Raw genomic sequence first — 113,237 nt, forward strand, 5'->3', positions numbered from 1 at the left:
GGCGTCAAGATCGCCTACTGAGGCTCCGGTGGGCTGAGGAGAACACCATGCAGAGACCGATGACTCCCTTTCTGGCCGCCCTGGCCGTCGCGTCCTGCATGGCCGCGGCCCCGCAGCGGCACCCCGCGGCAGCGCCCACGCCCCCGCCGTTGACCGTCATGGTCGAGTACACGGGCACCCTGGGCCGCGTCCTCACGGCCCCGGACGGACGCACGCTCTACCGCTACGACCGTGAGGACGGCGGGACCGTCGCCTGTGTCGCGACCTGCACGGACACCCGTAGGCCATTTCTCACCCGACCCGGCACCGAACTCCGGCTGCCGCCCGGCATCGCCGGCAGGCTCGGCACGGTCTCCCGCCCCGACGGCGGCGATCAGGTCACGTACGACGGTTCGCCTCTCTACACCTACACCGCGGACGAGCAGCCGGTCGACACCAACGGAGAGACCCTCCACTGGCATGTGATCCAGCCGCGCAATGCCCGGGCGGCCTAGGTGTGTTGACCTTCGGGGGAGGGCGCGGCCCTCCCCCCGGCGGGACGTCACCGGTGAGCGAGCAGATTGCTGTTGATTTGCTCGAGGCTACCGGAGAGCAGTGATAGCAGGTCGCAGAAAATCTGTAGCCGGATTCGAGCGCATGAGTGCCCTGCCTGCTTCTGCCCTGTTCCGCCGCTCATCATCACGCTGGATGTAATGGCGGCAGGTATCGGCGATCTTGGCGTAGTCAGTGAAGGCCAGACCTGAGGCGAGCCGCGCTTCCTCTTCGGTGTCACAGCCGTGCTCGGACACCACGAACCTGCCGTTGGCCAACAAGTAGGAAACTCTTACGATCTCGAAGACCTTGGCCTCGTAGAAGTGAATGTTCAACACGATCTTCGCTCTGGCCAGCAGAGCATCGCGGGCTTCGCCATACACGCCAAACCGGGCAACGGCGTTGAACCCCTCCGAGGCGAGCTGCCGGATCGGAGCGAGGCGACGTTCGTTCAGCGAGCCGATGAACAGCACATCAATGTCCTCCTCGGCCATTGGTCGCATCCGCTCCAACTCGGCAACATGGCCAATGGGTACATGGCTGACGCCGTCCACACCCATGCGCTCGAGTTCGGCGACGTTACGCGCGCTGTAGTCCCAGATTGTGTGTTTTCGGAACAAGTCCAGCATCCCTTGTGTGATCCAAGGGGAACGATCGGAGACCTGCTCCAAGTTATATAGGATGGAATTCTCTGGCAGGATATCGGTTGGATTCGGGTGACGCCCTAGAAGGTTGGATCCAAAAATGATGTGCCTGCGACCGGGCAGTCGAAGATCGTGGGTCAGTACACTGTCATGGCCGAGCTGCAGCAATGCCAAATGAACGGTCGTGGCGACCTCTTTGAACGCTTCCCAATGCTGATACCCCGGTGGGCGAAGGACAGTTACCGCGAACCGCACAAACCTCTCCTTCAATCTTTGGCGTTGAGCAGGCATTGTCAACTCGGGTGAGCGCTGAAGATCCATTGATAGGCGGCCAGGCCCATCAGTTCGGCCTGATTCAGGTCTTCGAAGGTGAGCCTCCCGAGCTTGATTCTTTTGTTGGCCGGATTGGTGAAATCGACCATCGGTGCGTGCTGGGAGAGCATAGTGAATCCGCAACTGGCAATTGTGAAGTCGGCACGGATGAGGGCTTCTTCGATTGTCGACCGGGTGAAGAAGCGCAAGTGGGTGCGGTCCAGAATGCCCGCGTCGAGGTAATCCCACCGGCCATTGACCAGAGCCTGAACAATGTCCACGTTCTGAATGTTGGGTACGCTGACCACAATGGTGCCGCCAGGCTGGATGATGCGCCTGAGCTCCCGCAGCATCCGCCAGGGATCGGCGAGGTGCTCGAGGACGTCGGCGCAGACGATGCAGTCCACCGACTGGTCAGGCAAGGGGAGCGGGCCGGTTTCGACGTCCCCGACCAGCACAGCGTCCAACGAGCGGGCGGCCACGGCTGCCGCGTCGGAGTTCATCTCGATGCCGATGTAGTTGCAGTTCTGGCGTTGTTTGATGGCTGATCCCATGGCGCCGGCGGCGCAGCCGAGCTCGAGCACGTTGCGGGCGCTCTCCGGGACGACTTGGACGATCTCAGGGCGAGGGTGGGAGAAGTACTGCGAAGTGTCGGTACTGTCAACGGGAAGCGGTTCCGCCGGCCGCCACCGTTCCTCCGACGGTCCCAGTCGTGTAAGTAGCTCCGTTGTGGTCGGCATGGGCCGGTTTCACCTCGAGACGACGGTCAGTTGCATCGTCCGGTCCAGCTCGAGTTCCAAGGGAACTGGTGTCTTGTGATCCGGGCGGCCTGACTACAGTAATTGGAGCCCCACACTCGACCGTGAACCGTGCACGCGGTGTGTCGCCGCCCCAGGAGGCGAGAAAGTACTAAATAACCGCCGCATGCCTCTTCATTCTGCGATGAAATTATCATCGCAGACGCTGGCAGTAGCGACGGCACGCAGGGAATCGCCGCAGCGGTCGGCGCAAAGGTCATTCATGTGCCATGGGGAGATGGATTTTGCCGCTGCGCGTCATGCGAGCCTTGAAGCGTGTAAGGGCGTCAGCTGAGCAGTGTTGCCGGGCTGCCCCCGTTCGCCTCGTAGCCCGCCACCGCCAGGGCGCGGTAGACGGCGAACTCCGCGGCCGGGTCGGGGGAGAGGGACCAGGGGAGGGCGCCCACATGGCCGTCGACGTGTATCAGCTGGTTCATGGCCTCTGCCCAGCGCTCGGCGCGGACCAGGAAGAAGACCAGCAGATGGCGGACGTGCGCCGTCATCGGGTCGTCGGGGCGGGCGGCGTGCACCGCGTGGAGCGCGCCGTGGATGGCCTTGGTCACGACCTCGCTCTGGTAGAAGCTGCTGACCAGGTTCACCTCGGGGAGGTGCTCGAAGACCGCGAAGAGCGGCATCGCGGCGAGCAGGGAGCCCTGGGGTGCGCGCGCCGCGGCCGCCTCCGCGAAGGAGTACGCCAGCTCGCGCGAGCCGTGCCACTTCTCGCACCAGTAGTGCAGGGCCGCGAGATGGGCGCCCATGTGGGCCGGGTCCCGGTCCAGGATCTTCAGCCACAGCTTCTCGAACTCCGGCTGTGGGTACGCCAGTCCGCGTGCCACCGCCAGTTCGACGATGTGCGGAACCGGGTCGCCGGGAGCCAGCAGCGCGGCCTGTCCGCACGCGTCCCTGGCCTCCTCCATGATGATCCGGAATTCGTCCGTGCCCGGGGTCGAGGTGCGCCACGCCTGCTGTACCAGGAACTCCGCGTGCACGGCCGCGCCGCCCGCGTCCTTGGGCTGCTCGGCCCGCCACACCCGCAGCCACTGCCCGCCCGGAGTCTCATGGACCCCGCCGGGCCGCTGCTGCAGCTCCAGCGCCGCCGCGCCCGCGAAGGCCTGCACCCGCTGCCAGCGCAGCTCGCCCTCCGTCTCGGTGCCGGCCAGCAGCTGCGCGGCGGCCCGGTAGTCCTGGGTGCGTTGCACCAGGTCCAGGACGTCGAGCAGGTCCTGGTCGGGGCCGGGCATCCGGATGTCCAGCTCCTCCTCGCGTGCGAAGCCGTAGGTCGCCGGGTCCGCGGCGTCCGGGTGGTCCGGGTGGACACGCTCGATCATCCCGCGCCTGCGCCGCAGGACCGGGAGCAGTGCGAAGCTCAGCATGAGCAGCGCCATCAGGACCCAGAGAATCTCCATGGCTCAAGCGAACCAGACGCCGCCGACAATTGGCCAACCCGTCCGGCTCCGCCTGTGGAAAACCGTCCGGCCGGGCCGCCGCATGCACCGTCGCGTATGGGGAAAACCCTTGCTTCCAGCCGTGTGCGACCCGCTGTCCGGCAGCAGTGCCGCGGGCGCACTACCCTCGGTGCACATGAGCGACAGGCACATCAGTCAGCACTTCGAGACCCTCGCGATCCACGCGGGCAACACCGCCGATCCCCTCACCGGCGCGGTCGTCCCGCCGATCTACCAGGTCTCGACCTACAAGCAGGACGGCGTCGGCGGCCTGCGCGGTGGCTACGAGTACAGCCGTAGCGCCAACCCGACCAGGACCGCCCTGGAAGAGAACCTCGCCGCGCTGGAGGGCGGCCGTCGCGGCCTCGCGTTCGCGTCCGGTCTGGCGGCCGAGGACACCCTGTTGCGTACGCTGCTCAGCCCCGGCGACCACGTGGTCATCCCGAACGACGCGTACGGGGGAACGTTCCGCCTCTTCGCGAAGGTCGTGTCCCGGTGGGGCGTGGAATGGTCCGTCGCCGACACCAGCGATCCGGCAGCCGTACGGGCCGCCATCACCCCGAAGACCAAGGCCGTGTGGGTGGAGACGCCCTCCAACCCGCTGCTCGGCATCACCGACATCGCTGCCGTCGCTCAGATCGCCCATGACGCGGGGGCGAAGCTCGTCGTCGACAACACCTTCGCCACGCCCTACCTCCAGCAGCCGCTCTCGCTCGGCGCGGACGTCGTCGTGCACTCGCTCACCAAGTACATGGGCGGCCACTCGGACGTGGTCGGCGGTGCGCTGATCGTGTCCGACCAGGCGCTGGGCGAGGAACTGGCGTACCACCAGAACGCGATGGGCGCGGTCGCCGGGCCCTTCGACTCCTGGCTGGTGCTGCGCGGCACGAAGACGCTCGCGGTGCGCATGGACCGGCACAGCCAGAACGCCACGAAGATCGCCGACATGCTGAGCCGGCACGCGCGCGTGACGCGGGTCCTGTACCCCGGCATGCCGGAGCACCCCGGTCACGAGATCGCCGCCAAGCAGATGAAGGCGTTCGGCGGCATGGTCTCCTTCCAGGTCGAGGGTGGCGAGCAGGCGGCCGTCGAGGTGTGCAACCGCGCCAAGGTCTTCACCCTCGGGGAGTCCCTCGGCGGCGTCGAGTCCCTCATCGAGCACCCCGGCCGCATGACGCACGCGTCCGTGGCCGGTTCGGCCCTGGAGGTCCCGGCCGACCTCGTCCGCCTCTCCGTGGGCATCGAGAACGTCGACGACCTGCTCGAGGACCTGCAGCGGGCGCTGGGCTAGGGCCTGTCCCAGCAGCGGCGCCGGTTCACCAGCCGGTGATCGGTGGAGTCGTCTGGGAGGGCGGCTCCACCCAGGGCCGGGCCGTCACGGCCCACACGGTGAAGGCCACGGCCGCGGCGAACAGCATCAGCCACATGAGACGCCGGGCCACGGTCCTGCGGCGCAGCATGCGGCTCCCGCGCCGCACGACCTCCGCGTACAGCTCCGGCGGCACCGGGGGCGGCACCTGCTCCATGATCCGCCGCGCGGCGGCTTCGCGCTCTGGCCGGTTCACCTGTGCCTCCCGTCGTCCCGCCGCCTCACGACGGTGCCACCTTCGCGCCCATCACGGCCGGTGGCTGCCCCCGGCGCGGATGCAGCAGAGTGGCCGTCGCCCGGTCGCAGATCGCATGGACCCGTTCCGGCGGGAGTCCGAGCAGCGCCGCCACCTGCTCCTCGGCAACCCCCTCGTACAGCCGCAGGACGAGGATCAGGCGTTCCTGGGGGCTGAGGACGGCCAGTGCGCTTCTGGGATGCGGGCGGCCGCGGCCGAGCCCGCCGTACTGGTGCCAGGCCCCGCGTGCGAAGCGCGTGGCGAGGTACTGGCGGGCGCGGTCGTACGGGTCCTCGCCGCGCAGCCGGTCCCAGCACGCGTACGTGTGCGCGAGGGCCAGGGTGAGCAGCCGCCGCGCGCGCGGGTTGCCGTCCGGCGCCTCCGCGGTCAGCAGCGTGGCGGCATGCAGCAGCCGCCCTGCCGCGCCCGCGACGAATGCTTCGAACTCCCGGGCCCGGCGGGCGCTTTGGGACGCCTGCCGTTCTCGCACCGCGCCTCCCGCCTGAGGGGGCCCTGCCGGTACGGAATGCGGAACCGTGTACGACCAGGACCCGGTCTCATATGAGGCCAGCGGCGGCCCGGGGTCAAGAGCCCGGCGCTCAGGAGGCCGGCGGAGTCTCCGGTGCGGGCACGCCCGGGACGGCCATCCGCGTGGAGAGGGCGGTGTTGAAGCGCGTGAGGAGCGTGCAGAACGCCTCGCGCTCCTCCGGCGCCCAGTCGTGTGTCAGCTCGGCCATCAACTGACGCCTGGACGAACGAACTTCCTCCAGCCGGGACAGCCCGCGCGGGGACAGCTGGAGCACCACCGCCCGCCCGTCCTCGGGGTGCGAGGTGCGCTTGACGAGCCCGGTGTCGACCAGGGGGGCCACCTGCCGGGTGACGGTCGACGAGTCGATCCCCATGCTCGCGGCGAGCGCCTTGACGCCCATCGGTCCTTCCTTGTCGAGGCGGTTCAGCAGCAGGTACGCGGCGCGGTCCATGGAGTTGCGCACCTGTCCGACGCCACCGAGCCGGGTCTGTTCGGCACGGCGGGCGAAGACCGCCACCTCGTGCTGCAGCGTGTCGAGGAGACCGGTGTCACCGACGGTCGTCATGTCCATCGACATTTCAGGTGTTGTGGGCATGGCCGGGGGCTCGCTTCATGAAGAGTGCTGGGTTGGGGGACAGGGTACGCGGCCGGGGGGCGGGCCGTACCAGGGCTGCGCAATCCGGTCTCGGAGCTTGGTCACACCAGCTGTGCGCGACTGTGAACTGCGAGACTTGTGTCATGAGCTACAGCACGGCTGACTCCTTGCGGCCCGTCACCCTCGACGACGTGCGCGGCGCCCAGAAGATGCTCACGGGTGTGGCGCGGGTGACCGCGATGGAGGGCAGCAGGCATCTGTCGCAGCTGGTGGGCGCGCCGGTCCACCTCAAGTGCGAGAACCTCCAGCGGACGGGGTCCTTCAAGTTGAGGGGCGCCTACGTCCGTATCGCCGGCCTGCTGCCCGAGGAGCGCGCCGCCGGTGTTGTCGCCGCGAGCGCCGGGAACCATGCGCAGGGCGTGGCGCTGGCCTCCGCGCTGCTCGGCGTGCACGCCACCGTGTTCATGCCGCGGAGCGCCCCGCTGCCGAAGATCAGCGCGACCGGGGACTACGGCGCCGAGGTGCGGCTGCACGGTCAGGTGGTCGACGAGACGCTGGCCGCGGCACGGGAGTACGCGGAGGAGACGGGCGCCGTCTTCATCCATCCCTTCGACCATCCCGACATCATCGCGGGGCAGGGCACGGTCGGCCTGGAGATCCTGGAGCAGTGCCCGGAGGTGGGCACGATCGTCGTCGGTATCGGTGGCGGCGGGCTCGCGGCCGGTATCGCGGTCGCGGTGAAGACGCTGCGGCCGGACGTGCGGATCGTCGGCGTGCAGGCGGCGGGCGCGGCCGCGTACCCGCCCTCGCTCGCGGCGGGGCGGCCGGTGGTGATCGAGAACCCGGCGACGATGGCCGACGGCATCAAGGTGGGGTGTCCGGGCGACGTGCCGTTCGGGATCATCGCCGACCTGGTGGACGAGGTCCGCACGGTCACCGAGGACCAGCTGTCGGCCGCGCTGCTGCTGTGCCTGGAGCGGGCCAAGCTGGTCGTCGAACCGGCCGGCGCGAGTCCGGTCGCGGCGCTGCTGGCCGAACCCGGAGGCTTCCCCGGGCCCGTGGTCGCGGTGCTCTCCGGCGGGAACGTCGATCCGGTGCTGCTCCAGCGGGTGCTTCGCCACGGCATGGCCGCGCAGGGCCGCTACCTGGCCGTCCGGCTGCGGCTGACGGACCGGCCGGGCGCCCTCGCCACGCTTCTCGGGGTGTTGTCAGTGGTGGACGCTAACGTCCTCGACGTGAGCCATGTACGGACCGATCCACGGCTCGGGCTCACCGAGGCGGAGGTGGAGCTGCACCTGGAGACAAAGGGCCCGGCGCACTGCGCCGAGGTCGGCCAGGCCCTGCGCGAGGCGGGATACACGGTCATCGATTGAGGTCGGAGACCTCGCCGACACTTTTCCGTCACCTTGCTCGGGCAACGTCGAGCCCGTCACTCGTTCGGGCCATGACGAGAAAATTCCATTGAGTGACGCGATACATCGCGTTATGGTCTGTTGCGCAGCCACCCCCAGCCTTTTCGCCCCATCCCCAAAGACGTGGAGATTCATATGCCAGGCGCCATCTACGCCGAAGGCCTGGTGAAAACCTTCGGCGACGTAAGGGCACTGGACGGCGTCGACCTCGATGTCCCCGAGGGCACGGTCCTCGGCCTGCTCGGGCCGAACGGCGCCGGCAAGACGACGACCGTCCGATGCCTGACGACCCTGCTCCGCCCCGACAGCGGCAAGGCCGTGGTCGCGGGCGTGGACGTCCTCAAGCACCCCGACACCGTCCGCCGCTCCATAGGCCTGTCCGGTCAGTTCGCGGCGGTCGACGAATACCTCACCGGCCGCGAGAACCTGCAGATGGTCGGCCGGCTCTACCAGATGGGCGCGAAGGCGGCGAAGGCCCGCGCGGTGGAGCTGCTGGAGCAGTTCAACCTCACGGACGCCGCCGACCGCCCCACCAAGACCTACTCCGGAGGCATGCGCCGCCGGCTCGACCTCGCGGCCGCACTCGTGGTGTCGCCGCCCGTGATGTTCATGGACGAGCCGACGACGGGCCTCGACCCGCGCAACCGCCAGCAACTGTGGGACGTCATCAAGCAGCTGGTCTCCGGCGGTACGACCCTGCTGCTCACCACGCAGTACCTGGAAGAGGCCGACCACCTGGCCCACGACATTGCCGTCGTCGACCACGGCCGTGTCATCGCCCAGGGCACCTCCGACCAGCTCAAGGCCCGCACCGGCGGCGAGCGCGTCGAGGTCGTCGTGCACGACCGCGAGGACATCCCGACCGCCGCCGAGGTGCTGAGCGGCTTCGGCAAGGGCGACACCACGGTCGAGGAGCACACGCGCAAGCTGACCGTCCCCGTCACCGGCGGTGCCAAGCTGCTCGCCGAGGTCATCCGGGAACTGGACACGCGCGGCATCGAGATAGACGACATCGGACTGCGCCGCCCCACCCTCGACGACGTCTTCCTGTCCCTGACGGGACATGTGGCGGAGGAGAACGACGAGGGCAACGGTGCCTCGAAGAAGACCGGTGACCGGAAGAAGAACAAGGAGACCGCGAAGTGAGTGCCGTAACCGACGCGACGCCGGTCGCGGCCCCCCGCAACCCGTTCAGCCGGTCCCTCCGCGACTCGCTGATCGTCGCCCAGCGCAATCTGATCCGTATGTCCAGGATCCCGGAGATGGTCATCTTCGGGCTCATACAGCCGATCATGTTCGTGGTGCTGTTCACCTATGTGTTCGGCGGATCCATGAAGATCGGCACCAGCACCAACGCGGTCGACTACAAGAACTTCCTGATGGCGGGCATCTTCGCGCAGACCGTCACGTTCGCCACCGCCAGCTCCGGTGCCGGCATCGCCGACGACATGCACAAGGGCCTCATCGACCGTTTCCGCTCCCTGCCCATGGCACGCGGCGCGGTGCTGACCGGGCGCACGCTCGCCGACCTGGTCCAGACGGCGCTGACCCTGCTCGTCCTCGCCGTCGTCGCCCTGCTGGTCGGCTGGCGCACGAGCACGTTCGGGGACACCAATGCCGCGAGGATCTTCGGTGCCTTCGGCCTGCTGCTCCTGCTCGGATACGCGTTCACCTGGATCGGCGCACTGATCGGTCTGACCGTCCGCACCCCGGAGGCGGCCACCTCCGGCGGGCTGATCTGGCTCTTCCCGGTGACCTTCATATCCAACGCGTTCGTGGACACCAGCAATATGACCCCGTGGCTGCGCCACGTCGCGGAGTGGAACCCGTTCAGCGCCACGGTCCAGGCGTGCCGTGTGCTGTTCGCCAACCCCGGCCAGTCCCACTCGGACGCCTGGCCCATGCAGCACCCGGTCTGGGCCTCGCTGATCTACTCGATCCTGATCGTCGTCGTCTTCCGCACGCTGGCAGTCCGGAAGTACCGCTCGGCCACCGCATGACGAGGCCCCCGGCGTCTCGCGGACGCCGGGGGCTCGCCGGGAAACCGGCAGCCGGGATCAGCCCGAGTAGGGCTCGGCCTTGAGGATCCGCACCGAGGCCTTCTTGCCGTTCGGCAGTTCGTACTCCGCGTCCTCGCCGACCTTGTGGCCGATCACGCCGGAACCCAGCGGGGACTGCGGCGAGTACGTCTCGACATCGGCGCTCGCGTACTCGCGCGACGCGAGCAGGAACGTCATCGTGTCGTCCTCGTCGCCGTCGAAGGCGATCGTCACGACCATGCCGGGCGCCACGGCACCGTCCGCGGAGGTCGGAGCCTCGCCGACCTTGGCGTTCTCCAGAAGCTGGGTCAGCTGGCGCACACGGAGCTCCTGCTTGCCCTGCTCCTCCTTGGCCGCGTGGTACCCGCCGTTCTCGCGCAGGTCGCCCTCCTCGCGCGCGGCCGCGATCTTGGCGGCGATCTCCGTGCGCGCAGGACCAGACAGGTACTCCAGCTCGGCCTTGAGCTGGCTGTACGCCTCCTGGGTCAGCCAGGTGACGTTCTCGCTGGTCTGGGTCACAGGTGCTCCTCGTAGGTACTGGGAATACAAAGCATCGCCCTACCCAGAAGAATGTTCCTTCACGGATGGGCGAAACCACGAGCCTAACAATTCAACGGCTGAAGGGGGAGGACATAAGCCATCAGAATTACATCAACGCAGGTCAGCGCGGACGCGCCGGGGCGATGTCAGCCGGCGTGGCAGCCGAGCAGCTCGGCCGTCGTGCCCCGGGCCGTTGTACGGAGCGTCACGACCTTGTCGATGCGTGTGGCCGAACCGGTGAAGCGGAAGTCCGCCCGGCCGACCTCCGTGCCGTCCGCGCTCTGGGAGCGCAGTGTGCAGTAGCCGTCGACGCCGGCGTCCTTGTGGACCTCCAGATGCACCTCGACCGCACTGTCCGAAGCCTTGAAGGCGATCACCTGCGCGCTGATCTCGTTCTTTGCGACGTAGTGGTAGGCGAAATAGCCGACCAGTGCCAGCAGGACCGCGCCGAGCGCGATCCCGGTGATCTTGAGTCGGCGGTCGGAGCGCTCGTCCGAGGAACGGCCGTAGCGGCCCTCGGGCAGCCGCGTGCTCGCCGTACTCATGATCGTCCTCTCGGCAGGTCGGGACATACGCCCCGAAAAGGGACTCCGAGGCCGGACCCCGGAATTATTCGCCCCCCGATTCGGTCACTATAGAAGCGCCGATCGCACCCGAAGACACCCGGGCGCCGACTTACTGAGGATTGAGTCTTGACTGATCAGTTGCGACTGATGGCCGTTCATGCGCACCCCGACGACGAGTCGAGCAAGGGCGCGGCCACCATGGCGAAGTACGTGTCCGAGGGGGTGGACGTGCTGGTGGTGACCTGCACGGGCGGGGAGCGCGGCTCCATCCTCAATCCCAAGCTGCAGGGCGACAAGTACATCGAGGAGCACATCCACGAGGTACGCAAGAAGGAGATGGACGAGGCCCGCGAGATCCTCGGCGTCGGGCAGGAGTGGCTCGGCTTCGTGGACTCCGGCCTGCCCGAGGGAGACCCGCTGCCCCCGCTGCCCGAGGGCTGCTTCGCCCTGGAGGACGTCGACAAGGCGGCCGGCGAGCTGGTCAAGCAGATCCGCTCGTTCCGTCCCCAGGTGGTCACCACCTACGACGAGAACGGCGGCTACCCGCACCCCGACCACATCATGACCCACAAGATCTCCATGGTGGCGTTCGAGGGCGCGGCGGACACCGAGAAGTACCCGGAGTCCGAGTACGGCCCCGCCTACCAGCCGCTCAAGCTCTACTACAACCAGGGCTTCAACCGCCCCCGCACCGAGGCGCTGCACAAGGCGATGCTCGACCACGGCCTGGAGTCGCCCTACGGGGAGTGGCTCAAGCGCTGGAAGGAGTTCGAGCGCAAGGAGCGCACGCTCACCACGCACGTGCCCTGCGCCGACTTCTTCGAGATCCGCGACAAGGCGCTGATCGCCCACGCCACGCAGATCGACCCCGACGGCGGCTGGTTCCGGGTTCCGCTGGAGCTCCAGAAGGAGGTCTGGCCGACCGAGGAGTACGAGCTCGCGAAGTCTCTCGTCGATACCTCCCTCCCCGAGGCCGACCTCTTTGCGGGCATCCGCGACAATGCCTGACATGAGCGCGAGCCTGGCACTGACGCACCTCGTCCCCCTGGCCAAGGAGGTCGACGAGAACAAGGTCACCCCCGGCGTCCTCGGCTTCATCGTCTTCGCGGTGATGGCCCTGGCCGTGTGGGGCCTGATGAAGTCCATGAACAAGCACATGGGGAAGGTCGACTTCAAGGAGGCCCCGGACCCGAAGGCGGAGTCCGGGACCTCCGTGGCCGACCCGAAGGCGCAGCGGGGCTGACCCAGGGCGCGGGGCCGACCCAAGGCGCAGGGCCGACCGGTGTCACTGCCTGGCCGGCACCGGGACCCCCATGACCTCCCGGGCGTGCCGGTCCGGCACCATGCCGAGCCGCCACGCCTGCCAGCCCGCCTCGAGGTTCACGCCGCGCTCCAGCAGCAGCGCGTACGCCGCGGTGTACTCGTCCAGCTTCCTGTCGCGGGCCCGGTGCGCGGTGCGGGAGAGCTGGGCCAGCTCCTCCTGGGCGACGGCCGTGCCGACCTCCACGCCGCCGGGCGCGGCGTAGGGGAGCATGGTGCAGCGCAGGAAGCGGGCCCAGTCCTCGCCGCGGCGGTCGCCGTACCCGGTGAACAGGCCGATCGCCTCGTCGCACAGGGCGAGGGCCTGCTGGGTGCGGGCGTTGCCCGCGTCCACGACCGCCAGCTCCAGGCAGGTCCAGGCCTCGCCGTGGGCCACGCCGATGCGCTGGAAGTCGGCGCGGGCGTCGACGAGCAGCTGCCTGGCGAAACCCGAGTTCCGCAGCGAGCCCGTCTGCGCGGCGCGCTGGTCCCGGGTCACCCGGGCCGAGTGGTGGCGGGCGCAGGCCAGGCCGTAGACGTCGCGCATACGGGAGAACATCGTGCGGGAACGTTCCAGCTCGCGGACCGACAGATCCAGGTCGCCCGTCTCCTCCAGCGCCTGGCCCAGGTAGTAGACCGTCCAGGCCTCGCCGCGCACGTCCTCGTTGTCGCGGTGCCGGGCGGCCGCCCCACGCAGTCCGTCCACCGCCGGGGACGGGTCGCCGGCCACCAGCCGGGCACGGGCCAGCTGGGTCAGCGCCCAGGCCTCGCCGCGGGCGTCGCGGGTACGGCCGTAGCGTTCCAGGGCTGCCCGCAGCTCTTCCTCCGCACGCGGCACGTCCCCCGTCCGCAGCCCCAGCTGGCCCAGCTGGAAGTGGGCCCACGCCTCGCCGTGCACGGATCCGCCCTCGCGGTGCAGGACCAGGGACCTGCCGAGCAGGTCCAGCGCCTCCGGCAGCCGGCCGCGGTCGCGCTGGACCGCGGCCAGCGCGTGCATCGTCCAGGCGCGGTCCGTCGCCAGTTCGGGCGCCGCCTGCAGATCCAGGGCCTCCTGCAGCTTCGCCGCCGCCTCCGTGAGATTGCCCTGGTGGTGCAGCGTGATGCCGAGCGAGCACAGGGCACGGGCGGCGCCCGCGTCGTGATGCGCCTCCATGTAGAGATCGACGACGGAGGTCAGGGTGGTACGGGCCTTGTCCAGCTCGCCCAGCTGGCGGGCCGCGATGCCGGTGCGCCACTGCACCGAGCGCACCAGCAGGCCCTGGTCGACGGCCTGTGCCAGTTCGCTGATCTCGCCGAGGCGGTAGAGGTCGCCGCGCAGCAGGCAGTAGTCGCACAGCGCGCCGAGCAGGTTCAGTACGGCCGCCTGGTTCACGCCCTCCGCGTGGCGCAGGGCCGCCGTGATGAAGCTCGACTCGTCGTCCAGCCAGCGCAGCGCCTCGTCGAGGGAGGTGAAGCCGTGCGGGCTGAAGCGGTCCGAGCGGGTGGACACATTGCCGTCGACCAGACGCAGCACGGAGTCGGCGAGTTCCGCGTAGTTCACGATCAGGCGCTCCTGCGCGGCCGTACGCTCGGCAGGCTCCTCCTCGTCCAGGAGACGGGCCTGGGCGAAGGCGCGGACCAGATCGTGCAACCGGTAGCGGCTGCCGCGGACATGGTCGATCAGCCCCGCCTGCGCGAGCGCCACCAGATGGCGGGTCGCCTCCGCCTCGTCCGTGGCGAGCAGGGCGGCGGCCGCCGCCGCGCCGAGCGAGGCGCGGCCGGCGATGGCGAGTCTTCTCAGCAGCCGGCGCCCGGACTCGGACTGGTCGCTGTAGCGCAGCCACAGCGCGCGCTCGACCGGTTCCACCGGTCCGTACGCCGCCAGGTCCGTGGCCAGCCGGCGCGGTGAGCGCGGGCCCAGGGCCGAGCCGGCGATGCGCAGCGCCAGCGGCAGCCCGCCGCACAACTCCCTGATCCGGTCGGCCGATTCGGCGTCGTAGGGCCCGGACATCTCCTGCGCGGCCGCACCCAGCAGTTCCTCGGAGCCGGCCGCGTCCAGCGACTCGACCGGGAGGTGGTGCACCCAGGCCGAAAGGTCCGCGGGCAGGTCGAGAGCTTCCCGGGCGGTGACCAGGACCAGGCTGTCGGAGCGCTCGGGGACGAGCGTGCACACCTGCTCGGGGTCCGAGGCGTCGTCCAGCACGATCGTCACCGGAAGGCCCGTCAGATGCTGGTGGTACAGCTCGCTCAGTCGCTTGACCTGCTGGTCCGGGGAGGAGCGCTCGCGGAACAGGAGCTGTTCGCGGGGCGCGCCGAACCGGTTGAGCAGATGCAGCAGGGCGTCGCGGGTGGGCAGCGGCGGTTCGTCCCGGCTGTCACCGCGCAGATCGACGACGACGGCGCCGCGGAAGTGGTCCTTGAGGTCGTGTGTGGCGCGGACGGCGAGCGTGGTGCGGCCGGAGCCGGGCGTCCCGTGCAGTACGACCACGGTCGGCCGGGTCTCCGTGGCCGCCCTGGCCGCCTGCACCCACTGCCGGATCCGGGCCAGCTCCTGCCGCCGCCCCGCGAACGGCCCTTGCGGCTCCGGAAGTTGGCCGAACGACTGCTCCAGCACCGTACGCCTGCGAGCCGCCGCGCTCTTGTCCGAGCCGCGCAGCCGAGGGCCGGTCTTCTTCGGGCCGGTGGAGGCGCTGAGCACCCGCTGCTGGTCGAGGAACGGGCGGATGCCGCGCACCTCCAGTGCCGTCAGCCACTGCAGGCGCAACTGCTCGGGGCCGCCCGGCTGTCCGACGGCTCCGGCGCGGTGGTGGGCGGCGGGCAGATGGGAGCCCGCCACCTTCACGACGGTGGCGGCCGCGCCCACGACGCCCACGGCCACGCCCGCGCCCACCGCAGTGCCCGCGCCGGTGCCGAGGGAGAGGTCGGCCACGGTGGCGGCGACCGCGGCAACGGCCGCTATCAGCAGGGGAGTTCCGGCACCTTCGCGTGCGTAGCGCTGTCCGAAGGTCTGCCGTCCCGCATCGGCCTCGTCCAGGCGGCGTGTATAGGCCTCGTACTCCTCCGCCGCGGTCTGGGCCATGGCGTCCAGTGCGCCGCGCGCCCGTGACAGCAGTACCTGTCCGTCCACGCGCCCGCCCGAGCGCCGTACCTCCTCCTCCACGGCCCGGACCACCAGCCGCTCGGCCTCCGCCCGATGGCTGTCCCGCATGTCACGTCCCCCTCCGGCGGCAACTCCTTTGACTACGAGTGTCCTTCGGGGGAGGCGGGAGCGCGAGGGGGCGACGATCACTGACTCCACTTCCGTGACCCTGAGTCCACTCGATCGTTCTTGTTGGAGTCGCTCTGGTTGTCGAACGGGGGTCTTGTGGACGATCTTGTGGCGCACTGTGGGCCTGGGCTGAATCGCGTGACGTCCTATGCCCGTACGTCGGAGGATTTCCGCCAGCGGGACGGGCACGGGGTCCGTCATCAGTTGCGGATCAATGAACGAATCGCTCATGAGCACGGCTGTCAGGTGGTCGCCGTGTACACCGACAACGGATGCACCGCATCGAAGCCGGGAGTGGCGAGACCTGGGTTCGACCGTCTCCTCGGCGACCTGAAGCGTGGCGATGTGGCGGACGGGCGGGCGCTCGACGGGGTCGTCTGCGTCGCGACGACCGCCTGTATCGGCGCCCTGAGGATCTCGCCCGATTCTTCGCCGCGCTGACCAGTCGGCCTGGCCGTGTCTACGTCGATCAGCGAGGCGTCCGGGATCCCTACTCGCAGGACCGCGCCCGTTCGGCTGGCTCGGGGACAGGATCACGCTGCATCCCGAAGAGTCCACGCTGGTCGAGCAGACGATCAATGAACGCATCGGTGGAAAGGCTGCCCGCGCCATCGCTGGGACTACTCGCGGGTAGAGCCCCTGTGGCGTCTCCCGGATCACAGCCCATCGACCGCGGCGGTCGGCTGATGGGCGGCCTTTCTTGCGACGGTCTGGACCATGTGGGGCAGGATGGGGGTATGCCGAACCGATTGGCTCATGAGACGTCCCCGTACCTGCTCCAGCACGCTGACAATCCGGTCGACTGGTGGCCTTGGTCGGAAGAGGCATTCGAGGAAGCACGGCGGCGCGAGGTACCAGTGCTGCTCAGTGTCGGCTATTCGAGTTGTCACTGGTGCCATGTCCTCGCCAGTGAAAGCTTCGAGGACGATGTCACCGCCGCCTTCATGAATGAGCACTTCGTCAGCGTCAAGGTCGACCGCGAGGAACGCCCCGACGTCGACGCCGTCTACATGGAGGCCGTCCAGGCCGCGACCGGGCAGGGCGGCTGGCCCATGACCGTGTTTCTCACGCCGGACGCCGAACCCTTCTACTTCGGCACCTACTTCCCGCCCGCCCCCCGCCACGGCATGCCCTCCTTCCGGCAGGTGCTGGAAGGGGTCCGGCAGGCCTGGAGTGAGCGGCGCGACGAGGTCACCGAGGTCGCCGGGAAGATCGTGCGGGACCTGGCCGGACGCGAGATCGACTACCAGACCGCGCAGGTCCCCGGCGAGGAGGAGCTCGCCCGGGCACTCCTCGGGCTCACCCGCGAGTACGACCCGCAGCGCGGCGGATTCGGCGGCGCGCCGAAGTTCCCACCGTCCATGGTCGTCGAGTTCCTGCTGCGCCACCACGCGCGGACCGGCTCCGAGGGCGCGTTGCAGATGGCGCGGGACACCTGTGAGCGCATGGCGCGCGGCGGCATCTACGACCAGCTCGGCGGCGGCTTCGCCCGGTACTCCGTCGACCGCGACTGGGTCGTGCCGCACTTCGAGAAGATGCTCTACGACAACGCGCTCCTGTGCCGCGTGTACGCCCATCTGTGGCGGTCCACCGGCTCCGACCTCGCCCGCCGTGTCGCCCTGGAGACCGCCGACTTCATGGTCCGTGAACTCCGCACGAGCGAGGGCGGTTTCGCCTCGGCGCTCGACGCCGACAGCGACGACGGCACGGGCAGGCACGTCGAGGGCGCGTACTACGCCTGGACGCCCGACCAGCTCCGCGAGGCCCTCGGGGACGACGCCGAACTCGCCGCCCACTACTTCGGGGTGACGGAGGAGGGCACCTTCGAGGACGGGCAGTCGGTGCTGCAACTCCGGCAGGACGAGGGAGTGTTCGACGCCGCGAGGATCGCGTCCATCAGGGGGCGGCTGCTCGCCACGCGTGCCGAGCGTCCGGCCCCCGGCCGTGACGACAAGATCGTGGCGGCCTGGAACGGGCTGGCCGTCGCGGCGCTCGCCGAGACCGGCGCCTATTTCGACCGCCCCGACCTGGTCGAGGCCGCGGTCGGCGCCGCCGATCTCCTCGTACGGCTGCACCTGGACGACCACGCACACCTGGCCCGCACCAGCAAGGACGGCCGGATCGGTGCCAACTCCGGTGTGCTGGAGGACTACGCCGACGTCGCCGAGGGCTTCCTCGCGCTGGCATCCGTGACCGGGGAAGGCGTGTGGCTGGAGTTCGCCGGACTGCTCCTCGACCATGTGCTCACCCGCTTCACCGACCCGGACAGCGGCGCCCTGTTCGACACCGCCGCCGACGCCGAACGGCTCATCCGCCGGCCGCAGGACCCCACCGACAACGCCACCCCCTCCGGCTGGACCGCCGCCGCGGGAGCCCTGCTGAGCTACGCCGCCCAGACGGGTTCCGAGCCGCATCGCGCCGCGGCCGAAAGGGCGTTGGGCGCGGTGAAGGCGCTCGGGCCGCGCGTGCCGCGGTTCATCGGCTGGGGGCTCGCCGTCGCCGAGGCACTGCTCGACGGCCCGCGTGAGATCGCGGTCGTGGGTCCCGCGCTCGACGACCGGGCGACAAGGGCCCTGCACCGTACCGCACTCCTGGGTACCGCGCCCGGTGCGGTGGTCGCGTTCGGTTCACCGGAAAGCGACGAGTTCCCCCTCCTCGCCGACCGTCCGCTGATTGGCGGCGAGCCGGCCGCTTATGTCTGCCGTAACTTCGCCTGCGACGCCCCGACGACCGATCCGGAACGGCTGCGCACGGCGCTGAACAGCTGAAACGACATAGGCCCAACTGTCGTAAACGTGACTAGCGTTCGAATTGCTCACCGAGGGCGTGATTGTGAGGAAACACGCTCTTCACTGAAAAGGCCTGCGCGCTTCACAGAACACTCATAATCTCTCCATCGTGACGCGACGGGCGGGATGCCACGTCGCGCCGGGGGGATATGGGGATCTGGGGGGATCTTTTTGCTCACGTCTGTCTTCATTGCTGCCGTCTCGCTTGCGTTGTTCTGGATGGCGGCCTTCACCTTGTGGTGGCAGATGCACGCGTGGCGCACGCCCGAAGTGCTCGCCTCCACCCGGTTCAGCAGACCGGACGGGGACGAACATCTGTCGTTCTCGCTGTTGCTGCCGGCGCGGCACGAACAGGCCGTGCTCGACCACACCATCCAGCGGCTGCTGGAATCCACGCACACCGACTTCGAGATCATCGTGATCGTGGGGCACGACGACCCCGAGACCACGGCGGTGGCCAACGCGGCCGCCGAGCGCGACCCGCGTGTCCGTGTCGTCGTCGACACGCACGAGAAGAAGAACAAGCCCAAGGCCATGAACACGGCGCTGCCGCACTGCCGCGGCGACGTCGTCGGGGTCTTCGACGCCGAGGACCAGGTCCACCCGGAACTCCTGGCCCACGTCGACCACGCCTTCCGGACGACGGGGGCCGACGTGGTCCAGGGCGGCGTCCAGCTCATCAACTTCCACTCCAGCTGGTACAGCCTGCGCAACTGCCTGGAGTACTTCTTCTGGTTCCGCTCCCGGCTGCACCTGCACGCGCAGAAGGGGTTCATCCCGCTCGGCGGCAACACCGTCTTCGTCCGCACGGACGTGCTCAGGGAAGCCGACGGCTGGGACCCCAACTGCCTCGCCGAGGACTGCGACCTGGGCGTTCGCCTGTCCAGCGTCGGCAAGAAGGTCGTCGTCGCCTACGACTCCGACATGGTCACCCGCGAGGAGACGCCCGGCTCGCTGATGTCGCTGCTGAAGCAGCGCACCCGCTGGAACCAGGGCTTCCTGCAGGTCTACCGGAAGAAGGACTGGAAGCAGCTCCCGGGATTCGGGCAGCGGCTGCTCGCCCGGTACACGCTGATGACGCCGTTCCTGCAGGCCTTCTCCGGAGTCGTCATACCGCTCAACGCCGCCGTGGCGCTCTTCCTGGACGTCCCCGTCGGGGTCGCCTTCCTGACCTTCCTGCCCCTGGTCACCGCCGCCGTCACCTTCGTCTTCGAGGTGGTCGGGCTGCACGACTTCGGCAAGCAGTACGGCCTCCGTGTCCGCCTCGTCCACTACGTGAAGCTGATCGTGGGCGGCCCTTTCTACCAGGTCCTCCTCGCAGGGGCCGCGATCCGCGCCGTATGGCGTGAGCAGCGCGGCCGTAACGACTGGGAGTTGACCACCCACGTCGGCGCGCACCTCACCGCGGCCGAGACGACCCGAGAGGACGTTCCTGCGTGACCTCCACCCTTCCCGTGGTGACCGCTCCGAAGGTCCCCGCGCAGCGCCGACCTGTACCCAAGGAGCGTTCGACCGGTCGAACAACGCCGCCGAGCCGACTCCGCTCCTCCCGTTCCGACCTGCTCCTGTGCGGAGTGCTCCTCGTGGCGATCCTCGTCGTCCAGGGCTGGAACATCGCCGACTACCCGACCCTCAGCGACGACGAGGGCACCTATCTCGCCCAGGCCTGGGCCGTGCAGCAGGGCAAGGGCCTGGCCCACTACACCTACTGGTACGACCACCCGCCGCTGGGCTGGATCCAGATAGCACTGCTCACCTGGATCCCGTCCGCGGTCAGCCCGGGTTCGATGACCGTCGGCAGCATGCGCATCGCGATGCTGGTGATCAGCGCCGTCAGCGCGGTCCTCGTCTATGTCCTCGGGCGTCGCCTGTCGCTGCCCCGCTGGGCGGCCGGGCTCGGCATGGTGCTCTTCGGGCTGTCGCCGCTCGCCGTCGTGCTCCAGCGCGAGATCTTCCTCGACAACATCGCCGTGATGTGGCTGCTGCTGGCGTTCTGTCTCGCCGCCTCGCCCAGCCGGCACCTGTGGCACCACTTCGGTGCGGGACTCGCGGCCGCCGCGGGTGTGCTCACCAAGGAAACGATGCTCGTCGTCCTGCCCGCCCTGCTGCTCACCATGTGGCGCCACAGCCACCGCGACACCCGTAAGTTCGCCCTCACCGGAGCGATCACCGCCTGTGTCCTGGCCGGCTTCTCCTACCCCCTCTTCGCCCTCCTGAAGGGCGAGCTGCTGCCGGGCAGCGGCCACGTGTCACTCTGGGACGGCATCAAGTACCAGATGTCCAGGCCGGGTTCGGGCTTCATCCTCGACACGTCGTCCGGCTCGTACGGAGTGCTCCACTCCTGGCTGTACTACGACCGTGTGCTGCCCCTCGGCGGCCTGGCCGGGGCGCTGCTGCTCCTCGTCACCTGGCGCTGGTCGGTCACCGCCCGCGCCCTCGCCGGACCGGCGCTGACCGTGGCGATCCTGGCCCTGGTGGCGATGCGGCCCAACGGCTACCTGCCCGCCATGTACGTCATCGGTGCCCTGCCCTTCCTCGCGCTGGTGCTCGCCGGGGGCACCGCCTCCGTGGCCCACGCCGTGCTGCGCAGACGGCGGTCCGCGAACGAGAACCGGTATGTCACCGCGGGCCGGTACGCGCTCGCCGCCGTCCTCGCCGTCGCCGCCGGCGTCTATGTCGTACCGCACTGGTACGACGGCGACCGCACCGCCGTCACCGCCGACGCCAACGCCTCCTACCGGCAGGCCTCGAAGTGGCTCGGCAGCAAGGTGGGCGACCCGGGGCACACCCGGGTCCTCGTCGACGACGCGCTGTGGCTGGACCTGGTCCATCACGGCTACCAGCCCGGCCTTGGCGCCATCTGGTTCTACAAGGCCGACCTCGACCCGGCCGTGACGAAGACCATGCCGCACGGCTGGAAGGACATCGACTACGTGGTCGCCTCGCCGACGGTCCGGCGGGACGCCCGCGACCTGCCCAACGTCAAGGCCGCCATCCAGCACTCCACCCCGGTCGCCACCTTCGGAAGAGGACCCGACCGCATCGAGATCCGGAAGATCCAGACGGCAGCCGCGGGAGGCGAGCGATGAGCAGCCACGAGTACACGGTCCCCGGTGAGCTGGGCGATCCGGCCGTCCAGGGCGCCGAGGTGGCCGAGCCCGGTGCCGTCACCATCGTCGTACCGACCTTCAACGAGTCCGCGAACATCCGGCAGTTGCTGCACCAGATCACCGAGTCGGTGCCCGCCCGGCTGCCCTGCGAGGTCGTCTTCGTGGACGACTCCACCGACGACACGCCCGAGGTCATCCGGCAGGCCGCGCAGGACTGCCCGTTCCCGGTGACCGTGCTGCACCGCGAGGAGGCGGTCGGCGGACTCGGCGGGGCGGTGGTCGAGGGCCTGAAGGCGGCCGCCTCGGAGTGGATCGTCGTGATGGACGGCGACTGCCAGCATCCGCCGTCCCTGGTACCGGAGCTGATCGCCACCGGCGAGCGATCGAACGCCGGGCTCGTCGTCGCCTCCCGGTACATCAAGGGCGGCAGCCGGGCCGGGCTCGCCGGCAGCTACCGGGTGGCCGTCTCGCGCGGGGCGACCTGGCTGACCAAGTCCCTCTTCCCGCGCAAGCTGCACGGCATCAGCGACCCGATGAGCGGCTTCTTCGCCATCCGGCGCAGCGCGGTCACGGCGGAGGTACTCAAGCCCCTCGGCTACAAGATCCTGCTGGAGCTCGCCGTGCGGAGCCGGCCGCGTGCGGTCGCCGAGGTGCCGTTCGTCTTCCAGGACCGGTTCGCCGGCGAGTCCAAGTCGACCGCCCAGGAGGGCTTCCGCTTCCTGCGTCATCTGGTCGGCCTGCGCACCGCCTCACCGGTCGCCCGCATGGTCGCCTTCGGCCTGATCGGCGCCACCGGCTTCGTGCCCAACCTGGCCGGCCTGTGGGCACTGACCGTGCTGGGCATGCACTACGTCCCCGCCGAGATCCTCGCCAATCAGTTCGGCGTCGCCTGGAACTTCCTGCTCATCGAGCACCTCCTGTTCCGCGACCGGCGCGCGCACCGCCGCTGGTGGGACCGCGTCGGCCGGTTCGCGCTGCTCGCCAACGCCGACCTGGTGCTGCGTATCCCGTTGATCGCGCTGCTCGTCGACCGGTTCGGGATGGGCGCGCTGCCCGCCACCGCGCTCGCGCTGGTGACGACCTTCGTCCTGCGCTTCGTCGGTACCGAAGCGCTGGTCTACCTCCCGCGTCGCGGGAGGGCCCGCACCGCAGCAAGGAGAGCCGTGTGAACCTGCACCGAAGAAGGACGGCACTGGTCGGGGTCGGGGCCCTGACCGCCGGTCTTCTCCTCACCTCACCGCAGTCCGCCGAGGCCGCCAACCTCGTCAAGAACCCGGGCTTCGAGTCCGCCGGTACGGACGACATGCCGTACTGCTGGGAGAAGTCCGGCTGGGGCAACAACGACTTCAGCTTCGCCACCGTCTCCGACGCCCACTCCGGTTCCAAGGCCATGAAGGTCACGCTCACCCGGCGGGTGGACGGGGACCGCAAGGCGCTGATCACCGAGTCGACCCAGTGCGCGCCGGTGGTGACGGCCGGCAAGCAGTACGACCTGTCCCTCTGGTACAAGTCGACGACACCCGACACCGCCATCACGCTTTTCCGGCACGACACGACGGCGGGCTGGCAGTACTGGACCGACCTGAAGACCCTCGACATGGCGTCGGGCTACACCCAGGCCACCGTCCGCACCCCCGAGGTCCCGGCGGGCACCGACCGCATCACCTGGGGTGTGTCGGTGTACGGCACCGGCTCGGTGACCACCGACGACTACACCATGGAGCAGGTCCCCGACACGCTCCCGCCTCCGCAGTGCACGGGCACGAGCGACCAGTGCGCCAACGGAAGCTGGTCGGTGCTCCCGACGCAGAACCCGGTCCGCTCGATGCACTCCGTCGTCCTGAACAACGGCAAGGTGCTGCTCATCGCCGGCTCGGGCAACAACGAGGAGAACTTCAACGCGGGCTCGTTCACCAGCGCGGTGTACGACCCCGCGAACGGCACCTACAAGGTCATCCCCACGCCGAAGGACATGTTCTGCGCGGGGCACATCCAGCTCCAGGACGGGCGCGTGCTCGTCATGAGCGGCAACAAGGCGTACCCGGTCGCGGGCGGGCACGGCTACGAGGGCTTCAAGGACTCGTACATCTTCGACCCGAAGACCGAGACCTACAGCAAGACCAACGACCTCAACGACGGCCACTGGTACCCCTCGGCGACCGAGCTGGGCAATGGTGACGTCATCTCCTTCGGCGGTCTGCGCGAGGACTCGTCCGGTTCGGTGACCGCCGAGTACTGGTCGGACAAGGACCAGGCGTGGCAGCCGTTGTGGAAGGTCAACCAGACCTGGTCGTTCTGGGGCCTGTACCCGTCGATGGTCCTGATGCAGGACGGCCGCCTCTTCTACTCGGGCAGCCATGTCTTCGGCAACAACATCCCGGGCACCGGGTCGGCGATCTACGACTACAACGCCAACACGGTCACGCAGATCCCGGGCCTGCAGAAGAAGGACGAGCGCGACCAGTCGGCGAGCGTGCTGCTGCCCCCGGCGCAGGACCAGCGGGTGCTGACCATCGGCGGCGGCAACATCGACACCAACCCGGACGGCAACCGGCTCACCGACCTCATCGACCTCAAGCAGGCCAACCCGTCGTACGTCGCCGGGCCGCCGCTCCCGCAGGGCACGGTCGACCTCGGCAACGGCAAGGTCCCCGAGACCGGCGCCCAGGGCAAGATGTACGTCTCCGCGGTCCTGCTGCCCGACGGCAAGGTCCTGGAGACGGGCGGCGCCCTGCACAACCGGGCCAATCCGGTGTACGAGTCGTCGATCTACGACCCGGACGCCAACACCTTCGACCCGGTGGCCGCCGACCCCGAGGCCCGTGGCTACCACTCGTCGGCGTTCCTGCTGCCCGACGGCCGGGTGATGGCCACCGGTGACAACCCGGGCAACGGCAGCTGGAACCACAACGTGTCGATCTACACCCCGCCCTACCTCTACAAGGGCACCCGGCCCACGATCACCTCGGTGATCAACCAGGAGTGGAAGTACGGCGACACCCAGCGGATCACGGTGGACAGGCCCATCGCCAAGGCGGAGCTGATCCGCCCGGCCGCGGTCACCCACTCCTCCGACCCGAACCAGCGGTTCGTCGACCTGCCCCTCTCGGTGGACGGCAACAACGTCGACCTGAACGTGACGAGCAACCCCAACCTGGCACCGCCCGGCTGGTACATGCTGTTCGCGGTGGACGCCAACGGAGTGCCGTCGGTGGCCAAGTGGGTGCATCTGCAGGGCCCGGCCGCGCTCAGCGCCACCGCCGCCTCGGCGCACGTCCACTCCTTCGCCGACTCCCTCGAGGGCAAGGTCGCAGGGCCCGGCAAGAAGCGGTCGTCGCAGAAGGTCAGCACCACGATCTCCGGCTGCGACCGGCACTACGGGTCGGTCAACGTCTGTGTGCCGACCGTCTTCCCGCCGACGGTGAAGAGGACGACGGCCGCGCGCTGCAACTGGCTGAAGCAGAACCACTACGGCCGGCTCAAGGTCAACGGCAGGGACGATCCGCTCGGTCTCGACCGCAACCGGGACGGGGTCGCCTGCGGAAAGGCGGACGTCAGCGGCCGTAGCTGAGGATCACCAGGGCCAGCAGCGACTGGGCGCTCCACTGGAGCACCACGGCCGCGGCGCGTCCCTTGGTCCCGCGGCGTCGCGGCCACGCCAGGGCGAGCAGGCCCGCCGCGACGGCCGTGAGGAAAGTGCCGTACACGAGTGCCCCCGGGACCTGGGGGCACTCGTTGTACGTGATGCAGCGGGTGCCTCGCTCGGTGGCGGCCACGCCGATCGCGGAGAGGAAGACGGTGGGGATGAGCAGAGCCAGTCCCCACACCGACCACCGGGTGGTTAACCGGCCGGGAGCCGGTGCCTGCGGGCGCTTCGCTGTCGTCATGACCTCAGCCAACCGGTCCGGGCGGTCCCGGGTGATCGGCTCGCGTACTCAGCCCCGCTGGGTACGCATGCTCAGCGCCTGCTCCACGACTGCCTCCAGCTGGTCGTGGTGCGCGCCCTTCCAGTACGCGCGCCCGCATTCCCGGCACTGCGCGAAGACGTCGTACGACCGCTGCGTCCCGCCCTTCAACTGGTGCGCCACCTCGTCCTTGGTGGCCTCCTTCAGCAGCCCGTTGCACGCCGTGCAGCGCGTCCAGGGACGCAGTTCGGGCGCGAACCGGTCGAGGACGTCACGGAGTTGGTCTTCGGGGCGGGTGCTGTAGACATAGGCGCCCGCCCACAGTTCGCGGCGGCGCAGCAGGCCGCGGTCGCGGCTGAGCATGACCCGCTTCTCGGCGGCGGAGCGGGTGGCCAGCGCCGGGTCGCCGATGTCCGTGGACTCGTACGCCGTGTCCACGCCGAGCAGGCGCAGCCGGCGGGCGAGGGTGCCGAGGTGGACGTCGAGGAGGAAGCGCAGGGGAGCGCCGGGGACTCGCTGGGGCCGCTCGACCGCCCGTACGCTCACGGACTCGCCGGCCGTCGGAATGTGCGACACCGGCACCGGCCGGCCGTCCACGACCAGCGCGCCGACCTCGGTGAGCGGGACCCCGAGGGACTCGATGACATGGCCGAGGGTCGAGACGCCGTCGGTGGCGAGGGCGGTGCTGCCATGGCGGCGGCTGTTCGGGACGAACAGCCGGAGCTCGGGAGCTACTTCGACGTGGATCTCGGGTCCGTTCACCCCGTCAGGATGTCATGGGCGAGCGGCGTGGGCTCAGGGGTTTTCCCTGGGCAGGCCGTGCTCCAGGACGTCCAGGGTGCGGTCGACGAGGGCCGCGAAATCGTCCCGGTGACCGTTCGCGGCCCAGTACAGGGAGGTCTCCATCAGGCCGCCGACCAGGGACATCGCGTAGACCCGCACCTCCAGGCTCTCCGGGTCCCGGCCGGTGCGCTCGCCGATGGCCTGGCAGAGCATCCGGCCGGTGACCGACATGCTCTCCATCATCCGCGAGCGCACCGCGGGGACCTCGACCATCAGCCGGGTCCGCAGCCGGGTCACCCGGGCATCCTCCTCGACGCCGAGCTGGACGGCCCGGCGCATCACATACCGGACGGACTCCGTCCAGGGTTCCTCCGCGGGCCGCGCCCTCAGTTCGTCCAGGACGATCGGGTCGTACTCGTCCGTGAGGACGATGTCCTCCTTGGTCGGGAAGTACCGGAAGACGGTCGACGGCGACACCTCGGCGCGCTCGGCGATCTGATCGATCGTGGTGGCGTCGTACCCCTGCTCCTCGATCAGTTCATAGGTCGCGGTGCGGATCGCCTCGCGGGTCTTGATCTTCTTCCGCTCGCGGAGTCCCAGTCGGGAGCGGTCGGTGGGAGGAGAGGTACGTGCGGCCGTCATGGTGGTCATTCTCCGGCATCCGTGCCGGAGGCGGCCATGGCCCGGGCCTCCTCCCGCGGTGTGGCGCGCCTGCCCGGCGCGCTCGGCAGGAACGCGGCCGCCAGCAGTGCGGAGACCAGCGAGGCGATACCGCACACCAGCAGGACCAGGGTCATGCCGTGCACATATGCGGCGTTGGCGGAGGCGGCGAGATGGGCCGCGCTGTCGGGGCCCGCCTTCTCGGCGATCAGGTGCGCGGCGACCACGGAGTCGCCGGCGGTGTCGGCGGCCCGCGCGGGCAGCCCGGTGACGTCGAGCCGGTCGCGGAAGGCGCCCGCGAGCAGGCTGCCGAGCAGGGCGATGCCGATCGCGGAGCCGACCTGGCGCAGCGTCATCAGCAGGCCGGAGCCGCTGCCGGCGCGGTCGGCGGGCAGCGCGGCCAGGGCGCCGTCCATCGCCGGGACCACCGAGAAGCCGAAGCCGACACCCGCGACGGAAAGCCACAGCGCGGTGAAGCCGTAGCCCGAGTCGACCGTCGTACGGCTGCCGAGGAGCGCGGCGAAGGCGAGGACGACCAGGCCCGCGCTCACCACGGCGCGCGCGCCGAACCGCTCGACGACCGGCTGCGCGGCCTTCGCGGCGACCATCAGACCGCCCATCATCGGCAGCAGACGCACACCCGTGCCCAGGGCGTCATGGCCGAGGACGGCCTGGAGGTACGGCGGCAGGACGAACATCAGGCCGGAGAGCACGAACATCACCAGGGTCGCTGCGACCGTGTTGAGCAGAAAGCCGCGCTGGGCGAGCAGGGACATGTCGAGCATGGGTCGCACGGCCCGGCGCTCGCGCAGGACGAGTCCGGTGAGCAGCAGGACGGCTGCTGCGAAGAGACAGAGGACCAGTGTCCGGCCCCAGCCGCGGTCGGGAGCCTCGATGATCGCGTAGATGAGGGCGGCGAGCCCGGACGCGGTGAGCGCGGTGGAGACGGCGTCGACCTTGGGCGAGGCAGGGTCGCTGGTCTCGGGCAGCAGGAGGACGCAGGCCGCGACGCCGATGGCGACCATCGGGACGTTGACCAGGAACACCGAGCCCCACCAGAAGTGGTTCAGCAGGAAGCCGCCGATGATCGGGCCGAGGGGCAGACCGAGCGCCGAGGCGGCCGAGATGATCCCGACGGCCTTGGTGCGCTCGTCCGGCCCGAAGAGCGAGGGCAGCACGGACAGGGCGAGCGGCATGACCAGCGCCCCGCCGACGCCCATCACCGCGCGGGCGGTGACGACCCAGTTCACATCGCCGGCCAGGGTGCCGACGAGCGAGCCGGCCAGGAACACCAGGAGCCCGGCGATCAGCATCCGCCGCCGCCCGAACCGGTCGCCGAGCAGCCCCGCCGGGAGCATCAGCGCCGCGAAGACGACGACGTACGAGTCCGCCATCCACTGTTGTTCACCGGTGGTGGCGCCGAGCTGTTCCGCCATGGTCGGCAGCGCGACATTGAGGATCGTCATGTCGAAGCCGAGCACCAGCATGCTCGCGACCAGGGCCCCGAGGGCCCACCAGCGGCGGGGGTCGCGCCGCGCTTCCTCTGTGTGGATGACAGTAGCCATGAAATGAGAGTAGCTTTCAAAAATTAGTCACTGTCAATGGGGTGTCGGTGTCAGGCAATAGAAAATGGCCACGGCTCGCAAGCCGTGGCCACTGGAGAGGGGGTGCGGGGGTCTATGCGTGCTGGTACGCCACCAGGGAGATGCCGACGTAGTGGACGACGAAGGCGGCCAGCGTGAAGGAGTGGAACACCTCGTGGAAGCCGAACCAGCGCGGTGACGGGTTGGGGCGCTTGATCCCGTAGATCACGCCGCCCGCGCTGTACAGGAGGCCGCCCACGATCACCAGGACCAGGACGGCGATGCCGCCGGTGCGCATGAAGTCCGGCAGGAAGAAGACCGCCGCCCAGCCCATGGCGAGATAGCAGGGGGTGTAGAGCCAGCGCGGGGCGCCGACCCAGAAGACACGGAAGAAGATCCCGGCCGCGGCGGCCGCCCAGATGCCCCACAGCAGCCACTGCCCCTTGGCGCCCGGCAGCAGCAGCATCGTCAGCGGGGTGTAGGTGCCCGCGATGATCAGGAAGATATTGGCGTGATCGAGCCTGCGCAGGATGCCGTCCATCCGCGGGCTCCAGTTGCCCCGGTGGTACAGCGCGCTCACGCCGAACAGCAGACATGCCGTCAGGGCATAGATGCCGCAGGCCACGCGGCCGCGGGGGGAGTCGGCGAGGGCGGTGAGCACCAGCCCCGCGACGAGTACGGCAGGGAACATGCCGAGATGGAGCCAGCCCCGGAGCTTGGGCTTGACCGGGTGCGGCAGGGAGAGCGCGACGGGACCGCGGCCGGCGGCGGGCGGGTCCGTGGGCGCGTCGGGGGCGGACGCAGTCATGACCGGAATCGTACCTACGGAACCGTAAGTTACGGCCCACTCCGGCTCGATGGCGGGTCGATAGTGGCCATCCTCTCACGGGGTCGCGCCCTCGCGCCGCTGTCGCGTCCGGCCGCGACCGGCAAACCCGCGGTAACGCAAAAAGACCTTCAGGCGAACCCATCGTGCACGCAAAGAAACGCGGTAACCGTGGCCTTCCTCACGTCGCTCACCTGTGATGCGCTCTGGACATATGCGCACTACCATCGGATGATCAAATGAGTGCGGTCGGCACCGGATGAGCGGCTACGAAGCGTCCGGGCCGCGGCCCCCACGGGGCAGACAAGGACAAAATCCCTCATTTAGGAGCAATCGTGGCGCGCGACATCGCGGCTCCCCCCGTCATCCCCACCAACCACCAGGAACTGATCTCGTGGGTCAACGAGATCGCTGAACTGACCCAGCCGGACAACGTGGTCTGGTGTGACGGATCCGAGGCCGAGTACGAGCGACTCTGCGACGAGCTCGTCACCAGGGGCACCTTCAAGAAGCTGGACCCGGTCAAGCGCCCCCACTCCTACTACGCGGCCTCCGACCCGACCGACGTCGCACGCGTCGAGGACCGCACCTTCATCTGCTCCGAGAAGGAGGAGGACGCCGGCCCCACCAACCACTGGAAGGCGCCCGCGGAGATGCGGGAGATCTTCCAGGGGGAAAATGGCCTGTTCCGTGGCTCCATGCGGGGCCGCACGATGTACGTGGTCCCGTTCTGCATGGGCCCGCTGGGCTCGCCGCTCTCCGCGCTCGGCGTGGAGATCACGGACTCGGCGTACGTCGCCGTGTCGATGCGGACGATGACCCGCATGGGACAGCCGGTCCTGGAGGAACTCGGCGACGAGGGCTTCTTCGTCAAGGCCGTGCACACCCTCGGTGCCCCGCTGGAGCCGGGCCAGGAGGACGTCCCCTGGCCGTGCAACCAGACCAAGTACATCTCGCACTTCCCCGAGAGCCGCGAGATCTGGTCCTACGGCTCCGGCTACGGCGGCAACGCCCTGCTCGGCAAGAAGTGCTACGCGCTGCGCATCGCCTCCGTCATGGCCCGTGACGAGGGCTGGCTCGCCGAGCACATGCTGATCCTCAAGCTCACCCCGCCGCAGGGCGAGTCGAAGTACGTCGCCGCGGCCTTCCCGAGCGCCTGCGGCAAGACGAACCTCGCCATGCTGGAGCCGACGATCTCCGGCTGGACGGTCGAGACCATCGGCGACGACATCGCCTGGATGCGCTTCGGCCAGGACGGCCGCCTGTACGCGATCAACCCCGAGGCCGGTTTCTTCGGCGTCGCGCCCGGCACCGGTGAGCACACCAACGCCAACGCGATGAAGACCCTCTGGGGCAACGCCGTCTTCACCAACGTCGCCCTCACCGACGACAACGACATCTGGTGGGAGGGTATGACGGAGGAACTCCCGGCCCACCTGACCGACTGGAAGGGCAACGCCTGGACGCCGGCGTCCGAGACCCCGGCCGCCCACCCCAACGCCCGCTTCACGGTCCCCGCCTCCCAGTGCCCGATCATCGCGCCGGAGTGGGAGGACCCGAAGGGCGTGCCGATCTCGGCGATCCTGTTCGGCGGCCGCCGGGCCAGCGCGGTGCCGCTGGTGACGGAGTCCTTCGACTGGAACCACGGCGTGTTCCTGGGCGCCAACGTCGCCTCCGAGAAGACCGCCGCCGCCGAGGGCAAGGTCGGCGAGCTGCGCCGCGACCCCTTCGCGATGCTGCCCTTCTGCGGCTACAACATGGGCGACTACATGGCCCACTGGATCGACGTGGCCAAGGACAAGGACCAGTCCAAGCTGCCGAAGATCTACTACGTCAACTGGTTCCGCAAGAACGACGCGGGCAAGTTCGTCTGGCCGGGCTTCGGTGAGAACAGCCGCGTCCTGAAGTGGATCGTGGAGCGCCTCGACGGCAAGGCCGAGGGCGTGGAGAGCCCCATCGGCATCCTGCCGACCAAGGCGGCCCTCGACACCAACGGGCTCGAACTGGCCGACTCCGACCTGGACTTCCTCCTCACCGTGGACAAGGAGGTCTGGCGCGAGGAGGCGGCGCTGGTCCCCGAGCACCTCAACACCTTCGGCGACCACACCCCGAAGGAGCTGTGGGACGAGTACCGGGCGCTGGTGGAGCGCCTGGGCTGAGGCCCGCGCGAAAAGACTCCGCGGCCGGTCCTCGGATGCCCTGACCAGCGATCGTCACGGCCGGCCGCGGTGACAGCACCATGAAGAAGGGCCCCGGGGCCCGCACCGTACAACGGCGTACGGCGCGGGCCCCGGACCCGTTTTCGGGAGTCGGGGTCCTCTGGAGGCAGGGCGAGTCAGGGTCCTCTGAAGACCCACAGCCGCAGCAGCACGAAGCGGAGCGCCGTCGCTGCGGCATTGGCCACGATCAGTGCGCCGACCTCCACCTGCGTCTCGTCGGGCAGGGTCCGGTGCACCACGGCGAGGGCCCCGCTGCTCAGCGCGAGCCCGGCGAAGAAGGCCACCAGCCCCTGGAGTTGATGCCGGGCGGCGCCGTCCGTGCCGCGTACCCGGAAGGTGAACCGGCGGTTGGCGGCGGTGTTCGCCACGGCCGTGACCAGCAGCGCGACCAGGTTGGCGGACTGGGCGTCGAGCACCGGCCGCAGCGCCGTGTACAGGCCCAGATACGCGGCGGTGGACAGCACGCCGATGATCGCGAAAACCGGCAACTGCCGGGCGATCCCGGCCTCGGTCACATCGGCGGCGGTCTCGGTGGAGTTCGGCATCGATTACGGCACCCGGGGTTCGAGAACGTGTGTCTGACGCGCTGAAACAACCCCAGACAGTACCGTATGCGAGCAAATCGGGCGCATTTTTGCGCCGACCCGCTCGAGGATGGGCTGGCATCTCCGAATGATTGATGTGCTCCACGACCCCGCTGACCGGCTCGAGTCGGCCGTCGAGTTGTCGGTCGTGATTCCGATGTTCAACGAGGAAGAGGCATTGCCGGCGCTGGCGGGGCGGCTGCGGCCGGTGCTGGACGCCACGGGCGAGCTGTACGAGGTCGTCGCGGTGGACGACGGCTCCACGGACCGGACGGTGGAACTGCTGGAGGAGCTGCGGGCCGGCTGGCCGCAGCTGCGGATGGTACGGCTGCGCCGCAACAGTGGACACCAGGCCGCGCTCACCGCCGGCCTGCACCACGCCCGCGGCCGCTACGCCGCGAGCCTCGACGCCGATCTCCAGGACCCCCCGGAGAAGATCCCGGAGATGCTGGACCTGGCCCGCGCCCGGCACTTGGACATCGTCTACGGAGTACGCGCCAACCGCTCCACCGACACCGGTTTCAAGCGCAACACGGCCGGGGCGTACTACTGGCTCATGCGCCGCATGGTCGGCAACCACGTCCCCGCCCAGGCTGGCGACTTCCGCCTGCTGTCGCGCAACGTCCTCGACGCCCTGAAGGCCCTGCCCGACCAGCCGCAGGTGTACCGGCTCCTGGTGCCCTGGTTCGGCTTCCCCAGCGGAGAGGTCACCTACCACCGCGACGAACGCGTCGCCGGGCACACCAAGTACCCGCTTCGCAAGATGATCCTGCTGGCGGTCGACAGCATCATCAGCTTCTCCGTCGCCCCGCTGCGCCTGGCCACCTGGCTCGGCGCCCTCGCCTTCTTCGTCTGCCTGGGCACGCTCGTGTACACGCTGGCGGTGTACTCGGCGGGCAACACCGCCCCCGGCTGGGCCTCCCTGATCATCGCCGTGCTCTTCATCGGCGCCGTCCAGCTCATCTGCCTGGGCGTGCTCGGCGAGTACATCGGCCGTGTGTACTCCGCCGTCCAGCGGCGCCCGACCTACTTCGTCGCCGACGACACCGGTGCGGCGATCGCCTCCGCGCAGGGCATCTCCTGGCCGGGCCCGCGACGCGGCCACGGGACCCGACAGGACTTCCTCGGCGGCTAGGGCCTGCGGGAAAACCGTCCATAAGACTCGGTCCCCCCAAGGCGAGGGCCCGGCACGCTGACGAAGCGTGCCGGGCCCTCGCCTTGGAGGGACCTTCGAGTCCGCTATGTCCGGGCCGGCTCGGCCGTGGTGCTGTCGGCGACCGGCTGGCTGGGCACGGCCGGCGCTTCGGGCGCGCGGCGGAACTCCTGGACCGTCGTCCGGAGCACGATCACCAAGGCCAGCAGCATCAGCGCGCCGTGCGCGGGCATCGACAGATACGGAGCCACCTCCGGGGACATGATCGTCAGGTAGCTGCCGTACGAGGCGAGCTGCACCAGCACCGGTAGACACCAAAGCTGCCGGGGCAGTCGGAACGCGGCCATCACGGTGAGCACGTCCGCGGCGTAGAAATACCGCTCGTGCATCGAGGGCAGCAGGAACGGCACCACGATCGCGGAGCAGGTGGCCAGCAACATGATCCGGGTGTCCGTGAGTTCCGGCACGCGAAGGCCGGAGTCCGGCATGCCGTGCCGGCGGCGCCGCAGGGACCAGACCGCCAGCCCCATCAGGAGCGACACAAGCACCCCCGCGACCACAACGCCTGCGCTGCGCACGGGGTCGGTGTCACCGGGCACCGACACGAACTGGTACACGGACGGCGCGTTGACGGTCAGGAAGTGGTACCTGTCCGTCTGCTGGGCGTAGACCGTCAGCAGCCGCCCCGGGTCGGCGCCGATCATGAGGGCCGGGACGTCGAGTGCGAGGTACGCCGCGGGGACGGCGAGCAGGCACCGCCACGGCACCCGCCCCACCAGCACCAGTACGAGCAGGAAGGGGAAGAGGAAAACCGCCTGGAACTTGAACGCCAACGCGATCCCGAAGAACGTGTATGCCCACCACGGCCGGTGGCGCAGCGTGTGGTAGAGCCCACCGACCAGAAAGGCCGTGTAGACGGCGTCGCACTGCCCCCACCATGCGCTGTTGATGACGACGGTGGGCAGGAAGAGTACGATCGCGCCCGCGCCGAGGGCCGCCCAGCGGTGCGTGGGCCGGAACAGGCACACAATCCGGAAGGTGTAGTACGCCAGCGCCAGGTCGAACAGCATCGAGATCCACTTGATGCCCACCAGTGACGACAGCGGCAGGTACGTCAGCGCGGCCATCAGATAGAGGTAGGGGACGTTGTAGTCCGAGAAGCTGGGGTCGGCGAGGGCGTGGAACCCTCCGTGGCTCACGATGTGCCAGTACCAGGGTGCGAGAAAGGTGACGTAGTCGCCCGACTCGCGGGGCAACAGAAGCATACGGACCAAGAGGGCTACCGCCACCGTGGTGTATGCAGCCAGCGCCAGCATCGTCGAATCAGCGGTGTGCCGGCGGGGGGTCTCGGCGGCTGTGTCGAGCATTCCGGACTCCGTTCAGGTCGCGCTCGATCGCGCCGTGCGGACGGCATCCGGGCGCGACGGCGATCAGTATGTCCGAAACATTCCTTGTTGACGCGTAACAAACCGGCATTTATGGGCAATTCGCATAGGGTGCTGCCATGCGCGGAATTCTCCTGGCCGGGGGTACCGGCTCGCGACTGTGGCCACTGACCCGCTCGGTGTCGAAGCAACTGCTGCCGGTTTTCGACAAGCCGATGGTCTATTACCCGCTTTCCACACTGGTGATGGCCGGTGTGCGCGAGATCCTGATCATCACCACCCCCGAAGACCAGTACCAGTTCCGCCGCTTGCTCGGCGACGGCCGTCAACTCGGCCTGCGGCTGGAGTACATGGCGCAGGAGCGCCCGGAGGGAATCGCCCAGGCATTCCTCCTCGGGGCGGACTTCATCGGCGACGAGTCGGTGGCCCTGATCCTGGGCGACAACATCTTCTACGGGAGTGGCCTCGGCACGCGGCTGGCCCGCCACGACGACCTCAAGGGCGGGAGGGTATTCGCCTACCAGGTCGCCAACCCCTCGGCCTACGGCGTGGTGGAGTTCGACGAGTCGGGCCGGGCGCTGTCCATCGAGGAGAAACCGGCAAGGCCGAAGTCCCGTTACGCCGTGCCCGGTCTCTACTTCTACGACCATCACGTCGTGGAGATCGCCCGCGGTCTGCGGCCCAGCGCCCGGGGCGAGTTGGAGATCTCCGACCTCAACCGGGTCTATCTGGAGGCCGGGACGCTGCAGGTCACCCGGCTGGACCGCGGCACCGCGTGGCTGGACACCGGGACCTTCACTTCGATGATGCAGGCGTCGGAATTCGTCCGGGTGATCGAGGAGCGCCAGGGCTTCAAGGTCGGGTGCGTGGAGGAAGCGGTGTGGCGGGCCGGCCTGATCGACGACGACCGGCTCCGGGAACTGGCCCGGCCCCTGCTCAAGAGCGGATACGGCCACTACCTGCTGGGGCTGCTGGAGGACTACCGGCATGTCGTCGTGCCGCAAAGAGGCGGCGGAGCGCGCCACGAAGAACCGATGGGCCGTCCCTGAACGGAATGCGCGACGGAAAGGAGCATTCACTTGGAGCCACTGGGTATCGAAGGGGCCTGGGTGGACACGCCCAAGGTGTTCACGGACATCAGGGGCAGATTCCATGAGTGGTTCAAGGGGAAACAGTTCCGTGATTCCACGGGCCAAGCACTCCGACTCGAGCAGGCCAACTGCTCCCGTTCCGTTCTCGGCACTCTGCGCGGTGTCCACTACGCATCGGTCCCACCGGGCCAGGCCAAGTTCGTCACCTGTGTCAGCGGCGCCGTCCTCGATGTGGTGGTCGACATTCGCACCGGCTCTCCGAGCTTCGGGAAGTGGGAAGCGGTCAGGCTCGACGACACGACACACAGCTGCGTCTACATCTCGGAGGGGCTGGGCCACGCCTTCATGGCGCTGGAGGACAATTCCACCGTCGTCTACCTCTGTTCCGAGGGTTATGCACCGCAGCGCGAGTACGGGATCAACCCGCTCGACCCCGAGTTGGCCATCGCCTGGCCCGGGGAACTCGCCCCCCGCCTTTCCGGCAAGGACGCCGCCGCGCCGACGTTGGAGGAAGCCGGGCGACAAGGTCTGCTGCCTTCCTTCGAGGACTGCACCGGGTATCGCAGAGGGCTCGCCAAGGCAATCCGAGAGGAATGAACGCAGAAAGCAGGTCCATTGAGGCCGCACGGGTGATCCTCGCGCAAGTCGCGGGCGTGACCCGTGACCTTTCAATTGCCGCGAGTTTAAGAATGGATTTGTCCGTAGCCAGAGGCGACGTGACGCGCATGCGAAAAATGCGCACCGGGTGCGCGCGCTTGCGGTCTGACTCTCTCCCAGTTACTGAGGAAGGTTCTCTTGAACCGTAGAACGATCCGAAGTTCACGCCTGAGGTCCGCCACGCTGGTGTCCGCGGGCGCTCTCGCGGTGGCGCTCAACGTTGTGCCGAGCACGGTGGCCATCGCCGACGCCATCCAGAGGTCGGGCGTCGACACGACCGTCTCCCATGCGGTGCCCGCCGGCGGCAAGGGCCACAGCAGGGGTGACCGGGGCCCCCAGGGCCCCCAGGGCAAGCCCGGCAAGCCCGGCAAGCCGGGTCATGACGGCAAGCCCGGCAAGCGGGGTCCGCAGGGTGCGCAGGGTGCGCAGGGCGCTCAGGGTGCGCAGGGCGCGCAGGGTGCTCGGGGTCCGCAGGGTCCGCAGGGTCCGCAGGGTCCGCAGGGTGCGCAGGGTGCTCGGGGTGCCCAAGGTGCCCAGGGCGCGCAGGGTGCTCAGGGCGCGCAGGGTGCTCAGGGCGCGCAGGGCGCTCAGGGCGCGCAGGGCGCTCGGGGTCCGCAGGGACCGCAGGGACCGCAGGGTGCGCAGGGTGCGCAGGGTGCGCAGGGTGCGCAGGGCGCTCGGGGTCCGCAGGGACCGCAGGGACCGCAGGGTCCGCAGGGACCGCAGGGTCCGCAGGGCGCTCAGGGAGCCCAGGGTGCCCAGGGAGCGCAGGGTGCCCAGGGTGCTCGCGGTGCACAGGGCGCGCAGGGTGCTCAGGGTGCTCAGGGAGCCCAGGGAGCTCAGGGTGCTCAGGGTGCCCAGGGTGCTCGCGGTGCACAGGGCGCGCAGGGTGCTCAGGGAGCCCAGGGCGCTCAGGGTGCTCAGGGAGCCCAGGGTGCTCAGGGTGCCCAGGGTGCTCGGGGTCCGCAGGGTCCGCAGGGTGCTCAGGGTGCTCAGGGCGCGCAGGGTGCCCAGGGTGCCCAGGGTGCCCAGGGTGCTCAGGGCGCACAGGGTGCTCAGGGCGCACAGGGTGCTCAGGGTCCCGCGGGTATCAAGACGTACGTCCGGAGCAACTCCTTCAATCCCCCGGACCAGTCGGCGATTGCCACGTGCGACACCGGCGACATCGCCACCGGCGGCGGATACTTCTCGGAGGCCGGCGCCAACGTCTCGCTCAACAGGCCCATTCCCTTCACTTCAGGGAGCACCCCCATCGGATGGCAGGCCGGCAGCGCGCCTACCCCACCCGGTGCGCCGGAGCCCGCCCCGCCGAACGACACCTTCGTCTACGTGGTCTGCGCCGACATCACCCCGTAACTCCCACGCGAACGGCGGCAGTGCGCCAACAGCCGTCCGCTTCACCTGGGAACGAACGACGGTGCCCCGAGGCTTCGGCCTCGCGGGCACCGTCCGCGTTGTGTCCGCGCCCGCGACCGGCGTCTGAAGCCTTGGTGCCGGACCCCGGACAGCAAGAAAGACTCGGAGAACTATGCACATCCTTGTGACCGGCGGCGCTGGATTCATTGGCTCGGAATACGTCCGCCGGCATCTGAATTCGGACCCGACGGCGCGGATTACCGTCCTCGACAAACTCACCTATTCGGGGGTCGAGGCCAATCTGGCACCGGTGGCGGAACACTCGGGCTACACCTTCGTCCGGGGCGACATCTGCGACCCGGACGTGGTCGACCAGGTGATGGCGGGCCAGGACGCGGTGGTCCATTTCGCCGCCGAGTCGCACGTGGACCGCTCGATCGACGGGGCCGGTCCGTTCGTCCGCACCAACGTGATGGGCACGCAGGTGCTCCTGGACGCGGCCCACCGGCACGGTGTCGGCCGCTTCGTCCACGTCTCCACCGATGAGGTCTACGGCTCGATCAGCGAAGGCGCATGGACCGAGCGGTGGCCCCTGGCGCCGAACTCCCCGTACTCCGCGTCGAAAGCCGGCTCCGACCTGCTGGCTCTCGCCTACCACCGCACCCACGGCCTGGACGTCGTGATCACCCGGTGCTCCAACAACTACGGGCCGTACCAGTTCCCCGAGAAGGTCATCCCGCTCTTCATCACCAACCTCATCGACGGGAGGACGGTCCCCCTCTACGGAGACGGCCGCAACATCCGCGACTGGGTGCACGTCTTTGACCACTGCCGGGGCATCGACCTGGTCCTGCACGGCGGCAGGGCCGGGGAGGTCTACAACATCGGCGGCGGGACCGAGCTGAGCAACCACAAGCTCACCGGCCTGCTGCTGGACGCGGTCGGCGCGGGCTGGGACCGCGTCGAGTACGTGGCCGACCGCAAGGGCCACGACCTGCGCTACTCGCTGGACGACAGCAAGATCCGAGAACACCTCGGCTATGCCCCGCAGGTGTCCTTCACGGAGGGCCTGGCCACCACGGTCGCCTGGTACCGCGCACACCGCTCCTGGTGGGAGCCGCTCAAGGAGAGGGCCGCGCTGCGATGACCACGAGCTGGCTGGTGACCGGCGCACACGGGCTCCTCGGCCAGGACATGCTGGCCGAGCTCGCCGCCGATCCGGCCGCCACGGTGACGGGACTGGGCCGGGACAGGCTCGACATCACGGACCTGGCAGCCGTCCGCGCCGCCGTCGCCGGTCACCGAGTGGTCGTCAACTGCGCCGCGTGGACGGATGTCGACGGCGCCGAGCGGTCCGAGGCGGCGGCCACGGCCGTGAACGGCACGGGCGTCCGCCACCTCGCACGCGCCTGCGCGGACAGCGGCGCGCGCCTGCTCCACATTTCCACCGACTACGTGTTCCCGGGCGACGCCCGTCATCCGTACCCCGAAGACGCTCCGACGGGGCCCGTCAACGCGTACGGGCGAAGCAAACTGGCGGGGGAGCGGGCAGTCGTCGAACTGCTGCCCCGCGCCGGCTACGTCGTGCGCACCGCCTGGCTCTACGGCGCGCACGGCCCGAACTTCGTGGCCACCATGCTCGAACTCGCGGCCCGGCACGACACTTTGGACGTGGTGGCCGACCAGCACGGCCAGCCGACCTGGTCCCGGGCGCTCGCCCGCCGACTGGCCGCCCTCGGCCGTGCCGCGCTGACCGGACAGGCACCGGCCGGCATCTACCACGGCACGGCGGCCGACCGCACCACATGGTGCGGTCTGGCGCGTGAGACCTTCCGGCTCAGCGGCCTCGATCCCGAGCGGATCCGCCCGGTCGGGTCGGACAAGTTTCCGCGTCCGGCCGCCCGCCCGGTCTTCGGCGTGCTCGGCCACGGCAACTGGCTGCGGGCCGGCCTCGCCCCCCTCCCCCCGTGGGACGAGCAGTTGACGGCCGCCCTGAAGGAACCCGCGTTCGCCGACCTGGCCGCGGCGGCGCGCGCGAGCGTCCGCCACACGTAGAAGGCGCCCTGCGGAACCGGACGGTCCGCAGGGCGCCTTCCGGGGCGCCGGTCACTCACCGACCCACGGACCCCCGGAACCATTGCGGCACTTGGGAAAGAACCCCGGGATCGACCGCCACCGCATGACGGAACGCATCCTCGGCCTCGCCGTTGCGCTTCTGCTCCGCCAGGAGATAACCCAGTTGCAGATAGAGCGACGTGGCCTTCGGATCGGCGTTCGCGCCACGCTTCAAGATCTCGATGGCCCGGTCGGGATCGCTCGACTTCAGCAGATTCGCCTCGCTGGAGAGAGCGGACATGAATGACGGATCGGTCTCCAGAGCCTTCTCATAGGCTGCGAGGGCATCCGCCTTCCTGCCGCGCTGCTGCCCGAGGAGGCCGAGGCCGTACCAGGCGAACTTGTTTGTGGGGTCAATTTCCAGTACCTGCCGGTAGTCCCGGGCAGCCCCCACGGAATCCCGTTTGGTCATGCGCTCAAGTGCCGACCGCAACAGTGCGCCCGCCTGCGGGCTGTTCCGGGCCACGGACGCGGCCTTGGATTCCGACAGCACGGTCGACGGGGAGGGAAGCGCCCAGACGGTCACCCCGGTGGCGACCGTCGCCGTCACGGCGAGCCCTGCCCACAATCTCGTACGGTTCACGTGGTCACTTTTCGTGGAAGGTGGCGGACGGATGGAGTTGGCGTGTCTCAGGTCGTCGGCACCGACGTTACGAGGCGCCCCCGACGGTGCCGTCGTACGGCAGGCGCAGGGGGCATTCAGACCACTCGAATGCACGAGTCCTGAGAATGGTTGCGGCCCCGCCTCTTTGCTTGGCTTTCACCGGCTGGATTGGATGGGACCCGTGAAGTCAACGGTCTGTCTCAACATGATCGTCAAGGACGAGGCTCCGGTGATCCGGCGTTGTCTCGAATCCGTACGGCCCCTGATCGACACCTGGGTCATCGTGGACACCGGCTCGACCGACGGCACGCAGGACGTCATCCGCGACGTCTACAGCGACCTGCCCGGCGAACTGTACGAACGGCCCTGGAAAGGGTTCGACGGCAGCCGTACCGAGGCGATCGAACTCGCCCGTGCCCGCGCGGATTACCTGCTCTTCATGGACGCCGACGACATGATGGAGGCGGCGCCCGGCTCTCGCATGCCCGAGCTGACTCTCGACGCCTACCGGCTCAGCATCAGAAGCGGGCGCTACATGCACCGGCGCCGCGCCCTGGTCTCGACCCGGCTGCCGTGGCGGTACGTAGGTGTCCTGCACGAGTACCTCGACTGCGGTTCGCGGTACAGCCTCGGGAACCTGGAGGGCGCCACCATCGTCGTCATGGGCGGCGGGGGACGCAGCAGGGGGAAAAGCCTGCGGGAGAAGTACCTGGGCGATGTCGAGATCCTCCAGCAGGGTCTGATCAAGGAGCCCGGCAACGAGCGCTATGTGTTCTACCTGGCCCAGAGCTGGAGCAACGTGGGTGAGATCGAGAAGGCGATCGAAGCCTACGACCGCCGGGCGGGCATGGGCGGCTGGGACGAGGAGGTCTTCTGGGCCCGCCTGTTCGCCGCACAGTTGGCCGAGAAGCTGGAGCGGCCGCCGGCCGAGGTGATGGACCGCTACCTCGGTGCGCACGAGAGCCGTCCCACCCGCGCCGAAGCACTCGGTGAGCTCGCGCGCTGGTGCCGCCTCAACGGGCAGCGGTGGCCGCTCGCCCACCTGTTCGCGCGGCAGGCGGCACGCCTCCCGTATCCGAGGAACGACCACCTGTTCGTGGAGTCCGACTGGTACCACTGGCGCGCACTCGACGAACTGGGTGTGTCCGCCTACTGGGTGGGGGAGTACGAGGAATCGGAGGACTGCTGTGAACGCCTGCTGACAGGCGGCAAGTTGCCCGCCGAACATCGTGACCGCGTGCTCCAGAATCTGGAGCTCTCACGACGCCACCTGCGCTCGAAGCAACTCGCCGGGGCGAAGCAACGCGTCGGAGTCTGAAACGGTGTGAGTCCGGCCCACACGCGTCAAAGGCGCCCGGTGGACCCCCACGGTCCACCGGGCGCCTGCCGTTTCGCGCGACCTAGACCAGCAGCTTCCCGCCGCACCGCGCGGCGCCTTCCTTCATCGCGATGAGGTTGGCGACCACGTACGAGATGTCGTTCTTGGAGTGCCAGTCGCTCGGGAAGTAGGTGACCAGCCGTGAAGACTGGAACCTGGCCTCGAGGTCCGGCACGAAGGTGCGGTACTGGTTGTCGGTGTAGTACCAGAACGAGTTCTCGTTGTAGTAGGCGACGTGCGTCGGGTCCTGGTACGCGCCGCGGCCGTCGGAGCTGGGCGTCATGGTGAGGAGCATGCCGCCGGGCGCGAGCAGCCGGTACAGCTCGTTGATCAGCGGCACCTTGTTGGGCACGTACTCGAGGAAGTCCACTGCCCGCACCACCCCGACGGAGTCGTCGGGCAGGTCCAGCTTCTCGGGCAGGGTCGCGACGATGTCGACGCCATCGGCATTCCGCCGGTCCACGCCGACGTAGCCCGGCGGCTTCCGGTGGGCCGCGCCGAGGTCCAGCGCGAGCAGTCCGCGCCGGTAGGTCCACGCAAGGGCGTTGGCCTCGATGTATTTGTCGTACAGGGCCACCGTCTCGCGCTGGATGTGCGCGTTGATCTCCGGGTCGCTCTGGGTGTTCCCGGGGTGAACCCGCTGGAGGTAGAGGCAGCTGTTGATGTGATGGAAGTCGCCGAGGTGGAAGAGGCGGCACATCAGGTCCTGGTCGTCCAGAACCGTACGCTCGGCGTCGTACCCGCCGACCTTCTCGTAGCTCTTCCTGCGGAACGCGCGCACGTGGTTGGGCGCGTACCAGATGTAGGCGACGTTGTGCGGCGTCGGCGCCAGGGAGACGACCTGCAGCACCTTGCGGCCGTCGACGTCCACCTCCTCGTACTGCCAGCCGAACGTCTCGTCGAAGCGGCTGTCGTCCCGCTTCCCGTCCTCCGTGATCTGCGCGGTGTTGCTGTAGACGAAGACGGCCTCGGGGTTTTCGTCGAACACCTTGCCGAGCTCCGCCAGGCACGCCTTCGCCAGCAGGTCGTCGTGGTCGAGTTCCACGAGGATCTCGCCGCGCGCCAGTTCACAGGCCCTGCGCTTGGCGGCCCCCACCCCGTTGACGTCGTCCGCGATTTCGACGCGGACCCGGTCGTCGGGTCGTTCCGGCCGCCAGCGGGCGCCGTTGTTGAGCAGGACGATCCACTCCCAGTCCGGACAGGTCTGCGCCTGCAGGGACGCCAGGCACTCATCGAGGAAACGGGGCCGGTGGCTGGGGGTGAAGACGGAGAACCTCGGTGTCGCGGTCGACGTCATCTGTTGCTCCCTGCTTGGCTCGATCTCGGTGAGGGGGTTGAGGAATCAGGAATCACCGGAATTCCTCCGGTACTTCGGAACGCAGTGTGGGATCACTTGCGACCGCACGACGGAACTCGTCCGCTGCGTCTTTGTCACGTTTCTTCTGCGCCCAGATGCGACCGAGGTGCAGATGTGCCGTGGCTGCCTTGGGATTGCCGGCAATGACACGCTTCAGTAGTTTGCCGGCCTGGTCGGGATCGCTCGGCTCCAGCAGCAGCGCCTCGTTGAAGAGAGCCGACTCGAAGGCCGGATCGATCTTCAGGGCCTTGTCGTAGTCCGCACGGGCATCGGCCACCCTGTCGGCCTCATGCGCCATGACTCCCAGGTTGTACCAGGCGAACTTGTTCTGCGGGTCGAGCTCCAGGACGCGCCGGTAGGTACGGTCGGCCCTCTCGAGGTCGTGGTTCTCCTGCTGCGCAATGCCGGCCTGCAAGAGCATATCGGCGTCCTGGAGGTTCTGGTCCGCTGATGACGGCGCCTTGGAATCCGGCGGCGCCGCTGCCGAGTAGGAATGAATCGCCCACGACGTCACTCCGGTGGCAACTGCAGCCACACCGAAGAGCCCTGCCAACAATTGCCTATGTTTCACTTTGTCACATCTCGTGGAATAGTGAGGGACGATGGGGTCTCGGAATCCGAACCACCGTCATTTCCACCGACGTTACGAGGCAATGGTGTTGCGGCCGCCGTTTGGCGGGCACTTGGGGTGTGCAGTCCACCCGAATGTACGCGTCGCGCGCACAAAAAATGGCGCCCGGTCCGCGCGTCGCTGCGGGTGCACGCGGACCGGGGCCGTCGAGGGAACCCCGGGGGAGGGGTCAGTGGGCCGCGCTGAGTTCCTTCGGGTCGGCCAGTGCGGCGGTGTGCGCGTCCATGCGTTCAGCGGACAGGATCGCCGCCGCCGTATCGGCGCGGGAGGCCGCGACGACGAGGGCGCGACCGGCGAGGGTGTGGGCCCGCTCGTGCAGGGCCGTCGGCCGGGGGCCGGGCGCGGTGCCGGTTGCGCGAACCGGTGTACGCCCGCTCCGCAGCCGGGCCACCTGCTCGGCGAGCCGTTCGGCGGCCGTGTCCAAGTCGGCGGAGGGCGCGAGCGCCCGCAGTTCGTCCGTGACGGCGAGCAGGGCCGCGAGGTGTCCCGCGAGCTGGATGTCCAGCTCCTCCTCGCGCGACCGGTGGGGGAAGTCCGAGGTGGTGCCGGCCATCGTGCTGTGCACGGACCTGCGGGAAGGCCCGGTGCGGATCGGTTCGTACATGGGATGGCCTCCTGTGCTCTGACAGGAAGCCATCCTAGCTTAGATTTCGTCTAAAGTTGAGTCCGGTCACGGATTGCGGTCCAGCGGCTACGGCCGGCTGTATCCGTCTACGGCTGGCTGTATCCGTCCAGGAAGTTGCCGATCCGGGTCACCGCGTCGCGCAGGTCCCCGGTCGACGGCAGTGTCACCACGCGGAAGTGGTCCGGCTCCGGCCAGTTGAACCCGGTGCCCTGGACGACCATGATCTTCTCCCGGCGGAGGAGGTCGAGGACCATCCGGCGGTCGTCCTTGATCTTGAAGACCTGGGGGTCCAGGCGCGGGAAGAGGTACAGCGCGCCCTTCGGCCGTACGCACGTCACGCCCGGGATCTGGGTGAGCAGTTCGTAGGCGGTGTCCACCTGCTCCTTCAGTCGCCCGCCCGGCAGCACCAGGTCGTTGATCGACTGGCGGCCGCTCAGCGCGGCCACGACCCCGTGCTGACCCGGCATGTTCGCGCACAGACGCATGTTCGCCAGGATCGTCAGGCCCTCGATGTAGGAGTCGGCGTGCGCGCGCGGGCCGGAGATCGACATCCAGCCGACCCGGTAGCCGGCCACCCGGTACGCCTTCGACATGCCGTTGAAGGTCAGCGTCAGCAGGTCGGGGGCCACGGCCGCGGTCGGGGTGTGCGTCGCGCCGTCGTAGAGGATCTTGTCGTAGATCTCGTCCGAGCAGACCAGCAGGTTGTGGCGGCGGGCGATGTCCGTCAGGCCCTTGAGTACCGACTCGTCGTACACCGCGCCCGTCGGGTTGTTCGGGTTGATGATGACGATCGCCTTGGTGCGGTCGGTGACCTTGCGCTCGATGTCGGCGAGGTCGGGCATCCAGTCGGACTGCTCGTCGCAGCGGTAGTGGACCGCCGTACCGCCGGAGAGGGAGACGGCCGCCGTCCACAGGGGGTAGTCCGGGGCCGGTACGAGGACCTCGTCGCCGTCGTCCAGCAGGCCCTGCATCGCCATCACGATCAGCTCGGAGACGCCGTTGCCGATGAAGACGTGCTCGACGTCCGTCTCGATGCCGAGGGTCTGGTTGTGCATGACGACCGCGCGGCGGGCGGCCAGCAGGCCCTTCGCGTCGCCGTAGCCGTGTGCCGTGGAGACGTTGCGGAGGATGTCCTCCAGGATCTCGGGCGGGCACTCGAAGCCGAAGGCGGCGGGGTTGCCGGTGTTGAGCTTCAGGATGCGGTGACCGGCTGCCTCGAGGCGCATCGCCTCCTCGAGAACCGGCCCCCGGATCTCGTAACAGACGTTGGCGAGCTTCGTCGACTGGATCACCTGCATGTCCGTGAGCTTACGGCCCGGTAACGCCCCATGGGCCGTGTTTTCCACCACGTGAGACAGAGCGTTTTGGACTGTTATCGCCGGTAGCTGTCCCAGCTGCCCCTCGGGTACCTAGAATTCCCGGCCATGTCCAGCCATCCCCAGCACGGAAACGGGGCCGAGGGCGTGAACGACGCGAACGACGCGAACGGCACGCCCGAGGTGCACGGCGCCCACCCGGCGGGTCCCGCGGGCGGGGGGCCCGCAGTGGCGCCGAACGTCTACCACCCGCAGGCCGCGGCGGCGCCCGCGTACGACGCGTACGCCGATCCGGCGACCGCGCACGGCTGGCAGAACGCGTACGACGAGACACGCGAGCTGCCCCGGCTGACGGACGAGACGGCGCTCCTGCCGGCTCCCGTGCCGGCCGCCCCGGCGGTCGTGCCGACGGGCGCGCCGGAGGGCGTGCCGACGGGGCAGGGCCGTGCCGCTGCGCGGCGTGCGCGGAGCAGGCGGGGCGCCGCGTCGCGGCGCCGGATCGCGATGGCCGCCGGTGCCGTGGGTGCCGTCTCCCTCGCCGTGATCGCGGGGATGGCCGCCTTCTCGGGGTCCTCGTCGGGCGGGCCGCAGGGCCAGGGCGAGCGCAGCGGTTCGAGCACCAAGGAGGACTCCGGGACGCCCGCCGACCCGAAGTCGTCCGTCGCACCGTCCGCCACGGGCCCCTCGGACGGCGCGGCGCAGGCGCCCGCCGCCTCCGCGAGCGCGACCCCGAAGGTCTCGGCGAGCGACTCCGCGACCGGGGCGGCGAGCGGCGGCCCCTCGCCCGCGTCGTCCGCCTCCGCCCCGGTCACCGGCCGTCCGTCGGCGACCGCCTCTTCGGGTGGCGGCCAGGATGACCAGGGCGGCCAGGGTGACCGTCCCGGGCGCGGCCGGGGCCGAACCAAGTACCCCAAGTAGACGTCTTTTGAGGTGAGTTGAGTATGTGGTCCGCTCCCTGCGGACCGCATACAACTTCTTGCCGCCGTGTCGAGCGCCCCTCACAATGCACATGACAAGACGATAGGTGGCCGGAAGATCTCCGGTCGCTCACGTCTGCAGAGGGGACCCCCACATGAACAAGCCTCTCCTTGCCACGCTCGCCACCCTGGTGATCACCGGGGCGGGCATGGCCCCCGCGGCGGCCGCCACGGCGACGCAGAAGACGGCCACGGAGACGAAGAGCGCGGCACCCACGCTCAAGGCCGTCAACTTCGCCGGCACCGTCTCGCTCAGCAACTGCTCCGGCTCCGTCATCCGCTTCCCGGCCTCCGCGGACAGCGACCCGGCGCTGGTGATGACCAACGGCCACTGCCTGGAGACCGGCTTCCCGGAGCCCGGCGAGGTCATCGTCGACCAGGCCTCCAGCCGCAGCTTCGGTCTGCTCAACGCGTCGGCCACACGGGTCGGGACACTGCGCGCCAGCAAGGTCGCGTACTCGACGATGACCGACACGGACGTCACGATCTACCAGCTGACCCGGACGTACGCGCAGATCAAGAGCTCGTACGGGATCAACGCGCTGACGGTGCAGGACACGCACCCGACCGCCGGTACCGCCATCACCGTCGTCTCCGGCTACTGGAAGCGGACCTACGCCTGCAACGTCGACGGGTTCGTCTACCGCCTCAAGGAGGGCAGCTGGACCTGGAAGGACTCGGTCCGCTACACCTCCGCATGCAAGACCATCGGCGGCACCTCGGGGTCCCCGGTCATCGACAACGCCACCGGCAAGGTCGTCGCCGTCAACAACACCGGCAACGAGGACGGCGAGCGCTGCACCGACAACAACCCGTGCGAGGTCGACGCCGGCGGCAACGTGACCGTCCACTACGGCATCAACTACGCCCAGGAGACCTACAACATCCCGGCCTGCTTCACCACCGGCAACAAGCTGGACCTGAACGCCGGCGGCTGCACCCTGCCCAAGCCGTAGCGGGGAGCGGGGCGCGGGCGGTCACACCGGAGCCCGGCGGACCGCCCGCCCCGCCAGTACGTCCGTCCGGCGCCCGTCCTCGATCACGAACCGGCCGTCGACCAGGACGTGGAGGATGCCGGAGGGCAGCGCGCGCGGCTGCTCGAAGGTGGACCCCGCCGCGACCGTCTCCGGGTCGAACAGGACCAGGTCGGCGCGGTATCCCTCGCGGACCAGCCCGCGGTCCGGCAGGCGCAGCCGGGCCGCGGGCCGTGCGGTGAGACGGGCGACGCACTCCTCAAGGGACAGCACGCCCAGCTCCCGCACATACCGGCCGAGGTAGTGCGGGAAGGTGCCGTAGGCCCGGGGATGCGGCTTGGCCCCCTGGAGGATGCCGTCCGAGCCGCCGGTGTGCGTGCGGTGCCGCATGATCGCCCGGACGTTCTCCTCGTGGCCGACGTGGTGCAGGATCGTCGGACCCAGCCGGTCCTGGACCAGCAGCCGGCGCGCGGTCGTCCAGGGGGCCTCGCCGCGCAGCTGCGCCGACTCCTCGACCGTACGGCCGACGTACTCCCCGAGCGCCGGGTCGGCCACGCCCGAGATCTCGATCGTGTCCCAGTCCACGGGCACGCCGTGGCAGCCGTCCGCGCCGACGACCTCCAGGTGGTGCCGGATCCGCTCGGCGGCCGCCTCGTCGGTGAGCCGCCCGAGGACCGCCTCCGGGCCGCCCTCGCCCGCCCAGCTCGGCAGCAGCGCGGCGAGCGTCGTGCAGCCGGGGGTGTAGGGGTAGGTGTCGAGGCTGATGTCCGCCCCGGCCGCCAGGGCGTCGTCGAGCAGCGCGAGGAGCTCGGGCGCCCGGCCCTCGTTGACGCCGAAGTTCATGGTGGCGTGGGCCAGATGCAGCGGGCAGCCCGCCTGCCGGGCCAGCTCCACCATCTCCGCGTACGCCTCCAGGGCGCCCGCACCGTACGAGCGGTGGTGCGGGCAGTAGTAGCCGCCGTACGACGCCACCACCCGGCACAGCTCGGTCAGTTCGGTGTCCTTGGCGTACATGCCCGGCGTGTAGGTGAGCCCGGACGACATGCCGACCGCGCCCTGTTCCATGCCCTCCGCGACCAGCTGCCGCATCCGGTCGAGCTCCTCGGGCGTTGCCTCCCGGTCCTCCCAGCCGACAGCGAGCGCGCGGACCGTGCCCTGGGGGATGAGATAGGCCGCGTTCACGGCGATTCCGCGGTCGAGCCGGTCCAGGTACCCGCCCACCGACCGCCAGTCGAAGTCGACGTCCTCGCCGTACCCGTTCCAGCCGGTCACCGCCCGGCGTACCTCGTCGAGCGTACGGTCGTCGACCGGCGCGTACGACAGCCCGTCCTGACCGAGGACCTCCAGCGTCACGCCCTGCGCCGCCTTGGCGCTGTGGTCGGGATCGCGCAGCAGGGCGAGGTCGCTGTGGGCGTGCATGTCGATGAAGCCGGGGGAGAGGACCAGGCCCTCGGCTTCCAGCTCCCGCACCGCCCGGGGACGCTGACAGCCTGCGGCCGCCGCCTCCTTGACGATCGAGACGATACGGCCGCCGTCGATCACCACGTCGGCGCGGTACGAGGGCTCCCCGCTGCCGTCCACCACGTCCGCGTCCCGGACGACGAGCTGCTCCACGGGCAGTGACCTCCTAGAAGAACGTACGGATGTAGTCGACGACCGTCCCGTCCGCCTCGGCCACCGGGATCAGCTGCCACTTGTCGAAGGACGTGCAGGGGTGGGACAGGCCGATGCCCAGCCAGTCGCCGACCTCGACGTCCGCCTCCGGACCGGTGCGCAGCCACAGGTGCTGGTCGGACAGGGCGGTCACCTCGATCCCGGCCGCCGGGCGCTCGACGCCTTCCCTGCGTACCACCTGGGCGACGGGCAGGTCGAGGTCGTGGGCGGCATCCCGCTTGCCCGCGTTGACGAACGCCTCGGCCGCCGACGGGCGGGACACCACCTGCGCCCACAGCCGGAACGCCGGCTCCAGGGCACCCTCCTCGGGTACCCGGTTGAACGGGGTCTGCTTGCGGTAGTGCACGTCGTCGTGCGAAACATAGGCGCCCGAGCGCAGCAACTTCAGTACCGGCAGGGAGAGTTCGGGGATCCCGGCGAACACCTCGGCCACCGCGTCGAACCACTCGCTGCCGCCCGCGCTCACCACGATCTCGTCCGCCTCCGCGAACCGCCCCGCCCCGTCGAACTCCACGGCGATGCCGGTCAGCCGGCGCAGCCAGGCCCCCACCGACTCAACGGAGGCGCCGGGGACCTGGGCCTCGTATCCCGCCACGCCCACCAGGCGCAGCGCCCGCGCGTCCGCCACCGCGTCCGCGACCGCCGCGCACTCCGCGTCCGTGCGCACGCCGGTGCGGGCCCCCTCGCCCGCGCCCAGTTCGACGACGACGTCCACCGGGCGGGCGGCGTCGCGCAGCGCCGCGTCCATCAGTTCCACCCCGCGCACGGAGTCGACGTAGCAGATGAAGCGGAAGGACGGGTCGGCGTCGAGCTCGGCCGAGATCCAGCGCAGCGCCGCCGCGTCCACCAGCTCGTTGGCGAGGAACACCCGCTCGACGCCGAACGCCCGCGCTACCCGCACCTGGTGCGGCAGCGCGAGGGTGATGCCCCAGGCGCCGTGCTCGATCTGGCGCCGGAAGAGCTGCGGGGCCATGGAGGTCTTGCCGTGCGGGGCGAAGGCGAGACGGTGGCGGGCCGCGTACGTCTCCATGAGCCCCAGGTTGTGTTCCAGGCGCTCGGCGGACAGCGCGAGGACGGGCGTGGTGAAACCGTCGGTGAAGAGGTTGCGCCGCTCGGCCGCCAGCTCGCCGACGGTCAGGCCGTCCGCGTCCGGGGGAAGGCCTTTGAAGCGGTGGTCGACGCGTTCCTCGGCCAGGCGGGCGAGCGCTTCGGCGCTCATGGAGCCTCCCTCTCAGGATAGTTGCAACATATGCAACGTTCATTGCGTATGTCGCTCATCGGTGTCTAGCATCTCGCCGACAACCGGGTCAACGGAACCGCCGTCGCCCGTCCATCGACAGGAGTCGGGAGTCAGGAGTCATCATCCTGGACGCTACTGACGAGTCGGCCGTCGCCCCCGCCGTCGTGGACGTCGTCGCGCTCGGCGAGTCCATGGTCACGTTCCTGCCCACCCGCCCCGGCCGCCTCGCCGACGTCCCCGCCTTCGACCGCGCCATTGGCGGCGCCGAGTCCAACGTGGCCTGCGTCCTGGCCGCCGCCGGACATCCGGCGCGCTGGGTGAGCCGGGTCGGGGCGGACGGCTTCGGCGACCATCTCGTCGAGACGATCGCGGCCTACGGCGTCGATGTCGCGTCCGTACGGCGCGACCCAAAGCGGCCCACCGGCATCTACTTCCGCACGGCCGGCGACCGGGCGGCCGGCGACCACGAGGTGGCGTACTACCGCGCCGGATCGGCGGCCTCGGCGATGGCTCCGGGGAACGTGGACCTGGCGGCGGTGCGCGCGGCCCGCGTGCTGCACCTGACCGGCATCACGGCCGCCCTCTCCGCGGACTGCCTGGACCTGGTGCGGGCGCTGACCGCCCCCGCGGCCGGGCGGCCGCTGGTCTCCTTCGACGTCAACCACCGGCCGGGACTGTGGCGGGACGGTTCCGGGGCGCGGGTCCTCCTCGAACTGGCGCGCGAGGCCGACATCGTGTTCGTCGGCGAGGACGAGGCGGCTCAGCTGTGGGGCCTCCACGGCCCCGACGCCATCCGCACGGCCTTCCCCGACCCCACGGTGCTGGTCGTCAAACAGGGCGGTGCCGGAGCGACCGTCCACGACAAGGACACCGTTGCCTTCGTCCCCGCCCCCGGCGTCGACGTCGTGGCCGCCGTCGGCGCCGGCGACGCCTTCGCCGGGGGCTTCCTGTCCGCCACCCTGCGCGGCCTCCCCGTACGCGACCGCCTCCGGCACGGCCACCTCATGGCCGCCGCCGCGCTCACCGTCCCCGGCGACCTCGCCGTGCCCCCCTCCCGCGACCACGCCGACCGGCTCGCCGCCCTGGACGAGGGGTCGTGGGGGAGACTTCGACTCGGCCCCGGCTGGACGCAGGCCGATCGGGCCCCGGAGGAGGCAACAACCCCATGAGTCAGACCGTCGACCGCGCACTGAGCATCCTGCCGCTGCTCGCCGAGGGCCCCGCCGACCTCGGTCAGGTCGCCGACCGGCTCGGCGTGCACAAGTCCACCGCGCTGCGCCTGCTGCGCACCCTGCACGAGCACGGCCTCGTCTACCGCCAGTCCGACCAGCGCTACCGGCTCGGCGCCCGTCTCTTCGCCCTCGCCCAGGAGGCGATGGAGAACCTCGACATCCGCGAGATCGCCCACCCCCACCTCGTCCGCCTCAACGAGCAGTGCGGACACACCGTCCATCTCGCGGTGTACGAGGAGAACGAGGTGCTCTACATCGACAAGGTGGAGAGCCGCTACCCCGTGCGCATGTACTCGCGGATCGGCAAGACCGTCGCCGTCACCGTCGCGGCCGTGGCCAAGCTGCTGCTCGCCGATCTGCCCGAACCCGAGCGCCGCGCCGTCGCGGAGAGGCTCGAATACCCCCTCTACACGGCCCGTTCGACACCCAACGCCCCGGCCTACCTGCGGGAGTTGGAGAAGGTACGCGAACAGGGCTGGGCCACCGACCTCGGTGGCCACGAGGAGTCCGTCAACTGTGTCGCGGCCCCCGTCCGGGGCGCCGACGGCCGGGTGGTCGCCGCGATGTCGGTCTCCGCGCCGAACGTCGTCGTCACCGCCGACGAACTCCTCACGCTGCTCCCGCTGGTGCGCCGTACCGCGGACGCGATCAGCGGCGAGTACTCCGGTCGAACTCCGGCAAAGGGCCCCGTTTGACATCGTCCCCCGCCTGAAGCTGATGGCGGGGGGTTCCAGCGGTCGCCCGCCGGGTTCCTGTTTCACCGACGACCGCCCCGTCCGGGAGGACTCCCGTTGAGGTCCCACGCCGTTTCCACAGGCAGACGCCGCCGGCCAGGCGGCCAGGATGTTGCGTGCCGCGTTCACATCACGGTCAGGCACCGTGCCGCACTCGCACGTCCACACCGGTGCGCCCCGGCGGCGAACGGGCCTTCCCTGCCCTGCTCCGCCGGAGCTTCGTTTCCTCCCCGGCCCGAAGGCCGGGGTGCCCACGAAGGAGAGTCCCGATGACGGACAAGATCGCACTCACCCCGAAGACGCACAGCACCCCTCCGGCCAAGTTCTCGTTCGGTGTGCGCAAGGGCAACATCCTCCAGGTGGCCGGCCAGGTCGGTTTCCTCCCGGCCGAGGAGGGCAGGCCCCCGACGCCCGCCGGTCCCACCCTGCGCGAGCAGACCCTCCAGACCTTCGCCAACGTCAAGGCGGTCCTTCAGGAGGGCGGCGCGAGCTGGGACGACGTGATGATGATCCGCGTCTATCTGACGGACACGGCGCACTTCGCGGAGATGAACGAGATCTACAACTCCTATTTCGAGGAGCAGGGGCTCACGCAGGCTCCGGCTGCTCGTACGACGGTGTACGTCGGTCTCCCCGAGGGCCTGCTGATCGAGATCGACGCCCTGGCCGTACTGGGCTGATCGACCGGGACGCGAACCCGACGGCAGGGGCGGCCGGCGTCTTCGTACAGGCGTGGTCCGGGCAGTATGGGCCCTGTGACCGACGACCTCCTCGAAGAGCTGGCCGCCGAGCGAGATCAAGTGCTCGACGCGCTGTCCCAGTTGTCCTCGGACGACCCGGACGCGCCCGCCCTGTGCGGGTACGCGGGCGAGTTGAGCCACCGGCTGTACCTGCTGCGCGCCCGGGGCGACGACGGCGAGGAATTCGCCCTGGCCGTCGAGGCGTTCGAGCACGCCTTCCGCAAGCCCGGCACGGAGCCGGAGTGGTCGGCCTGGCGGATCCGGTTCGGGCATCTGCGGGCCGTGCAGTACGAGGAGCAGGGGGAGCGCCGGCTCCTCGACGAGGCCTGGGAGTCGCTGCGCGACGGGGTCGACGGGCTGCCGTCCGGCGACCCCGACTTCGGCAACGAGCGTGTGTGGGGCCGGTATCTGCTCGCCGTCTGCGCCAAGACGCGCTACCTCGCCGCCCCGGACCCGGACGCCCTCGACGAAGCCCTGCGCCGCCACGCCGACGCACTGGACGACGCGGAACCGGGCGGCGAGGAGGAGGCCGACCTGCGGGCCGCACTGGGCTTCCTCCATCTGCAACGAGCCCGGCGGTACGGCGACTTGGAGGCCGCCGCCGAGTCGGCCGCACACTACCGCGCCGTACTCGGCAGGGCCGCGCCCGCCGACCTCCCGCACATCCGCTACAGCATGGGCCTCGCCACGATGCTGCACGGCCGGGCCACCGTGGACCAGGAGGAATTGGAGACGGCCCGGGACGCCTTCGACACGGCCCTCACCGAGGCCCGCAGGGCGGGCGGCCCGGAGCCCGACTGGGCCTTCGAGGCCGAGGTCAACGCCATCTTCGTACGAGCCATGATCTGGTCCACCTGGAAGGACGTCGGGCACGCCCTCGCCGCCGAGGTCGAACTGCGCCGGTTGCTAGGCCGTCCTGGCGCCGAGGCCGAGTTGCTGCCCCAGTACCTCGACGCGTTCGGGCGGCTGCTGTACGAACGGGCCGCCGAGCGCGACGACGCCGAGGGCCGGGACCGCGGGATCGCGCTGGTACGGCGGGCCGTGACCGAGTGGGACCAGGACCGCGACGGTGAGATCGCGCCGGCCGCCATGTTCCTCGCTCTCTTCCAGCAGGCCCGCTACCAGGACGACCCGGACCCGCGCCGGGCCCAGGACGTCCTGGAGGCGGCCGGACGGCTCCTGAACGGACAGCACGGCAACCATGAACTGACGCAGTCGGCCCGCATGCTGGACGGCTGGGCCCGCTTCACCCTCGCCGAGCACGGTCTCCTCGGCCAGACCGGCGACGGCCTCCCGGAGGGCCTCGACGCCGACGCGTTCCGCGGGACCATCGACACGATGTTCGACGACCTGCGCGAGGGACGTGCCTTCCTCGACTTCGGCGAGGAGGAGTTCCTGCGCGGCATGGAACGGGACGTGACCGGCCGCAAACGCCGTATCGAGGGCTTCGAGAAGGCCCTCGCCCATCTGCGCGCCGCCGAGCCGGGCAGCGCGGGCAGGGCCCAGCTCGCCGCGATGATGCTGTGCAACCTCACCGTCGTCGACCCGGAGGGCACCTACATCACCGCCGAACACCGGCGGGAGCTGACCGAGGCGGTGCTCGAGCGCGCCGAACGGGACCCGGCCTGGCGCGGCCAGGCACACGTCGTCGCGGGCATGGCCCGGCTGCACGAGGAGACGACCGTCGGCTCCGGCGCGGGCCTCGACGAGGTGCTGGCCCACTTCGACCGGGCCCAGGAGGCCGGCGTCCCGGAGGCGGACGGCCACGGCGGCTACGGCCTCGCCATGGCCCGGCTCATGGCACAGACCCAGCGCGGCCAGACCGGCGGCGCCGCCGACGACATGGAGGCGGGCGCGCGGACCTGGCGCCGCCTGCGCGACAATCCCGCCCTGCCCGCGCACCTGCGCCGCATGATGGACCTGCAGCAGGCCGGCTTCGACGCGCACACCGCCGTCCAGCGCGGCGACCTGGCCGCCGCAGACCGGCACATCGCCGCGCTCACCGAGGGCCAGGCCGCCATGAGCGACGAGGACCCCTCCCGCATCGAGATCTACACCGCCCTGGAGAACGCCCGCGCCGCCCGCGACAACCTCGCCCGCACCCTCGGCGCCCCGCCCCTGCCGCCCCTCCCCGGCCGCCCCGGCGCGGCCGAACTGCGCCGCCAGGCCCGCCGGCTGCCCCGCGACCACCGCGCCTGGGTACTCGGCGACGCCGGCATCACCCGCTTCACCCGGGCCGGGGCCGCCCAGGACGGGCCCGGCATCGTGGAGGCGATCGGCCTGCTCAAGGAGGCCCACGAGCTGTCCGAGCCGGGCAGCGACAGCCGGCTGCGGTACGGCCACTGTCTCGGCATCGCCCACTGCGCCCTGTCCGGCCTGGAGTTCGACCGCGTCCGCCGCCGCGAACGGCTGGCCCGGGGCATCGAGTTCCTGGAGCACGGGTTCGCCGAGGCGGGCGGGCCCGAACACCGCCTGTACGCCGAGATCGGCCTCGCGCTCGCCCGTGCCCACCGCACCCGCGACGACCTCCACCGCCGCGACCGCGCCGGCGCCCGCACCCTCGGCCTGAAGTCGCTGCGCGGCCACGCCTGGGCCGCTCTGCTCCAGTCCGGCACCGACCACGCCGCCCTCGCGGCCGCGCACGCCACCCGCTCGGCGCTGGAGGTGGCCGGCTGGTGCCTCAAGGACGACCGCCCCGAGGAGGCGCTCCAGGCCCTCGACGCCTGCCGCGGCCTGGTCCTGCACGCCGCGCTGACCTCCACCGGCGTGCCCGGCCTCCTCACCACGGCGGGCCGGGCCGACCTCGCCGAGGAATGGCGGGCCACGGGCGCGGACGCCGCCGACCGGGCGACCGACCCGCTGACGGCCGTACGCGCACCCCTCGCCGTCCCCAGCACGCTGCGCCGCCGCGTCCTCACCGCGCTCACCGACACCGGGGCGGACGCCCCCCTGGCGGCCCGGCTCCTCGACCCGCCCGCCCCCGACGAGATCGCCGAGGCCCTGCGCGCCCTCGCCAAGGACGCTCTGGTCTACCTGGTCCCGTCTTCCGACGACGCGCCCGGCACCGCCCTGGTCGTCACCTCGAACGGCACCGTGCATGCCCTACCCCTGCCGACGCTCTCGGAGAACGCGGCGCCGCTGAAGGAGTACGCCCCCGCGGGCGCCCTCACCCGCGACCTGGGCCCGGTCCCCGGCTCCGCGTTCGCCGCGGCCCCGCCCTCCCTGCGGGTGCAGCTCGACCGCCTGTGCGGCTGGGCCTGGTACGCCGCCATGCGCCCGCTGCTGGAGGCCTTCGAGATGCCGCAGGGCCGGCTGCCCCGGCTCGTCCTCGTCCCCATGGGGACGCTCGGCCTGGTCCCCTGGCACGCCGCGTGGGAGGCGGGCGGGCCGCGCGGGCGCCAGTACGCCCTCCAGGCCGCGGAGATCTCGTACGCCGCCTCCGCCCGGCTCCTGTGCCAGGTCGCCGCCCGCCCCGCCACCGATCGCACCGGCGGGGCGCTGGTCGTCGGCAACCCCACCGGCGACCTCCACTACGCGGGCGAGGAGGCCGACGCCGTCCAGCGCGTCTTCTATCCCCGGGGCCGCTTCCTCGGGCGCCGCGGGACCGGCCCGGCGGACGGCACGGGCACCCCGGGCGAGGTGCTGGACTGGCTGCGCGAGGGCGCCGACGGGGGAGTGCTGCACCTCGCCTGCCACGCCTCCGTGGCCGCGAACGCCCGCCGCAGCTCGTATCTTTCCCTCAGCGACGGCCGGCTGGCGGCCGAGGAGATCACCGGCGCGGGTGCCGGGGACGGCGGCGGCCCGGCCCTCGTCCTCCTGGCGGCCTGCCGCAGTCATGTCTCCGGCCGGGGTCACAACGAGGCCTACAGCCTCGCCACCGCCTTCCTCGTCGCAGGCGCCCGCTCGGTCGTCGGCTCGCTGTGGCCGGTCCCCGACGAGGCGACCTCGGTGCTGATGTTCCTCACCCACCACTTCCTGCGCACCCACGCGGAACCCCCGGCGAAGGCGCTGCGCCGGGCCCAGCTGTGGATGCTCAACCCCGACCGCGAACTGCCCGCCGAACTCCCTGCGGTCCTGGCCGACCGCGCCCGCCGGATCGACCCGCACGACCTGAGTGCGTGGGCGGGGTTCACTCACCTGGGCCGCTGACCGGCCACGGCACCACTGTGCGCAGCGGGAGGGTGACGGCGGTCCAGCGGCCGGGTCCGCCCCCGGGGACCGGTCCCAGGTCGCGGACGCCGGAGGGGGTCCAGGGATCCCAGGCGGGCAGTTGGAACGGCAGCGTGTTCAACTCCCCTTCCGCGACGATCAGCTTGAGCCAGTCCCGTCCCTCGGCCCCGGGCACGGCCGGACGGCCGCGCGGCAGCGACAGCTGCACGGGCTCGCCGTCCAGCGCGTACCCCGTACGTCCGGGGCCTATGAAGTGCCCGGGATAGAGAAGGGAATGGCAGGCGTAGCTGTCGGTCAGGTCCAGGAGCAGACACCACAGCGTGCGGTCGGGGGAGCTGTTGTGCAGCCGGATCGAGACCCAGGGCGCCTGCCCGCCCGCGTAGGGACAGGTGATCTCCCCGGCGGCGTCCCGTGACAGTGGCTCAGGGGAGCCCCAGGGCGTGATCTCCACCCGCACCAGCCCGTCGAGCAGCGAGGGCCGCGGAGTCAGGTCGCGCAGCAGGTGCCAGCGGGTGAGGTGCGTCAGACAGTCCACGACCCGCCTCGCGTCCGCACCGCCGCCGTACGGCAGAGGCTCGCTGAACGCCGTGCCGTCGCGGCGCAGCACCCCGGCCGCACCGTCCCGTACCCGCACCCGGAAGTGCAGATCACCGGCAGCTTCCGGCCCGTCCACCAACCGCACCAAAGGCGCACCCGAGAGGGCCTCGGCCACCTCCCGTACGGCCGCGGCGGACCCGTCGACCGCCACCGTCCCCGGTGGCGACGCGACCGCCGCGAGCTCCACCGCATAGACCCGCTCCTGCTCCGGGACCCACCCGACGGGCGTGACGAGCGTCCGGGCCGCCCCCACCTCCCAGGCCCGCACGAGGGATCGGCCCGGCTCCTCGCCCACCAGCGCGAACTCAGTCCCCAGTGCCCCCGCACCGTGCACGCTGCCGCAGTCCACCTCCCAGCCGTCCGGCCCGTGGCTCAGCAGATGCGGACTCGGTGCCCTGCCCGCCCCGCCTGCCAGGAACGGCCGGTCCGCCGTGCCGCCCGGCAGATCCGGGTACAGCACCGGCCGCTGCCCGCTCCCGAGACGCTGCACACCCACCGCGGCCGTCGCCAGCAGTTCCCGGCAGGTGGCGTCGTCCCCGGCCGCGCGGGCCGCGCCGACCAGCGCACGCGTGAACGCACCCTGCCGCACCCCGTCGAACCAGCCCTCGAACGACTGCTGGTCGAGCCGGCACGCGGCCAGCAGCAGATGCCGGGGAGGCGTGCGGGAACCCTGCGTGTCACGCGCCCCCAAGTCCCAGGCGGGCAACGGCGGTGCATACCGCGCCGTCAGCTCCGCGTCCCGAGTGGCGCCCCCGGAATGGCAGCAGTCCAGCACCGCCACCACGTGCGCGCCCCCGGCCGCAACCATGTCGAGCAGCGCGCCCAGCCGCTTGTCCAGCAGCGGGCCGTCCACGCACACCAGGGCCTGATTGAGCCCCGTCGCCTCGATCAGCAGGTCGTGGCCGGTGGCCTCCTGCTGGGTGCCGTGCCCGGAGAACCACAGCAGCGCGGTGTCCCCGTCGCCCGCCGCGCCCAGGTGCCGTACGACCGCATCCGTCACCGCATCGACCGTCGCCTCGGCGTCCAACAGGACCATGACGTCGGCCCGTTCGTCCACGATGTCGGTCAACAGCCGGTGTGCCGCGGCAACGTCGTTGGCACAGCCGCCCAGCGGTGTCGCCACGGATTCCGGATAGTCGTCGACCCCGACCAGGAGCGCCTTGATCCTTCCCATGGGGCCGAGTGTGTCAATTACGCTTCGAACTCGCACTATTGACGTGACGTCACTAAACTTTGCTCCTGGTAACACCACCCATGACATCGGGGGACACATGGGGTACACCGAACGTCCGCGACGTATCGTGCGGCCCGCACTGGGCACGGAACAGTCGCACACGCCCGCCGCTCCGGCGCCCGGGATCACGCGCCGCGAGCTCTACCGGTCGCGCTCCGCACCACTGCTCGAGGCCGTGCGCCGGCTCGACGCGGGGCTCGACGAGCAGGCGAGCCGCTCGCTCACGGACTGGGTCCGGGAGCAGTACACGACGTCGTACGGCTCGGTGCCGCTCGGCTTCGTCGCCCGCTGCTATCTGGGCCCGCCGTACGTCGACCACCAGCTCGATCTGTTCCATGTCATCGTGCGGCACTTCGCCCCGGCCGAGCAGATGCCGGAGCCGTTCTCGGCGGCCCGGATGCTCGCCCGCTCGGGCGGCTACGCCTACGTCGAGGTGTACGCCGACGGCCTGATCCTGCCCGTACTGGACGACGGCACGGTCGTACGGCCCTGAGCCACCGCCGCCCGCACGGTCCACACCCCCAGACGCAGCACGCGAACGGAGTTCCCGCATGTCCGAGGTCGACCTCACCCTGCACCGCAAGGTGCAGGAAGTCAGCAACCTCGTCATCAGGCTCAGCGAACAGGTCGGTTCGGTGTCCGGCCAGGTCTCCACGGTCGAGTCCAACCAGCAGCAGACGCGTACCGAGCTCCAGCAGCTGCGGGACGAGTTCCTGGCCTTCGTGAGACAGGCCGAGTCCACGGCGAACGTGCAGCGCGCCGAGACCCGGATCGGGGTCATCGAGGACAAGATCGACCACGAGTTCGGCCATCACAAGACGGTCCGGCGCACCGCGGTCGGCATGCTCCAGGCCTTCGACGTCGGACTGGTCTCCGAGGAGAACGTCCGGATGGTCAGCGACCAACTGATGATCCAGACGCCCCGCTACTGGCTTGCGCCCGCCCTGGTCGCGCTCGCCTCCTGGTCGGCCGACGACCGGCAGCTGTGCGAGCGCGCCGTCGACGAGGCGTTCCGCCGCTCGCCCGACCGCACCTCGCTGTTCTTCGCGCTCGTCCTGCGCCGGCAGGGCCGGTCCCAGTCGGCGGTGCGCTGGCTGCGGCACTATCTGCTCGCCCAGGACCCGGCCGCCCTCGGGCGTGAGTTCGCCGTCATCCTGGAGGCCATTGCGCAGGGCGCCTTCGGACTCGTCGGCCGTGACCTGCTCGACCGCACCCTCGGCGAGTGGCGCGCCCAGCTGATGGACAGCGCGGACGCGCAGGCCCGGCAGATCAAGCGGTGGCGCGACGAGATCGACACGCTGCGCGCGCCGTCCGGCCCGGGCGAGTTCCCGCGGCTGGCAGCCGTCTCACCGCAGTGGGTCACGCTCGACGGCGTGCTGTCCGCCGCGCGCGGGCAGACGGCCCTCCTGGACAAGTACAAGGCCATCCTCGAGCGGGAGTTCGAGCCGTCCGAGCGCATCGAGGACGCCGTCGACGACATCCTCGACCGGCTGGTCTCCGAGTACGACAACGAGGAGCTGCCGCTCCGCCGCGACCTCGCCTTCAACCAGGCGGTCGTGGACCACGACGGCGACCTCGGCGCCGCCCGGAAGACGGCCGACGCGGACGCCGCCTCGTACGAGGAGACCCTCGACTACCTCACCGTGCAGACCACCGCGGCCCTCAACCCGCAGGCCATCGGCACCTCCCCGGCCACCCAGCGGCTCGCCGTGGCCGCCTGCCACGAGTGGTTCCAACAGGCGCACGCCGGTCACACCCGCGACTACCGGGCGGCCGTGCCGCAGGATGTGCAGGCCCAGTTCGGCACCGCGCACAGCATCGGCGCGCAGACCTTCCAGCTGCCGCCGTGGATCGGCTCGTTCACCCAGCCACTGGCCACCCTCGAGAAGGCGCTGAGCGACCACTGGGACCATTACACGGGCCCGTTCGTCGACGCGCTCGCCTACCCCTGGCTCAAGAAGGCCGCGCCGTTGATCGCGGTGGTCGCGGGCATCCTGCTGGTCTTCGCCGGTAAATTCCCCGGCTTCGCGTTCGGCGCCGCCGCGATCGTCGGCATCGTATGGGGCCTGGTCCTCCACAACGGCTCCCGGACCGCCAAGCGCAACCAGGACGCGGCTCGTGAGCTGCTGGCCCGCGCCAAGACCGAGTCGCTGCACCACCTGCGGGCCGCGTCCGCCGAGCTGACGGACTGGTACGAGAAGTTCCGGGCCGCCGACCAGGTCGAGTCCCGGGTCCGCGAGCTGATCGCCACACTGCCGACGGCGGGCGGCGGCGCCTCGCCGTTCGAGGGCCGCACCGTACGCAAGGAGTCCGACGCCAAGGAGTCCGTGGAGCCCGAGGAGGACACCGTCCGATGAGCAAGCCGCCCACCGCCCAGCCCGACCCCACCCCCCCGCCGCCGCAGGGACCGCCGGCCGACGCGCCGTGGGCGGCGACCGCCCCGCAGGGGGCGGCTCCGCCCTCACCGTGGGGTGCGGCCGCCGGGCAACCCGGCCGGACCCCCGCGGCCTCCCCGTGGGCCGCCTCCGCCGACGCCGCACGCGCCCAGAGCTCTCCCTGGGCCGCCCAGCGCCGTCCGCAGCAGGAGCGGGTCACCAGCAGGCTCCGGCGGGTCGTCGAGGAACTGCCCGACTGGGAGCCGCTGCCGCCCGGCGAGACCGTCGTGCGCCGGCCGGGCAGCACGTCGTGAGCGGCCTGTGGGGCGACGGCGGCGCCTACCAGGCCTGGGTCGGCTTCCTGCGCCGCTGGGCGGCCCTGGAACCCGCCGATCCGGCCGCCCTGCCCGCGCTCGTCCAGGAGCAGTACGACGCCGACACCTGGGTACGCCTCACCGAGCACCTCACGACCGCCCTGGACACCCGGCTCGTCAGCTGGGCCGAGTCCCTCGTCCGGGCCCTGGACCAGGCTCGGGACGAGTTCTCGTACGGCCGTGAACTCGCCCAGGCCCGCACCGGTCTGCACACGATCCGCGCCCTGGCGGCCCACCCGGGCCTGCCCGAGTCCCTGCGCACCCGGCTCACCGAGCTCGTCGACCGCCAGATCCCGCAGGTCCAGGCCCAGTTGGAGCAGAACCTGGACAACGAGACCCGGCGTGGAGCGGACCCCAGGACCGTCGAGCGCCGCCGCCGCACCCTGCGGGACAACGCGCTGACCGGAGCCCTCACCGTGCGGACGACCCAGGACGGCTGGGCGTACGACCCGGCGGCACCGCCCCGGCGGCGCATCGTCCCCGGGTGAGCGGCTCCGCCCTGCAGCCGCCCGCAATCCACCCTTCGAGAAGGCCCGAATGTCGAACTACGCCGAGAGCCTCAGCCACCTCGACAGCTATATCTCCGCCCGCGTCCCGGTCATCGCGATGCGCACCATCGAGCAGCAGCGCGCCCTGAGGCTGCTGCGGGAGGCGGCGACCCAGTCCCGGCGCAGCAGCATGCCGTTCTGGATCTACACCCGGGCCACCGGCCTGCGCGACCTGCGCACCAACGCGCCCGTGCAGGACGACCGTTCGCTCACCGGCGCCATGGACTTCGCCGCGGCCCAGTTCGGCAGCCGCGCCAATGCCACCGTCGTCTTCGTCGACCCCGACGAGCTGGAGTCGGACACCCCGGTCACCCGGCACTTCGCCGAGCTGGCGAGGCTCGCCGACAGCAACATGGGCAGCATCGTGCTGATCACGGACACGCCGATCTGGAGCGGCCTGCAGCGCCTCGGCATGAGCCTGCGTCTCGACCTGCCCGACTCCGAGGAGATGTACGGCATCCTCAGCGGCTTCCTCGGCGACCACCATGGCCACATCCCCATCGAGTGGACCGAGGAGGACGCCCGCCGTGCCGCGGAGTTCCTGAGCGGCGTCACCGAGGCGGAGTGCGTCAACCTGATGGCCACCATCGCCGCCAAGGGCTCCATCCGGCGCGACGACGTCCTCGGCCTCGCCCAGGCAAAGGACCGCATCTTCAGCGACCTCACCGGCCTGGAGCGGGTGCAGCTCAAGCAGAGCGACTACGCCATCGGCGGCCTGAGCGGTCTGCGCACCTGGCTGGAGCGCAAGCACGACATGATCTCCCGGGACCTCAGACACACCGCCCTGCGCCCGCCGCGCGGAGTGCTGCTGGTCGGCGTCCCGGGCTGCGGCAAGTCCCTGTCCGCCAAGGCCATCGCCCACGACTGGAAACTCCCCCTGTACCGGCTCGACATGGCCAGCATCCACGGCAAGTACCTCGGTGAGTCCGAGGGCCGCTTCCGGGAGGCGCTCGCCATGGCCGACCGGGTCGCGCCCTGTGTCCTGTGGATCGACGAGATCGAGAAGGGCCTGGCGGGCCGCGACGACATGTCCGGGGTGCCGCAGCGCATCATCGGCCAGTTCCTGTACTGGCTCCAGGAGTCCCAGTCCCGCGCCTTCGTCGTGGCCACCGCCAACGACATCCGCAGCCTGCCGCCCGAACTGCTGCGCAAGGGCCGCTTCGACGAGCTGTTCTTCGTCGACCTGCCCGACGCCCAGGACCGCAAGGAGATCATCCGCATCTACCACCAGCGCTATCTCCAGGCCGACCTCGACGACGACCGGCTGGACCGGCTCGTCGACCTCTCCGAGGGCTTCGCCGGCTCCGACATCGAGGCCGCGCTGCACGACGTGGGCGAGGAGGCGGTGCGCCGAGGGGGAGTGGGCCGGCTGAAGGACTCCTATGTGATGGACACCTTCGCCCAGGTGCGCCCGCTCAGCGTCAGCAATCCCGAGCAGATCGAGGAGATCCGTGCCTGGGGCCGCGAGCGTGCGGTGCCGGCCGGCCGGGCCGCGGTGACACCGGTGCCCGGCGACGGGGGACGGACGCGGCGGATCGTGTTCATGGACGAGTAGGGCCGAGGACGAGCAATCGGGGTGAACCCGGGTGAAGGGTGGGCTGGCTGGTTCCGGCACAGGTATGTCGTCCATACTGCCGCCGTGGAGCAGCGCATAGGATCGAGCAGCAAGCCCCTGGAGGGCGCCGGATTCGACCCGGCCTTCATTCCCGGGCTCACCTCACCCGAGTCAGCGGATCCGGAGGACGCCCCGCCGGAGACGTACGAGGCGAAAGCGGCCGGGGCGGCGGCGTCGGACGAGGACGTGGCACCGGCGGAGGCCGCCGCCGAGGAGGCCGCGGGCGCCGAGGCAGCGGACGACGCCGAGGCATCGGAGGAGTCCGAGGAGTCCGAGGAATCGGAGACCTCGGAGCGTCCCGTCTTCGAGGCCGCCGACCGTCGCGCCAAGATAGTGGCCGACCACAAGGGCGTCCGCCTCAGCCTCGACGAGGAGTCCTGCGAGTTCCGCTGGGACGAGATCGGCGCGGTCGAGACGGAGGCCCCCCGCTTCGGCAAGCGGTTCACCGTCACGGTGCACACTCCTGACCGCCGCTGGTACCCGATCGAGATCGAGGCGACGGCCAGGAGCCGCTTCAAGGAGTGGGAAGAGCAGTTGGACGCGGTGCTGGACGCCTACTTCGAGGACTGACCGGCTAACTGCAGTACTGGGCTTCCTTCCCGATCGACCGGTACATGCAGTCCGCGTTCTCCAGCAGCTGGAACACCGCGTCCCGGTTCCGGGAGGTCTCCCGCTCGATCACCTCGTCGGGCGGGTAGAACCCCCCGTTCCAGGCGGACGTCGGATACATCTCGAAGGTGTAGTCGAAGATCTTGTGCACACCCCAGAGGTAGTCGTCGATCGACCCGTCGGTGATGTACAGGTCGCTCGCCTGCTCCGGCGTGTACCCGTTGCTGGCGGCCATCTTCTGTCCCACGGCCTTGAACGCGGCGGCGTCGTCCGCGGTCATCCCGGTGTCCGTGTCGGAGTAGGTGTAGCCGTACGGCCACAGCACCAGCTCGCTGTACGTGTGGAAGTCGATGCCCGCCTTGATCTGCTGCTTCCCGCCGACGACCCGGCTGCGCACGAAGTCGGAGACGACCTTCACCTCGGGCGCCGACTCCGCCGCCGAGCCCCGGTAGGTCTCGGAGGACTTGGAGCCCGAGGACCCGCCGCAGCAGCCCCACTTGTAGTTCCAGTTGCGGTTGAGGTCGGTGCCGACGTACGACGAACCGCTGTTGGGCTGCCGGTTCTTGCGCCACGACCGGTAGGACCCGGTGGCGATGTCGTACTCGCCGCCGTCCGGGTTCAGGTCCGGCACGATCCAGATCTCGCGGCTGTTGACGATGTTGGTGACCCGTGAGTCGGTCCCGTACCCGGCTCCCAGTTCGCGCAGCAGGTACAGGGCCATCTCGACGGTCAGGTGCTCGCGGGCGTGCTGGTGGAAGGTGAAGAGCACCTCGGGTTCGTTCTCGTCCGTGGCCACGTTGTCGCTGACCTTGACGGCGACGATGTCCCGGCCCTGGTGCGACTTGCCGATCACCCGCTTGCTCATGATGCCGGGGTAGGCGGCGAGCCGCTGGTCGATCTCCGTGTTCATCTCGGCGTAGTTGTGGTACTTCGAGTCGGCCGAGGGGAAGTCGAACAGCCGCAGCTCGTCGGCGGGGCTCGACCGGTCGGGCGCGGCCCCCAACGGCGTGACGTCGTAGCCGAGTTGCGTCAGCTTGCGGATCTGGGCGGCGCGTCCGGAGACGACCACGGTCTCCTCGTCGGCCTCGTCCACGGTGACGCCGGTCTGCTGGATGGCCGTGCGGGTCACGGGGGTGGTGCCCTGGTGGATCTCGTACTGCCGGACGTCGTCGGCGGAGGGCGCCGCTTTGCGGGCGCTGTCGGCGACGGCGTGCGTGGCCGTCGCCGACACGGGCGCCGCGAGTGCGAGGGCCAGCAGGGCGCCGAGGGCGGCTGTCCTTCTGCTGCCGCGGGCGCCTGAGCCGCGTGTGCGAAGTCGCATGAATTCTCCTTGGATCTCCAGGAATTCCGGGGTCGCCGGATGTGGGGTGGAGCGGAGCGGGGGGTGCTTCAGTGCGACGTGCAAGGTGCGGATGCTGTGCGTGGGCTGTGCGGGTGGCGCTCATGGTGAAGCGTTGGCATGGCCAGGTCAAGGGCAGTTCAAGCGGAATCGGCCCAAAACCGGCCGGGCAGTGTACGCGCGCGAGGATTCCGCGGAGTGTCCCCGGCCAAAGAGCACTCGTTGGCGTGATGAGGGCGTGCGGACCCGTGCACCCCCGGGGAAGAGTGGGGAGTCCGGCCAAGAGGAGGGCTGGCTGATCATGGGCGGATCAGCGCCACGACGGGACTCTCGTCTGCCGGTCGAGACGACCAGCTTCGTCGACCGGCGGGACGAGCAGGCGCAGGGCCGTGAACTGCTGGCCAGGGCACGCCTGGTCACGCTCACCGGTCCCGGCGGCGTCGGCAAGACCCGCCTCGCCGGACGTATGGCGGCCCGCGTCGAACGCGCCTTCCCGGACGGTGTGCGCTACGTCCAGCTCTCCGGCCTGCACGACCCGGCGCTCGTCCCGCTCGCCGCCGCCGACGCGCTCGATCTGCACGACCACTCCCGCCGGCCCCCGCTGGACGCCCTGGTGGAACAGCTCCGCGACCGCCGGCTGCTCCTGGTCGTCGACAACTGCGAACACCTGTCGGCCGCCTGCGCCGAACTCGCCGCCGCCCTCCTGCACGGCACCACCGGCATCCGCATCCTCGCCACCAGCCGCCACCGCCTCGGCCTCACCGAGGAACACCTCATGGAGGTTCGGCCCCTGCCGGTCCCCGACCCCGACGGCGACCTGTCCGCCGCCGAGGCCCACCCGGCCCTGGCCCTGTTCGCCGACCGCGCCGCCGCCGTCGTCCCCGGCTTCCGCCTCACCCCCGGCAACCGCGCCGCCGTCGCCCGCCTCTGCGCCCGCCTCGACGGCCTCCCGCTCGCCATCGAACTCGCCGCCGTCCGTATGCGCGTCCTCGGCATCGAACAGCTCCTGGCCCGGCTCGACGACCGCTACCGCCTGCTCTCCGCCGGCAGCCCCGCCGTCCCGCCCCGCCACCAGACCCTGCGTGCCGCGGTCGACTGGAGCCACGAACTGTGCGACGCGCTCGAGCAGTTGGTGTGGGCGCGGCTGTCGGTGCTGGCCGGGAGCTTCGACCTGGAGACGGCGGAGGCGGTCTGTGCGGACGGCGAGCGGATCGTGTCGTACGACGTCCTCGAAGCCGTCGCCGGGCTCGTCGACAAGTCCGTGCTGGGCCGGGAGAGCGGGCCCGGCGGGGTGCGCTACCGGCTGCTGGACACCCTGCGCCACTACGGCCTCGACCAGCTGCGCGAGCACCCCGGCGAGGAGGCGGCCGCCCGGTGCCGCCAGCGGGACTGGATGCAGGAGCGGGCCGGCGGATACGAGCGACGCTGGTTCGGACCCGGCCAGCGGGAGATCGTGGCCCGGCTCCGCGCCGACCAGGACAATCTGCGCGCTGCCCTCGACTTCAGCCTCACCACACCGGGCGAGGAGCTCGCCGGGCTGCGCCTCGCGGGCACCCTGTGGTTCTACTGGCACGCCTGCGGAGCACCCCGCGAGGGCCGCTACTGGCTCGACCGCGCCCTCGACGCCGACCCCGGGCCGAGCCGGGAACGCGCCCGGGGCCTGTGGATCTCCGGTCTGCTGGCGGGCTGCCCCGAGGACCTCACCCGCGGACTGCGCCGCGCCGAGGAGGCCCGCGCCCTGGCCCAGGACCTCGGCGACCCGGCCGAGGTGGCCCACGCCGACTACGTCATCGGCGTCGTCCAGCTCTTCGCCGACGATCTGCACACCGCCCTGAGCCACTACGAGTCCACCGTCGCCCGCGGCCCGGTCCCCGGCCAGCACCTCAGCCTGCACGGCCTCGACCAGGTCGAACTCGCCTGTGCCCTGGCCCTGCTGGGGGAGGCGGACCGCGCAGTCGCCGTCTGCGAGGACGCCCTGCGACTGTGCGAGCGGCACGACGAGGAGTGGGTGCGCTCGTACGTGCTGCGCATCCTCGCCCTGGCGCACGCCGTGCGGAAGGACTGGCGGCGCGCCGAGCCGTACGCCTGCCAGGCCCTGCGCCTCAAGCTCGATGTGCACGACGTCATCGGCATCGGACTCACCCTCGACCTGCTGGCGCTTCTCGCGGCCGGGTCCGGGGCCGCCGAGCGCGCCGCCGTGCTGCTCGGCGGCGCCGACCGGGTCTGGTCCGACATCGACCGCGACCGCTGGGGCTCCGAGGCCCTCAATTCCGCCCGGCGCGACTGTGAGACACGGGTGCGCGCGGCGGTGGGGCAGCGGACGTACGAGCGGGCGTACGGCAGGGGCGCCGCGCTCGGCCTCGGCGAGATCGTGGCCTACGCGCTCCACGACCCCCAGGACGCCGGCGCGGGGCGGGAGCCGGCTCCGGCCCCGCGGCTGACCCGCCGGGAGGCCGAGGTCGCCCGGCTGGTCGCCGAGGGGCTGGCCAACCAGCAGATCGCCGACCGCCTGGTCATCGCCCGCCGCACGGCCGAGGGCCATGTGGAGCGCATCCTCAGCAAGCTCGGCTTCAGCAACCGCAGCCAGATCGCCGCCTGGGTGACGGCCCAGCGCTGATGACTCCCACCGTGAGGGACGTACAACAGATGGGGAACCCATGAGTGCAGATACGCATGCGCAAACCGGTCCGGGCCAGGGGGACTTCGACCACCGCATGGCCGTGTTCGGCTCGGACGACGAGTTCGTGGCGGCGGCGCTGCCCTTCCTCGCCGAGGGCCTGGCCGCCCCCGGCGAACCACCGCCCGTGGCCATCGTCGCCCCCGCCGGACTGGACCTCCTGCGGGACGCCCTGGGGTCCGACGCCGGGAAGGTCGGCTTCATCCCGCACACCGACTGGTACACCGGCTCCGCCGCCAATGCCGTGGCCCGGAGCGCCGGCTACCTCGCGGCGCACGCCGGGCCCGGCGGCCGCATCCACCTCCTGATGGAGCCGGACTGGGCGGGCCGCGCGGGCAGTTCGCCCCGGGAGACCGCCGAGTGGATCCGCTACGAGTCCCTGGCGAACCTCCTCTTCGCCCCCTTCTCCACGACGGCGATGTGCGCCTACGACACCCGTACCGCCGGCCTCGCCCTCGTCGAAGCGGCCCGCCGGGCCCACCCCGCCACCGGTGTCTACGAGGCCCCGCCCGCCCTGGTGCGTGAACTGGACGCCGTACCCCTGGCACCGCCCCCCGACGACGCGACCCCGCTGCCCGCCCCGACCGCCGAGGCCGTACGCGCGTGGTCGGCGAGGCGCGGACTCCCGGCCCCCGACGCCGAGTTGTTCGGCGCGGCGGTGACCGAGGCGGCGGCCGCGCTCGGCCCCGTCACCGGCACCGTGCTGTGGGGCCGCGCCCCGTCCTGCGTCTGCGAGCTGCGCCTGCCCCACCGCGTCGCCGACCCGCTCGCCGGCTTCGTACCGCCGCCCACCGGAGAGCTGGAGCCGGGGCAGGGCCTGTGGTTCACCCGCCAGGTCTGCGCCTACGTGGATGTGCGCGACCACGCCGAGGGCTCGACCGTCCGCATCCAGTACGCGTAGCGGTGGCGGATCCGGATACGCACGCATGTCCGCAACCATGCATACGCGGGTGCCGAGCGAACCGACGCAGGTACGGATTCGGGTATTCCTCCCCGTGTGAGCGGGTATGCGGGGAGGGCACCCTGGGAGCATGCTGCAACCTTCCGGAAGGAGCCTTCCGGACCCCGGCCCTCAGTACGCCGCGTATCCGCAGCCGCCCATACGGGCCGGCCATCTGAGCGTCGAGTACGACCCCGTGCCCTCGGCGGCCCGCGAGGCGCGCGCGGTGGTGCGCAGGCAGCTGGAGGAATGGGGGCTCGCGGAGCGGGACGAGGTCGGCGACGTGGCCGAGCTCCTGGTCAGCGAGCTGGCCACCAACGCCCTGCGGCACGCGGCGAGCCGTTTCCGGCTGACCCTCCTGGCCTCCCACGGCGTCCTGCGCTGCGAGGTCGCCGACACCGACCGCCGCGCGCCCGAGGTGCTCGACGCGGGCATCACGGAGAGCGGCCGGGGCATGACCCTGGTGGACGCCCTCGCCCGCCGCTGGGGCTGCCACCTCGACGGCGCGGGCAAAACGGTCTGGTTCGAACTCGGCACCTGCGACTGCGAAGGCTGCGACCGGCGACTGCCTTAGCCCCGGAAGAGCCCGGAGCCCCGGAGAGCCCGGAGCCCCGGCGGCTCGAGTGGCCGCCGGGGGTCCTTGTCCCACCGTCTTCGGGTCGCTGCTACGGAAGTGCGTGCACGTGCGGGGCCACCGAGTTCGACCACGCGTTGCCCGCGGACGCGTCCCAGTTCGTCGACCAGGTCATTGCGCCCCGCAGGTCGGGGTAGGTCTTCGACGGCTTGAAGCCGCCGCAGGCGGTGGCCTTGGTCAGGCAGTCCAGGGCGTTGTTCACCACGGTGGGGGAGACGTAGCCGCTGCCCGCCGCGCTCGTCGAAGCCGGGAGGCCGAGGCCGACCTGGGACGGGGACAGGCCGCCCTCCAGCTGGATGCAGGCCAGGGCGGTGAGGAAGTCCACGGAGCCCTGGGAGTAGACCTTGCCGTCGCAGCCGAGCATCGAACCGCTGTTGTAGTACTGCATGTTGACGACCGTGAGGATGTCCTTGAGGTTCAGGGCCGTCTGGAAGTAGGAGTTCGAGGTCGACTGCATGTCGATCGTCTGCGGGGCCATCGTCAGGATCAGGGACGAGCCCGCCTTCCCCGACAGCGCGCGCAGGGCCTGCGTCATGTACGTCGCGTTGAGGCCGTTCTCCAGGTCGATGTCGACGCCGTCGAAGCCGTACGTCTGCATCAGCGAATACACGGAGTTCGCGAAGTTCGCCGCCGACGTCGGGTCGTTCACCGACACCGTGCCGTTCTGGCCGCCGACCGAGACGATGACCTTCTTCCCGGCGGCCTGCTTCGCCCTGATGTCGGCCTTGAACTGGTCGACGGTGTAGCCGCCCAGCCCGGCCGAGTCCAGGTTGAAGGTCACGGCGCCCGGCGTCGACGTGGCGTCCGCGAAGGCAACCGCGATGATGTCGTACGACGAGGGCACGTCGGAGATCTTCTGGACCCTCGCTCCGTTGTTGAAGTTCTGCCAGTAGCCGGTCACCGCGTGCTTGGGCAGGGCGCCGCCGCCTCCGCCCCCGGTCGCCGCCGTCGTCCCCGTCACCGCCGCCGACTTCGGCGACTCACCCGCCGAGTTGGTCGCGGTGACCTGGAAGGAGTACGCCGTCGAGGCGGCCAGGCCCGTCACCGTCGCCGACGTGCCGGTCACCGCGGTCACCTTCGTACCGTCGCGGTAGACGTTGTAGCCCGTCGCGCCCGACACCGCGTTCCAGGACAGCGACACCGACGAGGAGGTCGTACCGGACACGGCCAGGCCGGCCGGTGCGCCCGGCACCGTCGGGGCCGGGTCGCCGCCTCCGCCGCCGTCGGGGCCGTACACCGACACGTCGTCGGCGTAGTACGCGGGCTGGCCGTACCAGCCGTGCGTGTACACCGTGACCGAGGTCGTCGACGCGCCCGTCGTGAACGAGGTCGACAGCTGTTTCCACGAGGTGGAGTCGGGGGTCCACGTCGACACGTCCGTCGTACCCGTACCGGTCACGCCCAGGTACGCATAGCCGCCCTGCAGCCAGGCGCTCAGCGTGTACGACGAGTTCGGCTTCACCGCCACCGTCTGGGAGCACTGGGCGTAGTCCTGCCCGGCCGGTGTCGCCTTCAGCGCGGCCGTGCCGGAGCGGACGGGGGAGGAGACCGTCGTACCGCTGCTCGCGGAGCAGGTCCAGTTGCTCAGGGCCGACTCGAAGCCGGCGTTCTTGACGTTGTTCACATCCGCTGCGGATGCCGGACCGCCGGACATCCCCGCCAGTGCCACGGCCGTGGCGAATGCTGCGACGGCCGACCAGGTTCGTGTGCGTCGTCTCTGTCTGGGCATGACAATAAGTTGGTCCAGACCAATCCAGCTGTCAATAGGTCCAGACCAAATGAGGCAACTGTCGAATGCTCAACCTGTCCTGGTTTGACGGGACTTGCGCACACACAGATCCCGGCCAGCTACCCAAACGCTGTTCTCCGGTCACGGAGGCGTGGATACAGTGCTGAGGTAGTCACGCAATGAAGTCGTCCCGGCGCATTGGAGTAACACCGGTGGGCCGACGGGTGTGAAGAGCGGGGAGCTGCGCGTGCCAACTGCCATTGCCGTGACCAGCGCCGACATGGCGCTGCCGCCGCAGGACGAACGGACCGTGCCCGCCGTCGTGCTGCGGGATCTCGACAAGCGGCCGCTGGAGCATGCGCTCGCCGAACTCCAGGGGCTCGTCGAGCAGCACGGGCATCTGATCGTCCTGTGCTCGCGGGCCGTACCGGCCACCGTGACACAGCGGCTGCACACCCTGCGGTCCCTGATGGAGAGCGACCGCATAGCCCTGTTCCGGCCCGAGCTGCCACCGCTCGGGATCGCCGTTCTGGCCCGTCAGTTGAGACAGCTCGCCTCCTGCGACCTCAGCCCCGGAGTCCTCGCCTCCGCGGGACGGCTGCTCACCCACTACCTCCACTCCGGCGCGGTCCTCGGCTCCGTGGCCAGGCTGGACCACGTTCCCGTGAGCCTGAAGGCGCACGCCAAGTCCTGGGTGCCCGGCAGCCAGTTCGCCGTCCTCGCCCATCCCGAGCCGCAGCTCGTCCGGATCGGACCCGGCGCCACCCTGGCCGGTCCCGAGTTCGCCACCTGGATGCTGGTCGCCAAGGGCCAGTTGCAGTCCGAGTGGACCGGCACCCTCGCCAAGGCCTGGAGCGCGCACGGGCTGCGCGAGACCCCGCTGCCCGCCGAGTCCGCCCACTGGTGGGGCACGGGCCGGGTCATCGAGTTCTGCAGCTACCTCGCCGACCTCTCCGTCCTCTACCAACTGGTCACCTCGGTGCGGCAGAACACCTGCCACTGGTGCGGCATCGACGTCATCGGGGACCGCTGTGTCTTCTGCTCGGCCACCCCGCCAGGCCATGAACCACCCGCTCCACGGGCCCTGGAGCAAAGAACGCCCGCCTGACCGGTCCGGCCCGCTCAGTCCCCTTCGATCCCGCTCGACCGATTCCCCCAATGAGGTTGCACGGTTCATGAACTCCCGTCAGCGCCGCGGCGTGATACTCCTGATCCTGTCGGTGCTCTGCGCGCTCGGCGCGTTCGCCGGCGTGCTCTCCGTCATCGACGACGTGAAGTCCAAGGTCGGCCCCGAGGTCACCGCGTACCGGCTGAGGTCCGACGTGGCGCCGTACACGACGCTGGACACGGGCCAGTTCGAGAAGATCAAGATGCCCAAGCGGTGGCTGTCGGCCAACGCGGTCACGAGCCTGCGCGAGATCGAGGGCAAGATCGCCGTGACCACCCTGCGCAAGGGCTCCCTGCTCCAGACGGACATGATCGTCGAACAGCCCGCGCTGCAGGCGGGCCAGCAGGAGGTCGCCATCATGATCGACGCGGCCACCGGAGTCGCCGGCAAGATCACCCCGGGCTCCCGGGTCAACGTCTACGCCACCTTCGAGGGCAAGAAGCAGGGCGACCCCGACCAGTCCAAGATCATCGTGACGAACGCCCGGGTACTCGACGTCGGCAAGCTCACCTCCCTGGAGCCCGACAACAAGAACCAGCAGCCCACCGACGCCGTCCCGATCACTTTCGCGCTGTCCACCATCGACGCCCAGCGCATCACCTACGCCGAGTCCTTCGCCCAGCGGGTCAGGCTCGCGCTGGTGGCACCCGGCAGCGAGACCACCGTCCCGGACAAGGACCGCACGTACGAACTCGCGACGGACAAGTGAGAGGCGGCCCGCATGCCCATCAGGATCCTCCCGGCCGTCTCGGACCCGGACGCGGTCCGCTCGCTCACCACCCTGCTCAGCCAGCTGCCCGACGCCGAACCGATCGCCCCGGTGGTGGACTCCACCCAGCTGATCGACACCCTCGCCCGCCTCGCCGCCGAGTCCGTCGACGAACTGCCCGAGGTCGTCGTGGTGCACGAGCGCATCGGCCCGGTCCCCGCACTGGAGCTGATCCGCGAAGTCGCCCTGCGCTTCCCGGCCGTCGGCGTCATCCTCGTCACCACGGACGTCAGTTCCGGGCTCTTCTCCGCGGCCATGGACTCCGGCGCCCGCGGCCTGGTCGGCCTCCCGCTCAGCTACGAGGAGCTGGCCAGCCGCGTCCAGGCCGTCGCCCAGTGGTCCAACGGCGTACGACGCCATCTCGGACACGGCGCCGACGTGTTCTCCGGCGTCGGCGGTACGGTCGTCACGGTCAGCGGGGCCAAGGGCGGCGTCGGTGCCACCCTCACGGCCATCCAGCTGGCCCTGGCCGCCCAGGCGTCCGGCCGGGCCACCGCCCTGATCGACATGGACCTCCAGGCCGGCGACGTCGCCTCCTTCCTCGACGTCCAGTTCCGCCGCTCGGTCGTCGACCTCGCAGCCATCACCGACATCTCGCCGCGCGTCCTCGCCGACGCCGTCTTCCGCCACGACACGGGCCTCGCCCTGCTGCTCGCCCCCGGCGACGGCGAACGAGGCGAGGAGGTCACCGACCGCGCCGCCCGCCAGATCGTCAGCGCCGTGCGCTCCCGCTACGAGGTCGTCGTCGTCGACTGCGGCGCCCAGCTCAGCGGGGCCAGCGCGGCCGCCGTCGAGATGGCCGACACGGCGCTTTTGGTGACCACCCCGGACGTGGTCGCGGTACGGGCCGCCAAGCGCACCGTGCGCATGTGGGACCGGCTGCAGATCCGCAAGGCCGAGGAGACCACGGTCGTCGTCAACCGCCACACCCGCGGTACGGAGATCCAGCCGCCGCTGGTGCAGCGCATCACCGGCACCGCGCTGGCCGGCACGGCCGTTCCCGCCAACTTCAAGGAACTCCAGAGCGCCGTGGACGCCGGACGCATCCACGAGCTCGACAGCAGGAGCACGGTGAAACAGGCCCTGTGGAGGCTCGCCGGGGAGCTGGGACTCGCGCGCGTGCCCGAAGGCTCCCACCGGGGCGGCCGGATGCGCGGGGACCGGGGGTCGGTGAGTCTGCGGCGCCGGAAGGAGTGAGGGGATGAGACGGCCACGCGGGGACGAGGGGCAGGTCAGCATCGAGTTCCTCGGCATGACGCCGCTGATCGTGCTGACATTGGTGCTGGTGTGGCAGTGCGTGTTGGTGGGGTACACCTTCACGCTCGCCGGGAATGCTGCGGACGAGGCGGTGCGGGCGGGGACGGCGGCGCCGCGGGGCGAACGCGCCGGCGCCTGCCGGGCCGCGGGGATGAAGCACCTGTCGGCGGCATGGAAGGGGGATGCCACGGTGAACTGCGGCGGGGTCGGCTATGTGACCGCCGACGTGTACCTCAAGGTCCCTGTCCTCTTCCCGGGCGCGATCGGTTTCCCGGTCACGGTGCACGGCCACGCCGGTGCCGTGGAGGAGGTGAAGGACTGAGATGCCGTACCTCCCCAGGCGGCGCGACAGCGGGCAGGTCGCCATCGAGTACCTCGGCTTCGTCCCGGTCCTGCTGATCGTCGGCCTGGCCGGCATCCAGATCGGGGCCGTCGCCTACGCGGCCGAGCAGGCGGGAACGGCGGCCCATGCGGGGGCGCGTGCCGCCTCCTTGCGGCAGGGCGTCGCGCAGGCCTGTGCGGACGCGGTCAGCGGTGGCCTCGACGTGCAGTGCGCCTCTTCGGAGGGGGGCGACACCGTCACCGTCACCGCCACGGTCCGCATCCCCAGGATCGTCTGGGACTTCGGCTCCGCCAGCAGGACCGCCACGATGCCGCTCGACCACTGACCCAGGAACGAGGAGCACCCCACCCATGAGCCTGCGGGCACGCATCAACTCCCCCGAGGAGCACGGCAGCCGGGGCGAGGACGGCCATCTGGTCGCCTCCTACCGGGCCAAGCTCCTGGAGGAGATCGACCTCGCGGAGATGAGCTCGCTGGCCGCCGCCGAGCGCCGGGCCAGGCTGGAGCGGGTGCTCGGGCACATCATCAGCCGCGAGGGCCCGGTCCTGTCGACGGTGGAGCGCGCGCAGCTGATCCGGCGGGTGGTCGACGAGGCGCTGGGCCTCGGCATCCTGGAACCGCTGCTCGAGGACGCGTCCATCACGGAGATCATGGTGAACGGCCCCGACGCGATCTTCGTCGAGCGCGGCGGCCGGGTCGAGCAGCTGCCGCTGCGCTTTGCTTCCCAGGACCAGCTGATGCAGACGATCGAGCGCATCGTCTCCACGGTCAACCGCCGCGTGGACGAGTCGAACCCGATGGTCGACGCCCGCCTCCCTTCGGGCGAGCGCGTCAACGTCATCATCCCGCCGCTGTCGCTCACCGGACCCACCCTCACCATCCGGCGCTTCCCGCGCTCCTACACCCTCCCGGAGCTGATCGAGTTCGGCTCCCTGGACGAGCACATGCTGTTCCTGCTCGCGGGCCTGGTGCAGGCGAAGTTCAACATCATCGTGTCCGGAGCCACCGGCACCGGGAAGACGACCCTGCTCAACGCCCTCTCCGGACTCATCCCGGCACACGAACGCATCATCACGATCGAGGACTCGGCCGAACTCCAGCTCCAGCAGTCGCACGTCGTCCGCCTGGAGTCACGGCCCCCGAACGTGGAGGGCAAGGGCCAGGTCACCATCCGCGACCTGGTCCGCAACTCCCTGCGCATGCGCCCCGACCGCATCGTCGTCGGCGAGGTCCGCGGTGGCGAGTCCCTGGACATGCTGCAGGCGATGTCGACCGGTCACGACGGCTCCCTCGCCACCGTGCACGCCAACAGCGCCGAGGACGCGCTGACCCGGCTGCAGACCCTGGCGTCCATGTCCGACGTCGAGGTCCCCTTCGTGGCGCTGCACGACCAGATCAACAGCGCCGTCGACGTCATCGTCCAGCTCACCCGCTTCGCCGACGGCGCCCGCCGCATCACCGAGATCGCACTGCTCGACAGCCACGGCGGCGAGCCCTACCGGCTGGCGACGGTGGCCCACTTCAACGCACAGCCCATGACCCCCGACGGCCGTGTCCACGGCGTCTTCCAGTACTTCCCCCTTCCGCGCCGCACCGCCGACCGCCTCTACATGGCGAGCCAGCCCATACCCCAGGCCTTCGGCGTCGCCCGGCACGCGGACCAGCTCGCCACCCGAGAAGCCAGGTAGGCAGGCCCTCATGGATCTCCACGACCTCGTCACCCTCACCACCGGTGTCACTCTGCTGACCTGCGTCCTGGCCGTGGTCGGCGTCCACACCTACGCCTCGGGCCGGGCACAGCGCGCCGCGCTCATCGACCGCCTCTCCTACACCGGCCGCGCCCCGGAGACCGGCCGCAGGCGCCGCTTCCGCAACCTCGACCGCCGGCTGCGGCGCACCGGGCCCGGCCGGAAGCTGGAACTGCGGCTGGCGGCCACCGGCCTGGACGTCACCCCGGGCGAGTTCTTCGCCTACATGCTCGCGACGGTCGCCGCCCTCTGGCTCATCGGCCAGGCCGCCCTGGCCCCCTTCTTCGGCCCGCTCGCCGGTCTGCTCGGCATCGGGGCGGCGTTCCAGTTCCTCAACTGGCAGCGGCAGAAGCGCATCGAGCGCTTCATCAACCAGCTCCCCGAACTGGCCCGCATCCTGGCCAACGCCACCCAGGCGGGCCTCGCCCTGCGCACCGCGATCGGCATGGCGGCGGAGGAGCTGGAGGCACCGGCGGGCGAGGAACTTGCCAAGGTCGCCAACCAGTTGTCGATCGGCCACTCCATGGACGACGCGCTCGGCGAACTCGCGGACCGCCTCCCGTCCCGCGAACTGGTGGTCCTGGTCACCACCCTCGTCCTGTCCAACAAGGCGGGCGGCCAGGTGGTCTCCGCCCTCCGCAACCTCACCGAGACGCTGGAGGAGCGCAAGGAGACCCGGCGCGAGATCCGCACCCAGCTCTCCCAGGTGACCATGACCTCCTACGCCGTACCCGTCCTCGGCATCGGCGCCCTGTTCCTCATGGACGGCGTCAAGGACGGCGCCCTGGAGCGCATGACCGGCTCACCGGTCGGCCAGGCCTGCGTGATCATCGCGTTCGGGCTGTACGCGATCGGCTTCGTCCTCATCCGCCGTATGAGCCGGATCGACGTCTGAGGGGGCTGACGGCATGGGAATCGGACTCCTTCTCGCACTGGCCATGGGCCTCAGCGTCTGGGGCGTCTTCGCCGGGATCCGCATGTACCGCGCGGACACCAAACTGCCCGGGGACCTGGCGGTGGCCCTGGAGGTGGGTGCCACCCGCACCGGCGCGGTGGACTCCCTCATCGACCGCATGGGCATGCGCTACGCGCCCACGGTCCTGCGCCTGATGGGCCCCAAACAGGTGGCCAAGTACCGCCGCAGGATCGACCTCGCGGGCAACCCCGGCGGCCTGACCATCGACCGCTACGCGGCCCGCAGGGCGGTGTACGGCGCACTCGGCGGCGTCGGCTTCCTGGTGATGCTGATGCGCGGCAACTACCTCGTCGCCCTGATCCTGCTCGCCTTCGGAGCGTTCTGGACGGAGGTCGGCATCTGGTCGGCGATCCGCATCCGCAGGGACGTGATCGAGCGGACGCTGCCCGACTTCCTGGACGTGCTCGCGGTGGTCGTCAGCGCGGGTCTCGGCTTCCGCCAGGCGCTGGACCGCGTGGCATCCCGGTACGAGGGCCCCTGGGCGGACGAACTCCGCATCACGCTGCGCCAGATGGACCTGGGCATGAGCCGCCGCCAGGCCTTCGCCGAACTGCGCCGCCGCAACGACTCCGAGCAGGTCGCGATGTTCGTGACGGCGTTGCAGCAGGGCGAGGAACTGGGCGCGCCGATCGTCGACACCCTCGTCGCCCTGGCCAAGGACATGCGCCGCACGGACGCCCAGAACGCCCGCCGCAAGGCCGCCCGGGCGGTCCCCAGGGCCACGCTGATGATCACCACGTTCATGGTCCCGGCCACCATGCTCCTCCTCGGCGCGGGCCTGCTGCTGGGCTCCGGCGTGGACTTCGGCTCGATCACCGGAAAGTAGGCGGGGCGGGTGACCGGCACGGCGATGGCGAGGGTGAGGGCGAGGGAACGCACGCGGCTGCGGTGGCGCCGCGCACGGCCGCCTGCGACCGTGATCGACGCTTCGTCCGCCGTGCGGCAGGCGCCGCTGGAGGTGTCGCTGGGGGCGCCGCTGGGGGCGTCACCGGAGGCGCAGGCCACGGCCGACGGGGCGCGCGGTCCTCTCCCCGACCCCGAGAAGATCCAGATCCGCGCACTCCAGGCGATGTGCCGTCAGGTCTTCGGCTTCCGCCTGGCGATGATCGCCCTGGCCGCCCCCGCCGCCCTCGTCAACGCCGCGCCCGGCCTGGGCGTCCGCCTGGTGGGTGCGGCCGTGGTCGTCACCTTCATGGTCTCGTACGTCCTGTTCCGCGACTGGGAGCGCTTCGGCCCGCTCCTCCTGCGCCACCCCTCGCTCCTCGCGGCGGACACCCTCTTCGGCTCCCTGCTCCTCGTCTCGGCGGGCCCGGACACCACCCTCGCCTACGTCAGCGTCTGCACCCCCCTGCTCGCCGGACTGGTCTACAGCTGGCGGGGCGCGGCCTGCTTCGCCTCGCTCCAGTCGCTGATCCTGCTGCTGGTCCACGCGACGCTGAAGGAGGCCCACCGGGCGGACGTCGCCGAGTCCCTCCTCCTGCCCGGCCTCTGCGTCATCGCGGGCGCGGTGGGCTCGACCCTGCGCGGTCTGATGCTCCGCTTCGGCGCCGCGACCCAGGCCCTGACCACGGTCCAGGCCCGGCTGGCGGTGGCGGAGGCGGTGAGCGCGGAACGGGCCCGCCTGGCCCGGGAGATGCACGACTCGGTGGCGAAGACCCTGTACGGCGTGGCACTGGCCGCCGACGGCCTGGCGGGCTCCGCGGCCGCGGGTGCGCGTATGGACCCGGCCCTGATCAGACAGCAGGCGGAACTGGTGTCCCGCTCGGCCCGCAGGGCGGCGGCCGAGGCCCGTGAACTCCTCACCGACCTGCGCCGCGAACACGACCCCGCGCACGGCGTGGACGTCCTCGCGGAACTGGCCGCCCGCACCGAGGACTTCGCGGCCCGCACGGGCCTGCCGGCCGCGTACCGCCGGACGGGCGACCACCCGCTGCCTCCGGTCCCGCCCGCGGTGGCCCGCCAGCTCCTGGCCATCGCCTCGGAAGCACTGGAGAACGCGAGTCGTCACGCTTCGCCTACGCGGGTGGAGGTGGAAGCGGGAGTCCACGAGGACGTGTTGCGCATGAGCATCCACGACGACGGCCGGGGCCTCCCAACCGGCACCACCCTCGAACAGCTCCGCCGCTCCGGCCACTTCGGCCTGACCGGCATGACCGAACGAGCGGCGTCCGTGGGCGCCCGCGTCCGGATAGGCACGGGCAAGGACGCCCGGGGCACGGAGGTCCTTCTGGAACTCCCCCTGGCCGCGCTGACGTTCCCGCCCCCCACCCCCCGACAGTCCCAAGACGCATGAGAGGAGGCACCCGATGCCAGGCAACTCCTTCGAGCACCTCCCACCGGCCACCCCGGCCGCACCGCTTCGGCTCGTGGTCGCCGACGACAACCCCGTGGTCCGCGCGGGCCTCACGGCCCTCCTCTCCGGCCGGGAGGACATCACCGTGGTCGCGGAGGCGGCGAACGGCCGGGAGGCGTGCGAGGCGGCCCTGCAACACCGCCCCGACGTCATCCTCCTGGACGTCCGGATGCCCGACGTGGACGGCATCTCGGCGCTTCCGTACCTCGTGCGGCTGGCGCCGGTCATGATGCTCACGTACAGCCACGAGCCGGAGATCGTCCAGGAGGCCGTACGCCTGGGAGCCGGGGGCTATTTGGTCCACGGCGAGTTCGGCGTGGAGCAACTGGTCAGGGCGGTGCGGGACATCGGCGAGGGCAGGCCGCACTTCACTCCGACGGCTGCCGGGGCGTTACTGGAGCAGCTTGGAGTGCGTGCAACTGCACATGCGGTGCGTGAAGTTCCGGACTTTCCAAGGGCTATTTCTTCCCGAAACCTTTCGCAACTGCAACCCGATATGGGACAGTCATTGAGGTCGCGGTTCCGGCTGAGTTCCAGGGAGGCGGAGATCATGGACCTCATCGCGTCCGGCATGAACAACCAGCAGATCGCCGCGACCTGCTTCATCAGCGAGAAGACGGTCAAGAACCACATCAACCGAATCTTCGCCAAGCTCCACAGCACCAGCCGCTCGCAGGCGGCGGCGAAGTGGTTGGGGGTGGCGTGAAGTGGGGATTTCTGATTGGGCCCGGGATTGGGTCCTGGGACCCTCCGGGGGGCGGGGGGACAGGGCGTACGGTGCCCGCGTCGGAAGCGAATCCGGAGGGGAACACCATGAGCAACTGGTTCAACACCACCGTCGCATACCTGCAGGCCCGCGCCGCCCGCAGCGACAGGGGCCAGACCGCGGTGGAGTACCTCGGCATCATCGCGGTGGTTGTGGCGATTGTGTTGGCGATCACGGGTACGAGCATCGGGCAGACGATCTACAACGCCATCACCGACAAGATCAGCGAGGTCACCGGCGGCTGACGCGTTCGCGCATAAACTGCGACGCAGGGCAGGCCTTCCCCATCTACATCACGGTGGTGGCGGGTCTGCTCTTTCTCGCGTTCGCCTACCTCGCGGTCGGCCAGGCCGCCGCGAATCGGAACGGCGCCCAGACGGCTGCGGACGCCTCCGCCTTGGCGGCGGCCCAGAACACGCGTGACCAACTCGCCGACCAGTGGAAGCTGAACGTGCTCGACCCGACCAAGTGGCAGGACATCTTCGAAGGCGTTGTGAACGTCGATCCCTCCTGCTGGCGGGCCTATCGACTGGCCGCCCAGAACGACGCCACGGTTGAGGACTGCACTCCCACGGGGCCACTGGGCTACAGCGTCCACGTCAAGACCTCCAAGGCCGTCGGCGACTCCGTGGTCCCCGGCACGGAGAACGTGCACTCGACTGCAACCGCCAAGGCCGTGATTGAACCGCTGTGCACGTTCCAACTGCCCGGAGAGAACGCGGGGGGCGACGCGCTGCCACAGCTCACCTGCAAGCACCGGAACTGGGACCTGAACCCGGACGACCTCACAGACCTCCCAGGACCGGAAGACCTCTTCGATGTCCACCTGGCCGACTGACAAGCGAACGACGAGTCAAGAAGGAATCAGTCATGAGCATTCGGTTCACTGCGAAGGCCCGCGGGGGGCTGGTCGCGCTGACGGTGGCGACCGGTCTGGCCCTCGGCGTGGCCGGATGCGGCGGCGGTGGCGGCGATGACAAGAAGCCGGAGCGTTCGGCGTCGGCCTCGAAAGCGGGAAGCTCCCGGCCGAGTGCTCAGGAAGGGCAATCGGACAAACCCCTGGCCGAGCTGAACGGACCGAAGGGCCTGATGCTCGACATTACATCGGCGGTTCGGGACGCCGGTGGCTTTGTCACGGTAAGCGGCAATCTGAAGAACGACAGCGCCAAGGCGCTCAACATCCCGGCACAGTTGAGCGGCAATGAGACTGAGATCATCAGGAATGGCCCCTCATTCGGTGGTGCCACGCTCGTGGACACGAAGGGGAAGAAGCGCTACTACGTCCTTCGCGACACCGACGGCCGCCCTCTCACCACAACAGGGGTTTCCAGCATCAAGTCCGGTGAGACCGTGCCGGTGTTCATGCAGTTCCCGGCGCCGCCCGCCGATACAGGGCAGGTGTCCTTTCAGCTGCCTATGTTCTCTCCTGCCGACATCACGATCTCTGGGTGAGGCCCCGTGACCACAAAACGCAGCCTCGTCCTCACCACCCTCGTCCTCGCCGCCAACCTCTGCGGGACCGCAACGGCCCACGCCGACGACACCACCCCCAGCGTCCCCCCAGGCACCGAGGCCTCCGCCTCCGCCCCCGTGAAAATCGACCCCACCGACCCCGATCTGAAGCTCCCCGAGGGCGCCACCCTCGCCGAGCCCAAGGTGCTGGACATCAAGTCGGTCGTCGAGGACCAGAGCGGGGACGAGCGCCGCGAAGACACCAACGCGGACGTGAAATTCGCGCTCCAGGCAGAGGTGCTGTTCAGCAAGGACAGCGCCAGGCTGAGCGGGGAGTCCAAGGCCCGCATCGACGCGATCGCCGAGGAGATCAAGAAGCAGAACGCGACCCAGGTCAGGGTGTTCGGCTTCACGGACAACCTCGGTTCCTCCGCCCACGGCGACGTACTGTCCCGGCAGCGCGCCAACGCCGTCCAAGCGGTCCTGGACGCCGACCTGAACGACTCGAACATCACCTTCGAGGTACGGGGTTACGGCGAGCAGTACCCCATCGCGGACAACTCCACGGAGGCCGGCCGGAAGAAGAACCGACGAGTGGAGGTCTCCTTCCCGCGCTCGGCGAGCTGACCCACTGGACCTACTTGACCCACTCGGCCTCCACGGCCACCCGCACTCCGACCCGCAACCCCCACCCGGCCATGACCCCCGCCTCCGCCTCCAGCACATGCCGCGACCGCAGGCGGGGCAGGCCGAGCCGGCCCGGCGGCATCGTGCGTACGGCGATCACCGTGAGGTGGCGGTCGAGATGGGCGACGTCGATGGGGATGCGCATCCGGAAGGTGTGCACGCCGTTGGCGGGGGACAGCAGCATCGCCCCGTCGACGGAGTCCCGGCCCAGCAATCCCTTCGTACGGGCGCGATACGACGTGGCGATCTCCAGCGGTACCGACACCTCCGCCGTGCCCTCGCCGTGCACGACCAGCCTTCCGTGCCCGTCCCGCCAGCGCGCCATGCCCGGACCACCCTCCGTCAACCCAACCGCACTGTAAACAAGTTGTCCCACCCGCAACGGCAGGTTAGGAAGGCTCCATGACCGGACTCGGCGCCGTTTTCCGCCCTCAACTGCCCCCCGAGAGGCTCAGGGCGGTGGCCCGGGTCGCGGACGAGGCGGGGCTCGAAGAGCTGTGGCTGTGGGAGGACTGCTTCCGGGAGGGCGGGCTCTCAACCGCGGCCGCCGCCCTCGCCTGGACCGAGCGGGTGCGGGTAGGCGTCGGTCTGCTGCCCGTGCCGCTGCGCAACGTCGCCGTCGCCGCGATGGAGGCCGCCGCGCTGCACCGGATGTTCCCGGGGCGCGCGATCCTCGGCGTCGGGCACGGCGTGCAGGACTGGATGGGGCAGGTCGGCGCGCGGGCCGCGTCCCCGCTGACCCTGCTCAGGGAGCATCTCGACGCGCTACGGGCCCTGTTGCGGGGCGAGCGGCTCACCGTGGACGGGCGGTACGTCAAGCTGGAGGACGTCGGGCTCGACTGGCCGCCGGAGGGCCCCGTCGCGGTGTTCGCCGGTGCCACCGGGCCACGCACGCTGCGCCTCGCCGGGGAGGCGGCCGACGGCACGATCCTCACCGCCGCCACCTCGCCGGACGGCGTACGGCGGGCGCGGCGGCTCATCGACGAGGGGCGCGGGTCCGCCGGCCGTACCGGCCGGCACGAGGTCGTCGTGCACCTCCTCACCGCCACCGGCGTCGGCGCCGCCGACCGCCTCCGTGCCGAACTGGTCGCCGAGGGGGTGGAGTCGGTCCCGGAACTGGGGGTCGCCGGAGACGCGGGAACCGTGGCCGAGGCCGTGCGGCGGCTCGCGGAGGCGGGAGCCGACACGGTGATCCTCCAGCCGACGGGAGACGAGCCGGACCCCGAGGGATTCGTACGGTTCACGGCCGGGGAGGTCCGGCCCCTCGTGCCGTGACGGAGCCGTGGAGGGGCCGTTGTCAGTGCCCCCTGCCAGACTCGGTCGGCATGAAGGAGACGGAGAAGACCGAGAAGACCGAGGCGGCCGAGAAGCCCCAGGTGCTCCTGCGTGAGGTGACGGAGGACGACCTCGAGGTGTTCCTCGCCCACGAGCACGATCCGGAGGCCGTCCGGCGGTCGAGATTCACGCCCCGGCCGCGGGCCGCCTTCCTGAAGCACTGGAGGGAGAGGGTCCTCGGCGATCCCACCGGCCTCGTGCGGACGGTTACCGTGGACGGGGAGGTCGCGGGGAACATCGTCGCCTGGTGGGAGGGCGAGGACCGCTACGTCGGCTACTGGCTCGGCCGCCCGTACTGGGCTCGCGGCATCGGCACCGAGGCCCTGGCCGCCTTCCTCCGGGAGGAGCGCACCCGGCCGCTGTACGCCGACCCGTTCTCCGGCAACACCGCCTCCGTCCGCCTCCTGGAGAAACACGGCTTCGAACACACCGGCACGATCCGGCACGGAGACGACGAACACCACCTGCTCGTGCTGCGGACGGCGGAGCAGACAAAGGGGACTGCTTCGGCGAACTCCTCATGAACCGCCGGGCAGACCTGGTCAGGCCGTACCCGTGACCCGTGGACGGTCTCCGGTGGTCCCGTCGATCAGCTCCCGCAGGATGTCCATGTGGCCCGCGTGCCGCGCCGTCTCCTCGATCATGTGGACGAGGACCCAGCGCAGGGACACCGAGTGGTCCCGCCATGCGGGCCGGCCGAGGTCGTCCAGGGACAGTTCGGCGACGACACGGTCGGCGGCGGCGCGGGCACGGCCGTAGAAGTCGGTGATCCGATCCGTCGTCTCGCCGGGGCCCACGGTCATGTCCTCGTCGGCGTACGGGTCGAACCACAGCGGTTCGACCTCGCCGCCGAACGTCTCCACGAACCAGCCGTACTCCACCGACGCCAGATGCTTCACCAGGCCGAGCAGATTGGTCCCGGACGGGGTCATCGGCCGACGCAGCTGTTCGTCGTCGAGTCCGTCGAGCTTCCACAGGACGGCGTCCCGGTGCCGTTGGAGACTCGCGTGCAGGGTGTCCTTCTCGCCGCCCGAGTAGGGCATGCCCGGAGTGTCTTTCTCAGGTGTCGTCATGCCGCGGGAAGCTAGCAGCGGGCGCTGACAACGCCCCGCGGACGGAGCGGTTGCAGAAATGGCCGGGAAACACCGTTCGAGACTTAGAGCAAATGGGGTGATCTGCGCATAAGTGAACGTGTTGATCTTGCTGCTCCCCGGAATGTCCACGGGGTTTCCACATTGTTATCGCGAGCAGGTCGCATCTACCTGACTCCTCACGTAAGTTCAGACCAAGGTAATTCGCGTGAGCAAAGCTGCGCGGGCGGCACCGCGCAGTGGAGGGGGCTGCGCGGTGCCGAAATGCACCCGCGGACACGTCAAGCGGTCGTTCGCGACCGGGGTAGCCCTTCGGGGGGACCGTGGACGACATGCCGAACAGCCCCTCAAGAGGCCTCAAGCCCTTTTGATCTCTGTGTACGTGCCCCGTTCGCCTGAGAATCCGCCGTGAATCGGCCAAGCGCGACCCCCGAACAACGGCTTCCATGCCCACCTGGGCGTCGCTGTGCGACTCCGGAGAGTAGTTGTGGCACGCCGATGCACGCATTAGCCCTTACAAAGGGTTATGGTGGAGACCCCCCCTCGGGCCGGTCCGTCTCCCCCCCACGGACCGGCCCGTTTTTCGTTCGGCTGCCGTGCGCCGCTCCAGGGACGGCAACTGTCCCGCCCGCCCGGGAAACCGCCCCCGTCCACAACCCTCGCCTACGGCCAAAGCCCCGCAGGGGTAGGCTTCGCCGGCAAGGGGACCGCACCAATGGAGGGGCTGACAATCACGTGAACCTGCGCGACAAACTGCGCGGCCTTCTGGTCAGGCTCTACGCACGCCGGGTGGAAGGCCACCTGGACCACGCTCAGGTGCCCAAGCACATCGGCGTCATCATGGACGGCAACCGCCGCTGGGCGAAGGCTGCGGGCTCCACCACGGTCCACGGTCACCGGGCCGGTGCCGAGAAGATCGAGGAGTTCCTCGGCTGGTGCAGCGAGACGGATGTCGAGGTCGTCACCCTGTGGCTGCTGTCCACGGACAACTTCGACCGCGCCAAGGAAGAACTCGTCCCGCTGCTGGGCATCATCGAAGACGTCGTCCGCACCCTCGCCGCCGATGGCCGCTGGCGTGTGCACCACGTGGGTACCCCGGACCTGCTGCCCTCGCAGATGCAGACCGCGCTGAAGGAGGCCGAGGAGGCCACCGCCAACGTCGACGGGATACTGGTCAACGTCGCCATCGGCTACGGCGGCCGCCAGGAGATCGCCGACGCCGTGCGCTCGATGATCACGGACGCCGCCGACAAGGGCACCTCCATGGAGGAGCTCGCCGAGTCCGTCGACGTCGACATGATCGGCCGCCACCTCTACACCGGCGACCAGCCGGACCCCGACCTGGTGATCCGTACCAGCGGTGAGCAGAGACTGTCCGGATTCATGCTGTGGCAGACGGCCCACTCCGAGTACTACTTCTGCGAGGTCTTCTGGCCGGCCTTCCGCAAGGTCGACTTCCTGCGCGCCCTGCGTGACTACGCGGCACGCCACCGCCGCTACGGCGGCTGACGTACACCACCCGGACGGTACACGTCCGGAGAGTCGCCCCCTGTACACCTGTTGGGGCGGAAGTTACGAGGAGTTCACCGGTGCGCTGTCCTATGCATTTGCATGGCAGTGCATGTTCGAGGGCATAAGCCAAGCAGGTCGACACCCGAACCACGGGTGTCGGATCTCAGCGGGCGGCGCGGAGCCGTCCGCCCGGGAGGCCCTTTGCACCAGCCCGACCGTGCGGTCTCAGCACGGAAGCAGCCACGGAGGGCCGGTTCTCGGCCCGCCGTGCGCGGGGGCCGTCGACCGGTCCAGCTCCATCTCGTCGCTCCCCGACCTCATCCGAGGGGGTACGTCCTTCCGTGGTGACCAGCACAAAGCGCCACAAGTCAGACCGGCGCACGTATGTTCTCGACACCAGCGTCCTGCTGGCCGACCCCAACGCCCTGACCCGTTTCGACGAGCACGAGGTCGTGCTCCCCATCGTCGTGGTCACGGAGCTGGAGGCCAAGCGGCACCATCCCGAACTCGGCTACTTCGCCCGGCAGGCCCTGCGCCTGCTCGACGACTACCGGGTGCGGTACGGCCGACTGGATGCCCCCATCCCGATCGGGGACCTCGGCGGAACGGTCCGTGTCGAGCTCAACCACTCGGACCCCAGCGTGCTGCCCACCGGCTACCGCCTGGGGGACAACGACTCCCGCATCCTCGCGGTGGCCCGCAATCTGCAGGCCGAGGGGTACGACGTCACCGTGGTGTCGAAGGACCTGCCGCTCAGGATCAAGGCGTCGTCCGTGGGGCTCCTCGCGGAGGAGTACCGCGCCGAACTCGCCATCACGGACTCCTCCGGCTGGACCGGAATGTCCGAACTGACCCTGTCCGGCGAGCAGGTGGACATCCTCTTCGAGGAAGGACACGTATATGTATCGGAGGCATCCGGTCTCCCGGTGCACACGGGTCTGACCATCCAGTCCGAGCGCGGTAAGGCGCTGGGCCGGGTGACGTCGGAGGGCAACGTCCGGCTGGTGCGCGGTGACCGGGAGGCGTTCGGTATCAAGGGCCGCAGCGCCGAGCAGCGGATCGCCCTCGATCTGCTCCTCGATCCGGACGTCGGCATCGTGTCGATGGGCGGCCGGGCCGGCACCGGAAAGTCGGCGCTGGCGCTGTGCGCGGGTCTGGAGGCGGTCCTGGAGCGCCGTCAGCACCAGAAGGTGATGGTCTTCCGTCCGCTGTACGCGGTCGGCGGGCAGGAGCTCGGCTATCTGCCGGGCTCCGAGGCCGAGAAGATGAGCCCCTGGGCGCAGGCGGTCTTCGACACCCTTTCGGCGGTCACCAGCCGCGAGGTCATCGAGGAGGTCACCGCACGCGGGATGCTGGAGGTCCTGCCGCTGACCCACATCCGTGGCCGCTCGCTGCACGACGCGTTTGTGATCGTGGACGAGGCGCAGTCGCTCGAACGGAATGTCCTTCTGACCGTTCTGTCCCGAATCGGCGCGAATTCACGAGTGGTTCTGACCCATGACGTGGCGCAGCGGGACAATCTGCGGGTCGGCCGATATGACGGTGTGGTCGCCGTCGTGGAGAAACTGAAGGGGCATCCGCTCTTCGCCCACGTCACTCTGACACGGTCCGAGAGGTCCCAGATCGCCGCACTTGTGACCGAAATGCTGGAGGACGGTCACATCTGACCCGACTGTCCAACTTGGACGGTTTACTCGGCAGTTGGCGCCGCCCGGCAAAGGCCCTGAGCCTAGCCGGGCGGCGCCGTCGTATGTGGCGGTTTCTTAAAATCCCCTGGGTCAAACGGGATGTGAGCTTTCACACGCACCTCGGAATTGCCACCCGGCGTTGTGTTACGGCAGAGTCTCACTCCTGTCAGGCCCCGCATACGACACATCTGTACCCCCAGCGGTACGGCACCACAGAAGCACCACAGCTAACTCCACAGCGACGTCGTATGCCGCCCGAGCACCACGCGGCGCTCCCGTGCAGGGAGTTCCCACCGGGCCCGCGCCTCCCGTGACCCCGCAGTTGGGAGGCCAGCGCCAGGGGCACGATTGCGTCCGCCAGGGTCACCGAAGCGGGCGATGCTGGAAGGAAACCGTGTGAGCCGGATTTCGGTCCGGGGATTCGCAGTGGCCTCCGCCACCGCGGTCACCGCAGTCGGAAGCGTCGTCGGAGTTGCCTCGGGCAGCGTCGCGCAGAACAGCAACGACGCCGAGCCGACGGCTGCCGACGCCACGCTCCTCGCGGACATACCCGCGGGTCAGCAGGCCCAGGTGCAGACCGCGTCCCTGACGCAGCAGGCCGACGCCCAGGCCATCCAGGCGGACGCGAGCGCCAAGAAGGACGCCGAGGAGGCGGCCCGCAAGGCAGCCGCCGAGACCGCCGTCGCCAAGAAGGTCGCCGCCGAGAAGGCCGAGAAGGAAGCCAAGGCCCGCGCGGAGGCGAAGAAGGCGGCCACCCGGTCGACCCGCGACTCCTCCAGCTTCCCCGTGCAGAGCTCGTACACCGTCGCGCAGATCCAGGCGATGGCGCGCCAGATGGTGGCGAGCGGCCAGTTCCAGTGCTTCAGCAACATCGTGGACCACGAGTCCAGCTGGAACTACCGTGCCGTCAACGCGTCCTCCGGTGCGTACGGCCTCTTCCAGGCACTGCCCGGCTCCAAGATGTCGTCCGTCGGCGCCGACTGGCAGACCAACCCGGCCACCCAGATCAAGTGGGGCCTCAACTACATGAACAGCCGGTACGGCAGCCCCTGTGAGGCGTGGTCGTTCTGGCAGGCGAACCACTGGTACTGAGCCGGTCGGTTCCCTCTCAACCTTGCGCAGCCCCTCCCCGTCCTAGGGGGAGGGGCTTTTGCCCTGTACGGTCGGACGCGAACGACTCCAGGGGGGAGTGGTGGCGAGCACCCGGGGACGCGGGGGAAAAGGACGGATCATGTCGCGAGTACCAGGGTGGCTCGGCCGACTCGGTGCCGGACTGACCGAAATGGGCGAGCGGTTGGACGAGCGGCGGGCCGAGGTGGAGAAGGAGAGCGCCGAGCCCGACCCGGTCGTCGCCGACACCGTGGTCGAACCGGCGCAGTCCGCCCCTCACCCGCCGGTGCCGGCCGGTCCCCGTCCCGACCCGGCCCAGGCCGTGCCGTGGGGCGTCAGGGTGGCCGCCGAGGCGGGCTGGCGGCTGCTCGTGCTCGCGGGCACGGTGTGGGTGCTGATGCGGGTCATCAGCGCCGTACAACTGGTCGTCTTCGCCTTCGTCATCGCGCTGCTGATCACCGCGCTGCTGCAGCCGACGGTGGCCCGGCTGCGGCGCCACGGGGTGCCGCGGGGTCCGGCCACCGCGCTCACCGCGATCCTCGGCTTCGTCGTGATGGGCCTGATCGGGTGGTTCGTGACCTGGCAGGTCATGGAGAACATCGACACCCTCTCCAACCAGATCCAGAACGGCATCGACGATCTGCGCAACTGGCTGCTGAAGAGCCCCTTCCACGTCACGGACAAGCAGATCAACCAGATCGCCAAGAACCTCCGTGAGGCGATCGGCGCCAACGCCGACCAGATAACGTCCGCGGGTCTGGAGGGCGTACAGGTCATCGTCGAGGCCCTGACCGGCATCCTGCTGGTGTTCTTCTCGACGCTGTTCCTGCTCTACGACGGCGAGCGGATCTGGGAGTGGACGCTGAAGCTGGTGCCCGCGGCGGCCCGCCCGGGCGTGGCCGGCGCCGGACCGCGCGCCTGGCGCACGCTGACCGCCTACGTCCGCGGCACGGTGCTGGTGGCCCTGATAGACGCCATCTTCATCGGCCTCGGCATCTACTTCCTGGACGTGCCCATGGCCGTCCCGCTGGCCGTGTTCATCTTCCTGTTCTCGTTCATCCCGCTGGTGGGCGCGGTGGCGTCCGGCGCGCTGGCGGTCGTCGTCGCGCTGGTGACGCAGGGCGTCTTCACGGCGGTCATGACCCTGCTGGTGGTCCTGGCGGTCCAGCAGATCGAGGGCCATGTCCTGCAGCCGTTCATCCTGGGCCGCGCGGTGCGGGTGCATCCGCTGGCGGTGGTGCTGTCGGTCGCGGCCGGCGGCATGGTCGCGGGCATCGGCGGCGCGGTGGTGGCCGTACCGCTGGTGGCGGTGACGAACACGGTGGTGGGCTATCTGCGGGCCTACGCACAGGAACAGGCACTTCTCGGCGCGGGTCAAGAGGATCCGGCGCGTCCGGAGGTCCAGGACGAGGCCGTCCGGGCCGGGGCGGGGTCTGCGGTCGCGGCCCCCAGGGACGCGCAGGAAAACACCGGGGGCCTCGCCCACCAGGAGTGAGCGAGGCCCCGGCGCGGCACGGCCGAATTACTCGGAGAGCACCGCTTCCGCCTCCAGAGTCACCCCGACCGCCTGGACGACCGAGGCGATCTTGAAGGACTCCTGGATGACCTCACGGTCGACGCCCGCCTTGCGCAGCACCTGCTCGTGCGAGTCGAGGCACAGGCCGCAGCCGTTGATCGCGGAGACCGCGAACGACCACAGCTCGAAGTCGACCTTGTCGACACCGGGATTGCCGATGACGTTCATCCGCAGACCCGCGCGCAGGCTGCCGTACTCGTGGTCGGACAGCAGGTGGCGGGTGCGGTAGAAGACGTTGTTCATCGCCATGACGGCGGCCGCTGCCTTCGCCGCGGTGTACGCCTCCGGCGACAGGTTCGCCTTTGCCTCGGGCTCCAGCTCGCGCAGGACGATGGGGGAGCGGGAGGCGATGGCGGTCGCCAGCACCGTGCCCCACAGCTGCTGTGCCGGCAGGTCCGAGTTGCCGATGACCGAGCCCAGGTTGAGCTTCAGGTCCTTGGCGTAGTCCGGTATGCGGGACTTGAGCGAGTCGAGGGACAACTCACTCACCGGCCAGCAGCGCGACCGGGTCCAGCGTCTCGTCGCCCTTGCTCCAGTTGCACGGGCAGAGCTCGTCCGTCTGGAGAGCGTCCAGGACCCGCAGGACCTCCTTGGGGTTACGGCCGACGGAACCGGCGGTCACCATGGAGAACTGGATCTCGTTGTTCTGGTCGACGATGAAGACGGCGCGCTTGGCGAAGCCGTCCTCGCCCTCGATGCCGAGGTCGCGCATGAGCTCGTGCTTCGAGTCCGCCATCATCGGGAACGGCAGGTCGCGCAGGTCGTCGTGGTCCTTGCGCCAGGCGTGGTGCACGAACTCGGAGTCACCGGAGAAGCCGAGCACCTGGGCGTCACGGTCGGCGAACTCGTCGTTCAGCTTGCCGAAGGCGGCGATCTCGGTCGGGCACACGAAGGTGAAGTCCTTGGGCCAGGCGAAGACGATCTTCCACTTGCCCTCGTAGGTCTTGTGGTTGATCGTCTCGAACTCCTGGCCCTTCTCCAGCGAGACGCAGGCGGTCAGTTCGAACTCGGGGAACTTGTCACCGACAGTGAGCACACGCTCTCCTTGCAGCGAGGAAACCCCCGGATCGCGGGTGTTTCCCATGGGTTGGACGTTGTCGATGTTGACACAGGGGTGATTGATACGGGAAATAGCTACACTCGGTCGTGTTGATCGGAGGTATCTATCAGTGACCGTGAGTAGCGGGAGGCGGCGCCAGCCCAGCCTGTCCCAGCTGCGGGCCTTTGCCGCCGTGGCCGAGCATCTGCACTTCCGGGACGCGGCCGCCGCCATCGGGATGAGCCAGCCCGCCCTGTCGGGCGCCGTCTCGGCCCTGGAGGAGACCCTCGGGGTCACCCTGCTCGAGCGTACGACCCGGAAGGTGCTGCTCTCGCCCGCCGGCGAGCGTCTCGCGGTACGGGCGAAGGCGGTGCTGGAGGAGGTCGGAGCGCTGCTGGAGGAGGCCGAGGCGGTCCGTGCGCCCTTCACGGGGGCGCTGCGGCTCGGGGTCATTCCGACCGTCGCCCCCTATCTGCTGCCGACCGTCCTGCGGCTCGTGCACGACCGGTACCCGGATCTCGATCTCCAGGTGCACGAGGAGCAGACCGCCAGCCTGCTCGACGGGCTGGCCGGCGGGCGCCTCGACCTGCTGCTGCTCGCCGTGCCCCTCGGCATGCCCGGCGTCGTCGAACTTCCGCTCTTCGACGAGGACTTCGTGCTCGTCACGCCGCTGGACCACTGGCTCGGCGGCCGTGAGGGGATCCCGCGCGAGGCCCTCAAGGAGCTCAATCTGCTGCTCCTGGACGAGGGGCACTGCCTGCGTGACCAGGCCCTCGACATCTGCCGCGAGGCGGGGCGGGAGGACGCTCCGGTCACCACCACCGCCGCGGGCCTGTCGACCCTCGTCCAGCTCGTCGCCGGCGGGCTCGGCTGCACCCTGCTCCCCCGTACCGCCCTCAAGGTCGAGACCACCCGCAGCAATCAGCTCCTGACCGGATACTTCGCCGAACCCGCCCCGAGCCGCCGTATCGCCCTCGTCATGCGCACCGGATCGGCCCGCGGCGCCGAGTACAAGGAGCTGACGGCAGCACTGCGCGAGGCCCTGCGGCCGCTGCCCGTACGGGTGCTCGACAACATCAACTGAGTTCGCTTCGCATTCGATCAAATGAGTGTCGAACAAGGCGTTTTGAGCAGCCGGACATGCCAACTTCCGTCAGCTGTAGACAGGTAGGAAATCCCCGGCAGAAATATGCCGCTGAACTGATACACATACTCCCTCGGTGCGACGCGTCAAGCGTCAGTGCGAAATGCCGATACGCCAAGGGGAGTGATGTCGGACGTTCGGGATTCCCTTGACCGGGCCGGCTACGGACGGCTCGCGCACGCCCTCACCGTGTGCGGGCGCGAGGGATTCACGGGAGAGCTGCGGGTACCGGGCAGCCCGGGTGGCGCGTTCCATCTGAGGGACGGACTCGTGGTCGCGGCCGAGAGCCCCGGCGCCCCCGCCCCCGAGGCGCTCCTGCTGCGCTCCGACCGCATCGACGGCGCGCAGTGGGCGGAACTGGTGCGCGAGTCCGGCGGGGCCCGCTGGCCGGCCGCCGGGCTGATCGCACACGGCTACGCGGGAGCCGCCCAGCTCAGGGTGGTCTGTGTCATGGCCCTGCACGACGCGGCCTTCGCCATCGTCGCCGGGCAGGTGGACGGCTGCGAGACCGCCACCGACACCGAGCCGCACGCCCCGGTCGCCGTCGGCGAGACACCCGCCCGGCTGCTCCAGGAGGCGGTGCGCAAACTGGCCGCCGTGGCCGCGCTGCCGTACCCCGTGCGGCCCGACCGGGAACGACCCCTGGCCGTGGCCCCGGCGGACCGCGCCCGCACCCCGCTGCAACAGGAGCTGCTCGTCCACGCCGACGGCCGCCGCACCGCCCGCGACCTGGCCTTCCGTACCGGTCGCGGGGTCTACACCGTCACGGTGGAGGTGGCGCGCATGCTCGGCGAAGGGCTGCTGGAGTGCGCCGCCCCGGCCGACCGGACACCCGTCCGGATGCCGATGGAGGCTCCGGTCGTACGACACCGGGAGCCGCCCCCACGCGCCCCGGACCCGGAGCCGCCCCCCGCCCCCATCGAACTGCCGCGCCGCGAGCCGGGCGCCAGCGGCATCACCGAAGCCCTCGCCCCGACCAAGAGCGGGACGAGCTGGAAAGGGTTCTTCCGGCTGCGGCACGGAACCGCCAAATGAAAAGGGCGTGTTGATGGCAGCAATGGTCGAATCCAGTCAGGAACGAGGGAGTTGAGCACATGAATCACGAAGCCCTGGCGCGGGAAATGCGCGGGCTGCGCGAAAGGGTCACCGGAATCACCGACACAGCACTGGCCGCCGCCGACGGAATGCTCATCGCGGCTGACACGGCGGACTCGATCGACCCGGAGGGCCTCGCCGCACTCGCGGCCGCCGGCCTCGGCCTGGCGCGCCGCACGGCCGAGGCCACCTCACGCGGAGTGCTGCGGCAGACGGTGACGTACGGCAGTCACGGCTGCGTCGCCTTCTACGCCGTGGGCGACACGGCCCTGATGGTCGTGCTGGGCGACGAGGGGATGGATGTGGACCGCCTGCACCGGGCGACCCACCCGGCCCTCGACCGGATCGGTTCGATCCTCATGGACAAGACACCAGAAGGAGTGTGAAGGGATGGCGACGAAGCGTATGACTCCGGGTTTCTCCGACCAGGTGATGAGTCTGGTCAAATCGCTCCGCAGTGATTCACCGGACTGCGTCGCGGCAGGTGTGGTCGACATGTCGACCGGGATGCTGCTCTCCTACGAGACGGTCGACAATCACCCGCCCGAGGTCCTGGACCTCCTGGCGGGCGCGACGCTCGACCTGTTCCAGGGACGGACGGTCGTGATGATCGAGGACATCTTCAAGGAGCGCCGCGGCCTCACCAATGACAGCCACTTCTTCCAGGAGATCCTGGTCAACAGCGAGAACCTCACCCACCTGTTCATCCGCATGAACGAGCAGCAGGACGTCGTGGCCGTGATCGTCTGCCGCAAGTCGGTCAACGTCGGCATGCTGTTCGCCCAGGCCCGGAGGGTGGTGCGGGAGCACAGCCTGTGACCGCACGGGGCGTGGGCCCCTCCCACCGGGAAGGGGCCCACGCGAAGAGGTGCGGCTACTCCGTGCGCAGCCCGTCCGGCCGCATCAGCCGCAGCAGCGGCGGCAGGCTGAGCAGCGTCACGGCGATGACGACGCCGGCACCCACGCCGGTCATCGACAGGACGCTCATCCAGTCCACGCGGACCGTGGTGCTCGTCATCTTCAGCAGGACCGCGCCCAGCGTCAGACCCACCGTGGACGCCAGCAGCAGGCCCAGCGCGATCGGGATCGCCGTCTGCCACAGCACCGACAGACCCAGGGTGCGGCGCCGGGTGCCGAAGGCGATCAGCGACGACAGCAGCTTCTTGCGCTCGCGCAGCTGCTCCAGCTGGGAGACCAGCAGGCTCGCGCCGATCAGCACCAGGACGCAGCTGGCTCCGACGAACAGGCCGGTACGGATGGACCGGAACTGCAACGACTGCTCACTGGACGCCAGGCTGAACACGTTCGCCAGCGGATCCAGCCGTGCGGCCGTGTTGCGCGCGTTCTCACGCGCGTCCGGCACCGACGGGTCCAGCATCACGAACACCTTCTGGTACAGACTGGGCGCCGCACCCTTGGGCAGCGCGCCCGAGGTGATCAGCAGGCCGCCGCGCGCGTAGCCGGTCGGATCCTCGCGCTGCTCCGCCGCCTTGATGCCGGAGGGCACCTTCCAGGCCATCGGGTGGCCCGGCGCGCCCTCGTACGACGGGTCGAAGTACACGGTGCTGCCCGTCTCGGCGAGCTTCTTCGTCTTGCTGTCGTAGTCGCTGCCGAGGATCCGGAAGATGTCGCCGTTCCGGCAGGACGCCAGCCGGGCCACCTCGCGCAGCTCCGCGCAGCTGCCGACGGCGACCTCCAGCTCGGCCTCGGGCTCCTTGGCCCGGTCCCCGACCGAGGTCAGCGAGATGGCCGACGCGCGGCGCACGCCCTTGGTCTGCGCCAGCTGCCGGCCGGCCTCGGCAGGCGAGGCGACGTGGCTCGTGGAGACCTCCATCTGAGCCCGGGTCAGGTCGTTGGCGGTCTGCTTGGTGTAGTCGCCCTCGACCCCGGAGAACAGCATCTGCAGCGCGATCGCCCCGGCCACCGCGACGGCGATGCCGTTGACCATGCGGGCGGCCGTACCGCTGCTCAACTGAAGCCTGCGGATGGCCAGTTGCCAGGAGACCGAGCCGGAGTTCAGCCGGGCCACCACGGCCTCGACGACCCACGGCAGCAGGGCGGTGATACCGACGAGGAGCAGTACCGTGCCGCCGATCACCAGCCACTCGTTGAAGTTCCCGTTGTCGTTGCCCTGGCCGATCATCGGGTAGAGCATCGCCAGACCGCCCAGCGGCAGCAGCAGCCGCCACCACAGCCGGCGCCGCGGCGGCTGCGCCGTACGGACCACGCCGAGCGGTTCGATGACCACCCCGCGCAGGGCGAACAGCGTCACCAGGACGGCCGCCGCGGGCACGGCGACGGCGACGAGCGCGACGAGCCCGGGCGACGGGTTGAGGTCGCTCGGGAACACGCTGATGTCCCGCACCCTCATCAGGGCCGCCAGCTGACGCCCGGCCAGGAAGAAGCCGGTGCCGAGGACGAGCCCGAGCAGTGCCCCGGCGAGCGCCTCGCCGGCGGCGATCCGGCGCGCCATCCGGCCGTCCGCGCCGACCAGCCTGAGCGCCGCGAGCCGGCGGTCCCGGCGCTCGCCGCCGAAGCGCACGGCCGCCGCGATGAACACGCCGACCGGCAGCAGCAGCACGGTGAAGACGATCAGGATGAGCAGCAGCAGGACCGGGTCCAGGGGCTCCTGAGTGTTCCCGGGGGAGGGCCCGAAGCGGTCGATGCGTTCGGCGTTGCCGCCGGACAGGTGGTTCTCGAGCCCCTGGGCGCCCGCGTAGTAGGCGAGTTCGCCGGGTCCGATCAGGCCGGACTGCCCGATGGTGCCGGTGATGCGGTAGGGGATGCGTTCGCGCAGCAGCTTGCCGGAGCCGGACTCGAGCAGTTTCTTCAGCGCGGGCGAGACGACCATCTCGCCCTTCGCCGGGAACTTCGCGAGGCCCGGCGGCAGCGGGGCCCGTGCGCCCTCGGGCTCCAGGAGCCTGCCGCGCACGTCGTCGCTGCGGAACGTCGTGTCGGTGCGGCCGACGACGAGCGTGTCGTCCGCCTTCGGTATCACCTTCCCGCTGTAGGTGAAGTCGTCCCGGGCGCTGCCGCGCCGGTCACGCTCGTTCAGCGCGTTCGGCACCGCCGTCGTGAGCAGCAGCAGCGCCACCCCGAGTCCGACGCCGACCGCGGTCAGCAGCGCCCGGACCCAGCCCTCACGTCCGCCGGTGAAGGCGAACCGGGCCCCCATGGCCAGATCCCTGGACCTCCCCCAGGCTCTCGGCTCCGCTCGAGCGGTCAGGTGCCCCCTCCGCGCACTCATATGGCGCGCTCCATGTCCCGGGACTTGCCGTCCCGCACCACGATCTCGCGGTCGGAGTAGGCGGCCACCCGCGCCTCGTGCGTGACCAGGACGACGGCGGCGTTGGTGGAGCGGGCCGCGTCCGTGAGCAGTTCCATCACGCGCTCGCCGTTGAGGGAGTCGAGCGCGCCGGTCGGCTCGTCGGCGAACAGCACCCGCGGCCCGGTCACCAGCGCCCGCGCCACCGCGACGCGCTGGCCCTGACCGCCGGACACCTCGCCGGGCCGCTTGCCCTTCAGGTCGTCGACCTCGAGCCGCTCCATCCAGCTCAGTGCCGCCCGCTCGGCCTCCTTGCGGGAGGTGCCGTTCAGCCGCAGTGGCAGGGCCACGTTCTCCACACAGGTCAACTCCGGTACGAGCTGTCCGAACTGGAACACGAACCCGAACTCGGACCGCCGAAGTGCGCTGCGCCGGGCGTCGTTCATCGTCGCGAGCTCCTGCCCGTTGTACGTGATCGAGCCCGAGTCCGGCGGCACGATCCCCGCGAGACAGTGCAGCAGCGTCGACTTGCCGGACCCGGAGGGGCCCATCACGGCGACGACCTCACCGGGGTGGATGGAGAACTCGGCGCCGTCGAGCGCGACGGTCGGCCCGTACGCCTTGCGCAGGTCCTGGGCGGTGAGCAGGGAACCGGGAGGAGGAGTCACTTGGCCACCGCCGCACGGAGCTTGTCGAGGCGCGCCGCGGTCAGTTCCAGCCAGCGCAGGTCCGCCTCCAGGTGGAACAGCGCGTGGTCGCAGATCAGCTGGTCCGCGAGGTCGCCCTTGCGCTTGCGGTCGGTCAGGATCCGCATGCTGCGCAGGTGCTCGGAGCGCTGGGTGTCGAGGATGCCGGCCGCGTTCCGGTGCGTGAGCAGCGCGAGGACGACCTTGGTGTAGAGGGTCGACTGGAGGTACTCCTCCGGCTTCTCCGGCGTCGCCAGCCACCGCTCGACGTCGGTGACCCCGGCGTCCGTGATCGCGTAGCGCTTGCGCTCGGGGCCTCCGCCCGCCTCGATCCCGTCGACTTCGACGAGTCCGTTCTTCAGCAGGCGGGACATCGTCGAGTAGACCTGGCCGTAGTGCAGCGGCCGGTCGTGACCGAACTTCTCGTCGAAGGCCCGCTTCAAGTCGTAGCCGTGGCGCGGGCCGGACTCCAGGAGCCCCAGAAGGGTGTGACCGATGGACATGGCAGCACTCTACATAGGGTGTATACGCAGTATGTATACGCGGAGTGTGTAGATCATGGCGGGGGGTACGGCCCCGCAGGTGGGGGCCGATTGTCACAGTTCTGCTACACGGCGGTCAGTCCGGCCCGGGGGGCCGTCCACGGCGGGGAATCGGGCCCGCGCCCTTCGGCAGCCGCCCGGCGTCCGCCAGGGCCTTGCGCAGCAGGAACTCGATCTGTGCGTTGGCCGACCGCAGCTCGTCCCCGGCCCACCGCGCCAGCGCCTCGTACACCGACGGGTCCAGCCGCAGCAGCACCTGCTTGCGCTGCTGCGGCCGACGCTGGGGGGCCGAACCCCCGGAGGGATCCGTCACTGGTAGAGGGTCCCCGTGTTCAGGACGGGCTGCGGCGCCCGGTCCCCGCACAGCACCACCATCAGATTGGAAACCATCGCCGCCTTACGCTCCTCGTCCAGCTCCACGATGTCCCGCTCGGCGATCCGGGCGAGCGCCGCCTCCACCATCCCGACCGCTCCGTCGACGATCTGCCGCCGGGCCGCGACCACCGCACCCGCCTGCTGCCGCTGGAGCATCGCGGAGGCGATCTCGGGAGCGTACGCGAGATGCGTGAAGCGCGACTCGATGATCCGCACGCCGGCCGCCTCCACGCGCGCGTGCAGCTCGGCCGCGAGCTTCTCGGTGATTTCCTCGGCGTTGCCGCGCAGTGAGAGCCCGTCCTCGTCGTGGGCGTCGTACGGGTACTCAATGGCTATGTGCCGCACCGCCGTCTCCGTTTGCGTGGCGACGAACTCGGTGTAGTCGTCCACCTCGAAGACGGCCTGGGCGGTGTCCTGGACCTTCCAGACCACGACCGCGGCGAGCTCGATCGGGTTGCCGTAGGCGTCGTTCACCTTGAGGACGGCGGTCTCGTGGTTGCGCACCCGGGTGGAGATCCGGGTCCGCGAGGTGAAGGGGTTCACCCAGCGCAGGCCGTCCTGCCGGATCGTCCCCCGGTACCGCCCGAAGAGCTGGACCACCCGCGCCTCGCCTGGCGCCACCGTGTTCAGTCCGCGCATCGCGATGACGGAGGCGAGGAAGACGAGCACGCCCGCTACGAGCAGTCCGGCCTTGGCGCCGGCCGCGGTGACCGTCGAGGAGGCGGTGATGAGGCCGAAGGTGACCAGCAGCCCGGTCAGCCCGAGCAGCAGCGCGAGCCCGCCGCCGATGCTGTGCGCGGTGAACTCCCGCACACGGGGGGCAGGCATCTCGGGTGCGTCGCGCAGGTCGTGCGTGTCGTGCGTGTCGTGTGTGGACATGGGTGGGTCCCCCGTTCGCGTGGCGCTGCCGTTCGTCTAGCACCGCTCTATCCAAGTGATATCACTTTATCGCGTCCTGGCAACCTCGAGCCCCGTTCGTACGTCGGTTCCCTTGGGATGGGGTGCTGATTGTCACGTCCGTAAAAGAGCGGATCGGGCGCCCTTTGTCATATAGAGCGGTGTTAGTTTTCTGAGCTGACCTGAGCCAAACACCTGTGTGACAGCCGAGACGGGGAGCAGACGTACTCATGGGACGAGCGGAAGAACGAAGAGCGCGTCAGCGCGGTGGCGGTGGCCACCGAGCGGCGCCCAAGCGCCGCTCGTCGGGTCACGCGGCCGGGTCCACCGGGCCGGGCAAGCCCGCCAAGGGCCGCATACGCAGATTGTTCACCTGGAAGAAGATCCTCGGCACGGTCTTCGGTTTCTGCCTCCTCGGCATCACCGGCTTCATCGTCCTGTACCTGATGGTGGACGTCCCCAGCGGCAATCCGCTCGCGCAGCAGCAGAGCAATGTCTACAAGTACAGCGACGGCACGATCCTGGCCCGGGACGGCAAGGTCAACCGTGAGATCGTCGATCTGACCAAGGTGCCCCGGAAGGTCCAGCTGACCTTCGTGGCCGCCGAGAACAAGAACTTCTACAACGACCCCGGCGTCGACCTGAAGGGCACCGCCCGCGGTCTGATCAACACCCTCTCCGGCAAGGGGAAGCAGGGTGGTTCGACGATCACTCAGCAGTATGTCAAGAACTACTACCTCAACCAGGACCAGACCGTCACGCGCAAGCTGAAGGAACTGGTCATCTCGTTGAAGGTGGAACGCCAGAAGACCAAGGACGACATCCTCGCGGGCTACATCAACACCAGCTACTACGGCCGTGGCGCCTACGGCATCCAGGCCGCCGCGCAGGCCTACTACCGGGTCGACGCCGAGAAGCTGAAGGTCGAGCAGGGCGCATATCTCGCCGCGCTGCTGCAGGCGCCGAGCCAGTACGACTGGGCGGCCGCGTCCGACACCGGCAAGCGGCTGGTGAAGGAGCGCTGGAACTACGTCCTGAACAACATGGTCGAGGAGGGCTGGCTGGACTCGGCCGAGCGCCAGTCCCTGAAGTTCCCCGTACCCAAGGACCCGAAGGGCACCCCGGGCCGGGAGGGCCAGAAGGGCTATCTGATCGACCTCGCCAACAAGCAGCTGGAACAGCAGCTGATGGAGGAAGAGGGCCTCACCCCGTCCCAGGCGGAGGCGAAGGTCGAGAACCAGGGCTGGACCATCACCCTGAACATCGACAAGAAGAAGCAGCAGGCGCTGGAGGATGCGGTCAAGACCCAGCTGACCGGCAAGCTCGACAAGAAGAAGCGCAAGGTGGACGGGAACGTCCAGGCGGGTGCCGTCTCGGTCGACCCCAGGACGGGCAAGATCGTCGCGTTGTACGGCGGTCAGGACTACTTCAAGCACTACTTCAGCAACGCGACCCGCCGGGACTACCAGCCCGCGTCGACGTTCAAGCCGGTGATCCTCGCCGCCGCGCTGGAGGACAAGGCCAAGACGCAGGACGGCAACGAGATCGCCGCGAACACGAAGTACGACGGCACCAGCCGCCGCCCGGTCGTGGACAACGGCGCCAAGGTCGGCTTCGCGCCGCCCAACGAGGACGACCAGAACTACGGCCCCATCACGGTCCAGAAGGCCATGAACCAGTCCGTCAACTCGGTCTTCGCGCAGATGGGCGTCGACGTGGGCATGGACAACGTGATGAGCACAGCCAAGGAGCTGGGCATGGACACCAAGGGCATGCAGGCGGTGCCCGCGCAGACGCTGGGCTCCATGGGCGCCAGCCCGCTGGAAATGGCCGGTATCTACGCCACCCTCGACAACCACGGCCAGAAGGTGACGCCGTCGATCGTCAAGTCGGCGGAGAAGAAGAACCGTTCAGTGAAGATGCCGAACCCGATCGGCAGCTCGGTGATCAGCCGCACCGCCGCCGACACGGTGACCTCGGTGCTGACCGGCGTGGTCGACGACGGTACGGCCAGCAAGTCGGTGGCGCGCAACTCGCTGCGCAACGGCCAGCAGGTGGCGGGCAAGACGGGTACCTCCGACGAGAACCGTTCCGCGTGGTTCACCGGCTACACCCCCGACCTGGTCACCTCGGTGGGCCTGTTCGGCGAGGACAAGAAGACCGGGAACCATGTCTCGCTGAGGGGCGCGACCGGGCTCCCGGTCCCTGGCCTCCGGGTCAACGGCGGCGGCTACCCGGCCCAGATCTGGGCCACATACACCTTCGGCGTCACGGAAAAGTCCAAGTTCGACCTGAACGCCACCCAGGGCGCCGCCGTCGAGCCGACCGACACGCCGACCTGGTCGTCGTCGCCGACCCAGACCCCGTCCCAGTCGCCGACCTCCCAGTCGCCGAGCCCGTCCGGCACGCCGACGCAGTCACCGACCCAGACCCCGACCACCCAGGCGCCGACCCAGACCCCGACGACCAGGCCGCCGACGACGACTCCGCCGGCCACACCGACGGGTGACGTCACGGACGACCCGCTCAACCCGGCCGACCAGCAGTGACGCCAGAGGGCGCCCGGACAGTCCGGGCGCCCTCTGCGCCGTGATGGCCTGAGGAGCTCGGTGACGGCCGCGAACCGGGCCTAACTCCGGTTCAGTTCGAACCAGACGACCTTTCCGGTGCTCAGCCGGGTCGCGCCCCACCGCCTGGCCAGTTTGTTGACCAGGTACAGTCCGCGCCCGCCCTCGTCCGTCGCCCGTGCCTGCCGCAGCCGCGGCAGCTGCGGCACGTCGTCGCCGACCTCGCAGCGCAGCACGTCGGTGCGCAGCAGCCGGAGGGTGACCGGACGGGACGCGTAGCGCACGGCGTTGGTGACGACCTCGCTGACCAGGAGTTCCACCGAGTCGCTGAGGTCCTCCAGACCCCAGCGGGCGAGCGCGCGCCGGGCCAGCCGGCGGGCCCGGCCGGGGGCCGCGTCCTCCGGCTCCAGGAACCAGTACGCCACGTCGCTCGGCGCGATCCCGTCGAAGCGGGCGGCGAGCAGCGCGATGTCGTCGTCCCGGTCGCCCGGACCGAGCATGTCGAGCACCTCGTCGCACAGGGCCTCGAGGGGCGGAGGGTGGTCGGGACCGGTCAGCTGGGCGGTCGCCGCCAGCTTCTCGCGCAGTTGCTCTATGCCGGTCCACACGTCCCGCAGCCGGGACTCGACGAGGCCGTCGGTGTACAGGAGCAGCGTGGCCCCGGCGGGCGCGTCCAGCTCCACGGCCTCGAAGTCGACCCCGCCCACGCCGATCGGCGCGCCCGGCGGCACCCGCAGCACCTCGGCCCTTCCGCCCAGGTGCAGCAGCACCGGCGGAGGATGGCCGGCGTTGGCGATGGTGATCCGGTGCGAGACCGGGTCGTACACCGCGTACAGGCAGGTCGCCATCCGGTCGCTGCCCAGGCGCTGGGCCTGTTCGTCGAGGTGGTGCAGCACCTCCTGCGGCGGCAGGTCGAGCCCGGCCAGGGTCTGCGCGGTGGTGCGCAGCTGGCCCATGATCGCGGCGGAGGTCATGGAGTGGCCCATGACGTCCCCGACGACCAGCGCGACCCGGCTGCCGGGCAGCGGGATGGCGTCGTACCAGTCGCCGCCGACCCGGGCGGTCTCGGCCGCGGGGAGGTAGCGGGAGGCCAGCCGGACGCCCGTCGGGCGCGGCAGGGTCTCCGGGAGCATGGTGCGCTGGAGCTCGTCGGCGATGTAGGCCTCACGGCCGTACAGCACCGCCTTGTCGATGCCCAGGGCGCTGTGCGTGGCCAGCTGGGCGGCGACCAGCAGGTCGTCGGCCTCGAAGGCCAGGCGCTCCGGGCGGCGCAGGAAGAGCGCGGCACCGATGACCCGGCGGCGGCCGCGCAGCGGGGCGAGGATCGCGTGCTGTCCGTCGGGGACGACCGACTCGCCGCTCTCGCCCAGGAGTTCGGGCAGCGCGGCGCGCGCGGCCGGCGCGTCCGCGAACACGGGACGTACCCCGCGCAGCACCTCGTTCAGCGCGCCGCCGGGCCGCACCTCGCACAGCTCGGCGGTCAGCGAGGACAGCTCCGACAGTCCTGTCGGCTCCGCCGGCTCGGGCTCCGGGGCCTGCACGGGCAGGAAGCCGCCCTCGGTGTCACGTTCCTCCGGAATCCGGTCCGTGCGGCGCAGCCGCAGCACGACCGGCCCGGTGGGCCGTTCGTCGCCCACCGGCAGCGGGTCGCGCAGATAGACGAGGATGGCGTCCGAGAAGGTCGGTACGGTCGCCCGGCACAGGCCCATCACGATCTCGTCGAGGTCGATGCCACGGGCGATCCGCCGGGTCGCGGCGCCCACGAACCGCAGCCGGTCCCCGTCCCGCCGCATCGGCATCGGCCGCCCGGGCGGCAGCCCCCGCCCGCTACGGCGGTCCTGGCCACCGGTGGCCCGCTCCTGCTCGGCGCCGGGCTGGGGCGGAATGCCCTCCGGCGTGGGACGCGGGCGGTGCGTGTCGGTCTCGGCGGCGGCCGGCTGCGAGTGCTCGGGACGATTGACTGGGGGCTCCTTCCCCTTGCCGCAGGGCGCGGTCGTACCGGGCGAAGAGGGCGTCTCGCCGGTGCGGGCCTGTGCGGGTAAGGCGGTGGCGCCGAGCGGCTTCGGGGAACGCAGGAGCGCCCCGCGGGGCTCCGCGGGGTCGACGCCCGGCTGGGGGCGGTCGTAGGAGGAGGTGGGGTGCTCCGTCACGCGTGTCGAATCCATCCGTCCGGGGCTGCGCGCCGCGCGCGCAGTTCGTCCCGCAGAAATCCCGATACCCGGAATACGTGCCCCGGGAACGGAATTCCCGCGTGGTCAGAGGTTGTTCCTGTGCAACCGGCGAACCTTCTGCGGCCCGTGCCGGTGTTGCCCTCGTACCCCTCGCTCACGTCCTGCCGCCCCTCGGTGACGTTCGGTCAAGCCCGGTGCATGTTCCGGGAGTTGCTGCTGCGCACCCTTGCGGAGGACGATCCTACGGTTGTGGACCGGGGGCGCATCAAGGGTCTCATGAGGACACATGCGCTGGCGTACGGTCCCAGTCCTCCGGAAGTGAAGGTACAGCCCAGGACGGATCCGGGCGCCAGTGCTGCCAGCCTTCCGAGAACGGCGGCCCCCAGGCGCGGATCACCTCCACCACGGTCCGCCCCGCCTCCCGCACCTGCCCGGCCAGCCGGGCGTCCATCAGTCCGTCCCGCTGGGCCTGCGCGAACTCGTCCTCGTCGCGCCAGTGCCAACTGCGGTCCGGGTGAACGGAGATGTCCAGAAAATGGTCCTCGGAGTCCACTCCGCCGTCCCAACGGGCCAGCGGCTGCTCAAGATTGACGTACCAGTTCTTGAAACGCCAGCCCGGCTCCCAGAACAGCCACACCGACCAGGGCTCACCGGGCCGGGCCAGCTTCAGCACCCCGGTGCCGAACCAGCGGCCGACCTCCACCGTGCGCGGCTTGGTGTACCGGGACTCCAGCGGCTCCACGTGCACCGGCGTACCGTCGGCGAGCACCGGCTTCATGCACTCGGTGCCTGGCGCCATCCACACGGCGAGCAGGTCCGCGTCGTCCCGGACGACGGTGACGGGGCGTGCGATGTGGAAGCGCCGGCCGGCATTCTCCCGGTACCGCCACAGGATGTGACTTCCGGGCGCCCAGTAGCCCGCCGAACCGCCCGCTTCCTCGCGCTCCATGCGTCTCACCGCTCCGCCGTCTGCCATGCACAGATATTAGGTGCCGTAGGCATACGACGCTGCGGTGCGCGTCACGGTTCTGGCCCGGCGGGGCGAATGGTCCGCCGGCGGTTACGCACGCGTCATACGCAGGACATCCAGCGCCTCGTCGAGCTGCTCCAGGGTGAGGTCGCCGCGCTCCACGTACCCGCCCTCCAGCACCACTTGGCGGATCGTCTTCCGGTCCGCCAGGGCCTTCTTGGCGACCTTCGCGGCTTCCTCGTACCCGATGTACTTGTTGAGCGGGGTGACCACGGAGAGTGACGACTCGGCGTACTCGCGGGCCCGTTCCCGGTTGGCGGTGATCCCGTCGACGGTCCGGTCGGCAAGCAGCCGCGAGACGTTGGCGAGCAGCCGGATCGACTCCAGCACGTTCTTCGCGATGACCGGAAGCATCACATTGAGCTCGAAGTTCCCGGAGGCGCCGGCCGTGGCGATGGTCACGTCGTTGCCGACGACCTGCGCGCAGACCATGAGCACGGCCTCCGGGATGACCGGGTTGACCTTGCCGGGCATGATCGAGGAGCCCGGCTGGAGGTCCGGGAGCTGGATCTCGGCGAGCCCGGTCCGCGGCCCCGACGCCATCCACCGCAGATCATTGGCGATCTTCGTGAGCCCGACGGCGATGGTCCGCAGCTGCCCGCTGGTCTCCACGATCCCGTCGCGTGCACCCTGCGCCTCGAAATGGTCGCGTGCCTCGGTGAGGGGCAGCCCGGTGGTGCGGGCCACCTCCTCGATCACGGCGGCGGAGAACCCGGGCGGGGTGTTGATCCCGGTCCCCACGGCCGTGCCGCCCAGCGGCAGCTCGGCCAGCCGCGGCAGGGAGGCGTTCAGCCGCTCGATCCCGTACCGCACCTGGGCGGCGTACCCGCCGAACTCCTGGCCCAGTGTCACGGGCGTCGCGTCCATCAGATGGGTCCGCCCCGACTTCACCACGTCACCGAACTCCTCGGCCTTGCGCTCCAGGGAGCCGGCGAGGTGCTCCAGGGCCGGGATCAGATCGCGGGTGACGGCGGCGGTGGCGGCGATGTGCAGGGAGGAGGGGAAGACGTCGTTGGACGACTGCGAGGCGTTGACGTGGTCGTTCGGATGCACGTCCCGGCCGAGCCGCTCGCTCGCCAGCGTGGCGATCACCTCGTTGGTGTTCATGTTGGACGAGGTGCCGGACCCCGTCTGGAACACGTCCACCGGGAAGTGCTCGTCCCACTTCCCCTCGGCCACCTCCGCGGCCGCGTCCTGGATCGCCTCGGCGACGTCCTTGTCGAGCACCCCGAGCCCGGCGTTCACCTTCGCCGCGGCCCCCTTGATCCGGGCGAGCGCCTCGATGTGGGCGCGCTCGATGCGGTGACCGGAGACGGGAAAGTTCTCGACGGCACGCTGGGTCTGCGCCCGCCACTTGGCGTCGAGGGGGACGCGGACCTCGCCCATGGAATCGTGCTCGATGCGGTATTCGCTCATGCCGCTTATAGCGACCGGGACGGCGCGGATGTTCCGACCTCTGGGCCACCCGGGTGGGCCAACTTCGACGGCTTCGGGGCCGGTCGGTACGCGAACTGCGGCAACTGCCCGTGCGGAGGCGCACGGTCGTTCAACTTGTTCGGCCTGCGGCACCGCTCGGCCCGTCGGGCGTTTGAGGACGAGGTCCGTCGGATCGCTGGGGCCGGGGCCCCGGAAGGGTTGAAGGGGTGGAGCCCCTGGGGATGGGTCGGGTAGGGGCGGCGGGGGCGAGAAGTGCCCCCGCCGCGCCCGGGGAACTACGCCAGCCCGGGGCCCCGCACCGGGATCGAAGTGAACGTCGGCGCCGGGGCGGGGTCCTGGAAGAAGTCGTTGCCCTTGTCGTCGACGACGATGAACGCCGGGAAGTCCTCGACCTCGATCTTCCAGACGGCCTCCATGCCGAGCTCCTCGTACTCGACGACCTCGACCTTCTTGATGCAGTCCTGGGCGAGCCGCGCGGCCGGGCCGCCGATCGAGCCGAGGTAGAAGCCGCCGTGCGTGCCGCACGCGTCCGTGACCTGCCTGCTGCGGTTGCCCTTGGCGAGCATCACCTTGGAGCCCCCCGCCGCCTGGAACTGCGCGACGTAGGAGTCCATGCGCCCGGCCGTGGTCGGACCGAAGGAGCCGGAGGCGTAGCCCTCGGGGGTCTTCGCCGGGCCGGCGTAGTACACCGGGTGGTCCTTCAGGTACTGCGGCATCTCCTCACCCGCGTCCAGCCGCTCCTTGATCTTGGCGTGCGCGATGTCACGCGCTACGACCAGCGGGCCGCTGAGGGACAGCCGGGTCTTGACCGGGTACTTGGTCAGCTCGGCCAGAATGTCGTCCATCGGCTGGTTGAGGTCGATGCGGACGACGTCACCGTCGGACTCGAGGTGCTCGTCCGTCGTCTCCGGCAGGAATCGCGCCGGGTCCGTTTCCAGCTGCTCCAGGAAGACACCCTCGGCGGTGATCTTCGCGATGGCCTGGCGGTCCGCCGAGCAGGACACGGCGATCGCCACCGGGCAGGACGCCCCGTGGCGGGGGAGACGCACCACACGGACGTCGTGGCAGAAGTACTTGCCGCCGAACTGCGCGCCGATACCGATCTTCTGCGTCAGCTCGAAGACCTTCTCCTCCAGCTCCTTGTCCCGGAAACCGTGGCCGAGCGGCGAACCCTCGGCCGGGATCTCGTCCAGGTAGTGCGCGGAGGCGTACTTCGCGGTCTTCAGGGCGTACTCGGCGGACGTACCGCCGACGACGATCGCCAGGTGGTACGGCGGACAGGCGGCCGTACCGAGCGAACGGATCTTCTCCTCCAGGAACTTCATCATGGAGGCCTCGTTCAGGACGGCCTTCGTCTCCTGGTACAGGAACGACTTGTTGGCGGAGCCGCCGCCCTTCGCCATGAACAGGAACTTGTACGCGCCGCCGTCGGTCGCGTACAGCTCGATCTGCGCCGGGAGGTTGGAGCCGGTGTTCTTCTCCTCCCACATGGTGAGCGGAGCCATCTGCGAGTAGCGCAGGTTCAGCTTGGTGTAGGCGTCGTAGATGCCGTGGGACAGTGCCTTCTCGTCCTCACCTTCGGTGAGGACGTTCTGGCCGCGCTTGCCCATGACGATCGCCGTGCCGGTGTCCTGGCACATGGGCAGCACACCGGCCGCCGCGATGTTCGCGTTCTTCAGCAGGTCCAGCGCGACGAACTTGTCGTTCGCCGACGCCTCAGGGTCGTCGATGATGCGGCGCAGCTGCGCGAGGTGGGCCGGGCGCAGATAGTGCTGGATGTCGTGGATGGCCTCCTCGGCCAGCTTGCGCAGCGCCTCCGGCTCCACCTTGAGGAACGTCCGCCCGTCGGCCTCGAAGGTGGAGACACCTTCGGAGGTCACCAGCCGGTACGGGGTGGCGTCCTCTCCCATGGGGAGCAGATCGGTGTACGCGAACTCAGGCATCTTCGCCCATTCCTCACTCGACAGGCAGCTTTTCCAGGCGGCTCGTCTCCGGGGCGCGCCTGTGGCCCGTCGGCGTCGACGGGCCTCACCAGCGTAGAACCTGCGGCAGACACGGAACCTGTGAGGTAAGGCTCAGTTCGCGACGCGCGGGGTTGTCCACACCCCTAGTCGCGATCTATCGCGTTTCGGTACGCTGCTGCCGTGGACCTTCAGAAGCACCCTCAGCAGGAGCGCACGGCGCCTCCCGTCGCCGAGCTGCGCGCCTCGGACGCCGACCGTGACCGCATCGCCGACATCCTGCGCGACGCCCTCGCCGAGGGGCGCCTGACCGCCGACGAGCACGCAGAGCGCGTGGAGGGGGTGCTGAACGCCAAGACGGTGGGCGAGCTGGAGGTCTTCATCCGGGACCTGCCCGCCGCCCACGAGCGTCCGGCGGCCCCGGCCTACACGCCCGTGCCGCCCCGCCCCGCGCCGGGCGCGATACCGGCCGAGGCGGACGCCAACGTTGTCGCCGTGTTCAGCAGTGCCATGCGCCGGGGGCGTTGGCGTGCCGGGCGCCGCTTGCACGCGTACGCGATCTTCGGCACCGTCGAGATCGACCTCAGCGAGGCGATCTTCGAGTACCAGCACGTCGTGATCAAGGCGGTCTCGGTCTTCGGCGACGTCCAGATCCGCGTGCCGGAGAATGTGTCGCTGCGTGGCACCGGCGGCGGCGTCCTCGGCAACTTCGAGGTCTCCCCGCTGGATTCGGTCGAGTCCGAGGCGCCTGTCGTCTACGTGGACGGGTGGGCCGTACTGGGCAATGTCGAGGCGCGGCCGAAGCGCGGCAAGCTCGTCGCGGACATCCTCGACCGTGTTCAGGACAAGGCCGACAGGACTTTGCGCAAACACCTCGATCGTTGACGGTTGTGAATCGGGCCGGAAACGGAACGAATCGGTCCTCCCGCGGACGGCGCACAGGGTCGTGAACAAGCCGCCGCGCGCCTGCGGTTCGGAACGCAGTGCATAGGCTCGCGTACAGCGGGTAGGGCTTGCAGCATCGTCTCTCGCTCGCGAAGCCGTCGTCAGGAGTAGACCGTGCTGCAACCGCCGCATTCGTCCCTGCAGGTAGCTGCCGTTCCGGCCCAGCGGGGGCCGGCGCAGGACAGGGACCAAGACGCACCCTGGCACACCGAGGCGGTGTGCCGGCGCGACGAGGCCGGCTTGTTCTTCGCACCTTCCAAGGAGCCCACGGCGGCGAGGCTGTCGCGAGAGGAGGCGGCCAAGCGGGTCTGCGCGCGCTGTCCGGTGATGGTCGAATGCCGTGAGCACGCACTGCTGCAGCCCGAGCCGTACGGCGTCTGGGGCGGCCTCACCGCGGCCGAACGCCGGGTGGTTCTGGCCCGGCGGCGCCGCCGCGACATGGAACTGAAGAAGGCCTCGCGGACGACGACCCGCATAGCGCAGGCGGGCTGAAACATGCAGAGGCGCCCCCTCCGCACCAGGGGGCGCCCCGTGTAAGCCTCGAGCGCGGTCTACTTCGCCCTGTCGAAGTTGATCGCGCTGTACGCACGCAGCTTGCTCAGCCGGTGCTCCGAGTCGATCCGGCGGACCGTGCCGGACTTCGACCGCATCACGATCGAGTCGGTCGTCGCGGTCTCCGACCGGTACCGCACACCCCGCAGCAGCTCACCGTCGGTGATGCCGGTGGCGACGAAGAAGACGTTGTCGCCGGAGACCAGGTCGTTCGTGGTGAGCACCCGGTCGAGGTCGTGTCCGGCGTCGATGGCCCGCTGCCGCTCCTCGTCGTCCTTCGGCCACAGCTTGCCCTGGATGGTGCCGCCGAGGCACTTCACGGCGCAGGCCGAGATGATGCCCTCGGGGGTGCCACCGATGCCCAGCAGCAGGTCCACGCCGGTGCCCTCGCGCAGCGCGTAGATCGAGCCGGCGACGTCGCCGTCCGAGATCAGCTTGATGCGCGCGCCGGCCTCCCGGACCTCCTTGATGATGCCCTCGTGCCGCGGCCGGTCGAGGATGACGACGGTGACGTCCTCGGGCGTGGACCGTTTGGCCTTGGCGATCCGGCGGATGTTGACGGACACGGGCGCGTCGATGTCGACGAAGTCGGCGGCCTCGGGCCCGGTGACGAGCTTGTCCATGTAGAAGACGGCGGACGGGTCGAACATCGTGCCGCGGTCGGCGGCGGCCAGCACCGCGATGGCGTTCGGCATGCCCTTGGCGGTCAGCGTGGTGCCGTCGATCGGGTCGACGGCGATGTCGCACTCGGGGCCGGTCCCGTCGCCGACGCGCTCTCCGTTGAAGAGCATCGGCGCTTCGTCCTTCTCGCCCTCGCCGATGACGACGACGCCGTTCATCGAGACGGTGGAGACGAGGGTCCGCATGGCGCGCACCGCAGCACCGTCGGCGCCGTTCTTGTCACCGCGCCCGACCCAGCGGCCGGCGGCCATGGCGGCGGCTTCGGTCACCCGGACGAGTTCCAGGGCGAGGTTGCGGTCGGGGGCCTCGGAGGGTACTTCCAGCTCGGAGGGCAGATGATGATTCTCGGTCATCGGAGCGCACCTTTCTGATACGACGACGGCCGGATGAGGGTTGCCCCACGACTCTATCGTTAGGCAGACAAAATGAGCAGGGCCCCCCACGGATGAGCGCGCCGGACACCTGCGACGATAGGGGGCGTGGCAGGTTCGAACGGCAAGCAGAAGACGGTCCGGGACATGATTCTCTCCCTGGGCCTCATCGGGATCGCGGCGGGCGTGATCTATCTCTTCATCCCGCACGACGACCACGCTCCCGACCTCAAGCGGGTGGACTACAGCGTGGAGCTCCTGACGGCGCGCCGCGCCGCGACCTACCCGGTGGCCGCGCCCGAGGGTCTGCCGGACGCCTGGAAGGCGACTTCCGTGCGCTTCCAGGGGGAGAACTTCGACCGCTGGCACCTCGGCTTCCAGAACCCCGACGGTGAGTACGTGCAGGTCGAGCAGTCGACTCAGAAGCGAGCCGACTTCATCGACGCGGCCAGCCAGGGGGCGAGCGCGACCAAGGTCACCGAGCGGATCGGCGACCGCACCTGGACGCGCTACACCGGCGGCCGCTACGACGCCCTCGTACTGGAGGGC

105 protein-coding genes and 1 pseudogene (2 of these 106 only partly in view) are annotated in these 113,237 nt (G+C 70.1%); 64 read left to right on the plus strand and 42 right to left on the minus strand.

What is annotated here, in order from left to right:
* Together Q8A52_RS01260 and Q8A52_RS01265 are read left to right on the plus strand one after the other, a co-directional pair.
* A protein-coding gene (locus tag Q8A52_RS01260; protein ID WP_316747806.1) for a choice-of-anchor D domain-containing protein crosses the window boundary here: on the plus strand, window positions 1-21 show its 3' portion. The gene continues 3,699 nt to the left of window position 1, outside the view; 21 of the gene's 3,720 nt are visible here — the last part of the coding sequence; its start codon lies off the left edge, out of view; the stop codon is at window positions 19-21.
* 26 nt (window positions 22-47) lie between these two features.
* A complete protein-coding gene (locus Q8A52_RS01265; RefSeq protein WP_316747808.1) occupies window positions 48-494 on the plus strand; it encodes a COG4315 family predicted lipoprotein in 447 nt (148 codons plus the stop codon).
* Between the two features lie 87 nt (window positions 495-581).
* On the opposite strand, the gene Q8A52_RS01270 is transcribed toward Q8A52_RS01265, so the two are convergent.
* The 3 genes from Q8A52_RS01270 to Q8A52_RS01280 all read right to left on the minus strand — a co-directional run bounded on the left by Q8A52_RS01270 (window position 582) and on the right by Q8A52_RS01280 (window position 3,690).
* Window positions 582-1,430: a CgeB family protein gene (locus tag Q8A52_RS01270; protein WP_316747810.1), complete on the minus strand. Its 849-nt coding sequence runs from the start codon at window positions 1,428-1,430 to the stop codon at window positions 582-584.
* A 38-nt stretch (window positions 1,431-1,468) separates the two neighbouring features.
* On the minus strand, window positions 1,469-2,227 hold the full coding sequence (locus Q8A52_RS01275) for a class I SAM-dependent methyltransferase (RefSeq protein WP_316747812.1): 759 nt from the start codon (window positions 2,225-2,227) through the stop codon (window positions 1,469-1,471).
* Window positions 2,228-2,571: 344 nt separating this feature from the next.
* Complete coding sequence (locus tag Q8A52_RS01280) at window positions 2,572-3,690, minus strand: hypothetical protein (RefSeq protein WP_316747814.1); 1,119 nt, start codon at window positions 3,688-3,690, stop codon at window positions 2,572-2,574.
* 175 nt (window positions 3,691-3,865) lie between these two features.
* On the opposite strand from Q8A52_RS01280, the gene Q8A52_RS01285 reads away from it, so the two are divergent.
* Window positions 3,866-5,020, plus strand: a complete 1,155-nt coding sequence (locus Q8A52_RS01285; protein ID WP_316747816.1) for a cystathionine gamma-synthase — start codon at window positions 3,866-3,868, stop codon at window positions 5,018-5,020.
* Between the two features lie 25 nt (window positions 5,021-5,045).
* On the opposite strand, the gene Q8A52_RS01290 is transcribed toward Q8A52_RS01285, so the two are convergent.
* The 3 genes from Q8A52_RS01290 to Q8A52_RS01300 form a co-directional block, all read right to left on the minus strand.
* Entirely contained in the window at window positions 5,046-5,294 is a 249-nt protein-coding gene (locus Q8A52_RS01290) for a hypothetical protein (protein WP_316747819.1), read from the minus strand.
* A 25-nt stretch (window positions 5,295-5,319) separates the two neighbouring features.
* Window positions 5,320-5,823, minus strand: coding sequence for a sigma factor-like helix-turn-helix DNA-binding protein (locus Q8A52_RS01295; protein ID WP_316747821.1), 504 nt, complete (start codon window positions 5,821-5,823; stop codon window positions 5,320-5,322).
* A gap of 109 nt (window positions 5,824-5,932) precedes the next feature.
* Window positions 5,933-6,439, minus strand: coding sequence for a MarR family winged helix-turn-helix transcriptional regulator (locus Q8A52_RS01300; RefSeq protein WP_316747823.1), 507 nt, complete (start codon window positions 6,437-6,439; stop codon window positions 5,933-5,935).
* A gap of 161 nt (window positions 6,440-6,600) precedes the next feature.
* On the opposite strand from Q8A52_RS01300, the gene ilvA reads away from it, so the two are divergent.
* The 3 genes from ilvA (at window position 6,601) to Q8A52_RS01315 (ending at window position 9,869) form a co-directional block, all read left to right on the plus strand.
* Entirely contained in the window at window positions 6,601-7,830 is a 1,230-nt protein-coding gene (gene ilvA / locus Q8A52_RS01305) for a threonine ammonia-lyase (RefSeq protein ID WP_316747825.1), read from the plus strand.
* A gap of 174 nt (window positions 7,831-8,004) precedes the next feature.
* A complete protein-coding gene (locus Q8A52_RS01310; protein ID WP_316747828.1) occupies window positions 8,005-9,015 on the plus strand; it encodes an ATP-binding cassette domain-containing protein in 1,011 nt (336 codons plus the stop codon).
* The gene (locus Q8A52_RS01315; protein WP_316747830.1) at window positions 9,012-9,869 is read left to right on the plus strand and encodes an ABC transporter permease; all 858 of its coding nucleotides are present in this window, start codon (window positions 9,012-9,014) and stop codon (window positions 9,867-9,869) included. Before Q8A52_RS01310 ends, Q8A52_RS01315 begins: the two co-directional genes overlap by 4 nt.
* Before the next feature lie 57 nt (window positions 9,870-9,926).
* Here the strand turns inward: Q8A52_RS01315 and greA are convergent, their stop codons facing one another.
* Window positions 9,927-10,427: a transcription elongation factor GreA gene (gene greA / locus Q8A52_RS01320; protein ID WP_316747832.1), complete on the minus strand. Its 501-nt coding sequence runs from the start codon at window positions 10,425-10,427 to the stop codon at window positions 9,927-9,929.
* A gap of 167 nt (window positions 10,428-10,594) precedes the next feature.
* The gene (locus Q8A52_RS01325) at window positions 10,595-10,993 is read right to left on the minus strand and encodes a DUF4307 domain-containing protein (RefSeq protein ID WP_316747835.1); all 399 of its coding nucleotides are present in this window, start codon (window positions 10,991-10,993) and stop codon (window positions 10,595-10,597) included.
* A gap of 147 nt (window positions 10,994-11,140) precedes the next feature.
* Here Q8A52_RS01325 and mca point away from each other — a divergent pair, with 147 nt between their 5' ends.
* Together mca and Q8A52_RS01335 are read left to right on the plus strand one after the other, a co-directional pair.
* A complete protein-coding gene (gene mca, locus Q8A52_RS01330) occupies window positions 11,141-12,022 on the plus strand; it encodes a mycothiol conjugate amidase Mca (protein ID WP_316747836.1) in 882 nt (293 codons plus the stop codon).
* Between the two features lies 1 nt (window position 12,023).
* Window positions 12,024-12,257, plus strand: coding sequence for a hypothetical protein (locus tag Q8A52_RS01335; protein ID WP_316747837.1), 234 nt, complete (start codon window positions 12,024-12,026; stop codon window positions 12,255-12,257).
* 42 nt (window positions 12,258-12,299) lie between these two features.
* On the opposite strand, the gene Q8A52_RS01340 is transcribed toward Q8A52_RS01335, so the two are convergent.
* The gene (locus tag Q8A52_RS01340) at window positions 12,300-15,500 is read right to left on the minus strand and encodes a tetratricopeptide repeat protein (RefSeq protein WP_316747838.1); all 3,201 of its coding nucleotides are present in this window, start codon (window positions 15,498-15,500) and stop codon (window positions 12,300-12,302) included.
* Between the two features lie 156 nt (window positions 15,501-15,656).
* On the opposite strand from Q8A52_RS01340, the gene Q8A52_RS01345 reads away from it, so the two are divergent.
* The 6 genes from Q8A52_RS01345 (at window position 15,657) to Q8A52_RS01370 (ending at window position 25,030) form a co-directional block, all read left to right on the plus strand.
* Entirely contained in the window at window positions 15,657-16,001 is a 345-nt protein-coding gene (locus Q8A52_RS01345) for a recombinase family protein (RefSeq protein ID WP_316747841.1), read from the plus strand.
* Window positions 16,002-16,297: 296 nt separating this feature from the next.
* Window positions 16,298-18,328, plus strand: coding sequence for a thioredoxin domain-containing protein (locus Q8A52_RS01350; protein WP_316747843.1), 2,031 nt, complete (start codon window positions 16,298-16,300; stop codon window positions 18,326-18,328).
* Window positions 18,329-18,520: 192 nt separating this feature from the next.
* The gene (locus tag Q8A52_RS01355; protein ID WP_316747846.1) at window positions 18,521-19,789 is read left to right on the plus strand and encodes a glycosyltransferase; all 1,269 of its coding nucleotides are present in this window, start codon (window positions 18,521-18,523) and stop codon (window positions 19,787-19,789) included.
* Entirely contained in the window at window positions 19,786-21,438 is a 1,653-nt protein-coding gene (locus Q8A52_RS01360) for an ArnT family glycosyltransferase (protein ID WP_316747847.1), read from the plus strand. Before Q8A52_RS01355 ends, Q8A52_RS01360 begins: the two co-directional genes overlap by 4 nt.
* On the plus strand, window positions 21,435-22,628 hold the full coding sequence (locus tag Q8A52_RS01365) for a glycosyltransferase family 2 protein (RefSeq protein ID WP_316747850.1): 1,194 nt from the start codon (window positions 21,435-21,437) through the stop codon (window positions 22,626-22,628). The genes Q8A52_RS01360 and Q8A52_RS01365 overlap by 4 nt, the downstream gene beginning before the upstream one ends.
* Complete coding sequence (locus Q8A52_RS01370; RefSeq protein WP_316747851.1) at window positions 22,625-25,030, plus strand: galactose oxidase-like domain-containing protein; 2,406 nt, start codon at window positions 22,625-22,627, stop codon at window positions 25,028-25,030. Before Q8A52_RS01365 ends, Q8A52_RS01370 begins: the two co-directional genes overlap by 4 nt.
* Here Q8A52_RS01370 and Q8A52_RS01375 read toward each other — a convergent pair.
* The 5 genes from Q8A52_RS01375 to trhA all read right to left on the minus strand — a co-directional run bounded on the left by Q8A52_RS01375 (window position 25,014) and on the right by trhA (window position 29,198).
* Window positions 25,014-25,346: a hypothetical protein gene (locus Q8A52_RS01375; protein ID WP_316747853.1), complete on the minus strand. Its 333-nt coding sequence runs from the start codon at window positions 25,344-25,346 to the stop codon at window positions 25,014-25,016. The two genes, Q8A52_RS01370 and Q8A52_RS01375, sit on opposite strands and share 17 nt — an antisense overlap.
* A 48-nt stretch (window positions 25,347-25,394) precedes the next feature.
* Window positions 25,395-26,126: a Mut7-C RNAse domain-containing protein gene (locus Q8A52_RS01380; RefSeq protein ID WP_316747855.1), complete on the minus strand. Its 732-nt coding sequence runs from the start codon at window positions 26,124-26,126 to the stop codon at window positions 25,395-25,397.
* Between the two features lie 33 nt (window positions 26,127-26,159).
* Window positions 26,160-26,789 (minus strand): TetR/AcrR family transcriptional regulator, encoded by a 630-nt coding sequence (locus tag Q8A52_RS01385; RefSeq protein WP_456300738.1) that lies wholly within the window; start codon window positions 26,787-26,789, stop codon window positions 26,160-26,162.
* Between the two features lie 5 nt (window positions 26,790-26,794).
* Window positions 26,795-28,372, minus strand: a complete 1,578-nt coding sequence (locus Q8A52_RS01390) for an MFS transporter (protein ID WP_316747859.1) — start codon at window positions 28,370-28,372, stop codon at window positions 26,795-26,797.
* A gap of 112 nt (window positions 28,373-28,484) precedes the next feature.
* Complete coding sequence (trhA, locus tag Q8A52_RS01395; RefSeq protein WP_316747861.1) at window positions 28,485-29,198, minus strand: PAQR family membrane homeostasis protein TrhA; 714 nt, start codon at window positions 29,196-29,198, stop codon at window positions 28,485-28,487.
* Between the two features lie 353 nt (window positions 29,199-29,551).
* On the opposite strand from trhA, the gene Q8A52_RS01400 reads away from it, so the two are divergent.
* A complete protein-coding gene (locus Q8A52_RS01400) occupies window positions 29,552-31,375 on the plus strand; it encodes a phosphoenolpyruvate carboxykinase (GTP) (RefSeq protein WP_316747863.1) in 1,824 nt (607 codons plus the stop codon).
* 176 nt (window positions 31,376-31,551) lie between these two features.
* On the opposite strand, the gene Q8A52_RS01405 is transcribed toward Q8A52_RS01400, so the two are convergent.
* Window positions 31,552-31,980 carry a GtrA family protein gene (locus Q8A52_RS01405; RefSeq protein WP_316747865.1) on the minus strand — a complete coding sequence of 143 codons (429 nt, stop codon included), beginning with the start codon at window positions 31,978-31,980 and terminating at the stop codon, window positions 31,552-31,554.
* Window positions 31,981-32,107: 127 nt separating this feature from the next.
* Between Q8A52_RS01405 and Q8A52_RS01410 the strand changes: the two genes are divergently transcribed.
* Complete coding sequence (locus Q8A52_RS01410; protein ID WP_316747867.1) at window positions 32,108-33,154, plus strand: glycosyltransferase family 2 protein; 1,047 nt, start codon at window positions 32,108-32,110, stop codon at window positions 33,152-33,154.
* 104 nt (window positions 33,155-33,258) lie between these two features.
* Here Q8A52_RS01410 and Q8A52_RS01415 read toward each other — a convergent pair whose 3' ends face one another.
* On the minus strand, window positions 33,259-34,539 hold the full coding sequence (locus tag Q8A52_RS01415; protein ID WP_316747869.1) for a glycosyltransferase 87 family protein: 1,281 nt from the start codon (window positions 34,537-34,539) through the stop codon (window positions 33,259-33,261).
* A 137-nt stretch (window positions 34,540-34,676) separates the two neighbouring features.
* Between Q8A52_RS01415 and rfbA the strand changes: the two genes are divergently transcribed.
* Window positions 34,677-35,606, plus strand: coding sequence for a glucose-1-phosphate thymidylyltransferase RfbA (rfbA, locus tag Q8A52_RS01420; RefSeq protein WP_316747871.1), 930 nt, complete (start codon window positions 34,677-34,679; stop codon window positions 35,604-35,606).
* A gap of 30 nt (window positions 35,607-35,636) precedes the next feature.
* Window positions 35,637-36,245 (plus strand): dTDP-4-dehydrorhamnose 3,5-epimerase family protein, encoded by a 609-nt coding sequence (locus tag Q8A52_RS01425; protein ID WP_316747873.1) that lies wholly within the window; start codon window positions 35,637-35,639, stop codon window positions 36,243-36,245.
* Between the two features lie 222 nt (window positions 36,246-36,467).
* Here the strand turns inward: Q8A52_RS01425 and Q8A52_RS01430 are convergent, their stop codons facing one another.
* Entirely contained in the window at window positions 36,468-36,833 is a 366-nt protein-coding gene (locus Q8A52_RS01430; RefSeq protein WP_316747875.1) for a hypothetical protein, read from the minus strand.
* A 1,000-nt stretch (window positions 36,834-37,833) separates the two neighbouring features.
* Between Q8A52_RS01430 and rfbB the strand changes: the two genes are divergently transcribed.
* Both rfbB and rfbD read left to right on the plus strand, forming a co-directional pair.
* Window positions 37,834-38,808, plus strand: coding sequence for a dTDP-glucose 4,6-dehydratase (gene rfbB, locus Q8A52_RS01435; protein ID WP_316747877.1), 975 nt, complete (start codon window positions 37,834-37,836; stop codon window positions 38,806-38,808).
* Window positions 38,805-39,716, plus strand: coding sequence for a dTDP-4-dehydrorhamnose reductase (gene rfbD / locus Q8A52_RS01440; protein WP_316747879.1), 912 nt, complete (start codon window positions 38,805-38,807; stop codon window positions 39,714-39,716). The genes rfbB and rfbD overlap by 4 nt, the downstream gene beginning before the upstream one ends.
* Before the next feature lie 55 nt (window positions 39,717-39,771).
* On the opposite strand, the gene Q8A52_RS01445 is transcribed toward rfbD, so the two are convergent.
* Window positions 39,772-40,326, minus strand: coding sequence for a tetratricopeptide repeat protein (locus Q8A52_RS01445; protein ID WP_316747882.1), 555 nt, complete (start codon window positions 40,324-40,326; stop codon window positions 39,772-39,774).
* 235 nt (window positions 40,327-40,561) lie between these two features.
* Here Q8A52_RS01445 and Q8A52_RS01450 point away from each other — a divergent pair, with 235 nt between their 5' ends.
* Window positions 40,562-41,698 (plus strand): tetratricopeptide repeat-containing glycosyltransferase, encoded by a 1,137-nt coding sequence (locus Q8A52_RS01450; protein WP_316747884.1) that lies wholly within the window; start codon window positions 40,562-40,564, stop codon window positions 41,696-41,698.
* An 82-nt stretch (window positions 41,699-41,780) separates the two neighbouring features.
* Here Q8A52_RS01450 and Q8A52_RS01455 read toward each other — a convergent pair whose 3' ends face one another.
* The 4 genes from Q8A52_RS01455 to Q8A52_RS01470 all read right to left on the minus strand — a co-directional run bounded on the left by Q8A52_RS01455 (window position 41,781) and on the right by Q8A52_RS01470 (window position 45,669).
* Window positions 41,781-43,055 (minus strand): glycosyltransferase, encoded by a 1,275-nt coding sequence (locus Q8A52_RS01455; protein ID WP_316747886.1) that lies wholly within the window; start codon window positions 43,053-43,055, stop codon window positions 41,781-41,783.
* Between the two features lie 52 nt (window positions 43,056-43,107).
* The gene (locus tag Q8A52_RS01460) at window positions 43,108-43,650 is read right to left on the minus strand and encodes a tetratricopeptide repeat protein (protein WP_316747888.1); all 543 of its coding nucleotides are present in this window, start codon (window positions 43,648-43,650) and stop codon (window positions 43,108-43,110) included.
* Window positions 43,651-43,915: 265 nt separating this feature from the next.
* Entirely contained in the window at window positions 43,916-44,350 is a 435-nt protein-coding gene (locus Q8A52_RS01465) for an SCO4983 family protein (protein WP_316747890.1), read from the minus strand.
* Window positions 44,351-44,457: 107 nt separating this feature from the next.
* A complete protein-coding gene (locus Q8A52_RS01470; RefSeq protein WP_316747893.1) occupies window positions 44,458-45,669 on the minus strand; it encodes a pyridoxal phosphate-dependent aminotransferase in 1,212 nt (403 codons plus the stop codon).
* A gap of 126 nt (window positions 45,670-45,795) precedes the next feature.
* Between Q8A52_RS01470 and Q8A52_RS01475 the strand changes: the two genes are divergently transcribed.
* Together Q8A52_RS01475 and Q8A52_RS01480 are read left to right on the plus strand one after the other, a co-directional pair.
* Complete coding sequence (locus Q8A52_RS01475; protein ID WP_316747895.1) at window positions 45,796-46,605, plus strand: hypothetical protein; 810 nt, start codon at window positions 45,796-45,798, stop codon at window positions 46,603-46,605.
* A gap of 154 nt (window positions 46,606-46,759) precedes the next feature.
* On the plus strand, window positions 46,760-47,620 hold the full coding sequence (locus Q8A52_RS01480) for a S1 family peptidase (protein ID WP_316747897.1): 861 nt from the start codon (window positions 46,760-46,762) through the stop codon (window positions 47,618-47,620).
* 21 nt (window positions 47,621-47,641) lie between these two features.
* Here the strand turns inward: Q8A52_RS01480 and Q8A52_RS01485 are convergent, their stop codons facing one another.
* Together Q8A52_RS01485 and Q8A52_RS01490 are read right to left on the minus strand one after the other, a co-directional pair.
* Window positions 47,642-49,252, minus strand: a complete 1,611-nt coding sequence (locus tag Q8A52_RS01485; protein ID WP_316747899.1) for an N-acyl-D-amino-acid deacylase family protein — start codon at window positions 49,250-49,252, stop codon at window positions 47,642-47,644.
* A 13-nt stretch (window positions 49,253-49,265) separates the two neighbouring features.
* Window positions 49,266-50,531 carry an alanine racemase gene (locus Q8A52_RS01490; protein ID WP_316747901.1) on the minus strand — a complete coding sequence of 422 codons (1,266 nt, stop codon included), beginning with the start codon at window positions 50,529-50,531 and terminating at the stop codon, window positions 49,266-49,268.
* 185 nt (window positions 50,532-50,716) lie between these two features.
* Between Q8A52_RS01490 and Q8A52_RS01495 the strand changes: the two genes are divergently transcribed.
* Window positions 50,717-51,721, plus strand: coding sequence for a sugar kinase (locus tag Q8A52_RS01495; protein ID WP_316747903.1), 1,005 nt, complete (start codon window positions 50,717-50,719; stop codon window positions 51,719-51,721).
* Window positions 51,718-52,479 (plus strand): IclR family transcriptional regulator, encoded by a 762-nt coding sequence (locus Q8A52_RS01500; protein ID WP_316747905.1) that lies wholly within the window; start codon window positions 51,718-51,720, stop codon window positions 52,477-52,479. Before Q8A52_RS01495 ends, Q8A52_RS01500 begins: the two co-directional genes overlap by 4 nt.
* On the opposite strand, the pseudogene Q8A52_RS01505 reads toward Q8A52_RS01500, so the two are convergent.
* Window positions 52,433-52,683: pseudogene (locus Q8A52_RS01505) on the minus strand (hypothetical protein); the annotation flags it as partial. The gene Q8A52_RS01500 and the pseudogene Q8A52_RS01505 overlap by 47 nt on opposite strands.
* A 104-nt stretch (window positions 52,684-52,787) precedes the next feature.
* Here Q8A52_RS01505 and Q8A52_RS01510 point away from each other — a divergent pair.
* On the plus strand, window positions 52,788-53,198 hold the full coding sequence (locus tag Q8A52_RS01510; protein WP_316747907.1) for a RidA family protein: 411 nt from the start codon (window positions 52,788-52,790) through the stop codon (window positions 53,196-53,198).
* 75 nt (window positions 53,199-53,273) lie between these two features.
* Window positions 53,274-57,407: a CHAT domain-containing protein gene (locus Q8A52_RS01515; protein WP_316747909.1), complete on the plus strand. Its 4,134-nt coding sequence runs from the start codon at window positions 53,274-53,276 to the stop codon at window positions 57,405-57,407.
* Here Q8A52_RS01515 and Q8A52_RS01520 read toward each other — a convergent pair.
* Entirely contained in the window at window positions 57,388-59,199 is a 1,812-nt protein-coding gene (locus tag Q8A52_RS01520; protein ID WP_316747911.1) for a caspase family protein, read from the minus strand. The two genes, Q8A52_RS01515 and Q8A52_RS01520, sit on opposite strands and share 20 nt — an antisense overlap.
* A 97-nt stretch (window positions 59,200-59,296) precedes the next feature.
* Here Q8A52_RS01520 and Q8A52_RS01525 point away from each other — a divergent pair, with 97 nt between their 5' ends.
* From Q8A52_RS01525 to Q8A52_RS01550, 6 genes are all read left to right on the plus strand, one after another.
* Window positions 59,297-59,752, plus strand: coding sequence for a hypothetical protein (locus Q8A52_RS01525; RefSeq protein WP_316747913.1), 456 nt, complete (start codon window positions 59,297-59,299; stop codon window positions 59,750-59,752).
* 58 nt (window positions 59,753-59,810) lie between these two features.
* Complete coding sequence (locus Q8A52_RS01530) at window positions 59,811-61,616, plus strand: hypothetical protein (RefSeq protein ID WP_316747915.1); 1,806 nt, start codon at window positions 59,811-59,813, stop codon at window positions 61,614-61,616.
* Entirely contained in the window at window positions 61,613-61,948 is a 336-nt protein-coding gene (locus tag Q8A52_RS01535; RefSeq protein ID WP_316747916.1) for a hypothetical protein, read from the plus strand. Before Q8A52_RS01530 ends, Q8A52_RS01535 begins: the two co-directional genes overlap by 4 nt.
* A complete protein-coding gene (locus Q8A52_RS01540) occupies window positions 61,945-62,496 on the plus strand; it encodes a hypothetical protein (RefSeq protein ID WP_316747918.1) in 552 nt (183 codons plus the stop codon). Before Q8A52_RS01535 ends, Q8A52_RS01540 begins: the two co-directional genes overlap by 4 nt.
* Before the next feature lie 49 nt (window positions 62,497-62,545).
* Complete coding sequence (locus tag Q8A52_RS01545) at window positions 62,546-64,111, plus strand: AAA family ATPase (RefSeq protein ID WP_316747920.1); 1,566 nt, start codon at window positions 62,546-62,548, stop codon at window positions 64,109-64,111.
* Between the two features lie 84 nt (window positions 64,112-64,195).
* Complete coding sequence (locus Q8A52_RS01550; RefSeq protein ID WP_316747921.1) at window positions 64,196-64,741, plus strand: hypothetical protein; 546 nt, start codon at window positions 64,196-64,198, stop codon at window positions 64,739-64,741.
* A gap of 4 nt (window positions 64,742-64,745) precedes the next feature.
* On the opposite strand, the gene Q8A52_RS01555 is transcribed toward Q8A52_RS01550, so the two are convergent.
* The gene (locus Q8A52_RS01555) at window positions 64,746-66,101 is read right to left on the minus strand and encodes a M14 family metallopeptidase (protein WP_316747923.1); all 1,356 of its coding nucleotides are present in this window, start codon (window positions 66,099-66,101) and stop codon (window positions 64,746-64,748) included.
* A 319-nt stretch (window positions 66,102-66,420) separates the two neighbouring features.
* On the opposite strand from Q8A52_RS01555, the gene Q8A52_RS01560 reads away from it, so the two are divergent.
* The 3 genes from Q8A52_RS01560 (at window position 66,421) to Q8A52_RS01570 (ending at window position 70,310) form a co-directional block, all read left to right on the plus strand.
* Complete coding sequence (locus Q8A52_RS01560; RefSeq protein WP_316747925.1) at window positions 66,421-68,736, plus strand: ATP-binding protein; 2,316 nt, start codon at window positions 66,421-66,423, stop codon at window positions 68,734-68,736.
* Between the two features lie 40 nt (window positions 68,737-68,776).
* The gene (locus Q8A52_RS01565) at window positions 68,777-69,697 is read left to right on the plus strand and encodes an MEDS domain-containing protein (protein WP_316747927.1); all 921 of its coding nucleotides are present in this window, start codon (window positions 68,777-68,779) and stop codon (window positions 69,695-69,697) included.
* Between the two features lie 130 nt (window positions 69,698-69,827).
* Window positions 69,828-70,310 (plus strand): ATP-binding protein, encoded by a 483-nt coding sequence (locus Q8A52_RS01570; RefSeq protein WP_316747929.1) that lies wholly within the window; start codon window positions 69,828-69,830, stop codon window positions 70,308-70,310.
* Window positions 70,311-70,401: 91 nt separating this feature from the next.
* Here Q8A52_RS01570 and Q8A52_RS01575 read toward each other — a convergent pair whose 3' ends face one another.
* The gene (locus Q8A52_RS01575) at window positions 70,402-72,099 is read right to left on the minus strand and encodes a chitinase (RefSeq protein ID WP_316747931.1); all 1,698 of its coding nucleotides are present in this window, start codon (window positions 72,097-72,099) and stop codon (window positions 70,402-70,404) included.
* Between the two features lie 280 nt (window positions 72,100-72,379).
* On the opposite strand from Q8A52_RS01575, the gene Q8A52_RS01580 reads away from it, so the two are divergent.
* The 14 genes from Q8A52_RS01580 (at window position 72,380) to Q8A52_RS01645 (ending at window position 83,558) form a co-directional block, all read left to right on the plus strand.
* A complete protein-coding gene (locus tag Q8A52_RS01580) occupies window positions 72,380-73,207 on the plus strand; it encodes a hypothetical protein (RefSeq protein ID WP_316748732.1) in 828 nt (275 codons plus the stop codon).
* 67 nt (window positions 73,208-73,274) lie between these two features.
* Complete coding sequence (gene cpaB, locus Q8A52_RS01585; RefSeq protein WP_316747933.1) at window positions 73,275-73,976, plus strand: Flp pilus assembly protein CpaB; 702 nt, start codon at window positions 73,275-73,277, stop codon at window positions 73,974-73,976.
* Window positions 73,977-73,988: 12 nt separating this feature from the next.
* A complete protein-coding gene (locus Q8A52_RS01590; protein ID WP_316747935.1) occupies window positions 73,989-75,233 on the plus strand; it encodes an AAA family ATPase in 1,245 nt (414 codons plus the stop codon).
* A gap of 4 nt (window positions 75,234-75,237) precedes the next feature.
* Window positions 75,238-75,615, plus strand: coding sequence for a TadE/TadG family type IV pilus assembly protein (locus Q8A52_RS01595; protein WP_316747937.1), 378 nt, complete (start codon window positions 75,238-75,240; stop codon window positions 75,613-75,615).
* 1 nt (window position 75,616) lies between these two features.
* Complete coding sequence (locus tag Q8A52_RS01600) at window positions 75,617-75,961, plus strand: TadE/TadG family type IV pilus assembly protein (RefSeq protein ID WP_316747939.1); 345 nt, start codon at window positions 75,617-75,619, stop codon at window positions 75,959-75,961.
* Window positions 75,962-75,986: 25 nt separating this feature from the next.
* A complete protein-coding gene (locus Q8A52_RS01605; protein ID WP_316747942.1) occupies window positions 75,987-77,324 on the plus strand; it encodes a CpaF family protein in 1,338 nt (445 codons plus the stop codon).
* A gap of 10 nt (window positions 77,325-77,334) precedes the next feature.
* Complete coding sequence (locus Q8A52_RS01610) at window positions 77,335-78,279, plus strand: type II secretion system F family protein (RefSeq protein WP_316747944.1); 945 nt, start codon at window positions 77,335-77,337, stop codon at window positions 78,277-78,279.
* Between the two features lie 19 nt (window positions 78,280-78,298).
* Window positions 78,299-79,186, plus strand: a complete 888-nt coding sequence (locus Q8A52_RS01615; protein ID WP_316748734.1) for a DUF5936 domain-containing protein — start codon at window positions 78,299-78,301, stop codon at window positions 79,184-79,186.
* A gap of 24 nt (window positions 79,187-79,210) precedes the next feature.
* Entirely contained in the window at window positions 79,211-80,653 is a 1,443-nt protein-coding gene (locus Q8A52_RS01620) for a sensor histidine kinase (RefSeq protein ID WP_408649166.1), read from the plus strand.
* Window positions 80,654-80,666: 13 nt separating this feature from the next.
* On the plus strand, window positions 80,667-81,419 hold the full coding sequence (locus tag Q8A52_RS01625) for a response regulator transcription factor (RefSeq protein WP_316747946.1): 753 nt from the start codon (window positions 80,667-80,669) through the stop codon (window positions 81,417-81,419).
* 107 nt (window positions 81,420-81,526) lie between these two features.
* Complete coding sequence (locus tag Q8A52_RS01630) at window positions 81,527-81,724, plus strand: Flp family type IVb pilin (protein WP_316747948.1); 198 nt, start codon at window positions 81,527-81,529, stop codon at window positions 81,722-81,724.
* A complete protein-coding gene (locus Q8A52_RS01635; protein ID WP_316748739.1) occupies window positions 81,721-82,317 on the plus strand; it encodes a pilus assembly protein TadG-related protein in 597 nt (198 codons plus the stop codon). The genes Q8A52_RS01630 and Q8A52_RS01635 overlap by 4 nt, the downstream gene beginning before the upstream one ends.
* A 32-nt stretch (window positions 82,318-82,349) precedes the next feature.
* Window positions 82,350-82,931, plus strand: coding sequence for a hypothetical protein (locus Q8A52_RS01640; RefSeq protein WP_316747950.1), 582 nt, complete (start codon window positions 82,350-82,352; stop codon window positions 82,929-82,931).
* Between the two features lie 6 nt (window positions 82,932-82,937).
* Window positions 82,938-83,558, plus strand: coding sequence for an OmpA family protein (locus tag Q8A52_RS01645; RefSeq protein WP_316747953.1), 621 nt, complete (start codon window positions 82,938-82,940; stop codon window positions 83,556-83,558).
* Window positions 83,559-83,568: 10 nt separating this feature from the next.
* Here Q8A52_RS01645 and Q8A52_RS01650 read toward each other — a convergent pair whose 3' ends face one another.
* The gene (locus tag Q8A52_RS01650) at window positions 83,569-83,943 is read right to left on the minus strand and encodes a DUF192 domain-containing protein (protein ID WP_316747954.1); all 375 of its coding nucleotides are present in this window, start codon (window positions 83,941-83,943) and stop codon (window positions 83,569-83,571) included.
* A 77-nt stretch (window positions 83,944-84,020) separates the two neighbouring features.
* Here Q8A52_RS01650 and Q8A52_RS01655 point away from each other — a divergent pair, with 77 nt between their 5' ends.
* Both Q8A52_RS01655 and Q8A52_RS01660 read left to right on the plus strand, forming a co-directional pair.
* Entirely contained in the window at window positions 84,021-84,893 is an 873-nt protein-coding gene (locus tag Q8A52_RS01655; protein WP_316747956.1) for an LLM class flavin-dependent oxidoreductase, read from the plus strand.
* 50 nt (window positions 84,894-84,943) lie between these two features.
* Window positions 84,944-85,477, plus strand: a complete 534-nt coding sequence (locus Q8A52_RS01660) for a GNAT family N-acetyltransferase (protein ID WP_316747958.1) — start codon at window positions 84,944-84,946, stop codon at window positions 85,475-85,477.
* An 18-nt stretch (window positions 85,478-85,495) separates the two neighbouring features.
* Here the strand turns inward: Q8A52_RS01660 and Q8A52_RS01665 are convergent, their stop codons facing one another.
* Window positions 85,496-86,026, minus strand: a complete 531-nt coding sequence (locus Q8A52_RS01665; protein ID WP_316747960.1) for a DinB family protein — start codon at window positions 86,024-86,026, stop codon at window positions 85,496-85,498.
* 753 nt (window positions 86,027-86,779) lie between these two features.
* Here Q8A52_RS01665 and Q8A52_RS01670 point away from each other — a divergent pair.
* The 4 genes from Q8A52_RS01670 (at window position 86,780) to Q8A52_RS01685 (ending at window position 91,849) form a co-directional block, all read left to right on the plus strand.
* Entirely contained in the window at window positions 86,780-87,553 is a 774-nt protein-coding gene (locus Q8A52_RS01670) for an isoprenyl transferase (protein ID WP_316747962.1), read from the plus strand.
* Between the two features lie 344 nt (window positions 87,554-87,897).
* Entirely contained in the window at window positions 87,898-89,223 is a 1,326-nt protein-coding gene (locus Q8A52_RS01675; protein ID WP_316747964.1) for a PhoH family protein, read from the plus strand.
* Between the two features lie 417 nt (window positions 89,224-89,640).
* The gene (locus Q8A52_RS01680) at window positions 89,641-90,336 is read left to right on the plus strand and encodes an aggregation-promoting factor C-terminal-like domain-containing protein (protein WP_316747966.1); all 696 of its coding nucleotides are present in this window, start codon (window positions 89,641-89,643) and stop codon (window positions 90,334-90,336) included.
* A 139-nt stretch (window positions 90,337-90,475) separates the two neighbouring features.
* Entirely contained in the window at window positions 90,476-91,849 is a 1,374-nt protein-coding gene (locus Q8A52_RS01685; RefSeq protein WP_316747969.1) for an AI-2E family transporter, read from the plus strand.
* 27 nt (window positions 91,850-91,876) lie between these two features.
* Here Q8A52_RS01685 and Q8A52_RS01690 read toward each other — a convergent pair whose 3' ends face one another.
* Complete coding sequence (locus tag Q8A52_RS01690; protein ID WP_316748741.1) at window positions 91,877-92,410, minus strand: alkyl hydroperoxide reductase; 534 nt, start codon at window positions 92,408-92,410, stop codon at window positions 91,877-91,879.
* Between the two features lies 1 nt (window position 92,411).
* Window positions 92,412-92,966: a peroxiredoxin gene (locus tag Q8A52_RS01695; protein WP_316747970.1), complete on the minus strand. Its 555-nt coding sequence runs from the start codon at window positions 92,964-92,966 to the stop codon at window positions 92,412-92,414.
* Window positions 92,967-93,099: 133 nt separating this feature from the next.
* Here Q8A52_RS01695 and Q8A52_RS01700 point away from each other — a divergent pair, with 133 nt between their 5' ends.
* From Q8A52_RS01700 to Q8A52_RS01715, 4 genes are all read left to right on the plus strand, one after another.
* On the plus strand, window positions 93,100-94,053 hold the full coding sequence (locus Q8A52_RS01700; protein ID WP_316747971.1) for a LysR substrate-binding domain-containing protein: 954 nt from the start codon (window positions 93,100-93,102) through the stop codon (window positions 94,051-94,053).
* A gap of 186 nt (window positions 94,054-94,239) precedes the next feature.
* Window positions 94,240-95,148, plus strand: coding sequence for a MarR family transcriptional regulator (locus Q8A52_RS01705; protein ID WP_316747972.1), 909 nt, complete (start codon window positions 94,240-94,242; stop codon window positions 95,146-95,148).
* A gap of 59 nt (window positions 95,149-95,207) precedes the next feature.
* Window positions 95,208-95,594 (plus strand): roadblock/LC7 domain-containing protein, encoded by a 387-nt coding sequence (locus Q8A52_RS01710; RefSeq protein ID WP_316747973.1) that lies wholly within the window; start codon window positions 95,208-95,210, stop codon window positions 95,592-95,594.
* A 4-nt stretch (window positions 95,595-95,598) separates the two neighbouring features.
* Window positions 95,599-96,027 (plus strand): hypothetical protein, encoded by a 429-nt coding sequence (locus Q8A52_RS01715; protein WP_316747975.1) that lies wholly within the window; start codon window positions 95,599-95,601, stop codon window positions 96,025-96,027.
* 55 nt (window positions 96,028-96,082) lie between these two features.
* Here Q8A52_RS01715 and Q8A52_RS01720 read toward each other — a convergent pair whose 3' ends face one another.
* The 5 genes from Q8A52_RS01720 to Q8A52_RS01740 form a co-directional block, all read right to left on the minus strand.
* Complete coding sequence (locus Q8A52_RS01720; RefSeq protein WP_316747977.1) at window positions 96,083-98,383, minus strand: ABC transporter permease; 2,301 nt, start codon at window positions 98,381-98,383, stop codon at window positions 96,083-96,085.
* 68 nt (window positions 98,384-98,451) lie between these two features.
* Window positions 98,452-99,141: an ABC transporter ATP-binding protein gene (locus tag Q8A52_RS01725; protein WP_316747978.1), complete on the minus strand. Its 690-nt coding sequence runs from the start codon at window positions 99,139-99,141 to the stop codon at window positions 98,452-98,454.
* Window positions 99,138-99,662 (minus strand): PadR family transcriptional regulator, encoded by a 525-nt coding sequence (locus Q8A52_RS01730; protein WP_316747979.1) that lies wholly within the window; start codon window positions 99,660-99,662, stop codon window positions 99,138-99,140. The genes Q8A52_RS01725 and Q8A52_RS01730 overlap by 4 nt, the downstream gene beginning before the upstream one ends.
* Window positions 99,663-99,777: 115 nt before the next feature.
* On the minus strand, window positions 99,778-100,065 hold the full coding sequence (locus Q8A52_RS01735) for a hypothetical protein (RefSeq protein WP_316747980.1): 288 nt from the start codon (window positions 100,063-100,065) through the stop codon (window positions 99,778-99,780).
* Window positions 100,011-100,955, minus strand: coding sequence for an SPFH domain-containing protein (locus Q8A52_RS01740; RefSeq protein WP_316747981.1), 945 nt, complete (start codon window positions 100,953-100,955; stop codon window positions 100,011-100,013). The genes Q8A52_RS01735 and Q8A52_RS01740 overlap by 55 nt, the downstream gene beginning before the upstream one ends.
* 248 nt (window positions 100,956-101,203) lie before the next feature.
* On the opposite strand from Q8A52_RS01740, the gene Q8A52_RS01745 reads away from it, so the two are divergent.
* Window positions 101,204-103,522, plus strand: a complete 2,319-nt coding sequence (locus Q8A52_RS01745; RefSeq protein ID WP_316747982.1) for a transglycosylase domain-containing protein — start codon at window positions 101,204-101,206, stop codon at window positions 103,520-103,522.
* Between the two features lie 80 nt (window positions 103,523-103,602).
* Here Q8A52_RS01745 and Q8A52_RS01750 read toward each other — a convergent pair whose 3' ends face one another.
* The 4 genes from Q8A52_RS01750 to Q8A52_RS01765 form a co-directional block, all read right to left on the minus strand.
* On the minus strand, window positions 103,603-105,705 hold the full coding sequence (locus Q8A52_RS01750; RefSeq protein ID WP_316747984.1) for a SpoIIE family protein phosphatase: 2,103 nt from the start codon (window positions 105,703-105,705) through the stop codon (window positions 103,603-103,605).
* Between the two features lie 280 nt (window positions 105,706-105,985).
* Window positions 105,986-106,687, minus strand: a complete 702-nt coding sequence (fomD, locus tag Q8A52_RS01755; protein WP_316747986.1) for a cytidylyl-2-hydroxypropylphosphonate hydrolase — start codon at window positions 106,685-106,687, stop codon at window positions 105,986-105,988.
* A gap of 84 nt (window positions 106,688-106,771) precedes the next feature.
* Entirely contained in the window at window positions 106,772-108,157 is a 1,386-nt protein-coding gene (locus Q8A52_RS01760) for a class II fumarate hydratase (protein ID WP_316747988.1), read from the minus strand.
* A gap of 296 nt (window positions 108,158-108,453) precedes the next feature.
* Window positions 108,454-110,121, minus strand: coding sequence for a fumarate hydratase (locus Q8A52_RS01765; protein WP_316747990.1), 1,668 nt, complete (start codon window positions 110,119-110,121; stop codon window positions 108,454-108,456).
* 201 nt (window positions 110,122-110,322) lie between these two features.
* Between Q8A52_RS01765 and Q8A52_RS01770 the strand changes: the two genes are divergently transcribed.
* Entirely contained in the window at window positions 110,323-111,024 is a 702-nt protein-coding gene (locus tag Q8A52_RS01770; RefSeq protein ID WP_316747992.1) for a DUF1707 SHOCT-like domain-containing protein, read from the plus strand.
* 174 nt (window positions 111,025-111,198) lie between these two features.
* Window positions 111,199-111,576 (plus strand): WhiB family transcriptional regulator, encoded by a 378-nt coding sequence (locus tag Q8A52_RS01775; RefSeq protein ID WP_316747995.1) that lies wholly within the window; start codon window positions 111,199-111,201, stop codon window positions 111,574-111,576.
* Window positions 111,577-111,635: 59 nt separating this feature from the next.
* On the opposite strand, the gene glpX is transcribed toward Q8A52_RS01775, so the two are convergent.
* Entirely contained in the window at window positions 111,636-112,670 is a 1,035-nt protein-coding gene (glpX, locus tag Q8A52_RS01780) for a class II fructose-bisphosphatase (protein ID WP_316747997.1), read from the minus strand.
* A 126-nt stretch (window positions 112,671-112,796) separates the two neighbouring features.
* Between glpX and Q8A52_RS01785 the strand changes: the two genes are divergently transcribed.
* Window positions 112,797-113,237: the 5' portion of a DUF4245 domain-containing protein gene (locus Q8A52_RS01785; RefSeq protein ID WP_316747999.1), read on the plus strand. Its footprint extends 84 nt past the window's final position; 441 of the gene's 525 nt are visible here — the first part of the coding sequence; the start codon lies at window positions 112,797-112,799; its stop codon lies beyond the right edge, outside the window.

The sequence above is a fragment of the Streptomyces herbicida genome (genome assembly GCF_032656585.1).
Classification (GTDB): Bacteria; Actinomycetota; Actinomycetes; order Streptomycetales; family Streptomycetaceae; genus Streptomyces; species Streptomyces herbicida.

What these genes read in the sequence shown, in the direction of transcription:
- Q8A52_RS01575 (WP_316747931.1), bottom strand. Translation starts at nt 72,099, where the DNA reads ATGCCCAGACAGAGACGACGCACACGAACCTGGTCGGCCGTCGCAGCA.
- Q8A52_RS01560 (WP_316747925.1), top strand. Translation starts at nt 66,421, where the DNA reads ATGGGCGGATCAGCGCCACGACGGGACTCTCGTCTGCCGGTCGAGACG.
- Q8A52_RS01325 (WP_316747835.1), bottom strand. Translation starts at nt 10,993, where the DNA reads ATGAGTACGGCGAGCACGCGGCTGCCCGAGGGCCGCTACGGCCGTTCC.
- Q8A52_RS01595 (WP_316747937.1), top strand. Translation starts at nt 75,238, where the DNA reads ATGAGACGGCCACGCGGGGACGAGGGGCAGGTCAGCATCGAGTTCCTC.
- Q8A52_RS01750 (WP_316747984.1), bottom strand. Translation starts at nt 105,705, where the DNA reads ATGGATTCGACACGCGTGACGGAGCACCCCACCTCCTCCTACGACCGC.
- rfbD (WP_316747879.1), top strand. Translation starts at nt 38,805, where the DNA reads ATGACCACGAGCTGGCTGGTGACCGGCGCACACGGGCTCCTCGGCCAG.
- Q8A52_RS01665 (WP_316747960.1), bottom strand. Translation starts at nt 86,026, where the DNA reads ATGACGACACCTGAGAAAGACACTCCGGGCATGCCCTACTCGGGCGGC.
- Q8A52_RS01600 (WP_316747939.1), top strand. Translation starts at nt 75,617, where the DNA reads ATGCCGTACCTCCCCAGGCGGCGCGACAGCGGGCAGGTCGCCATCGAG.
- Q8A52_RS01365 (WP_316747850.1), top strand. Translation starts at nt 21,435, where the DNA reads ATGAGCAGCCACGAGTACACGGTCCCCGGTGAGCTGGGCGATCCGGCC.
- Q8A52_RS01685 (WP_316747969.1), top strand. Translation starts at nt 90,476, where the DNA reads ATGTCGCGAGTACCAGGGTGGCTCGGCCGACTCGGTGCCGGACTGACC.
- Q8A52_RS01475 (WP_316747895.1), top strand. Translation starts at nt 45,796, where the DNA reads ATGTCCAGCCATCCCCAGCACGGAAACGGGGCCGAGGGCGTGAACGAC.
- Q8A52_RS01740 (WP_316747981.1), bottom strand. Translation starts at nt 100,955, where the DNA reads ATGTCCACACACGACACGCACGACACGCACGACCTGCGCGACGCACCC.
- Q8A52_RS01710 (WP_316747973.1), top strand. Translation starts at nt 95,208, where the DNA reads ATGAATCACGAAGCCCTGGCGCGGGAAATGCGCGGGCTGCGCGAAAGG.
- Q8A52_RS01590 (WP_316747935.1), top strand. Translation starts at nt 73,989, where the DNA reads ATGCCCATCAGGATCCTCCCGGCCGTCTCGGACCCGGACGCGGTCCGC.
- Q8A52_RS01510 (WP_316747907.1), top strand. Translation starts at nt 52,788, where the DNA reads ATGACGGACAAGATCGCACTCACCCCGAAGACGCACAGCACCCCTCCG.
- ilvA (WP_316747825.1), top strand. Translation starts at nt 6,601, where the DNA reads ATGAGCTACAGCACGGCTGACTCCTTGCGGCCCGTCACCCTCGACGAC.
- Q8A52_RS01310 (WP_316747828.1), top strand. Translation starts at nt 8,005, where the DNA reads ATGCCAGGCGCCATCTACGCCGAAGGCCTGGTGAAAACCTTCGGCGAC.
- Q8A52_RS01580 (WP_316748732.1), top strand. Translation starts at nt 72,380, where the DNA reads ATGGCGCTGCCGCCGCAGGACGAACGGACCGTGCCCGCCGTCGTGCTG.
- Q8A52_RS01390 (WP_316747859.1), bottom strand. Translation starts at nt 28,372, where the DNA reads ATGGCTACTGTCATCCACACAGAGGAAGCGCGGCGCGACCCCCGCCGC.
- Q8A52_RS01500 (WP_316747905.1), top strand. Translation starts at nt 51,718, where the DNA reads ATGAGTCAGACCGTCGACCGCGCACTGAGCATCCTGCCGCTGCTCGCC.
- Q8A52_RS01605 (WP_316747942.1), top strand. Translation starts at nt 75,987, where the DNA reads ATGAGCCTGCGGGCACGCATCAACTCCCCCGAGGAGCACGGCAGCCGG.
- Q8A52_RS01620 (WP_408649166.1), top strand. Translation starts at nt 79,211, where the DNA reads ATGGCGAGGGTGAGGGCGAGGGAACGCACGCGGCTGCGGTGGCGCCGC.
- Q8A52_RS01470 (WP_316747893.1), bottom strand. Translation starts at nt 45,669, where the DNA reads ATGCAGGTGATCCAGTCGACGAAGCTCGCCAACGTCTGTTACGAGATC.
- Q8A52_RS01350 (WP_316747843.1), top strand. Translation starts at nt 16,298, where the DNA reads ATGCCGAACCGATTGGCTCATGAGACGTCCCCGTACCTGCTCCAGCAC.
- Q8A52_RS01625 (WP_316747946.1), top strand. Translation starts at nt 80,667, where the DNA reads ATGCCAGGCAACTCCTTCGAGCACCTCCCACCGGCCACCCCGGCCGCA.
- Q8A52_RS01480 (WP_316747897.1), top strand. Translation starts at nt 46,760, where the DNA reads ATGAACAAGCCTCTCCTTGCCACGCTCGCCACCCTGGTGATCACCGGG.
- Q8A52_RS01265 (WP_316747808.1), top strand. Translation starts at nt 48, where the DNA reads ATGCAGAGACCGATGACTCCCTTTCTGGCCGCCCTGGCCGTCGCGTCC.
- Q8A52_RS01715 (WP_316747975.1), top strand. Translation starts at nt 95,599, where the DNA reads ATGGCGACGAAGCGTATGACTCCGGGTTTCTCCGACCAGGTGATGAGT.
- Q8A52_RS01660 (WP_316747958.1), top strand. Translation starts at nt 84,944, where the DNA reads ATGAAGGAGACGGAGAAGACCGAGAAGACCGAGGCGGCCGAGAAGCCC.
- Q8A52_RS01655 (WP_316747956.1), top strand. Translation starts at nt 84,021, where the DNA reads ATGACCGGACTCGGCGCCGTTTTCCGCCCTCAACTGCCCCCCGAGAGG.
- trhA (WP_316747861.1), bottom strand. Translation starts at nt 29,198, where the DNA reads ATGACTGCGTCCGCCCCCGACGCGCCCACGGACCCGCCCGCCGCCGGC.
- Q8A52_RS01375 (WP_316747853.1), bottom strand. Translation starts at nt 25,346, where the DNA reads ATGACGACAGCGAAGCGCCCGCAGGCACCGGCTCCCGGCCGGTTAACC.
- Q8A52_RS01535 (WP_316747916.1), top strand. Translation starts at nt 61,613, where the DNA reads ATGAGCAAGCCGCCCACCGCCCAGCCCGACCCCACCCCCCCGCCGCCG.
- Q8A52_RS01300 (WP_316747823.1), bottom strand. Translation starts at nt 6,439, where the DNA reads ATGTCGATGGACATGACGACCGTCGGTGACACCGGTCTCCTCGACACG.
- Q8A52_RS01705 (WP_316747972.1), top strand. Translation starts at nt 94,240, where the DNA reads ATGTCGGACGTTCGGGATTCCCTTGACCGGGCCGGCTACGGACGGCTC.
- Q8A52_RS01765 (WP_316747990.1), bottom strand. Translation starts at nt 110,121, where the DNA reads ATGCCTGAGTTCGCGTACACCGATCTGCTCCCCATGGGAGAGGACGCC.
- rfbA (WP_316747871.1), top strand. Translation starts at nt 34,677, where the DNA reads ATGCGCGGAATTCTCCTGGCCGGGGGTACCGGCTCGCGACTGTGGCCA.
- cpaB (WP_316747933.1), top strand. Translation starts at nt 73,275, where the DNA reads ATGAACTCCCGTCAGCGCCGCGGCGTGATACTCCTGATCCTGTCGGTG.
- Q8A52_RS01720 (WP_316747977.1), bottom strand. Translation starts at nt 98,383, where the DNA reads ATGGGGGCCCGGTTCGCCTTCACCGGCGGACGTGAGGGCTGGGTCCGG.
- Q8A52_RS01465 (WP_316747890.1), bottom strand. Translation starts at nt 44,350, where the DNA reads ATGTACGAACCGATCCGCACCGGGCCTTCCCGCAGGTCCGTGCACAGC.
- Q8A52_RS01630 (WP_316747948.1), top strand. Translation starts at nt 81,527, where the DNA reads ATGAGCAACTGGTTCAACACCACCGTCGCATACCTGCAGGCCCGCGCC.
- Q8A52_RS01280 (WP_316747814.1), bottom strand. Translation starts at nt 3,690, where the DNA reads ATGGAGATTCTCTGGGTCCTGATGGCGCTGCTCATGCTGAGCTTCGCA.
- Q8A52_RS01275 (WP_316747812.1), bottom strand. Translation starts at nt 2,227, where the DNA reads ATGCCGACCACAACGGAGCTACTTACACGACTGGGACCGTCGGAGGAA.
- fomD (WP_316747986.1), bottom strand. Translation starts at nt 106,687, where the DNA reads ATGGCAGACGGCGGAGCGGTGAGACGCATGGAGCGCGAGGAAGCGGGC.
- Q8A52_RS01490 (WP_316747901.1), bottom strand. Translation starts at nt 50,531, where the DNA reads ATGAGCGCCGAAGCGCTCGCCCGCCTGGCCGAGGAACGCGTCGACCAC.
- Q8A52_RS01545 (WP_316747920.1), top strand. Translation starts at nt 62,546, where the DNA reads ATGTCGAACTACGCCGAGAGCCTCAGCCACCTCGACAGCTATATCTCC.
- Q8A52_RS01730 (WP_316747979.1), bottom strand. Translation starts at nt 99,662, where the DNA reads ATGTCCATCGGTCACACCCTTCTGGGGCTCCTGGAGTCCGGCCCGCGC.
- Q8A52_RS01525 (WP_316747913.1), top strand. Translation starts at nt 59,297, where the DNA reads ATGGGGTACACCGAACGTCCGCGACGTATCGTGCGGCCCGCACTGGGC.
- Q8A52_RS01530 (WP_316747915.1), top strand. Translation starts at nt 59,811, where the DNA reads ATGTCCGAGGTCGACCTCACCCTGCACCGCAAGGTGCAGGAAGTCAGC.
- Q8A52_RS01650 (WP_316747954.1), bottom strand. Translation starts at nt 83,943, where the DNA reads ATGGCGCGCTGGCGGGACGGGCACGGAAGGCTGGTCGTGCACGGCGAG.
- Q8A52_RS01570 (WP_316747929.1), top strand. Translation starts at nt 69,828, where the DNA reads ATGCTGCAACCTTCCGGAAGGAGCCTTCCGGACCCCGGCCCTCAGTAC.
- Q8A52_RS01410 (WP_316747867.1), top strand. Translation starts at nt 32,108, where the DNA reads ATGATTGATGTGCTCCACGACCCCGCTGACCGGCTCGAGTCGGCCGTC.
- Q8A52_RS01285 (WP_316747816.1), top strand. Translation starts at nt 3,866, where the DNA reads ATGAGCGACAGGCACATCAGTCAGCACTTCGAGACCCTCGCGATCCAC.
- rfbB (WP_316747877.1), top strand. Translation starts at nt 37,834, where the DNA reads ATGCACATCCTTGTGACCGGCGGCGCTGGATTCATTGGCTCGGAATAC.
- Q8A52_RS01385 (WP_456300738.1), bottom strand. Translation starts at nt 26,789, where the DNA reads ATGACGGCCGCACGTACCTCTCCTCCCACCGACCGCTCCCGACTGGGA.
- Q8A52_RS01610 (WP_316747944.1), top strand. Translation starts at nt 77,335, where the DNA reads ATGGATCTCCACGACCTCGTCACCCTCACCACCGGTGTCACTCTGCTG.
- Q8A52_RS01520 (WP_316747911.1), bottom strand. Translation starts at nt 59,199, where the DNA reads ATGGGAAGGATCAAGGCGCTCCTGGTCGGGGTCGACGACTATCCGGAA.
- Q8A52_RS01340 (WP_316747838.1), bottom strand. Translation starts at nt 15,500, where the DNA reads ATGCGGGACAGCCATCGGGCGGAGGCCGAGCGGCTGGTGGTCCGGGCC.
- Q8A52_RS01405 (WP_316747865.1), bottom strand. Translation starts at nt 31,980, where the DNA reads ATGCCGAACTCCACCGAGACCGCCGCCGATGTGACCGAGGCCGGGATC.
- Q8A52_RS01565 (WP_316747927.1), top strand. Translation starts at nt 68,777, where the DNA reads ATGAGTGCAGATACGCATGCGCAAACCGGTCCGGGCCAGGGGGACTTC.
- Q8A52_RS01455 (WP_316747886.1), bottom strand. Translation starts at nt 43,055, where the DNA reads ATGACGTCGACCGCGACACCGAGGTTCTCCGTCTTCACCCCCAGCCAC.
- Q8A52_RS01745 (WP_316747982.1), top strand. Translation starts at nt 101,204, where the DNA reads ATGGGACGAGCGGAAGAACGAAGAGCGCGTCAGCGCGGTGGCGGTGGC.
- Q8A52_RS01760 (WP_316747988.1), bottom strand. Translation starts at nt 108,157, where the DNA reads ATGAGCGAATACCGCATCGAGCACGATTCCATGGGCGAGGTCCGCGTC.
- Q8A52_RS01335 (WP_316747837.1), top strand. Translation starts at nt 12,024, where the DNA reads ATGAGCGCGAGCCTGGCACTGACGCACCTCGTCCCCCTGGCCAAGGAG.
- Q8A52_RS01555 (WP_316747923.1), bottom strand. Translation starts at nt 66,101, where the DNA reads ATGCGACTTCGCACACGCGGCTCAGGCGCCCGCGGCAGCAGAAGGACA.
- Q8A52_RS01640 (WP_316747950.1), top strand. Translation starts at nt 82,350, where the DNA reads ATGAGCATTCGGTTCACTGCGAAGGCCCGCGGGGGGCTGGTCGCGCTG.
- glpX (WP_316747997.1), bottom strand. Translation starts at nt 112,670, where the DNA reads ATGACCGAGAATCATCATCTGCCCTCCGAGCTGGAAGTACCCTCCGAG.
- Q8A52_RS01415 (WP_316747869.1), bottom strand. Translation starts at nt 34,539, where the DNA reads ATGCTCGACACAGCCGCCGAGACCCCCCGCCGGCACACCGCTGATTCG.